Raw genomic sequence first — 114,468 nt, 5'->3', positions numbered from 1 at the left:
GAGCCGCTGAGTCTGATCGACCGACGTGACGTGATTGACCGCAAGGCCCAGGGTCGTGTTCCAGGGCGCAACAAAGTAATCAACACCGATGTTGCCGAACGCGTCCGGTTGATCGAGGAAAGGCCGGGAACCGCCGCTGATTTCATCAACGCTGGAGTCGGTATAGCCCGCGTTGCCCCAGAGAGTGAAACCGTCAAGGCCAATGCCATTAAGTGGTGCACGCGCTGAAAGTTCAATACCCCTAGCTCGGGCATCGCCCACGTTCTGCGGGGTGGCGACAAAGCGATTACCATCCTCTTCAGTAACCTTTTCGATTTTATCCTCAAACATCCGCTCAAAAAGATTGAGCGAAACATGGCCACGATCATTGGCAAAATAATGGTCAACGCCTAGATCCAGACCCCAGATGGATTCTGGATCCTGCCGTGGATTACCCTGAATATCGGGATCAGCGGCTGTGCCGTCTTCTTCATCAATGGACGGTGAAAGGTCACGCAGATCAGGGCGCCGCAGCGTGCGCGCAACGCCAAGTCGCAGATCTGTCTGTGGTGTTGCACTGAATACCGCATTGAGCGAAGGCAGCAGGAAATCGGCATCATTTGCGGTTGAGTCGCCGAAGAAATCCGTCGTTTCGGTTTCCGAGTCTTCAAGGCGCAGGCCGCCAGTGACTCTCAAATCATCACGCACTTCCCACACATCCTCGGCGAAAGCGAAATGAATATCCTCGTCGATTTCGAATATCCGATCTTCGCGCGGAGGACGCGGAGACCCGTTGCGAATCTCGCCGTTTGTTTCGTCATGCCCGCGCAACTCGGCACCAAGGCCGAAGCTCAGTGAATGGTCCTGGGCTTGCATTGTCAGAATCGCCTCCGGGCGAGTCATTTCCAGTTCAATGAGTTCAGTCCGCTGCCGCTCCCGATCTACACTGCCATCAGCGTTAAAGCGTGTCTCGTCGCGTTCGGTGTCGGTCTCTCCCCGTTGCCAGTCGAGATTCAGGCGCAGCCTTGCCGACTGGCTAAGTTCGCGCTCCCAGCCCCCGCGAAAACCATAACTCTCACGCACCCGTTCACGGTTCTCGTTGCTCACCCGTTTAAGCGTCACTTGATCCGCTTCCAGGTCGGTCTCGATATCATCACGAAATTCCGTGGTGCGCAGGTAAAACGGATCAAGCTCGAAACGCCCCAGCTGGTCGGTTTGCAACGCCAGCCGCGGAATCAGATTGACCTGGTCAAAGCGCCGCTCGTTGAGTTCAAGTTTCCCACCATCGGGCGCTCCACCCGCGTCGAACTCAAATTCATCCTTGCTCTCGCTGCGCCGAAAGCGCTGCAAGGAGCCAGCCAGCATGATGTCCAGAGGACCCGCCGTGGTGGCCGTCGCAAAACTCAGCTCACCCTGCTCACCATTGTCCTCCAGATAACCGGCACCGACCGAAAGCTCGGATTGCGGTATCTGCTCGACACCGTTTTTCAGTACGATATTTACCGTGCCTGCCGCGCCCTGGCCCGGCAAGCTGGCCCGCGGCGAGCGAACAACCTCAATCCGTTCTACCAGCCCGGTGGGAATACGGTCGACCTCAAAGCTGCGCCTGGATTCACCATCAATCAGCGGACGGCCGTTAACCAGCACCTGGGTATACTCACCTGGCAGGCCCCGCAAGCGAACTTCACGCGAGCGGTTGGCACCATCAAAAGTGACACCTGGTACGCGCCGCAAAGCATCTCCCAGGGCTTGCTCATTGTATTGCTGTAACTGCTCCGCCGTGATGACTTCGATCGAGTTGGGCGCTGAGGCCTTCAGCTGCGCCGCCCGCTGCGCCGATGTATCCACCTCGCCAAACACGGTAATCGGAGCCAACAACTGGGCCTCTGCGCCTGACTGCGTCGGCGAAGACTGATTCTGAGCCAACGCCAGCTGAGCGGGGCCGGTGATAAGGAATGACAGCGCGACAAGCGTGGAGTGAGAAACAGAGCGCGGAGAAAGGCTAAATTTCATTCTCATGTAAAAACCCTTGGTTTCAAGCCATCGAAAGTTAATCATTCTCGTTTAGATTATGACTCGTACCCGTCTGTGATTGCAATCATGTTCCTGAACTTTCTATCCGTAAGACCGGCACCCAGAAATCTTTATAACTAACTGATATAAATGAGAATATATCCGAGATCGCTGACGTCGACAGCATCGACAGCCAGGCGCACCTGGCGCTTCTCGAACGGCAGCAGGCGGCCTTTGCCGACACCGGCCGCCAACTGGACTATGTCGTCAAATGGAACCCGCGCGGCGCGGCCAAGGCCGATCTGGCCACCTGGTTGGCGGTGGCCGAGGACTACTGGCAGGAAATCCGCCCCGGCAAGCGCCAGGCGCTGTGGACCCAGTCCGACTCGATCCGCGATGACAAGGTCGAATACGTCGTCAAGCGCGTGATGCGCCTGGTGGAGCGCACGGCACAACCCGATGGCCAGTTCCTGCTCGAACCGGAGGTTGAGCTGGAAGACTAGTGGAGCAGCCTGGACGACGCCCCAGAGGCCAGGGCATCGTCGATCAGGGTCTCGACCTGGGCACGGGTCGCGAAGGCATCGAACTGCAGTTCGGGATAGAGGTGTGGGTAGTAGGCCCAAGTGATGGTCTCTTCTACGCCGTCGCTGGCGGTATCCACCATGCCCACGTGGGGGTTGTTCTTGCGCTTCTCGTCATACCGATAGGAGAGCACCTGGGCGTGATCCGCTTTCTTCTGGCGGGGCGCCGAGCGTTTGCTCAGTGCTTTCGGTTTCGCCGGCTCGGTTAGCGGCAACTCGGCGGGGACTTCCTGCATCTGCAGGGTCAGGTCGGGGGTCGTGTCGTCCGCGACAGAGTCTTCGCGCTAGAGGGGAGAATCGGTGAGGTAGACAAAGCCGCCGCGGCCTCGCCCGCTTGGGCGGAGAGCGCTTTAAGCAGCTTGGCGTTGCCGATGGTGCTGCCGTCGTCGGGTACGAAGGAAAGGATCAGCTCACGAAGCTGGGCATCGGTGTGGCTCATGGGGCGTCCTTGTCGTTCTGGCGGCGATGAATGCGCCTAGCCTGCTGATGATACAGGCCATCATGGTTAATCGGCATGAGGGCCGCAAGGCGATCCATGTGCCTTGATCCATTGCTCGATAGAGCTAACGCAATATGAGTTTCTTCTCGACAGCATTCCTCAATGACCGACGTCACCGTTTCGCCGACGTTTCACGTTGTCATTCCGAGGGAAATTCGCGAGTCCTTGGAGACGTGTCTGGGCAGAACGTCCAGATGATGGCCTACCAAGGGCGAATTAGGCTGACCGAAGAGCAGAATCGGAGTGCATTGCCCCAGGTCAGCGGGCCACGTTCATGGTTCAGGAAAGTTCGGGCCAGCCCGGCAGGCTGAACTCCTCCTGCAGATGGCGCAGCTCGGGCTGGTGGAGCTCGGCAATGCGGCGCCCCAGTTCGGCACCACGAGGCAGCAGATGCACCTCAATACGCCGGCCGTCATCTCGGCTCTGGCAGCGTTCCACCAAGCCCAGCTGCTCGCAGCGATCCACCAGCATCACGGTGCCGTGGTGCTTGGCCTGGAGCCGCTCGGCCAGCTCACCCACCGTCGCCCACTCGCGCCCCTCGAACCCCAGCAGGTGCAACAACAACTGGTACTGAAGCGGCGTGAGGTCGTGATCGCGGCAGAAGTCCTCGCTCTGGCGCAGGAAACGGCGCAGCTGGTAGCGAAAATGCGACAGGCGCTGGAAGTCTTGCTTGCTGAGGGCGTCATCGCTCATGAGAGACATCCAAGGGTAGATGGACAGCGGCCCACCGCTTGACAGGCGTCAGGAGGGAGCCTAAAGGTTAATAAACCATATCATAGCATGATACTTATTCACCGCTACCGATGAGGACACCGCCATGAACCCCCTGACCGTGATCCAACTCCCCTTCACCCGCCAGGCGGGTTGGAAGAACCTCCAACAGCGCAAGCCGTCGATTCCTACCCTGGCTTGGTGCTTGGTTCTGCCGATGTCGCTGCTGCCGCCCGTACTGCTCTACTACGCCGGCACGCACTACGGCGATGAGTTCGTTGCCGGCTTCGCCGGCCGGGAGTGGCGCTTCATCACCACCATCCTGTTCCTGGCCGAGCTGCTTACTTTCTTCGTGATGGGCTGGTTGATCCATGCCGTGGTCAATGCCACCCGGGAATTGTCGATCAACTATCAAGACGCCTATCTGCTGGCGGCCCTGGCCCCGCTGCCGCTGTGGTCCTCGGCCATCGTGCTGCTGATCCCCAGCCTGCTGCTCAATGCCATCGCGGTGCTGGTGGCCCTGGGTATCTCCTGCAGCCTGGTCTACCACGGCCTTCAGACGCTGTGCGAACGCAGCGACAACGACGTCAACACCATGTCGGCCTCCTACACCATCATGGCCGCCGGTGTGCTGGCCTGGGGGCTACTGATGGCCATCGTCTGGGCCTATTGAGCGCGTATCCCTGGGTATCCAGCCCGTCCAGTACCCCATCGTCGGCGAGTGCCCAATGGCCGCCACTACCGGATCTAGGTGAAGCGCGAGCCGGAAGGCCGCGCCAGTCGTCACCTGCACGATGCCATGGGCGTCGGTGATTTCCTGGAGCTGCTGCCGGAGGACGCGCGCTGCTACTACGTGGGTCCCCAGGGGGTTCATGAACGGCGTGGACCGAGCGCTGGCCGATCTCGGCGTGCCCGAGGACCGTCGCCACTACGAGCACTTCGGCCCCTCGCGCCCCCTCGATGCGGCCTGAAACCCACTCCACCTACACGCCCACGACGCCCCGGCCATGCCGGGGCGTCGTGTTTTATTTTCCGGGGGGTGCTGGATCTTAGCTACCGTGCGCCAGCAGCATCGCCTTGATATGGCCGATGGCGCGCATGGGATTGAGCCCCTTGGGGCACACCCAGGTGCAGTTGGCGATCTGTCGGCAGCGGAACACGCTGAAGGGGTCGTCGAGCTCGGCCAGCCGTTCGTCAGTGGCGGTATCGCGGCTGTCGATCAGGAAGCGGTAGGCCTGGATCAGGCCGGCCGGGCCGATGTATTTCTCTGGATTCCACCACCAGGAGGGACAGGCCGAGCTGCAGCAGGCGCACATAATGCACTCGTAAAGGCCGTCGAGCTTCTCGCGGTCTTCCGGGCTCTGCCGACGCTCGATGCTGGTGGGCGGTTGGTCGTTGATCAGCCAGGGGCGAATCTTCTCGAACTGGCGGAAGAACAGCGTCTGATCGACGACCAGGTCGCGGATCACCGGCATGCCCGGCAGCGGACGCAGGGTCAGGGTAGCGTCTCTCCCCAGCACCTCCTCCACGGGGGTAATGCAGGCCAGGCCGTTCTTGCCGTTGATGTTCATGCCGTCGGAGCCGCACACCCCTTCCCGGCAGGAGCGCCGATAGGCCAGGGTGGCGTCCTGCTGCTTCAGGTGCTCGAGGACATCGAGCACCATCGCCTTGCGGAAGCACTCCTCGATTTCCAAGCTGTCCATGCGGGGCAGATCGTCACCTTCGGGATGGTAGCGATAGAGTCTTACCTTGATCATGATCGCCCTCCTCCGCGGGCCATACCGCCCGGCGGGCCAGATGCTGCAGGCCTTGCGACCCCGTCATCCGCCTCACTCGCGCCAGTAGTCGTTGGCCGCGGCAACGGTCTGGAAATGCGTGGCAATGACGTGGGACGCCGCAATCAGGCTGTCGGGATCCTCGGCATACTCAGGCCGCAGTGCCTTGCGCACCTCGGCATCCGGCTGGGTCGTCCCCACGCCCTTCTGGGAAAGCGTTACCGCCAGGGCGAAGCCCTCCTGGGGCGTCTCGGTGATCAAGCTCGGCAGCCAGGTATCGCCGGACTCCTTCGCTTCATGGTCATCCGCCATGGCGGCACTGCCCAGCAGCAGCGAGGCAGCAAGTACCAGGACGCCGAAGGCCCTGGCTGACGGGAAAACCACTCGATGTTGCGTCGACATGATGACCTCCTCGGTTACGCTGTTCCGCGGGACTGCCGCACCCGCTCTTAAAAAGTATTAAAAATACTTTTTAAGCTTAGCCAAGAGAGCAGTGGCGTCAAGAAGGGGCCGACAGGCCCCATACCATTTCCTGATTACTCATGTTGATCAGCCACCATTCCGCCAGCCTGTCCTATACTGAGGTTATATCCAGTAGAGGAGATGACGTCATGGCTCGCAACCCGATCCAGTTCCAGCCCGGTCTGTCGTTGCCGGCCTTCTTCGAGCAGTACGGCACCGAAGGACAGTGCCGAGAGGCCCTCTTCCGGTCTCGCTGGCCGCGAGGCTTCGCCTGCCCCGACTGCGGTAACACGACCTACTGCCAACTCTCGCGTGGGCTCTACCAATGCCATCGCTGCCATCATCAGACCTCGCTGACTGCCGGGACGATCTTCCATGGCACGCACCTGCCGCTGACCACCTGGTTCCTGGCGATCTACCTGCTCACCCAGCGCAAGAGCGGCATCTCGGCACTGCAGCTGTCCCGGGAGCTCGGCGTCACCTATAACACAGCCTGGAAGCTCAAACACAAGCTGCTGCAGGTCATGTACGAGCGCAACCAGGGGGAGAGGCTCTCTGGGCGCGTCGAGATCGATGACGCCTACCTGGGCGGTGAACGGCCGGGAAAGCGCGGTCGCGGCGCTGAGCACAAATTCCCGTTTGTGGCAGCCGTGCAAACCGACGAGGAGGGCCATCCGCAGCGTGTTCAGCTTCGCCGCATGAGCGGTTTCACCCTTGCCGAGATACGTCGCTACGCCCAACAGGCCATTGCGCCCGGCAGCCATGTCATCAGCGACGGCCTCGGATGCTTCCGAGCCTTCGATACGCCCACCTATGTTCATGAGTGCCACATCACCGGGGGTGGGCGTGCCAGCGTGGCGAACCCGGAGTTCAACTGGGTCAACACGCTGCTCGGCAACGTCAAGAACGCCATCACGGGCACTTACCATGCCATCCGCGGGCAGCATGCCCCACGCTATCTGGCCGAGTTCGAGTACCGCTTCAATCGACGCTATGACCTCAAGGCCATGATTCCGCGCTTTCTCACGGTGGCGGCGAGAACCCCGCCGATGCCATATCGGTTCCTGAAGATGGCTGAGCCTTATGCGTAATCAGGTACCATTTTGCTACGCCTCGGTCGGCACTTCGCGGGTCCAGCCCCAGTCGTTGAACAGCACGTAAAGCGCCGGGATCACCAGCAGCACCAGCACGGTGATGGTCAGCAACCCGAAGACGACCGACACCACGAGCGGCTTGATGGCGTCTGCCTGGGTGCTGGTCTCCAGCAGCAGGGGCAGCAGGCCGGCAATGGTGGTGGACGAGGTAATCAAGATAGCGCGGAAGCGATCACGGCTGGCCTGGCCGGCGGCCTCGGCGGCCGCCATTCCCGCAGCACGGTTCTCCTTGATGAACTGAACCAGCAGGATGGCGTCATTGACCGCAATACCGGCGAGCCCGGCAGCGCCGATGAGCGAGGGCATGGACAGGTAGTAGCCCATGATCACATGCCCCCAGATGGCGCCGATGAAGGTCAGCGGGATCGCCAGCATGACGATCACCGGCTCCACGTAGCTGCGAAACTGGAAGGACAGGATCACGAAGATACCCACCAGGCCAATCAGCAGGGCACGGCCGATGGAGCTTCCTGTCTCGGCGGAGCTGGCCACCTGCCCCTCGAAGCTGACCGCCACCTCGGGATGGCGCCCCTCGAAGTCTGCCAGCCAGCCGCTACCGACGAGATCGCCGACAATGGCCTGGCCACTGGCCTGACGGGCATCCACGTTGGCCTCCACGGTCACGGTGCGCCGCCCATCGATGCGGGTGATGCGTGCCCACTCGCGGCGTTCGGTGACGTCCGTCACAACCGAGAGCGGCACCCGGCTGCCATCGGGGAGCATCAGGGTCTGGTCGGCCAGGTCATCGAGACCGTCGCGGTCGGCTTCGGCCTGGCGCACCAGCACCTCGATCTCCTGCTCGCCGATGCGCTGGGTGTCGGCGATCTCGCCAAGCAGGCCGGCGCGCAGCTGGCTGGCCACCTCCTCGGCGGTGAGCCCCAGGCCGTGGGCGCCCGAGGCCAGGGAGTAGGCGCGCTGGGGCTTGCCCAGGCGCTGGTCGTCCATGACATTGTAGACCGCCGAGTAGCCCTCGAGGCGCTCGGCCAGCTCGAGCGCCGCCGCCTTCATGGCCTCGAGGTTTTCGCCGGTCAAGCGCACCTCTACCGGCACCCCGGCGGGGCCAAAGCCCGGCTCCTGGACGATTAGACGCTGCACCCCCGCGATCTCGCCGATCGCCTTTCGCCACTCGGCGGTCAACGCATCCAGAGTCAGGGTGCGCCGCTCGGCGGTGAGCAGGTCGACGCTGACCGTGGCCACATGGGGGCCCGCCTCCCGGGCGCTCAGATTGTGGTTGAAGCGCACCTGAATCGCCTCGACCAGTGCCGCGCCCTCAGGTTGCTCGGGAGAGTAACGGGCATCGAGCTCATGCATCGCCGTCTCGACCCGCTCGGCCACTTCCTCGGTGCGCTCGAGCGGCGTGCCTTGGGGCATCAGGATGCGCGCCTCCAGCACGTCCCCATCGATGTCAGGCATCGCCTCGCTGCCGACGTGGCCTCCGGCCATAAAGCCAACAGACGCTAATAGCACGGTAAACACGAGCCCCAATACCGCATGACGGAAACGGATCGCTCGGTCGGCCAGCCGCCCAACCCCCTCGCGGAAGCGCGCGAAGCCGTGGTCAAAGGCGGTACGAAAGCGTGAATCATGGCCCTGCTGCAGGCGTTTTACGCTGCCCTTGAGACTTCCCTTGAGATGGTGGGGCAGAATCCAGAATGCCTCGATGAGACTCGCCGCCAGGGCGGCGATCAGCACGATCGGCAGCACCTCCAGCACGGCGCCCATTTCACCGGCGAGAAATGAAAGCGGTACAAACACCGCCACTGTGGTCAGAAACGATGACATCACCCCCGGCAGTACCTGGCCAGCGCCCGCCACCACCGCCTCCAGGGGGGTAGCCCCCTCGTCCGCATGAGCGACGATGTTGTCAACGATGACAACGGCGTCATCCATGACGATGCCGATCGCCATCAGCAGGGCCACCAGGGTAATCATGTTCAGGGAGAGCCCTGACACTGCCATGACGATGACAGCACCCATGAAGGCGGCAGGTAGCCCCAATACTGCCCACAGCGCCAGCCGCGGCCGGAAGAACAGGCTCATCATCAGTGCTACCAGCGCTAGCCCCATTATGCCGTTGGTAACCAGCATCTGCAGGCGGTCGCGGACGATGCTGGTCATGTCCTGGGTCAGGGTCAACGTGATGCCATTATCGAAGCGGCGTCGCTCGGCCTCGATCAGCCCCTCGAGGCGCTCTTTCACCGCCAGGGCATCGTCACGAAGGCTCTTGCTCACCTCCAGCACCAGCGCCGGTTCGCCGTTGAAGCGAAGCTTCTCCTCCTCGCGCTCACCGGTCTCGGTCAGGCTGGCGATGTCACCCAGGGTCAGCTCGCCGCCGGCCGGATCGGACATCACCACCAGGCGCTCCAGTTCGGCAAGCGAGCGGCGCTGGTCGGTAAAGCGCAGCAAGATATCGCGCTCAGGGGTTTCCAGGGTGCCCAAGGGCAGGTCCAGGCTCTGGGCTGAGATCCGCCGTGCCAGGTCGCGGGCCGAGAGGCCGTGCTGGCCGAGCACCTCGCCGGGTACCTCCACCTGCCACTGGCGCTGGGACATGCCGTGGATGCCCACGTCCGCCACGCCGGGCAGCGCCATGAGGCGCTCATCCAGGCGCAAGGCGTACTCCTCGAGTTGGCGCATCGGCATGTCGGCAGAGACTGCCACCGCCGCCACCATATCGCTGCGATGCAGCTCGCGCACCACCGGCGGGTCGGCCCGCGCCGGCAGCTCGGTGATGGCAGCGACCTCGGTGTCGACCTCGCTGAGAAAGCGTAGGGAGTCTCCGCCGGCCTGCATGGTGGCGGTCGCGCTGGCCAGATTGTCCTGGGCCACACAGACGAACTCGTCGAGAAACTCGACCCCGGCTACCGCCTCATGCAGGCGGCGGCACACTGCGTCCTCCACATCGGCGGCACTGGCCCCGCGGTAGACCACCTCGACGCTCACCTCCACCGGGCGGTAGTCGGGAAAGGTCTCGCGCTTGAGCGAGGGGGCAGTGAAAAGCCCGGCGGCCAGCAATAGCACCAGCAGCAGGTTGGCGGCGGTAGGATGGGCGGCAAACCAGCGGATCATGGCTGCACTTCCCTGTGCCCTTCGCCCAGCGCCTGCTCAGCGATGCGCGCCTCCAGGGCCTCGTCGCGACGTGGCGCCAGCGCCATCCCGGCGATCGCCGCGGGGAGGTCATCGACCACGACCCGCTCGCCGGCCTCGAGTCCACCCGCAATGACCGCAAGGTTACCCTGGGTGAAAGCTACCTCCACCTCGCGACGTTCGAGGCGTGCCTCGGCATCCGCCAGCCACACTTCCCCTTGATGTACCGCACTGGCCGGTATCACCAGCTTAGGCTCAGGGGTGGGCGCGCTAAGTCGCGTGCGCACATACATGTCGCGCTGCAGCGGAGGATGATCCGGCGGCCGGGCATCACGGTAGGGGTGATCGACCCGCACCACGGCACGTATCGTGCGGGTGGTCGGGTCCAGGCCGCTGGCCACGCGCACCAGCTCCCCCGACCACCCCACGCCCTCGGCGCCGGCCAGGAAGAGCTCGGCATTGATGGCCGAGAAATCGATTCGCTCGCTCAGGTCCAGGGCCCCGGGCGGAATCTCGACGGGCGCCACGCTGCCCAATAGACGGCGCATCATGGCGATGGGAATATGGGCCTCCACCTCGGCGGCGGCCAGGCTCTCGGCCTGGAACAGCCGCTGCCCGCTGCCGACGTACTGGTGCATTTCCACGTCCACCTCGGCCAGGCGCAGGTCGTAGGGCGCCTCGAAGCGGGTGTCGTCGAGATCCTGCCGGGCCTGAGCCAGGCGCACGGCAGCGCGCTCGCGCTGGGCCTCGAGCACCTCGCGGCGCGCCGGCATCAGCGCCAGGCTGTTCTCCAGCGAGGCCACTGCTTGGCGCTGCCCCAGGGTGCTGCGCCGCTGCTCGTCGCGTCGCGAGCTGGAGACCGAACCGCTGGCCGCCAGGCGCTCGATGCGTGACAGCTCCTGCTCGGCAAGGGCAAGCGCCTCCTTCTCCAGCGCCAGCAGACGACCGGTGTTCTCTTCCTCGGCGGCCAGCTGGGCCAGCTCACCGGCCAGGCTGGCCAGCTCCGCCTCGGCCTCGGCGATGGCCAGCTCATAGCGGCTGGGATCCAGCGCCACCAGCAGGGTGCCCTCGGGCAGCAGGGTGCCGCTCTCCAGTTCCGGGTGTCGCTCCACCACCCGGCCTGGCACGTTGGCCGTCGCCTGCCAGGTCTCGGCGGGTCGCGCTACGCCGTGGCCGCGAGCCTCCAGGCGGACGTCCAGGGACCGGACTTCGATGGTCCTGACCGGAGTGGCGGAGGCGGCCGCCTCCTGGCGCTCGGGGGCCTGGCGATTGGCCACAAAGAGGACCAGCAGGGCAACTCCTGCGGCTATCCCGATCAGTACCGCCAGTACGCGCCCCAGCCGCCGTATCGAAGGCCTCATGCGTCACCTCCCGCATCCGCGCGAATGCCGTATCGGTAGAGATCGAACGCCGCCGGCGCCCGGTCGACGATGCCTGCCACGTCGTCGGCGATCAGCGACTGCAGCACCAGTCCCTGGACGCAGCCAATGAAATGGGTCGCTGCTGCGTCCAGGTCTAGCCCTTGGCGCAGCTGGCCCTGACATTGGGCCTGTTCGAGCAGATCCAGCAGTCGCTGCCGATAGCGCGCCATCAGGCCTTTCACCATGCGACGAGCGGCGGTGGGTTGCGGATGCTGCAGCTGGCCCATCAACAGCCGCGGCACGCCGGGATGCTCGGCGATGAACGCGACATGGGCCAGGAACATCGCCTCCAGAGCGGCCAGGGGATCCTCGACGCCCTCGGCGGCGGCAGAGACCCTCGCCATCACCCGCTCGGCAACCCAAGCCACCACCGCCTCCCAGATGGCCTCCTTGCTGGGAAAGTGGCGAAACAGCGCGCCCTGGGTGACGCCCATGCGCTGGGCAATGCGTCCGGTAGTGAGGGTGGCGGGCTCCTCCCTGCCACACAGCTCGATGACGGCTTCCACGGTACGCTCGCGGCGCGCCTCGGCGCTGAGGTGCTGACGTTGCGACATTCTCGAACCTCAAAAGATAGTAATCAGTTACTATCTAGCAGGTTCACTGGACCTCCGCCAGTAAAGACCTGCTGGCGGATGACCTCGATCAATAGGCAACGAACGAGGCGAAACCCGCGTTCCATGTGACTTCATGCTTGCCCGGCTCGCACGACCGTCAAGGCGCCCGACCACGATCTCCCTCACCCGGATCCGCTTCACGCATCGCCAGAGTGGCATCCTCCTTCGATGCGCCATGTAGTGAAACCCTCCAACGGGGTTAAGCATTGGTGCCGGACTGACCTGTATCAACGCGGCACCACTGGATGGCAACTAGGCTTTCCAGCATCAAACACGCAACGCGAGCCCATCGAGGAGACCCGCCATGTTATCCACTATCTCGGTCTGTTCAGTGCCCCCTCGTTGCCGTCATGGCAGACGCGCCGCAATTGTCCTTAGCACGCTGGTAGCACTTTGCGTCAGCGCTACCAGCCTGGCCGCAGAGCCCGTCAGGCCCGAGTTGACGCCCAAGCTGCAAGGCTTGCTGAAGAAGGAAATGATTCAGATCGAGCTGGCAATGCAGGAGGTCTATAGCGCCATTTTGCAGGGACGACACGCAGTGGTGGCAGAAAAGGGGCAGTCGATTCACGACAGCTTCATCCTGGAACAGTCCCTGACCGATCAGGATCGTCAGGATCTTAAGGCCGCCGTGCCACCGGAATTCCTGCAAATGGATGCCTACTTTCATGAGCTCTCGGCGTCACTGGCCGAGGCTGGCCGTACGCAAGACACCCCCCAACAGGTGGAGCTCTTCGGTCGCATGACCCAATCCTGTGTGGCCTGTCACAGCACTTACGTGACCGATCGCTTCGAGGGGCTGGAAAGCTCGGATGTTCCTGCAGAGTGGGGACTGGCACCTGAGATGCCGAACGATAGCTCTGAGGGTTAACCTGCCTCTGGCATCGACTCTCAACGACATCTGCAGCATGCCAACGAGATGACCACGGCGCTCACAACACACGGCATCTTTTCCACCGACCGCGCTCACCGTATCAGGCGGTGAGCGGTGGCTTGGTCCCATCGCAACGATCATAGTGGAAGCGCATATAGACGATGCCCGGCGTCATCACCAGCCTCCAGGCCAGCTCAACGTCATCATCGAACTGCTCATCGAAGTCGCGAACCGTGTCGATCAGGGCCTCGAGCCACAGATCATAGAGCCCGGGACGTATATCGAGGTGGGCGCGACTATGGCTGATCGCCACCTGATCCAGGTAGTAATCGGCGTGGCTCGAGGCGTAGAACGCCAGCAGGTGATAGAAGCCCTTCTTGAGCATGGCGCGCTGGCGCGCCATATCGGTCTGGCGAAACTTCTCCGCCACCTCCGGAGAAGTCGCAATAAAGCGCTCATAGAAGGCCTCAAAGAATGCCTGCCCCTCGACCTCCTGGCTCAGCACCCGCACGTAGCTCTCATCGAAGAGGCGTTCAACGTCCACGACTCTCACCGTCTGGTAGATATGTCTGACCCAATGCTAGGTCAGCTGCGCACGCCAGGCCTCAACCTGAGCCCTGGTTTTGGGTTAGACATGATCTGCGTCATGCCACAGGTATCCAGGACGAATTCTCCTTCACCATGACGCCAGTCAAAAGCCGAGCAAGGGTAGTCGACTAGCATGGTCGGGTTTTCATCGAGAGGAGTCTCGCCATGGAACTCGTCTGCCCCGCCGGCAACCTGCCCGCCCTGAAGCGTGCCGTGGACGAGGGCGCCGATGCCGTCTATTTCGGCTTTCAGAACACCACCAACGCCCGCCAGTTCGCCGGTCTCAACTTCACCGACAAGCGGGCTCGGGAAGGCATCGATTATGCCCACGCCCGCGGCAAGCGGGTCTTCTGCGCTATCAATACCTACCCGCAGCCGGACGGCTGGACGATGTGGACCCGTGCCGTGGACCAGGCCGCCGCTCTCGGCGTCGACGCCCTGATCATGGCCGACATGGGGCTGCTTGATTACGCCGCACGCCGCCACCCTTCCCTTCCCCGCCACCTCTCGGTGCAGGGCTCGGCCACCAGCCATGAGGCGCTGCGTTTCTACCACGAGCAGTTCGGCATCAAGCGGGCCGTGCTGCCCCGCGTGCTCTCTATCACCCAGGTGCGCGACCTGGCGAAGCAGAGCCCGGTGGAGTTGGAAGTCTTCGCCTTCGGCAGCCTGTGCATCATGGCGGAGGGGCGCTGTTACCTGTCTTCATATCTCACCGGCGAGTCCCCCAACACCCGCGGCGTCTGCTCGCCGGCGGCCCATGTGCGCTGGGAAGATACCCCGGCGGGCCTGGAATCTCGGCTCAACGGCGTGCTGATAGACCGCTACACCGCGGGTGAGAACGCCGGCTACCCCACCCTATGCAAGGGGCGCTTCGAGGTTGGCGGCGAGACCTACCACGCTATCGAGGAGCCCACCAGCCTCAACACCCTGGAGCTGCTCCCGGAGCTTCAGGAACTGGGCATCAGTGCAGTGAAGATCGAGGGCCGCCAGCGCAGCCCGGCCTACGTATCGAAGGTCGCCGGTATCTGGCGCCAGGCCCTGGACCGCCTTGAGCGCGCCCCCGGCCACTTCAACGTCGAGCCCGCCTGGATGGCCGGCCTCGGCGAGGTCTCGGAAGGCAGCACCACCACACTGGGCGCCTACGAGCGCCGCTGGAAATAGGAGCGAGCCCATGTCTGCCACCCCCAGGCTCCAGCTGTCCCTTGGCCCGGTGCTCTTCTACTGGACCCGCGAACGCTACGCCGATTTCTATCGCGAGGCCGCCGACTGGCCGGTGGACATCATCCATCTCGGCGAGTCGGTATGCTCGCGGCGCCGCGACATGAAGCTCGACGACTGGCTAGGGCTAGGCCGCGAACTGGCCCAGAGCGGTAAGCAGGTTGTGCTGGCCAGCCAGACCCTGATCGAGTCGGAGGCCGACCTGCGCGACCTGCGCAAGCTCTGCGACAACGGTGAATTCCTTGTCGAAGCCAACGACCAGAGCGCCCTTCAGCGCCTATCGGCGGCAGGGCAGCCCTTCGTGGCCGGTGCCGCACTCAATCTCTACAACCCCGCGACGCTGGCAGTGCTCTCCCGCATCGGTATGCAGCGTTGGGAGGCGCCAGTGGAGATGTCCCGGGACGACCTGGCGAGGCTGCTGGCCGACTGCCGCGAGCAGGGGCTCGACGCCCCTTGCGAGGTGTTCGCCTACGGTCACCTGCCGCTGGCCTGGTCGTCGCGCTGCTTCACCGCGCGGCGCTACCAGAAGCCCAAGGATCGCTGCCAGTTCGTCTGCCAGAAGCACCCGGAGGGCCTCGCCCTGCGTACCCAGGAGGCGGACCAGGTATTCACCCTCAACGGCATCCAGACGCTCTCCGGCGCCTGCCAGGACCTGCGCCATGAGCTAACCGACATGGCCGAGATGGGCGTGGGCGTGGCACGCCTGAGCCCGCGCCCCGAGGGCATGGCCGAGGTGGTCAGCGCCTTCGATGCGGCCCGGCGCGGTGCGCTTCCCGCCCCCGACCCGCTTCGTCTGGTGGACGCCGAGGTCTGTGACGGCTACTGGCACGGCCGACCCGGCATGGACAATACCCGCGGAGTGACGGCGCCATGATCGGACCGTTACCGCACCCGGTTAAGGCGTCCGACATCCGTCTACCGGTGGCAAGCCTGACCGCGTTGAGTACGGATGATTTCCCCGGACGCCGCGCCGCCGTGATCCATCTCCAGGGCTGCCCCCTGCAGTGCGGCTACTGCGAGGTAAGCCAGATGACAACCGCTCGCCGCGGCGAACCCGGCGAGTGGGAGGCGATGCGCGATTTTTTGGAGGCCCGACGCGGTGGGCTTGATGCCGTGGTCTTCAGCGGTGGAGAGCCCACCCTGCATACCGACCTACCGTACGCCCTCGAGCAGGCACGCCGGATGGGACTCGCCGTGGGCCTGCACACCGCCGGTCCCTATCCCGAGCGACTGGAGCACCTGTTGCCGTGGCTCGACTGGGTGGCACTGGACGTCAAGGGGCGTGGGCGGGACTTCGACCGGATCTGCGGTGGCCGCGGCATCTGGCAGCAGCATGCCCGAAGCCTCTCTCTGCTACTTGAGGGCGACACCCCCTTCGAGTGCCGCACCACGGTGCACTGGAAGGACTTCGCCCTTGAGGACCTCGAGCGCCTTGCCATGACCTTGGCCGACTGCGGCGTGCGCCGCTATGCCCTGCAGGTAGCCCGCGTGGAGCGCTGCCGCGACCCCGAGTACTGCCTTCCGGTGTCCGGCGCCCCGCCTCGGGAGGCACTGGAGGCATTGGTTCGCCGGCTGACGCCCCACTTCGCGCGGCTCGAGCTGCGCGGCTGACTCCACTCAATGCTGTGCTAAGCTCCTGTTATTGAATATTGAATCAGGAGGACGCGATGCGCCTCACCCCCAACCAGCAGCGAGTCATCCGCCAGGCCGCCCTCGACTGCTTTGGCCCAGGTGCGCAAGTGACTCTGTTCGGGTCACGCGTCGACGACAGCTCAAGGGGCGGCGATATCGATCTGCTGATATCGACCGATATCACGAATATCGAGGAGATCATTCGCGCCGAGATCGACTTCCAATTGAAGGTCCAGCGGGCCATCGGCGAGCAGAAGATCGATCTGCTGATCGACTATCCCGGGCGTGGCCAGCACCCGACCATCTTCAAGATCGCTGAACGTACGGGAGTCAGTCTATGAACGGCGCGGAGCAGCACCGTCTGGCAGATGCCTGGCGACAGTGCCAACGGCACGTCCACCACATGAAACACGCCTTGGCATCCATGGAAGGAAAGCTCCCACTGACGGGACAGCAGCTCGGCTCTCTGGATGATGAAGCCATTCAGGATCTCGATCAGTTCGTGCTGCGCTTCGGCAGGCTGCAAGACAGCATCGGTTCTCGACTACTGCCGGCCATTCTGGCCGTCCTTCAAGAGCCCTACGAAGATAGGCCGATGATCGACAAGCTGAACCGGCTGGAGAAGCTGGGGTTTCTCGAAAGTAGTGAACAGTGGCAACAGCTCCGGGCGATACGTAACGGCTTTTCCCATGACTACCCGGATGATCCCGACAAGAACGCTGCACTGCTCAACCTGGCGATTCAATCGGTAGACGACATCATGGCCATACTGAAGCGGATCGAGGAACGATTGTCGCCGGCAGCGCTTGAACAAGAAGAATAGGTAGCTTCAAACGCCACCGCCCCGAGCCACTTTCGTAACCCAAGGCGGCGTGCTTAATGCGACTGATATTCAGCGTCCAGCGCTTGACTGAACCACTCTTACCACACCTTTCTCAGCCACACTGTTTTACCCGCACTTCGACCAGCCGCAGCCTGAATAGCAGGTGGGGCAGCCGTCCATCATGATCAGCTCGCCGTTGCACTCGGGGCAGTGACCGACCACGGTGGGGCCGTCCCCCTTGGCATGATCGGCATGCTGCGCCTTGCGCTCGGCCTGCTCGATCTCCTCGTTGGTGGGCGGCTGCCAGGGATGGCCACTGGCCAGGCGCTGGGCATAGCGACTGACCAGCTCCTCCACCGGCACCTGATTGCCGTCCTGGTCGAGGAAGCCGCGGCGAAAGAGGATCTGCTGGATCGACCAGGCGATGGCCGCGACTTCGGAGTCGTGGAACATCGGCTTGCCCCAACGGTTCATGCCGCAGCGCACCAGGCCCTTGTCCCAGGCCACCTTGCGCAGGTCGGCCACCGCCTGGGTGACGTAGCCGCCCCGGGCGGCCAGCGACAGGCTGCGCATGGTGGCGGTGATCCACTGGTGCTCGCTGGATAGCTGGCCAGAGGGAAAGAAGAACTCCACGGGACGCTCGATCACCACCCGCTTGCCATTGAGCACGCCCTCCACGGGCATGAACGACACCAGCAGATAGACCTTCTTGCGGCCCTCGGCGCCGACGTAGGAGATCTTCTCCGACACGGCCTCCAGGGTACCCTCAGGGCGAGAAGGGATACGCACCGTGAGCGGGTTCTCGTCGGCCAGCGGTGGCTCTTCCACTGCCTTCTTGACGCTGTAGGAAACGATCTTGGAATTGATCTCGACGGCCATCAGGAGGCTCCTCCGGAAAGTGGGTGATTGACGCTGGGCTTACATCGCTCGGGACTGAACCGGCATGGGCCGTTATTACCACTTGCCATAGGTGCCTTCCTTCAGCGCGTCATAGAGGTTCGCCGCGTTGTGCTCCTCGCCGTCGTAGATGACCTTCTCGTCGCCAGCCAGCTCCACGGTCTCGCCATTCTCCAGCTCGAAGACATAGGTAGTGTTCTTGAGGTCGTCCTCGCGCACCAGCACGCCCTGGAAGGCTTCCGGATTGAAGCGGAAGGTGGTGCAGCCCTTGAGCTTGCTGGTGTAGGCGTCGAGGTAGAGATCCTTGAACTCATCGAAGGCGAACTCGGTGGGTACGTTCACCGTCTTGGAAATGGCCGAGTCGACCCAAACCTGGGCCGCCGCCTGCACCGCCACGTGCTGCTTCGGACTCACCGCGTCGGCGGTGATGAAGTAGTCGGGCAGGTCACTCTCCACTGCGTCGGCAGCGATGAAGTGACGATAGGCGGCCAGCTCGAAGGAGACCACTTCGACCTGCTCCTTGGTCTTCTTGCCCGACTGGATGACGTTGCGGAAGTAGCGATGCGAGAAGGAGGGCTCGATGCCGTTAGAGGCATTGTTGCCCAGCGACAGCGAGATGGTCCCGGTGGGCGCGATGGAGCTGTGGTGGGTGAAGCGCGCGCCGTGCTCGGCGAGCTGGGAGACCAACTCCGGTTCTACCTCGGCAACCTTCTGCATGTAGCGACTGTAGCGAGCATGCAGGATACGGCCGGGCACCTTGTCGCCCACCTCGTAGCCGTCCTGCTTGAGCTCGGGGCGTTCGCGCATCATCCGCGGGGTGATCTCGTAGTCCTCGGCCAGTGCCGGGGCCACGCCCTTCTCGCGGGAGAGCTCGAGCGCCTGCTTCCAGCCCTCCAGCGCCAGGTTGCGGCTCACTTCCTCGGTGAAGGCCAGTGACTCCGGCGAGCCGTAGGGAATCTTGAGCATGGTCAGGGTCGAGCCCAGGCCCAGGAAACCCATGCCGTGGCGGCGCTTGGCCTCGATCTCCTTGCGCTGACCCTCCAGCGGCAGACCGCTGATCTCCACCACGTTGTCGAGCATGCGGGTGAAGATCGCCACCACCTGGCGATAGCGCTCCCAGTCGAAGCGCGGCTGCTTGCTGAAAGGCTCGATGACGAAGCGGGTCAGGTTGACCGAGCCAAGCAGGCAGGCGCCCTCCGGCGGAAGCGGTTGCTCTCCGCAATTATGAGCATGAAAACCATTAGCATCAAAAGAATTGATGCCCGGCACCTGGACGTCATAGACCTCTTCGATACCCACATCTTCCTGACCCACGACACGCGCCACAAAACGCTCTCGATTGAGTTCACGGCGATAGCCGTTCAGCGAGGTATCAAGGCGGGCCTGTTTATCTCGATCCCCGAACCCGATGCACTCGGCAAAGCGTGCGAGGTTTTCGCCACCGATGACCAACTCATGCTGAGGCAAGGTGGCATATTCCCGATGTCCCCCATGCCCATCGGGCAGTTGGCGATGCGATGCCTGGCGCCGATCAAAGTAGATCGTGGAGACGATACCCAATCGGTGCAGCATCCGTTGCACGGCCTCGAGGCGGGGAAGGTCGGATTGTGACAGACGAACACTGACACCCTTTTCCTGACTGCCCTGGACCGATCCATCGGCATCAAAGAAGCCGCGCAGAAACCCCGTGTAGGCGCTCGATGACGCCTGCTCCAGATCAGGTGTAATCGTCTTGGCGCCGGGGCGTATGCCCAGCTGCAGCGCCAGGTCACGGAGCGCTGCGGTTGACATACGATACTCCGCGCGACCACTTACCTGTTGCCAGCCGGCAAAGTCGGCGCGATGTGGCAGGGTTCTAGCTGCCGCTTCTGCCCGTGCCATAACGGAACGCACTCCCTCGCTCAGCGCGCCATCGTCACCGTTGGCCACAGCCACTTGCGACCATACGGACAGTACCGCCTTGTCGCTCTTGAGCGTGCCATCGCCGACCAACAGTCCCAGGAGATACCCCTGAGACTCATCGAGCTGGCCACCCCACTCGGGTGCATCACGATGGTCATTGAGCAACACGCGGTCGCCGGCCTGCAGCTCTCCTGCGGCACACCACTCCGTCTCTGTACGATAGCGAGTAAAGGCTGACACGCGACGCACTCGGTGATCACGGGTCAACTTGAGACTGTAGCCTTCGGCCGTCTGGAGACGAATCACCGGCTTTGTTGCCGTTGGAAAGAAACCTTCCGGCCCGCTGTGATGGGCCTCACCATCGATCACAGCGGTAAAGGGGCAACCGATAAGCTGCGCGACCTGACGCGGTCCGTCCATGGTCTGTACCCAGGTATCCGCGGTCACGCACGGGTTGGTCGCGCGAATCTCCTCGCAGAACCAGTTGTTGTTCATGCGGTTGACCTGGTCGATCAGGATGAAGCCCGGCTCGGCGAAGTCGTAGGTGGAACTCATGATGGTGTCCCACAGCTCGCGTGCCTTGATCACCTCGACGATACGGCAGGCCACGCGACCCTCGGAGTCGACGGTGTAGCCCTTTTCCACCACGGGCCAGTCGCGGTAGATCAGCTCGCTCTGGTCGACATCATCCTTCTCGCCCTCATGGAGCGGAAAGGCCAGTGGCCAATCGGTGTCGTTCTTCACCGCCTCCATGAACTCGTCGGTGATCAGCAGGCTAAGGTTGAACTGGCGCAGGCGGCCCGCCTCGCGCTTGGCCTCGATGAACTCACGCACGTCAGGGTGGCCGACGTCGAAGGTGCCCATCTGGGCCCCGCGACGTCCGCCTGCCGAGGCCACCGTGAAGCACATCTTGTCGTAGATATCCATGAACGCCAGCGGGCCGTTGGTGCCGGCGCCAGCGCCGAACACGAAGGCGCCCTTGTGGCGCAGGGTGGAAAACTCGTAGCCGATGCCGCAGCCCGCCTTGAGGGTCATGCCGGCATCCACCACCGAGTCGAGGATGTGGTGCATGGAATCGCGGATGGTGCGCGAGACGGTGCAGTTGATCAGGCTCACTGCCGGCTTGTAGGCCTCGGCGCCGGCGTTGGACATGATGCGCCCGGCAGGGATGGCGCCGTTCTCCAGCGCCCAGCGGAACTTCGGCAGCCACTCGTCGGCCTTGTCACCTTCCACCGCGGCGAGTGCTCTGGCTACCCGCTCCCAAGTGGCACCCACGTCATTATCCACGGCCTTGCCATGACGGTCCTTGAGACGGTATTTGGAGTCCCAGATATCGCGGGACGGCCCCTGCAGGGGGACCTCGCTGGATGACTTCACGGCCTTGGTGGAAGTGCTCATGCGGATGGCTCCGAAAAAAATGCGTTTATCGAAAAAACTCAGGTCGTGCGTCTCGCCAGCCGCTCCAGGCGGACAAGCAATTCACCGAAGGGGCCCTGGGCCAGCCCCTCTTCGCGACCGTCGAGGAGGTTCTTGACCATCAGGCCCAGTTCGGTATCGCCCTCGATCAGCAGGCGACGCTGGAAAAACAGGCTGTCGGGATCCTCGCGACGCGTGGCCAGGCATAGGAACTCGCGCCAGCCGCCGCGGATGGTGGCCTCGCCGGCCTCGCGGGTGAGCACCAGCCTTTGGTCCTCGAGGCTCAGTGTCAGCATCACGCCGAGATCCTCGATGGCCAGACTGATTCGTCGCCCCTCCAGGGCATCGAACTCGCCCTCTTCCAGCGGCTCGGCGAAGGTGCGGTTGAGCAGCGGTTCCACCAGGCGACGCTTGACGGCCAGCGGCACGCAGGGATCCAGGGTGCGGATCAGACGGCTCGGGACGGGCGGGCGCGGAAGCGATAGTGACGGTAGGGGCAGGGACATGACGTTACTCCTGATGACGTCGACGCGGCTGGGCCGCCAAACCGCTCATCCTAGGCCGGTGCTCCCGGGGCTGCACTGACATGCATCATGTCGCCAGTCAGCCCACGACCATCTGCGGCCTACCTACCATATATAGACTAAACCTAGCAGGCAAGCGGCATATCTGGTGTAAACGTGAGAACATCATGACCCCTTTTCATTTGACAGCCGCGGCGCCACAGAGCGGTGCGGCCACAAGCAGAAGCGGCGCCCCGTCGCAAACCGGGGCGCCGCTTCCTGATAGGCATCACTATCCCTTGTGACAGGGGTTTGCTCAAACGGTGCGCGAGTAGCGCCCCGCGCTGTGGCTCAGGTAGGCATCGAAGGCCATGGCGGCATTGCGCATCATCAGCCGCCCGGCGGGGAGTACCTCGATCTCGCCGTCGCCAATCGTCAGCAGGCCATCGTCCGCCATCTCTTCGAGCTCGTCGAGGGCATCGGCGAAGTATTCGCGGAAGTCGATTCCATGGGCCGCCTCGATCGCGGCGAAGTCGATGCGACCATGGCACATCAGGGCGTTTATCACATCGCGACGCAACAGGTCGTCGGCATTCAGGCGGTAACCGCGCATCACCGGCAGCCGATCTGCCTCGAGGCGCGCCTGGTACTGAGCCGTTTCCTTGACGTTCTGGCTGTAGCTGTCGCCCACCTTGCCGATAGCGGTATTGCCCAGGCCGATCAAGTCGCAGTCAGCATGCGTCGAATAACCCTGGAAGTTGCGCTGCAGGGTGCCGTTCTCCTTCGCCAGCGAGAGCTCGTCCTCGGGCAGGGCGAAATGGTCCATGCCGATATAGACGTAGCCGGCCTCGGTGAGGCGGCGGATGGTCAGCTCCAGCAGCTCGATCTTGCGCTCCGGCGGCGGCATGTCCTCGGGCCGGATCAGGCGCTGGGCCTTGAACAGCTCCGGCAGGTGGGCATAGCTGTAGGCGGCGATGCGGTCGGGGCGAAGGGCGATGATCTTGTCCAGGGTGGTGTCGAAGCTCGCCACGGTCTGCAGCGGCAGGCCGTAGATCAGGTCGACGCTCACCGACTGGAAGCCGGCGTCACGGGCCGCACTCACCAACTCCACCACCTGGGCCTCGCTCTGGATGCGGTTGACCGCCTCCTGGACTCGTGTGTCGAAGTCCTGCACGCCGAAACTCAGGCGGTTGAAGCCCAGGGCATGAAGCTCGTGGATCTGCTCGGGGGTCACGGTGCGCGGGTCCACCTCCAGGGAGAACTCCCGCGCTTCGGGCTCGGCGAAGTGGAAGGCACCGTCCAGCGCCGCCATCAGCTCACCGAGCTGGTCGTTGCTCAGATAGGTGGGCGTGCCACCGCCCAGGTGCAGCTGGGTCATGCGCCGCGAGTCATCGAACAGCGCCCCCTGGAGCTCGACCTCCCGCTTGAGCCAATCGAGATAGACCGCGGCCCGTTCACGGTTGTGGGTGATGATCTTGTTGCAGGCGCAGTAGTAGCAGAGGCTCTCGCAGAAGGGGATATGCACGTAGGCCGACAGCGGCTTGGGCGTGGCGGCCCGATTGCTGCGTTCGGCGGCGGCGCGATAGTCGTCCTCGGCGAAGGCCGCCTGAAACTGCGGTGCCGTGGGATAGGAGGTGTAACGCGGCCCGGGGCGGTCGTATTTCTCGACCAGGGGGCGGATGAACGGCAGGGTGTCTTGCATGATCGAATCGAGCCTCTGAAGCCGGAGGGCGACGGTCGAGGCCGCCGCCAGACGGACCAATTATGCCAGCCATGACCGGGCGCGTCGGTACCCTTCAAGGGGTAGCTGACCCAGATCAAGTCGCGATAGGGGACGACGCGGCACGTGCTGCTATTGCTGCCCTCTGACGTTGCCAGTGAACCAGACGCCATGCCACCAGCAGCCAGGCCAGGCTCCAGGCCCCGGCGGCGCCCCACAGCATCGGCGGGCCGGCCAGGGGCAGCGCCAGCCGCAGCCCTGCCGCCAGGGTAAACAGCACTGCCAGGCACGGCAGCCACTGTTCCTCCCCGGGGCGCCCCTTGGCCTTCAGAATCATCTGGCGCAGCATGATGCCGCTGGCCAGGGTGCCGAACGCCCCCACGGTGATCGCATGCAGCCGTCCCGCCGGCGAGCCTCCCGCCAGGAGATCCCACGCCATCAGCAGGGCTCCCACGCCCAGCCAGGCATAGCCAAGCAGCAGGCCGAGCAGGTCCGGTCGATCGCGAAGCGCCCAGGGCGACCAGCGCCAGAGCCGAACCAGGATCACCGCCCCGCCCAGCGCCAGCATTACACCGGCCGCCGGCCAGAGCATCGGCCAGATCGCCAGAAGTCCGGCGGCGCCCAGCAGGACGATCAGGACCGCCTCGATCCGCGGCTGGACACCGGCCCCGGTCGCCCGATCGCGTGCCATCAAGTGGCCGTTCACCGCCGGGGCAATCACCCGTCCGCCCATGAAGGCCATCAACAGCAACAACCAGAGCACTCCCTGATGCAGCAAGGACGGGAGTAGTCCCGGGAAGACCGGGCGCACCACCAGGCTGGCCACAGCCAATAGACAGAGCAGCCCCAACAGCGGTGAGAGAAGACGGTTGCGCCATTTCTTGGCCGCCAGGAAGCGCGGTACTACCCAGTAAGCTAACAACAGGGCGAAGGCTGCATCGGCCAACAGTGCGGGCCAAGCCGGATAGCCCGCCAGCGCACCAGCACGCCCGACCAGCCACAACCCCGCCAGCATTGCCAGCCGGCGGGGCGACAGCGGTCCCAGCAGGTAACCCGCGATCACCGCCAGGGCCAAGCCGAACACTAACTCCCGGCCATGCGCCGAGGGTGTCGCCAATCCCGGTAACCAAGCCAGCCAGCCAGACATCGCCGCCAACGAGAGCGGCACCCCCAGGGCCGCATGCAGGGCGGCGAGTGGAAAGAATAACACCCCGGCGGAACGCCGGCCGGACCGGCGGATGCCATCGGTTTGACCTGGGTCATTGGCAAAGATCCGTAACATGCATATAAATTACATATTAGAAGAGGTCATGCCAATCGTGGGGCAAGGATCTCCATGCGGCCAAATGCCTCAGTCGTGAACCAAGCATAAATGGCATGATGTCAGAATAATTCGTTATTTAATTTCACTTCGTTAGGCGTCTGACGCACCGGGATTTCCATGCATCTGACCCGATTCACCGACTATTCGCTGCGGGTGCTGATGTACCTGGCCGCCAAGGACGAGCAGCGCTCGACCATCAGCGAAATCGCCGCGCGCTTCAATATCTCGCGCAACCACCTCATGAAGGTGGTGCAGGACCTCAACCATCAAGGCTACATCACCTCCATCCGTGGCAAGAACGGCGGCCTGCTGCTCAAGCGCGCCCCCGCGACGATCTCGCTGGGCAAGCTGGTCCGCGACACCGAGCGTGACCTGAAACTCGTGGAATGCTTCGGCGACAATAACGAGTGCGTTATCACGCCCGCCTGCCGGCTCAGGCCGATCCTGAACGAGGCGCTCGCCGCCTTTCTTGCCGTGCTCGATCAATACACCCTGGCCGACCTGCTCGGTCCCCAGCAGCCCAAGCTGATACAGCTGCTGCAACTCGACGACGATCCGACCAAAGCCTGAGCCTCCCCCCACGACCTCTGCATTAGCATCCTCTTTGCCTTTTTCGATCACGGGTCTAAGCTAGACATGACGCACGTCAAGCCCCACCCGGGCGATGGCTGGCATCATGACCTGAATCGCCCGGCGCGGCCGTTGCCCGAACCGGGCTTTTTCAAGGACTTGAAGATGCATTTCGGAGGTTTGTTATGAAGTCAATTTTAGTTGCAGCTCTGCTGGGCAGTGCCTTACTGGCGATGGATGCCCACGCCGCCGGTGACCCAGAAGCCGGCAAAAGCAAGGTCGCCGCTTGTGCAGCCTGCCACGGCACCGATGGCATAGGCACCGCACCGATCTATCCGAACCTAGCCGGCCAGAAAGCCGCCTACCTCGAGAGCGCCTTGAAGGCGTACCGTGAAGGCCAGCGCGGCGGCGGCATGTCCGCCATGATGACGCCGCAGGCCAAGGCGCTGAGCGACGAGGACATCGCCGACATCGCCGCCTACTACGCCAGCCTCCAGCCCTGATCTCCGGCCGGCCCTCGGGCCGGCCTCTCCTGATGGGTGGCGGTCGGGATGCCGAGTCGCCAGTGTTCCAAGCCCCAGGGACGTTTGATGCCAATACATGCCTTGCTCACGGTCCGATTGCTCGGCCCGCTGATCGCCCTTTGTCTACTGCTGATCGCCCCGGCGCTCCATGCCCTGGAAGTGAAGCAGGTCCGCGAGGGCTTTCCCAACGCTGACCGCCTGGTGCCAACCGAATCCCAGTGGCCCGTCAGCACGGTGATGGCCGGCGACGAGCGGCTGGGTTATGCCTTCGAGAGTGTCGATATCGCGCCCATCCCGGCTTACTCGGGCAAGCCGGTCAACCTGCTGGTGGGTATCGACCTGGATGGGAAGATTGTCCAGGCCGACATTTTGAGCCACGAGGAGCCCATCATGCTGGTGGGTATCCCCGAGACGAAGCTCGAGGGCTTCGCCGACGACCATGTCGGTGCCCACGTCAACGACCGCATGAAGGTCGGCGACAACCTGGACGCCATCTCGGGTGCCACCGTCACGGTCATCGTGGTCAGCGATACCATCATGCGCGCCGCCCGCCAGGTCGCCGCCGAGCAGGGAATCATCGAGGATCCCTCAATCGGCCCGCCCGCGACGGTGCGCCAGGATGTCTTCGAGCCCGCCGACTGGGAAACGCTCAGCGGAGACGGCACCATCCGCCGCCTGCACCTGAGCCACGGCGAAGTGGACAAGGCCTTCGCCGGAACGCCCGCCGAGGACTATCTGCGCGGCCAGCCGAGGACCCCGAAAGCACCTTCATCGAGATCTTCTACACCTACCTGAACCCTCCCACCGCGGGTCGCAACCTGCTCGGCGACACCGTTTACGAGAAGCTGATGGAGGAGCTCGACCCGGGGGAGCATGCCATCGCCGTGATGGGCCGCGGCGACTACTCCTTCAAGGGCTCGGGCTATGTGCGCGGCGGCATCTTCGACCGCATCGAGCTCTCCCAGGGCAACACCACCGTCAGCTTTCACGACCGCGACCATATCCGCCTCGGCAACCTGGCCATCGAGGGCGCACCCTCCTTCGACGAACGCGATATCTTCATCGTGCGCGACGACGCCGCCTTCAACCCCGGCCAACCCTGGCAACTGGAGCTGCTGGTACGCCGCGCCTCGGGGCCGCTGGATACCGAATTCGCCCGCTTCAGCGCCGACTACAGTGTCCCCGAGGCCTATATCGAGCGCCCCGAGCCACCGGTAGAGGAACCCATCTGGGTCGAGGTATGGCGCGACAAGGCCTTCCAGATCGGCGTGCTGCTGGCCGGCCTGCTGGTATTGACAGGCATCATGCTGTTCCAGGACGTGCTGGCGCGCCATCCGAGAATCCTGCGCCCGCTACGGCTGGGTTTTCTGGTCTACACCCTGGTGTTCATCGGCTGGTACTCCCTGGCCCAGCTCTCGGTGGTCAACATCCTGACCTTCACCAACTCGCTGATCAGCGGCTTCAGCTGGGGCTCCTTCCTGATCGACCCGATGATGTTCATCCTTTGGTCGTTCGTGGCGGTGAGCCTGCTGCTGTGGGGGCGCGGGGTGTTCTGCGGCTGGCTGTGCCCCTTCGGCGCTCTCCAGGACCTGGTCAACAAGGCGGCCCGTAAACTCGGCGTCAAGCAATACGAGCCGCCCTTCGGGCTCCATGAGCGCCTCTGGGCCATCAAGTACATCATCCTGCTGGGACTGTTCGCCGTCTCCTTACATTCCCTGGGCACCGCCGAACGCTACGCCGAAGTCGAGCCCTTTAAGACCGCCATCACGCTGCGCTTCCAGCGTGAATGGGGCTTCCTGCTCTATGCCCTGGGCCTGGTGGCGATCTCGGCCTTCAACCACAAGTTCTACTGCCGCTACCTCTGCCCACTGGGCGCCGGCCTGGCGATCCCCGCCCGCCTGCGTCTGTTCGACTGGCTCAAGCGGCACCGCGGCGACTGCGGTACCCCGTGCCAGATCTGCGCCAACGAATGCGAAATAACCGCCATCCATCCGGATGGCCGCATCAATGCCAACGAGTGCGTTTACTGTCTCGACTGCCAGGTCAATTACTACGACGACAAGCGCTGTCCGCCGATGATCAAAAGGCGCAAGCGCTACGAGAAGGCGTCACGACTCTCCGCAGGCACGCGAGGCGTCGAGACCCACGACCCCGGCTCTGCCGGAAACACGAAGCTGCAGCGAATCCCCACTCTTCAGGAGGAGTAATCCATGAGTGACCAAACGAGTGACGAGAAGAAAGCGATCGAAAACCTCGGCCGCCGCCACTTCCTGCGCAACAGTGCGGTGACCGGCGTCGCCGGTGCCGGCCTGGCCAGCGGATTCGGCGCCGGGGCGCTGATGAGCAGCCGCGAGGCCCAGGCCGCCGAGAACGGCATCGAGGTCGCCCCGGGTGAGCTCGACGAGTACTACGGCTTCTGGAGCGGCGGCCACCAGGGCGAGGTGCGGGTGCTGGGCATCCCTTCCATGCGCGAGCTGATGCGCATCCCGGTGTTCAACATCGACAGCGCCACCGGCTGGGGCATCACCAACGAGTCGAAACGGATCATGGGCGACTCGGCACGCTTCCTCAACGGCGACTGCCACCACCCGCACATCTCCATGACCGATGGCCATTACGACGGCAAGTACCTGTTCATCAATGACAAGGCCAATACCCGGGTGGCGCGCATCCGTCTCGACATCATGAAGACGGACAAGATCACCAGCATTCCCAATGTCCAGGCCATCCACGGCCTGCGTCTGCAGAAGGTACCGCACACCAAGTACGTGTTCGCCAATGCTGAGCTGCCGATTCCCCAGATCAACGACGGCCGCGACCTGGAGAGTCCGGACAACTACTTCACCATGTTCAACGCCATCGATGCCGAGAGCATGGACGTGGCCTGGCAGGTGATCGTCGACGGCAACCTGGATAACACCGATGCCGACTATACCGGCCGCTTCGTGGCATCCACCTGCTACAACTCCGAGAAGGGCATGACACTGGCTGACACCATGCGCGCCGAGCGCGACTGGGTGGTAGTGTTCGACGTCGAGGCAATCGAGGCCGCCGTGGAAGCCGGCCAATTCGAGACCCTGGGCGACAGCGAGGTGCCGGTGCTCGACGGCCGCAAGGGCTCGAAACTGACCCGTTACATCCCGGTGCCCAAGAACCCCCACGGTATTAACACCTCGCCGGACGGTCAGTACTTCATCGCCAACGGCAAGCTCTCGCCGACCTGCACCATCATCTCCATCGACAAGCTCCCCGAGCTGTTCGATGATGCCATCGAGCCGCGCGACACCGTGGTCGGCGAACCTGAGCTTGGCCTGGGACCACTTCACACCACCTATGACGGTCGCGGCAACGCCTATACCACCCTGTTCATCGACAGCCAGGTGGCCAAGTGGAACATCCAGGACGCTATCCGCTCCTATAACGGCGAGGAAGTAAACTACATTCGCCAGAAGATTGACGTCCACTACCAGCCGGGACACAACCATGCCAGTCTCACCGAGTCGCGGGATGCCGACGGCAAGTGGCTGGTGGTACTCTCCAAGTTCTCCAAGGATCGCTTCCTGCCGGTGGGCCCGCTGCACCCGGAGAACGACCAGCTGATCGATATCTCCGGCGAGGAGATGAAACTGGTCCACGACGGCCCCACCTTCGCCGAACCCCACGACTGTATCTTGCTGCGCGCCGACCAGCTCAGCCCGAGCCGGGTGTGGACGCGTGACGATCCGTTCTTCGCCGAGACCGTGGCCATGGCCGAGGCGGACGGGGTGACCCTGGAGAGCGACAATACGGTCATCCGCGACGGCAACCAGGTGCGCGTCTACATGACCTCGGTGGCGCCCCAGTTCGGGCTGACCGAGTTCAAGGTCAAGCAAGGCGACGAAGTAACCGTAGTGGTCACCAACCTCGACCAGGTCGAGGACCTGACCCACGGCTTCGTCATGGTCAATCATGGCGCCTCCATGGAGATCGGTCCCCAGCAGACCGCCAGCGTCACCTTCACCGCCGACAAGCCCGGGGTGTACTGGTACTACTGCTCCTGGTTCTGCCATGCCATGCACATGGAAATGACCGGCCGCATGCTGGTCGAAAAGGCCTGAACGCTCGGAATTTGATAGCTGCCCCAAGGGGCTTCCCATAGCGAGAGGCGCCGGGGGCAAGCCGAAGAGGAGGTCCTATGCCAGGGATGGCATCGGTAGCGTACAGGGACGTATTCACAGCGCCTCCTCGCAGGCTTGTCGCCGGATCAGCCTCGAGCGATCAAAACCATTCGCGAAGTTTTCAGTTTCCCGCGTGGAGAAGCGCATGACCCGACGACTGCTTCGCGTCGTCCCGACCCTATTTCTTGCCGCCGGGTGGCTCTTATGGCTACCCGGCGGCGTACTAGCCGCCGACTGGACGGCCACCCCCGGCGAGCCGCTGCAGCCGCTGATCGAACGGGCCGCGGACGGCGACCGCCTCTTGCTGCCCGAGGGCCGCTATCCCGGACCGCTGACCATCGACCGCACGCTTACCCTGCAGGGTAAGGAAGGAGCGGTGATCGACGGCGGCGGCAACGGCCACGCCGTGGTACTCGAGGCGCCCGACATTGTGCTGGAACACCTCACCATCGAGAACTGGGGCGCCAACCTAACCGACATGGATGCCGGCATCTTCGTCGATGAGAGCGCAAGCGGCAGCGTGATACGGGATTCCCGGCTGGAAGGCCCGGGGTTCGGCATCTGGCTCGACGCCGTGAATGACGTGAAAGTGCTCGACAACGTGATCCGTGGCGACGCCTCACTGCGCTCCCAGGACCGCGGCAACGGCATCCACCTCTTCAACGTGCGCAACGTCACCGTGCAAGGCAACGACATCCGCCGCACCCGCGACGGCATCTACATCGATACCAGCAGCCAGAGCCTGCTGCGCGGCAACCATATGCAGGACCTGCGCTACGGCGTGCACTACATGTACGCCCACGACAATCGCCTGGAAGGCAACTCCACCCAGGACACCCGCACCGGCTATGCGCTGATGCAATCCAAGCGGCTCGAGGTGATCGGCAACCGCTCGGCGAACGACCGCCACTACGGCATCCTGATGAACAACATCACCGACTCCCTCCTGCGCGACAATCGTGTCACCGGCATCAACCAGCGCCGTGACGCGCAGGGCCAGGGGCTGGTCAGCGGCGGCGAGGGCAAGGCACTGTTCGTCTATAACGCCCAGTATAACCGCTTCGAGGCTAACCGTTTCGCCAACAGCGATATCGGCATCCACCTTACCGCCGGCTCCGAGGACAACGCCCTGGTAGGCAATGCCTTCATCGACAACCGCCAGCAGGTAATGTACGTGGCGACCCGCGCCCAGGAGTGGTCCGAGAAGGGACGCGGCAACTACTGGAGCGACTATCTGGGCTGGGACCTGGATGGCGATGGCGTGGGTGATACGCCCTTCGAACCCAACGACGCCATGGACCGCCTGCTGTGGCGCTACCCGGTGGCACGACTGCTGATGCATAGTCCTGCCGTGCTGGCACTCCGCTGGGTACAGCGCCAGTTCCCGGTATTTCGCCCCCAAGGGGTCAAGGATAGCCATCCTCTGATGAATGAGCCCGATTTCAATGAACCCGGCTTGAGTCAACACAACCTCGGAGACGCCGACGCATGAGCGCGGTAATCGACTTCCAGAGCGTGACACGTCGTGACGGAAAGCTGGTGCGCCTCGACGCCCTGGATCTTCAGGTCAGCGAGGGCGAGGTACTGGCCCTGCTCGGCCACAACGGTGCCGGCAAGACCACCACCATGCACCTGATCCTGGGGCTGCTCTCGCCCAGCGAGGGGCGCGTGGCGGTGCTGGGTGGCGCTCCCGACGGCGCCCATGCCGAAACCCTGCGCCGCCGCCTGGGCTACCTGCCGGAAAACGTCAGCTTCTACGAGCAGCTCAGCGGCCGCGAGATGCTCGACTACTTCGCCCGACTCAAGCGAGTCGAGCGCCGCCAGGTGGACGAGCTGCTCGACCAGGTGGGGCTGGGCCATGCCGCCTCGCAGCGGGTGAAGACCTACTCCAAGGGCATGCGCCAGCGCCTCGGCCTAGCCCAGGCGCTGCTCGGCGACCCGCGCCTGCTGCTGCTGGACGAGCCAACCACCGGCCTCGACCCGGCCGCCACCCGCGACTTCTTCGACACGGTGCGCGGCCTGCGCGAGCGCGGGTGTACGGTACTGCTCTCCTCCCATGTGCTGCCCGGGGTGGAGCCCTACATCGACCGTGCGCTAATCCTCGGCGGCGGCCGGCGCCTGGCGCTTGGCAGCCTGGACGACCTTCGCCGGCAGGCCGCCCTGCCGCTGGACGTGCGTGTACGGGGTCACAACGCCGAGGCCAACCTGGCTCACTGGGACGACCCACGCATCCAAGCCATCGCCGTCAACGGCCAGGAGGTCACGCTTTCGGTGCCACCGGATGCCAAGCTCGCCGTGCTGCGTCGGCTCACCGACCTCTCGGACATCGAGGACATCGAATTGCTGCCGCCCACCCTGGAGCACCTCTATACCCACTTCTCTGCCGACCTCTCGCCCGAGCAACGAGGAGACGCCCGATGAATGCCATCCTGATCATCGCCGGCAAGGAGTTCCGCGACGGCCTGCGCAATCTCTGGGTGCTGGCCATCGCACTGGTACTGGCCTTTCTAGCCGTGGGCATCGCCTGGTTCGGCGCCGCCGCCAGCGGCGGCCTGGGCTTCACCTCCCTGGCCACCACCCTGGTCAGCCTGGCAACGCTGGCGGTCTTCCTGATCCCGCTGATCGCCCTGTTGCTGGCCTACGATGCCGTGGTCGGCGAGCAAGAGGCGGGCACCCTGCTACTGCTGCTCACCTACCCCATCAGCCGCACACAACTGCTGCTGGGCAAGTTCCTCGGCCATGGCCTGATCCTCGGCGTCGCCACGGCACTGGGATTCGGCGTCGCCGGGGCGGTGATCGCGGTGGCTGCGGAGGGCGTGCCGCTCACCGAACTGGCCACCGGCATGGGCCTGCTGATCGGTAGCAGCATCCTGCTGGGCTGGGTATTCATCGCCTTCGCCTACCTGATCAGCGTGTGGGTCACCGAGAAGGCTCGCGCCGCCGGCCTGGCGCTGGTGGTGTGGTTCCTCTTCGTGCTGGTCTTCGACCTGGGGCTGCTGGCGCTACTGGTCAGCGTCAAACGGGGAGGCGACTGGCTGCCCTGGCTGCTGCTGCTCAATCCGATCGAGTGCTTCCGGCTGATCAACCTAGCCGGCTTCGAGGCCGCCCGCGACTATAGCGGCCTCACCTCCATCGCCGAGGGCGGCGCTTTCCGCCCTACCGTGGTGACCGCAATCCTCGTGGCCTGGGTGCTGGTGCCCCTGAGCCTGGCACTGCTGCGCTTCCGCCACCGCGCCGCCTGAACCTTTCACTCCCACGCCCCCGAGAGAGACCGCCATGACCCGACTCGCCCTGCTGATCGCCCTGCTCGCCAGCCTGTTGCTGACCGGCTGCAGCGAATCCGAACCCGAGACACTGGCCGCCGCCGTACCCATCGAGGACGGCGACAGCTGTCACGTCTGCGGCATGCTGATCAACGAGCATCCCGGCCCCAAGGGGGAGGCCTTCCTGGGCAGCCAGGGCGAGGCACTGAAGTTCTGCTCCACCCTGGATCTCTTCACCTTCCTCAAGCAGCCGGAGAACGAGACGCGCTTGTCGCATGCCTATGTCCACGATGTGGCCGCCGCCCCCTGGGCCACTCCGGACGACGAGGCCTTCGTGCGGGCCAGCGAGGCGGTCTACGTGGTGGGCCACGACCGACGCGGCTCCATGGGCCATACCCTGGCATCGTTTGCCGAGCAGGCCGACGCCGAGACCTTCCGCGAGGCCCACGGCGGCGAGCTGGTGAGCTTCGATGAGATCGACCTCGACCTGCTGGGCCGGTTGGGACGCGGCGAGCTGGGTGGCGATAGCGGTGCGGGTTTGAGCGGCATGCAGGGCCACGAATGATGCCGCCAAGGAAGCGTCACGTCATGCCCCACATCTCCCGTTTCGCTCCGTCCCTGCTGCTGACGTTCTGCCTGGCCCTAGGCCTGGCCGGGCCGGCGTCGGCCACCGACTACAACATCGGCAACGTCCAGGCACATGGCAGCTGGCACTCGCTGGTCCTGTCGCTGGGCGAGGAGCGCCACTTCCGCGCCATCGACCAGCAGAGCTACAGTGACGCCATCTTCAGCGTCAATGCCAGCGCCGGGGCCTGCGACGTCCCCTGGCTGGAGCTGCGCGTGGCGCTGGACGAGAACCAGGCCGAGAGCGCCACCGTGAACCGCGTGCCGGCCGACCTGCGCGTCGACCAGGCCACCATCCACAGCGGCAGCGCCGCCTTCGTCACCGAACGCGGCGACGATGGCTTCTACGTGCGCTTCACAGTACCCCACCTGGAGCTGCTGCTTGAGGAGATGGCCGAGGGCGAGCTGCTGCGCCTGCGCATGATGCGCGGCGAGGACGACCCCTGGTTCATGGTCTTCGGCCTGGCGGGCGCAGGCGAGGCGATCGACCGCCTGCACCGCCTGTGCGACGAAGCCGAACGCTGAGGCGCGCAGACAGGATTGGCGGTGAACGAGAGGAGGTGAACACGTGGCCGTGCTGTTGTTCCATCTGCGCAACGTGCCCGAAGAGGAAGCCGAGGAGGTTCGCCTACTGCTCGACGAGCACGGCCTGGATACCTTCGAGACCCGGTCGGGCTTCTGGGGCCTGGGCGTGGCCGCGATCTGGCTGCGCGACCAGCACGAGCTGCCGCGAGCCCGCGCACTGATCGACGCCTACCAGCACGCGCTCGGCGAGCGGGTACGACGCGAGCATGATGCGCTGGCCGCCCGCGGTGAGGGCCCCACCCTGTGGCGACGCCTGGCGCGCCAGCCGATCCGTACGCTGCTGTTCGCCCTGCTCGCCGCCGGCGTGCTCGCTCTCTCGCTGCTGCCCTTCCTGTGGATGGCCGGCTGAATTCTCTTCAGGAGCCCGGCCGGCGACTCTCGTCGCGCAGCGCCGTCAGAGCGGGCTCCAGGTCCGCAGCCAGTGCGGCCACCGCTGGCCGCGCATGGAAGTAGCCCTGCTGATGGGTAATGCCGGCGCGTGCCAGCCACAGTGCCTCCTCCCGGGTCTCCACGCCCTCGGCGATCAGCAGGATGTCGAGCTCGTCGGCCAGTCGCTTCACGGCCTGCAGCAGGACCTGGCGGCGACGGTCGCCGTCGCAGCCCATGATCAGTTCGCGGTCGACCTTGAGGCGATCGGGCGTGAGGTCGGTGAGCAGGTCCAGATTGGCGTAGCCGTTGCCGAAGTCGTCCAGCGCCGTGGCGAAGCCCATCGCGCGGTAGGCCTCGATGATGCTGCGCAGGTGCTGGCGGTCCCGGACCCGTTCGGTCTCGGTGATCTCGAAGACGATGCGCTCGGTGGGCCAGCCGACCCGTGCCGAGACGTCCAGGGTCGCCTGGATGCAGGCCTGGGGCTCATAGACCGCATTGGGCAGGAAGTTGATCGACAGGTTCTCGCGCATGCCCAGCGCACTGGCCATCTCGATGGCCCGCACCCGGCATGCCTGGTCAAAACGATAGAGGAGGTCATCGGTGACCTGGGCGAGAATACTCCAGGCCGACTCTCCCGCGGGACCCCGCACCAACGCCTCGTAGGTGGTGATCCGCGCCGCATCCACGTCGACGATCGGCTGAAAAGCCATGGTGAACTCGAAGGGCAGCTCCCCTTCGCAGCGGTCGCAGTGTCCCGCGACCCGCGCACAGCTCGACATCGGCGACTCCTTGTCTGTGCTTATCAATCTCTTCCCCGGCAATCGGTGCGGGGTATTGTCAGTCTAGCCAAGAGCAGATATCCGTAAATCACTATCCCAAGCGCGAGGTGGTGATGCAATACTTACGGGGCAGGCCCGGCCGGTGGCTCTGGACAGTTCACCCCGCGCCGGCAAGAGTGTAATGTCATCGTCAGCCTCTCTATGACATGCCAGCTCTTGAACACCTCGACACGCTACAGCGATGACCAGATCGCTTGTCTGGCGACCTGATGCTGCCCTGGCAACCCCTGACCACCGCCTGGAGCCCGCGCATGCCCAACACTCATTACAATGATGCCGAGATCGCCGCCGCTCTCGAGGCCTGTGCCCGTGAACCGGTGCACATCCCCGGCGCCATCCAGCCGATGGGCTGCCTGGTGAGCCTGGATGCCGACATGGCGAGAATTCGCCAGGTCAGCGCCAATATCGAGGACTTTCTGGGTATCGGGGTGGCAGATGCTCTGGCCGGCGAGGCCAGGGAGGTACTGGGCACCGAGTTGATGGACCTTCTGGACACTGAACTGGTAAAGCAGGACAGCTCGGCCTGCGTTCTCACCGCCCAGCGCGAGGTGCGGGGCGAACGACGACGCTTCCACGCGGTGGCCTATCACAGTGGCGACGCTGTCGTCGTGGAACTGGAACACCTGATGTGCCCGGACGGACATCGCCTGCTGGACAAGGTGAACGACTGGCTGGTCGAGGCGGGGCAGATCGACGACATCGACACCCTTCTCGATGCCCTGACGCGGAAGGTACAGGAGCTCACCGGCCACCAGCGGGTGATGGTCTACCGTTTCGACGCGCAGTGGAACGGCCGCGTGATCGCCGAGACCCACCTGCCCGCGGCGGAGAGCTTCCTCGATCACTACTTCCCGGCCAGTGACATTCCTGCCCAGGTGCGCCGACTTTACGACGCCAACCGGGTGCGCAGCATCCCCGATGCCTCGGCCCAGGCGGTTCCACTGGTGCCACCCTGTGGCCCTGGCGAGGCGGCGCCACTGGACATGTCGCGGGGGGTGCTGCGTGCCGTCGCACCGATTCATCAGGAGTACCTCACCAACATGGGCGTCGGCGCTTCCCTGTCGGTGGCCATGCACGAGGAGGGGAGGCTCTGGGGCCTGCTGGCCTGTCACGGCCTGGAGCCCAGACCACTGGAAGCCGACCTGCGTGATGCGCTGTGTGCCCTGGCCCAGATCACCATGCCGCGGTTGATGCTGCTGCAGGCGCGTGCCGACACCCGCCTGCTTCACGACATCCACGACAGCAACGAGATTCTCTCCGATGAGAGTGGGCGCCTTCTCGGGCCGGATGACCTGGTACAGCGTCACGGCGCGCAATGGCTCGACCTGCTGGATGCCAGTGGCATCGCCCTCGTCACCGGAAAAGAGAGCAGTGGCATGGGAGCCCTGCCGGCCGAAGAGAACCTGGTCGCCATGGCCGACTGGCTGAGCCGCTTCCAGCGGCACGACGCTCCCTGGCACACCCAGGCGCTGGTGAAGACACCCCTGGCGCCCTGGCAGGAGGGCGACCTCTGCGGCCTGCTCGCTATAGCCCTGCCCACCGAGTCGACCCACTGGCTGATGCTGTTTCGCCGCGAACAGCGAAACAGCAGGCGCTGGGCCGGCAAGCCCGAGGATACCCCCATGATGCGGAACGGGCAGCTGACCCTGACGCCGCGCCGCTCCTTCGCCCAGTGGCAGGATGAGGTCAGGGGGCAAAGTCGCGCCTGGCGCGACATCGAGTGCCGTGCCGCCGGGGATCTGGCCAAGAACCTGGCCGTCCTGACCTCCAGCCACGAGATCGCTCAGCTCAATGAAAGGCTCCATCACGCCAATCGCAAGCTCAAGAGCCTGGCCTACAGCGACAGCCTGACCGGCACCTGGAACCGCTATCGCATGGAGCAGGCGATCGACGCCGAGCTCAACGCCGCCGAACGCCACGACAGATCCTTCGCCGTGCTGCTGTTCGACATCGATCACTTCAAGCATTTCAACGATACCCAGGGTCACGAGGCCGGCGATCGGGTCCTAGTGACGCTATGCAGTGTGCTGCAAAACCTCCTGCGACCCACCGACAATCTGGGCCGCTGGGGCGGCGAGGAATTCCTGGTGCTGGCCAGCGATTGCGACCTGGTCGGCGGCGTGCATCTCGCCGAACGCCTCAGGCAGAGCACCGAAGAACTGGATCTGGGCAATCTGGGTAGAGTGACCATCAGCATCGGCGTGGCCGCCTGGCGACCCGGCGACAGTCGCAAGAGCCTGGTCGCCCGGGCCGACGAAGCGATGTACCGGGCCAAGGAAGGGGGCCGCAACCGGGTGGAGAATGCACCGGACAGCGCCGCACAGGCATGAAGCTCCCACCTCGAAACCCCGACCATGACAGACCATGCCCCCGCCGGTGAGCCCGGCCGGGGGCATGGAGAACCTGCGGGCGTCGGCGACGCACGGAGCACAGTATCAGTGGCGAATGATGTAATCGAAGGCACCTAGGGCGGCCTTGGAGCCCTCGCCCATGGCGATGACGATCTGCTTGTAGGGCACGGTGGTCACATCGCCGGCGGCGAAGATGCCCGGCACGCTGGTCATGCCGTGGGCGTCGACCACGATCTCGCCACGCTCGGAGAGCTCGATAGGCGAGTCCTGCAGCCACTCGGTGTTGGGCACCAGGCCGATCTGCACGAACACGCCCTCCAGCTCGACCTTGCGGATCTCGCCGCTGGCACGCTCTTCAAAGGTGAGCGCATTGACGCGCCTGCCGTCGCCGTTCACCTCGGTGGTACGGGCACCGAGGATGATCTCCACGTTGGGCAGGCTGCGCAGCTTCTTCTGCAGCACTGCGTCGGCGCGCATCTCGTCCATGAACTCGATCAGGGTGACGTGGCCGACGATGCCAGCCAGGTCGATGGCCGCCTCGACGCCGGAGTTGCCGCCGCCGATCACCGCCACGCGCTTGCCCTTGAACAGCGGGCCGTCGCAATGAGGGCAGTAGGCCACGCCCCTGTTACGGTACTCGGCCTCGCCGGGCACGCCCATCTCGCGCCAGCGGGCGCCGGTAGCCAGCACCAGGGTCTTGCTCCTGCAGGCGTGGCGCCGTTCGCGAACTCCACCTCGTGCAGGCCGCCCGTTGCCTGGCCGGGCAGCAGCGTGACGGCGCGCTGCAGGTTCATGATGTCGACCTCGTACTCCTTGACGTGCTCCTCCAGCGCCGCGGCAAGCTTGGGACCCTCGGTGTGGGGCACGGAGATGAGGTTCTCGATACCCATGGTATCGAGCACCTGGCCACCGAAGCGCTCGGCGGCCACGCCGGTACGAATGCCCTTGCGTGCGGCATAGACCGCTGCCGCCGCACCGGCCGGGCCGCCACCGATCATCAGGGTATCGAAGGCTGGCTTCTCGCCGAGCTTGGCGGCCTCGCGCTCCGCGGCACCGGTATCCACCTTGGCGAGTATCTGCTCGAGGCTCATGCGCCCCTGGTCAAACGGCTCGCCGTTGAGGTAGACGCTGGGCACCGACATTATCTCGCGCTCTTCAACCTCGTCCTTGAACAGCGCGCCGTCGATGGCCACGTGATGGACGCCCGGGTTGAAGATAGCCATCAGGTTCAGCGCCTGGACCACGTCCGGACAGTTCTGGCAGGAGAGCGAGAAGTAGGTCTCGAAGCGCAGCTCGCCCTCGAGGCCCTTGATCTGCTCAATGGTCGCTTCGGAGGCCTTGGGCGGATGGCCGCCCACCTGCAGCAGCGCCAGCACCAGGGAGGTGAACTCGTGGCCCATGGGCAGGCCGGCGAAGTACAGCGCCGGTTTCCTGCTCGGCGCGTTGCAGCGCGAAGGACGGGCGTGCGCGGATCGTCGGCCGTCAGCTCGCAGAGCGTGATCTTGTCGGTCAGGCCGACGATATCGGTCAGCAGACCGTGCAGTTCCTTCGACTTGGCGCCGTCATCGAGGGACGCGACGATCTCGAAGGGCTGGGTGACCTTTCCCAGATAGGCTTTGAGCTGGCTTTTCAGATTGTCGTCGAGCATGATGGCTTCCTTCCTCGTGAGTTCAGGGTTGCAGTGCGTACAGGCACGAGATTCCAGCGCAGGAAATGCCCGGACGGTGATCGCCCGGGCATTCGGGCATCATCTTCAGGAGGCGGTCCGCGGGCGGCGGACTTGCGAGGCGGGACAGCCTTGCCGGCAGGGGCGGATCGCTTAGATCTTGCCGACCAGGTCCAGCGAGGGAGAGAGGGTCTCTTCGCCTTCTTCCCACTTGGCCGGGCAGACTTCGTTCGGGTTGGCGCGCACGTACTGAGCGGCCTTGACCTTGCGCAGCAGTTCCTCGGCATTGCGACCGATATTGCCGGCGTTCAGCTCGATGAGCTGGATCTTGCCGTCGGGATCGACCACGAAGGTACCACGCTCGGCGACGCCATCTTCCTCGATCAGCACCTCGAAGTTACGCGAGATGGTGTGAGTCGGGTCAGCCAGCATCGGATACTGCAGCTTGTTGATGGTCTCGGAGCTGTCGTGCCAGGCCTTGTGGGTGAAGTGGGTGTCGGTGGAGACGCTATAGATCTCGACGCCCAGCTTCTTGAATGCGTCGTAGTTGTCGGCCAGGTCACCCAGCTCGGTGGGGCAGACGAAGGTGAAGTCGGCCGGATAGAAGAAGAAGATGTTCCACTGCCCTTTCAGACTCTCCTCGGAGACGTCGATGAACTCGCCATTGTAATAGGCAGTGGCCTTGAACGGCTTGACTTCAGTGTTCAGCAGCGACATTCGGTAATGCTCCTTTCGACTTTCGTTTAATGGGTGAGAGCGATACGGAGCGCATAGTAGCCCGTATCGCCCGATAGCGTAAATTGAGTGGCGCCATGAACTTGATAATTCAAGGCTATGATCGATGACGGCGGCGTCAGCCGAAGCTCACCGTCTCACCCTGGCGGTCGAAGGCCAGGAACTGTGCGATGTTGCCCATCTTCAGCGATTCCACCATGCGGTTGAGATGCTGTTCGGCCTGCGCCTCGGCGTCCGAACCGGCCAGGGCAGCCACGAAGACGATATCCCAGTCGGCCCCCGCATCCCGGGATTCCGCCACCAGCGCGGCCATGTCGGACAGCGCCTCGGGGGCCTTGTCGACGCAGACGACCGGGGTCAGCACGCCGCCCTCGCCCTGCTCGAAGCGACGCCGCTGCTCCTCGCTTGGATGGTCCGGCAGTTCGGCGCGGGTGAAAACGAACAGCAGGCGCTGCGGCTCTGGCTGAGAACGTGCTTCGTCCAGCAGATCAGAAAAACAGGAAATGGCCATGGGTACTCCTCCGGATCGGGATGGTATCGTGGCGGCAGCGTAACGGGCCGGCCCCGCTTCGGAAAGGGGAACTGGCGGCCCATACGACCCAGGTCACGTTCCGGAGCGCCAATGAACATTCCCGCCCCACCGCTGGCCCGTCAGCTACGCGATGCCACCCGCAACGCTCACAGCGACCTGGACCATCACCCGGCCCTGCAGTGCCTGCTCGATGCCGCCTTGACCCGGGAAGCGTACGCTGCCTCGCTGCTGGCCCTGTATCCCGCTCATGCGGATCTGGAGAGCCGGGTCTGCCGGGGGATCACACGGCTCGGCCTGAGCATCCAGGTGCCACGGCGGCTGCCGTACCTCGCGGAGGACCTCGCCATACTCGGCCTGACACCGGACACGGGTTACTCCCACGTCGAGAATCTCCCCGGCTCTCCCGCCAGCCTGGCGGGCCAGCTCTATGTACTGCAGGGCTCGCGCCTGGGAGGGCAGGTGATTGCCGAGCGGCTGCGCCGCACCCTGGGCCCCGATGTGCCCCACGCCTTCTTCTCCTTCGACATGGCCCCCGGTGAGTGGCCGCGGCGCTTGGCCGAACTCGAGGCGCTCTGCCCGCCCGAGGACAGAGACGCCGCCGTGACGGGCGCCCGCGAGGCATTCGCCCGTTTCCGCCGCTACCTGGACGACACTCCGATTCATGGGGCTCATGGGTTGTCTCCTGACGAAGCAGGCCGGGGCGAGCCCCGGCCTGGAAACACACGGTAAGATAAGGCCAGAATCAGCGCTTGACGCTGATGCCGTACTCCTCACCGGCATCGAGCAACCAGCGATAGGTGTAATCCGCGAAGCTGCGCCGTACTACCAGCTCCCAGCGGGCATCAGAGGGGCGACGCAGGATCACCGTGGTCTTGGCAAAGACGGTGGTGACACCCTTGCCGACCGGGAAGTGGCTGGGATGAACATCGTAGATCACAGACTTCATCAGCAGCTCCCGGGCAGCCTCGCCTTCCAGCTCGATCAGCGTCTGGCCGCCACTGACGTTGCTGATGGCGAAGTGGGCGCCGGCCAGGGCCTCACGCAACCGGTTTTCCAGCGCGAACTCCTCGCCGCCGGGCACGATCACCAGCCACTCGTCGGGTGAGAGCCACTGAATCGAACGCTCACCCTCCGCGTCATGGACCAGGCCCTGGGGCTCGCCGGGCAACGAGACGCCGAGCACCTCGCGGACCGCCTCGTCGAGCACGATGGCACCGCCGCGCAGGATCAGGTGGCCGAGAAAAGGCCGCTCGCGCAGCGTCGCTCGGCTCTTGACGGCGGGCGCCGGCGCTCCCGAACGGCGGTAGGCGTAGACCAACGGCGACTCCAGGGGGATCTTGGCCTCGGTGCGGGTATCGAAGATCCTGACCGTTTCGACGGCAGTGTTAGACATTCTGGCGCTCTCCCTTGGGATCGATGAAGATCGTGCTGACGATTTCGGCCTCGTGGGTCTGGCCGTCAGCCATGGGCAGGTAGACGGTCTCGCCCATCTTCTGCTGGCCGCCCTTGACCACCGCCAGGGCAAAGCCTGAGTCCAGAGTCGGGCTGTAGTAGCTCGAGGTCACGTGACCGACCATCGGCATGGGAATCGCATGTTTTGGATCGAGGACGATCTGGGCGCCCTCCTCCAGCACCACCCTGGGGTCCTTGGGCTTGAGCCCCACCAGCTGCTTGCGGTCGCTGCGCGCGGTATCCTGACGCGTCAGCGCGCGCTGGCCGATCCAGGAGAACGGCTTGTCGTACCCCACGCACCACTTCATGCCGAGATCCTCCGGGGTCACCGAGCCGTCGGTCTCCTGGCCGGCAATGATAAAGCCCTTCTCGGCACGCAACACATGCATGGTCTCGGTGCCATAGGGCGTCAGGTCATATTTCTCGCCATGGGCGAACAGCGTCTCCCAGACGTGCTGGGCATAGTTGGCCTGGACATTGATCTCGTAGGCGAGCTCGCCGGTGAAGGAGATGCGGAACACCCGGGCCGGGACGTCGGCCACCTTGCCTTCCCGCCAATCCATGAACTGGAACGCCTCGCGGTCCAGGTCGATGTCGGTGAGCTCGGCCAGCAGCTTGCGTGCCTCCGGCCCGGTGACGGTCATGGTCGCCCAGTGATCGGTCACCGACGTGAAATAGACCTGCAGCTCCGGCCACTCGGTCTGATGCCATAGCTCCAGCCACTCCAGCACGCCGGCCGCGCCGCCGGTGGTCGTGGTCATCAGGAAGTGGTTCTCTCCCAGGCAGCTGGTGGTGCCATCATCGAACACCATGCCGTCGTCCTTGCACATCAGCCCGTAGCGCACGCGGCCGGGCGCCAGCTTGGCCCACTTGTTGGTATAGACGCGCCCCAGGAACTCACGGGCGTCGGGGCCCTGAATGTCGATCTTGCCCAGCGTCGAGGCATCGAGAATACCCACCCCCTCGCGCACGGCGCGGCACTCCCTGGCCACCGCGTCGTGCCATCGTCTCGCGTCTCGCCGTTGACGCTCGCGCGTCGTGGAAAGTACCAGGGCCGCTTCCACTGGCCCACGTCCTCGAATTCGGCGCCATGCTCCACGTGCCACTGGTGCATCGCGGTATAGCGCTCGGGATCGAACAGCTCCCGGCAGTGGCGACCGACGATGGCGCCGAAGGTCACCGGCGTGTAGTTGGGACGGAACACCGTGGTGCCCACCTCGGGAATCGACTTGTCCAGGCAGCGCGCGGCAATGGCCATGCCGTTGATGTTGCCGAGCTTGCCCTGGTCGGTGCCGAAGCCCATGGCGGTGTAGCGCTTGACGTGCTCGATGGATTCGAAGCCTTCGCGGGTCGCCAGTTCGATGCCCGCCGCGGTGACGTCGTTCTGCAGGTCGACAAACTGCTTGGGGGCGCGCAGCGTCGGCTTCTCGTGGGGTACCTGGTAGAGCGCGCAGGCCGCACCATCGCGACGTACCGCGACCTTCGGCAGACTCACCGAGACAGCCCCGAATCCGACCTCGCCGGCCGCCTGACGGCCCGCTGTCTCGCCGTCCGCCAGCACCTTGGCGGTGGCGAAGACGCCCTTGGCACCGCCGGCCGCGCTCACGCCCTTCACCAGGGTCGGGACAAAGGCAAGCAAGTCGTCGCGCCAGGTCGGCCGTGCGCCGGTGTGCGACGCCAGGTGGATGACCGGGCTATAGCCCCCGGAACTGGCGAGCGTGTCGCACTCGAGGGTCTCAGCCTTGCCGATCACCCGAAAACCGTCCAGGTCGACCTTCGCCACCCGCGCGCCGCTGACGCGCGTCTCGCCCTTGGCCTCGATCACGGCACTGCCGGTGATGATGCGAATCCCCTGGGCACGAGCCTGCTCGACCAGTTCGCCATCCGGGTTGGCACGGGCGTCGGCGATGGCCACCACCTCACGGCCGCTTTCCAGCCAGTCCAGGGCGGCACGGTAGGCGTGATCATTGCTGGTGGAGAGCACCAGGCGACGTCCAGGAACAACCCCGTAGCGACGGATATAGGTCGACACGGCGCCGGCGACCATATTGCCCGGCACGTCATTGTTGGCGTAGACCAGCGGCCGCTCATGGGTCCCGGTCGCCAGCACCACGCGGCCGGCCCGCACGCGATGCATGCGCGAGCGTACCTGTCGACGACCGTTGAGCAGAGGTGCCGTCTCGCCGAGATGCTCGGTGCGACGCTCGTGAAGCGTCACGAAGTGGTGGTCATGGTAGCCGTTGGCCGTGGTACGTGGCAGCAGCGTCACGTTGTCCATGCCGGCCAGCGTTTTCAGGCTCTGGGCGACCCATTGATTCGCCGGCTTGCCATCGAGACGCTCACGGGCATCCAGCAGCGAGCCGCCCATCTCCTCCTGTTCATCGACGAGAATCACCCGGGCACCGCTATGCGCGGCGGCCAGCGCGGCAGCGAGCCCCGCCGGCCCGGCGCCGATCACCAGCACATCACAGTGCTGATGCAGATGGTCATAGATGTCCGGATCGTTCTCCATGGGGCTGCACCCCAGGCCCGCGCTCTTGCGGATGTACTTCTCGTAGGTCATCCACAGCGAGGCCGGGGCCATGAACGTCTTGTAGTAGAACCCGGGCGGCATGAACTTGCCGCCCAGCTTGCCGACCAGGCTCATCATGTCGCGCTGGACGTTCGGCCAGCCGTTGGTGCTGCGCGCCTCCAGACCTTCGAACAGCGCCTGCTGGGTGGCCCGCACATTGGGTACCTGCCCGGATTCAGTGCTGCCGAGCTGGACCACGGCATTGGGCTCCTCGGCACCGGCGGCCACGATGCCCCGCGGCCGGGAGTACTTGAAGCTGCGATTGACGATATCCAAACCATTGGCCAGCAGCGCAGAAGCCAGGGTGTCGCCGGCATGGCCCTGGTAGCGCTTGCCGTTGAAGGTGAAGTTCAACTTGCGAGAACGCTCGATGCGTCCGCCCTGGCCGAGTCGATTGGGTTGGCTCATGCGTGGACTCCTGCCTGTTGCGCGTCCTGTGCCCGGCGCGTCGCCGACTCGGCGCTGCCGCCCTGGGGATGTTCAGCAGTGAACGACGGCTGCTCGCCCATCTTGTAGGTCTCGAGGATCTCGTAACTCACGGTATGACGCGTGATGTTGAAGAACTTGCGGCAACCCACGGCGTGTACCCACAGCTCGTGATGGATACCGCGGGGGTTGTCGCGGAAGAACAGGTAATCGCCCCACTCCTCATCGGTGCAGGCCGTGGGGTCCGCGGGACGCGCGATATGCGCCTGGCCCTTGGGGTGGAATTCCTCCTCTTCCCGGAGCTCGCCGCAATAGGGACAGTAGATATGGAACATTGATTATTCCCCCCGTAATCGGGATAGAAGCTGAGAGCTTCTGCGTCAGCGAGCCGCGTGAGGGCAAGGCGTTCGACGAGAGAGGAGCCGCAGTGTACGGGGTAGGTACATGAGGACTCCGATGAGTCGAACAACGCTGCCATCGCGTGGCGCAGCTCGCAGAAATTAGTGGGCCACGCCGGCGGCACCGTGCTCATCGACTAAGGCACCGGTGTGGAAACGGTCGATGGAGAACGGCGCGGCAATCGAGTGCATCTCGCCCTTGGCAAGACTGGCAGCGAAGACATGCCCCGACCCCGGGGTGGCCTTGAAGCCGCCGGTACCCCAGCCGCAGTTGAAATACAGTCCCTTGACCCGGGTCTTGGAAAGAATCGGGCAAGCATCCGGGCAGGTATCGACGATCCCGCCCCACTGGCGGTTCATGCGCACCCGCGAGAAGATCGGGAACATCTCGACGATGGCCTGCAGGGTATGCTCCACGGTGGGGTAGCTGCCCCGTTGACCGTAGCCGTTGTAGCCGTCGATGCCCGCGCCGATGACCAGGTCACCCTTGTCCGACTGGCTGATGTAGCCGTGCACGTGGTTGGACATCACCACGGTATCGAGTACCGGCTTGAGCGGCTCGGACACCAGCGCCTGCAGCGGATGCGATTCCAGCGGCAGCTTGATGCCGGCCATCCCGGCCATCACGCCGGAGTTGCCTGCCGTCACGCAGCCCACGGTCTTGGCCTCGATGTCACCCCGGTTGGTGTGCACCCCGAAGATCTGGCCGTCGCGGATCTTGAAACCGGTGACCTCGGTCTGCTGGAGGATGTCGACCCCATGGGCATCGGCCGCCCGAGCGAACCCCCAGGCCACGGCATCGTGACGCGCCACCCCGGCGCGCGGCTGCCAGGACGCCCCGAGCACCGGGTAGCGAGCGTTCTTCGAGCAGTCCATGATCGGCACCAGCGCCTGGACGCCTTTGGCATCGAGCACCTCGCCGTCGATGCCGTTGAGGCGGTTGGCATTGACCCGGCGCTGGATATCCCGCATGTCCTGCAGGGTATGGCCCAGGTTCAGCACGCCGCGCTGGGAAAACATGACGTTGTAGTTGAGATCCTGGGAGAGACCCTCCCACAGCTTCATCGAGTGCTCGTAGAGCGCGGCTGCCTCGTCCCAGAGATAGTTGGAACGCACGATGGTGGTGTTGCGCGCGGTATTGCCGCCGCCCAGCCAGCCTTTCTCGATCACCGCCACATTCTTGACGCCGAACTCCTTGGCCAGATAGTAAGCGGTGGCCAGGCCGTGGCCGCCGCCGCCGACGATGATCACGTCGTACTGCTTCTTGGGCGTGGGATTGCGCCACTGACGCTGCCAGTTCTCGTGGTGGCTCAGCGCGTGCTTGACCAGACCGAAGCCTGAATAACGTTGCATAGGGGTCTCCTCAGCTCAGCTTCGCCGGGCCATGCCCGGCGGCCGGTTCAAGCGATGGTTTCGGCGGACGGCTCGGCGGCGGTGGCCGATGCATAGACCGGATGCCGGGCACAGACCTCGGCGACCTTGGCCTGTACCTCGGCTTCCACGGCGGCGGTGTCGCGACCGGCTGCCAGAACATCCAGGATGTCGCAGATCCAGCCTGCCAGTGCCTCACAGTCCGCTTCATCGAAGCCACGGGTGGTGACCGCCGGCGTGCCGATGCGCAGGCCGGAAGTCACGAAGGGACTCTGGGGATCGTTGGGCACGGCATTCTTGTTGACGGTGATGTGGGCCCGACCCAGCGCCGCGTCGGCGTCCTTCCCGGTCACCCCCTGGCGAATCAGCGACACCAGAAAGAGATGGTCATCGGTGCCACCGGAGACCACGTCGAAGTCCCGCTCGACGAAGACCTTCGCCATACGCCGGGCGTTGTCGATCACCCGCTGCTGATAGCGCACGAAGTCCTGACTCATGGCCTCGCGAAACGCCACTGCCTTGGCGGCGATGACGTGCATGAGCGGGCCACCCTGCTGGCCCGGAAAGACCGCACCGTTGAGCTTCTTGTAGAGCGCCTCGTCGCCAGCGGCGGAAAGGATCAATCCGCCGCGTGGTCCACGCAGGGTCTTGTGAGTCGTGGTGGTCACCACATGGGCATGGGGCAGCGGGCTCGGATAGTGGCCGGCGGCGACCAGACCGGCGACATGGGCCATGTCCACCAGCAGCCAGGCGCCGACGGCGTCGGCGATATCGCGGAAGCGACGCCAGTTGATGACGCGAGAGTAGGCCGAGAAACCGGCGATGATCATCCTGGGCTGGTGCTCGTGGGCCAGACGCTCGACCTCGGCGTAGTCGATTTCACCGGTCTCCGGGTTCAGCCCGTACTGAACGGCCTTGTAATATTTGCCGGAGAAGTTGGGCTTGGCGCCGTGGGTCAGATGGCCGCCGTGGGCCAGGCTCATGCCCAGCACGGTATCGCCCGGCGAGACCATGGCCATGAAGGCCGCGGCGTTGGCCTGGGCACCGGAATGGGGCTGGACGTTGGCGTAGTCGGCGCCGAACAGGTCACAGGCGCGATCGATGGCCAGCTGCTCGACCACGTCGACGTGCTCGCAGCCGCCATAGTAGCGCTTGCCGGGGTAGCCCTCGGCGTACTTGTTGGTCAGCTGGGTGCCCTGAGCCTCCATGACCTGGGGACTGGCATAGTTCTCCGAGGCAATCAGCTCGATGTGGGCTTCCTGGCGGGCTACCTCGTCGGCGATGGCGGCAGCAATCTGCGGGTCGGTCGTTGTAAGGTTGTTGGTGTTCATGACATCACCCTGATGGTTGGCTTCGATACGTTAAGAGAAAGCGACGCGCGACGTATTCTGGAAACGACGCCGCCGTCATTGCGCGAGACAGGCGCTCGGAATAAGGGTTAAGTGCCGCCACGGGGGCAACCTGACAGGCCGAGGCCCGATCAATACTCCACCACCACATCGCCCAGCGGCTTGCTGCAGCAGGAGAGGATATAACCCTCCGCCACATCCTCATCGGTGATGCCACCGTTGTGCTCCATGTCGACCTGCCCGGCAGCTAGCGGTACCCGACAGGTCCCGCAGATCCCCATGCCGCAGGCCTTGGGAATATGCAGGCCCAGCTTGGCCGCGGCGGTGTGCACCGTGTCGCCCGGCTGGATGCGCACGCTCTTGCCGGACTGGCGGAACTCGACGCTGATCATGTCCGCGACATCGAGCTCCTCGGCCTCCGCCTCGGCCTGTTCGACGTGCTCGATCACCTCCTCCTGAACCGCCAGTGGCGTGGCGCCGAACGACTCCTCGTGGTAGTGCGCCATGTCGAAGCCCTTGCCCCGGAGCAACGCCTTGATGGCCTCCATGTAGGGTGTGGGACCGCAGCAGAAGATCTCGCGCTCCATGAAGTCCGTCACCATCAATTCGAGCATCGGCAGGCCGAGATAGCCGCGAAAGCCAGCCCAGGCATCGCCCAGCTGGTCGCTGCGCTCGCATACGATATGCAGGCCAAACTCGGGGATCCGCGAGAAGATATGCTCGAGTTCACGGTGGAAGATGATGTCGCGCGGCGTGCGCGCGCTGTGCACGAACTGCAGATCCACGGCCGCATTGGTATCGAAGAACCAGCGGGCCATCGACATCAGCGGCGTGATGCCGACACCGCCGGAGAGCATCAGCACCTTTTCGGCGGGATAGTCGATGACGTTGAAGTTGCCGACCGGCCCATGAACGGCCAGCTCGTCGTTGACCCCCAGGTTGTCGTGCAGCCAGTTGGAGACCAGCCCTCCGGGAATACGCTTGACGGTGATCGAAAAGCTATAGGGGACGGACGGCGAGCTGGAGATGGTGTAGGAGCGCATCACCGGCTGGCCCTCTATCTCCAGCTCCAGCGTCACGAACTGCCCGGGCTTGAAGAAGAACAACACGGGCTGCTCGGCCATGAAGCAGAAAGTGCGGGTATCCCAGGTTTCCTGGATCACCTTGACGCAGCGCACCAGATGGCGGCCGTTGGTCCAGGTCTGGGTCGTGACGGGATTGAGAAAGCTCATTGTCATTATCGTATCGCCCGGGCTGCAGCATGAGGGTATCCGGCTGCGATACTCTCGCTTGCCGTTGTGCGCATTCTGCGCAGGGTGATGTCTCACGACTTGCCTGCCAGCGACACGGACATGCCCATGGCCTCCGGCCCGAGGGTCTCTTATTGGGAGTCGCGTCGTTGCCGCATCACCGGGCGTCGTGGCCAGACAACTGCCACCCGAGCCTCTGATCCACACTCGCCGCCATCCGCCACCTTCATCGCCCGTGAGCGGCCATCCACAAGATCCCTGTTTTCCCCGAACAACCCCGAGGCCGTTCGAGCGGCCCTGCATGAGGACGTATCGCTATGGACCCCCTAACTCCCGCTCGCCTGGATGACCCTCTGGCACCGGCCCGAGAGGCCACCGCCGACATGCTGACCCAGCGCCGTCGGCATTTTTCGTTGCCCCAGCCCTTCTACAACGATGCCCGGTTGTTCGCGCTGGACATGCAGGAGATCTTCGAAAAGGAGTGGTTATTCGCCGGGATGACCTGCGAGATTCCCGCCAAGGGCAACTACATGACCCTGGATGTGGGTGACAACCCGGTGATCATCGTGCGGGGCGATGGTGGCAAGATTCATGCCTTCCACAACGTGTGTCGCCATCGCGGCTCCCGGCTCTGCATCCATGACAAGGGCAAGGTCGCCAAGCTGGTCTGCCCCTATCACCAGTGGACCTATGAGCTGGACGGGCGTCTGCTGTTCGCCGGAAGCGACATGGGCGCCAACTTCGACCTCGCGGCCTACGGACTCAAACCCGTTAACGTGCGAAGTGCCGGCGGCTACATCTTCGTCAGCCTGGCCGAGACGCCGCCGGCCATTGACGACTTCCTCGAGAGTCTCGAGCACTACCTCGCGCCTTACGACATGGACAACGTCAAGGTGGCGGTGGAATCCAGCATCGTCGAGCAGGCCAACTGGAAGCTGGTGATCGAGAACAATCGCGAGTGCTACCACTGCAACGGCGCTCACCCCGAGCTGCTCAACTCGCTGCAGGAGTTCGACGACAGCGAGGACCCGCGCGCCACGTCGGCTTACAAGGCACTGGTGGCGCGCAAGCAGCAGCAGTGGGATGCAATGGGCGTGCCCTGGGCGCTCAAGCGCCTCAGCAAGCGCAACCGTCTGACACGCACGCCGATGCTGGAAGGTACGGTCTCGATGACCGTCGATGGCCGGCCGGCCTGCCGCAAGCTGATGGGGCGCCTCCCCAGTGCCGACGTGGGCGCCTTGCGCATTCTCCATCTGCCCAATTCCTGGAACCACTTCATGGGCGACCACGCGGTGGTGTTCCGCGTGATGCCGCTCGGGCCCCAGCAGACGGTGGTGACCACCAAATGGCTGGTCCACAAGGATGCCGTGGAGGGCGTCGATTACGACGCGACCCATATGCGCCGTGTCTGGGACGCCACCAACGAGCAGGATCGCCGCCTGGCGGAAGAGAACCAGCGCGGGATCAACTCCAGGGGCTACGAGCCCGGCCCCTACTCGGAGACATACGAGTTCGGGGTGATCGACTTTATCGACTGGTACAGCGAGAGCTTGTTGGAGAATCTCGGCCATACCGCCCCGCATCTGAAGGCGGTAGAAGGCTGAGGCAAGCCACCACCGTCACATCGGCCCCGCCATCGCGCGGGGCCCGATCTTGTGCGCTCAGGGAGAAAGGGAAGACGGCGCGCGCCGGCGTCTGGAAGAGCGGCGGGCGAGGCTTTCTGCGGGCACGCCCAAGGGCAGAGAGACGTGCTCGCGCAGCAAAGGGAAGGGATCGGACTTGTGGGGAATCGCCATGGCGCTCACGAAGTGCTCTTGGAAGCGCGGCTCGGTGGCCGTCTCGACCTTCTCGACACGACGTACCACTTCCTCTATCTCGCGGCGTGCCTTGCGGCTGAGCAGGGCAATGCGCGCCCCCGTACCGGCGGCATTGCCGGCTGACGTGACGTAATCCAGATCGCAGTCAGGGATCAGCCCCAGGATCATGGCGTACTTGACGTCGATGTGAGCACCAAAGGCTCCGGCGAGACGAATGCGGTCGACGCGTTCGGTGCCAAGCTGTTCCATCAGCAGGCGGATGCCAGCGTAGAGCGCCGCCTTGGCCAATTGAATGGCGCGGATGTCATTCTGGGTAATGGCCAGGGTACGGCTGTCGTCGCGGTGCAGCACGTAGGAAAAAGTACGCCCGTCTGCCACAACTCGCTCGCTGCGCGAGGACAGGCTGCCCTGCACGACGCCATCCTGGCTGATGATGCCGGCCAGGTACATCTCGGCGATTACCTCGATGATGCCCGAGCCACAGATACCCGTGACCCCATAAGGTGCCACACCCTCATCGAAGCCCGCCTCATCGGACCACTGTTCGCAACCAATCACCTTGTAGCGCGGCTCCAGCGTCAGCGGGTTGATACGTACACGTTCGATGGCGCCGGATGCTGCCCGCTGCCCGCCGCTGATCTGGGCGCCCTCGAAGGCCGGACCGGTGGGACTGGAGCAGGCCAGCAGCCGATGGCGATTACCCAGCACGATCTCGGCGTTGGTGCCCACGTCGACCAGCAGCATCAGCTCCTCGCCCAGGTAGGGCGTCTCGGAAAGGATCATGCCGGCGGTGTCGGCACCCACGTGCCCGGCGATGCACGGCAGACCATAGACCCTGGCATTAGGATGAATGATCAGATCCATCTCGGTGGCCCACAGCCCGTCGATCGCCTCGTCGGTGGCTAGCGCGAAGGGCGCCCCGCCCAGCTCCACCGGATTGATGCCGAACACCAGGCTCTGCATGATCGGGTTGCCGACGAAAGTGGCCTCGAGGATAGCATCCACGTGTACGCCCGCCTCAGCGGCCAACTCCACGGTGAGTTCGTTCAGGGCATCGCGCACCGAGCGCGTCATGGCCAGCTCGCCACCAGGGTTCATCATGATATAGGAGACCCGGCTCATCAGGTCCTCGCCGAAGCGGATCTGCGGGTTCATGCGCCCCGAAGAGGCAACCACCACGCCAGTCTGCAGGTTGCACAGGTGGGCGGCGATGGTCGTAGACCCCACATCCACCGCCATGCCGTAGATCTGCTCCTGGAAACCCGACCACACGCCGATGATGCGCCGGTCGTCGTAGACCGCCACCGTCACGCCCCAGCCGCCCTTTCTCAGCGCCGCCTGCAGTTGCTGGACGACACGGATATCGTTATCCAGCTCAATCAGGTGCCACTCATGCGCCAGAGCATCCTTGAGTCGCCGCAGGTCCGAGGCGGGCACGTGCATGTCCGGCTCCTGCACTTCCACGTAGTAGAGCCGCACGATGGGGTCGAGCTCGATATCGAGCACTTCGGCCCGCTTGCGTATGATCTGGCGGTGCACCTGGCTCGAGGACGGCACGTCGATCACGGCGTCACCCAGCAGCTGGGTTGAGCAACTGAGCCGTCGACCGTCACGCAGTGGACCACGGCGCGTCTCCCATGCCTGCTCGGTGTGGCTCTTGGCGGTGAGGTGATCCGGCCACGACTCGACCCCGTGCTTGGAAAAGCGGCCCTCGCAGAGATCCACCTGGCAGCGGCCGCACAGACCGCGCCCGCCGCACACCGAATCGATATCGACCCCCAAGGCGCGGGCGGCTTCCAGCACCGGGGTGCCCAAAGGAAAGCGCCCACGGCGACCGGAAGGTGTAAAGACGACGAGCGCATCGTCAGCATCGGGCATGGGGACCTCCGTCCGCCGGGGATTCATCATGGGACGACGGCGCCTCCCAGGAGGCGCGTCGGTCATTCGTTGTTAGTGGTCATGCGACAATCCAGCCTCAGGTGACGGCACGCCGGCGGCGGGTCTGGCGCCGGCCGCGTCCCTCGACACCGTCCGCACCCACGGCCGGTGGCTCGCGGAACTTCTGGATCCAGCGCATGCAGTCGGGGTCGTGCCCCATCATCACGTCGGCACCCATGATCGAGGTCATGATCTCGCTGTGCAGCGGGTTGGTAATCGCCGAGGTCATCCCCGAGGCGATGGCCATGCTCATGAAGGCGCCGTTGATGCCGTTGCGGTTAGGCAGGCCAAAGCTGACGTTGGAGGCCCCGCAGGTGGTGTTGACCCTGAGTTCCTTCTGCAGGCGCTGGCACAGGGCAAACACCTGGCGACCCGCCGAGCCCACGGCACCGATCGGCATCACGAGCGGGTCGACCACCACATCGCTGGCGGGAATGCCGTGGTCAGCCGCGCGCTCGACGATCTTCTTGGCGATGGTGAAACGCACGTCCGGGTCCTGGGAGATGCCCGTCTCGTCGTTGCTGATCGCCACCACCGCCGCACCATGCTTCTTGACCAGCGGCAACACCGCCTCGAGGCTCTCGTCCTCGCCGGTGACAGAATTGACCAGCGCCTTGCCCTTGTAGACTGAAAGGCCTGCCTCCAGGGCCTTGACGATCGATGAGTCAATGCACAACGGCACGTCGGTCAGCGACTGCACAAGCTCGATGGTCTGGGCCAGGATGGCCGGCTCATCGGCCAGAGGAATGCCGGCGTTGACGTCCAGCATATGCGCGCCGTGTGCCAGTTGGTCTTCCACGTCCTTGACCACACGGGAGAAGTCGCCGGCGGCCATCTCGGCGGCCAACTGCTTGCGCCCGGTCGGATTGATGCGCTCGCCGATGACCACGAAGGGCCGCTCGAAGCCGAGCACGACTTCCTTCTTGTGCGAGCTGATGACGGTGTCTGTCATGGTACTTCCTCAATGGTGGTGTCTTGTTGTTACCGTCTATCCCTATCGTTGCCGTTGGGACGGACATGATTCGGTGGTGTAGCCATCCTTGGCGGCGCACCATCATCCATGGACGGACTCGAACGCTTCGGGCCTCGCATCGGGGGATTCGGGGTTGAGCTCGGCCGGATTGTCGCGTCCCGGATACCAGGGGACTCGCCCCTCCAGCACGCCGGTGGTCTCGATGATCTCGGCCACGGTGTGCTCATGGCGGTAGGCCATGATGTGGGCACCGCTGACCCCGGGAATCTCGCGGATCTGGTGCAACAGATCCATGCACAGCCGCTTGCCCTCCTCCTTCTGGTTCTCGGCCCCCTCGAGACGAGCGATCACCGCATCCGGAATATGGACACCGGGAACGTTCTCGCGAATCCAGCGGGCGCTGCGCGCCGACGCCAACGGCCCGATGCCGGGCAAGATGAAGACGCGATCCGGCCCTTCGAGCAGCCCCAGGTCGTTCACCTTGAGCATGAAGTCGCGCAGCCGGGGAATGTCGAAGCAGTACTGGGTCTGGATGAACTGCGCGCCGGCAGCCGCCTTCTTGGCGAGCCGGTGCGGCCGCCACTCCAGAGGAGGCACGAAGGGATTCTCGGCCGCGCCAAGGAAGATCCGCGGCGGTACGCTGATCTTGCGACCGCTCTGGAAGCGGCAGTCGTCACGCATGCCGCGGGCGATTTCCAGGAGCGACATGGAATCGAGGTCGAACACCGGCTTGGCCTGGGGGTGGTCACCGGCCTGGACGCCGTCGCCGGAGAGACACAGCAGGTTGCAGGCCCCCATGGCCGCAGCACCGAGGATCTCGCCCTGCATGGCGATGCGGTTCCGGTCGCGGCAGGACATCTGCAGAATGGTCGCGTAGCCCACGCGAGTGAGCAGTGAGCAGACCCCGACACTGGACATGTGACAGTGCGCGCCGGAACCGTCGGTGGCGTTGATGGCATCCACATAGCCATCGAAGATCGCCGCACGCTTGAGCACCTCGGCCGGATCAGCGGAGTCGGGGGGGTCGATCTCGCTGGTGATGGCGAACTTGCCGGCGCGCAGCACGCGCTCCAGACGCCCGGGCGAGACATGCCCCGGCAAGATGGGCAGGGAATAGCCCGGCACGGGCTCGTCGTCGAACTTCATTATCCATCGGCTCCGCTATCCGCGCGCTCGCGGGGATGATCGGCCAGCTCACGCACCACGCGCAGCCAGGAGGAGGTGTCCTTGAGGCGAAAATCCACCGGCTCCTGCACCACCTGGATGCGATCGCCATACTTCATACGACGACTGCCTTCCCACGCATCGACCCAGACGCAGCGCATTTCCGGCTCGACCTCGCAGTTACCGTTGGCCCGCACGCCGCCACAGGGGCCGTTGCGCAGGTTTTTCGGACAGTTCATCGGGCACGACATGCCGGTAGCGGAGAGCGTGCATTTACCACACATCTGACAATCGAAGAGAAACCCCTTGACGCGTTTTTCGACGGCCTTGACCGGCGCTTCGGCCCGCGCGTAGCCAATACGACGCCAGAAAGGGTGGAGCCTTATCAGCAACGGTTCGAAGCCTCGGTACACCCTCTCGAACAGTCGGGCGTGTCGAACCACCCAGCGCCTCACCTTGTACATCCTCTACCTCCTTGACCGACGTAGCCTTCTCGTCACATCGGTCATGGTCATTGTCGTGGTACGACTGATGCCGAGGTCGCTCAAGCGGGCTCAGCCAGCCCCTTCTGACGCACCAGCCGCTTGAGCGCCTCGTCGTCGAAGCATGCTTCGAGGCGCGCCGCTTCAGCTTCGGCCTGCGCCTGCAGGTCGCCGCCACACTCACGGGGCGCGCTGCGCTGCCAGTCGGCCAGATAGGCCTCCGAACCGCCCTTGCCGGCACGCATGGCCGCGCGATCGATAGCGTGCTGGAAGCGCGGTGACAGCAGCACCTTGGCGGTCTTGCGTCCCTGCTTGGCGATCACCTGGGCGGGAATGTCTCGCCAGCTGACGATGCTCAATGTGCCCATGTGGCCTCCTCGATGCTCGCCGTGTCGACCGGCTCGATCAGTCGCACCAGGCTGGTCTCCAGACTCCCATAGCCGGTGTAGTGCGACTCGTAGGCCAACCCCAGCCGATCCGCCGCGCGACGCGCTTGGGCCTCGAGGACGGGATCGCGGCGCTGTGACAGATAGACGAGACGGCGATAATGGCCGAAATAGACGCTGACAAGCTCCGGATGGCGCGCGATGCCTAGCTCCTGAATGACCAGCCGATCAAAGTGGCGCACCAGGAAATCGGTCAGATAGAAAGTGCCCGGTTCATGTTCGCCGAGCGCTGCCATCACCGACTCCCCGGCATAGGCGTCGTAGCAGTGCGCTCCCGGCAACCGTTCGACACCGTAGGCCGCCAGCACGGCGTCCAATTGCCCCCCAGTCCCGCAGTCGCCATAGGCGACAAGAATGCGCTGATCGTGTGACGCCATTTCCAGTTTTTCCGCCACGGCAGCAGGAATCCGTTCTGGGCGATTGTGGAGATCCGCTGGCAGGCACTCCAGGCGGACATTGCGCCAGCCATTGGCACGGATCAGGGCCTTGATCTCCCTGGAAAGGGCCCCGCAGGCGATGATCAGAACGGACAACATCGGCAGACCTCCGGGTGTCAGGAAGCGCGACGCTGTGCAATGAGCTCTTTGGCCATATCGACGGCCACGCCAGCATCACGGCAATAGGCATCGGCGCCGATGGCCCGGCCAAATTCCTCATTGAGTGGGGCACCACCCACCATGATGATAATGTCGTCGCGAAGGCCTTTTTCGACCAGCGTGTCAATGACGACTTTCATGTAAGGCATGGTGGTAGTCAGCAGCGCCGACATACCTAGAATGTCCGGCTTGTGCGTCTCCAATGCTTCGAGGTAAGTCTCCACCGGGATATTGATACCGATGTCGACTACCTCGAACCCTGCACCCTCCATCATCATCGATACGAGGTTCTTGCCGATATCATGAATATCGCCCTTGACCGTGCCGATGACGATCTTGCCGATGGTCTCCGAGCCAGACTGGGCAAGTAGAGGGCGCAGCACCTCCATACCGCCTTTCATGGAGTTGGCCGCAAGCAGCACCTCGGGGACGAAGAGAATGCCATCACGGAAATCGACCCCGACGATGGCCATGCCACCCACCAGTGCCTCGTCGAGCACCCGGTCGGCACTCCAGCTGCGCGCCAGCAGGAGCTCGGTTCCTTCGACCACCTCTTCGCGCAGTCCGTTGTACAGATCGTCATGCATCTGCTCGATCAGTTCATCATCCGGCAAGTCGTTGAGATCGAAGTCTTCGTCTTCATTGTACTGTTCTGTCATCGCACTCCGCTCCCTGTCATGTCGTGCCATCACGACAAGGGTGATGGTTGCGATTACAAGGTAGGCGCACCGCGAACAAGCAACATCCGTCCAAGCGACGCATACATGCCGAGAAACGTCATCCCATTAACTCTGCCACCTCACCCACAGCGAAGTTTGGTAGTTGATTGATTTATATGATTTTTATAAAAAAACCCAATGTTATTTGCCTGGTCGCGGCAACGACGTTCTGCGTCGCCTCCAGACATGTGCCCGGGCATGGTCGGAGTACATTGCCCAGAAGTCCGCAACAACAATCAATCCAGCGAGAATAGCCATGTCCGCAATGACCGAAGGGAAGAACATATATGTGCTAAAGGCGAGCTGCCGAGGCGCCATCGGCACCGTTTCTCGCCTCAGCACATTCATGGCTGACCGGAACTGTTACATTATGGAGATGGCCCAGTTCGACGAGATTGATACCGGCAACTTCTATGTTCGATGCGTCTTTTCCTCCACGCCGCATGTTACTCCGCCACTGGAAGAGCTAAAGGAAGCCTTTGGTAATGGCGTTGCCGAAATAGACGGCATGGAGTGGGACATACACGACACCCTCACCCCGCCGAAGGTGCTTATCATGGTGTCGAAGTTCGACCACTGCCTCGATGACCTCCTGTATCGAAAACGCACAGGGGAGATCAAGATGCAGATTCCGGCCATCGTCTCCAATCATCCTGACCTCCAGAGGTTGGCGGATTGGTACGAGATTCCCTTCTATCATTTACCGGTGACGCCGGAGACCAAGAACGATCAAGAAAGAAGGTTGCTGGAGATTGTCGAGGAAACCGGTGCCGAACTGGTTGTGCTGGCCCGCTACATGCAAATTCTTTCTTCCCGTCTTTGCGAGCAACTGGCGGGACGTGCCATCAATATCCACCACTCCTTCCTGCCCGGCTTTAAAGGCGCCAAGCCCTATCACCAGGCCTTCGAACGGGGGGTCAAGCTGATCGGCGCCACCGCCCACTACGTCACCACCGACCTCGACGAGGGCCCGATCATCGAACAGATCGTCGAGCGCGTGGATCACACCTATAGCCCGGCTCAACTGTCTGCCGTCGGACGCGACGCCGAGAACATGGCCCTGTCGCGCGCCGTCAGGTTCCATCTGGAGCATCGCGTGTTTGCCAACGGCAACAAGACCGTCGTATTCCGTTGACGGAAGGAGACACCTCATGCCTGTCCAGATCGACGGAAAGGCGCGGGCCGCCCGACTGCGTGAAGAGATCACAGCAGCTGTCATGACCAACAAGAGGGAGACCACCATGACTGCCCCCAACACTCGCCGACGTACCCGAGCCGGCGGTGGCCGCCGCAGCGCCCAGGGTGCCGCTCAGGCCGCGGCACTGCCCTACGCTACCCGCCGGATTCCCTACTTCGAGATAGTCGACGACGCGGGACTGGCGCTCATCGAGGACAACGCCGATACCATCCTCGAGGAGGTGGGCATCGACTTTCGTGACGACGAGGAAGCGTTGCAGATCTGGCGCGATGCCGGCGCCGACGTGCAGGGCGAACGGATACGCATCCCCCGCGGCCTCTGCCGACAGCTGATCCAGGCCAGCGCCCCGCGTCAGTTCACCCAGCAGGCGCGCAATCCGGAACGCAACGTGGAGATCGGCGGACCACACACCGTCTATGTGCCCGCCTACGGCTGCCCTTTCGTCTACGACATCGACCAAGGACGCCGCTACGGCACGCTCGAGGACTTCCAAAACTTCGTCAAGCTCGCCTATCAGTCGCCGAGCCTCCACCACTCAGGCGGCACGATCTGCGAACCGGTCGACCTGCCGGTCAACAAGCGCCACTTCGACATGATCTACAGCCACATGAAGTATTCCGACAAGTGCTTCATGGGCTCGGTGACGCACCCCGACCGCGCTCATGACACGGTGGAGATGGCCAGGATCCTGTTCGGTGATCGCTGGATCGATCCCGACACCGGCAAGCCGCGCACCTGCGTGATCAGCCTGATCAATGCCAACTCGCCGATGACCTTCGACGACACCATGCTGGGAGCCGCCAAGGTTTACGCACGGGCCAACCAGGCGTGCATCATCACCCCCTTCATCCTGGCCGGGGCCATGTCGCCGGTGACCGTGGCCGGCACCGCCGCCCAGACCCTGGCCGAGGCCATGGCGGGTATGGCCTTCGTGCAGCTGGTGAACCCGGGTGCGCCGGTGGTGATGGGCAGCTTCGCCAGTTCCATGTCGATGCAGTCTGGCGCGCCCACCTTCGGCACGCCGGAGCCGGCGCTGGTGCTCTACGTGATGGCCAACCTGTCTCGCCGCCTCGGCGTACCCTTCCGCTCCGGTGGTTCATTCACCGCCTCCAAACTGCCTGACGCCCAGGCCGCCAGCGAAAGCGCCAATACCCTGCTGCCGACCACTCTGGGCGGTGTCAACTTCGCGCTGCACTCGGCGGGCTGGCTGGAGGGCGGGCTGGCGATGGGTTACGAGAAATTCGTCATGGATGCCGACCAGACCGGCATGATGCAGACCATGCTCAAGGGCGTCGACCTCTCGGAAAACGGCCAGGCCATGGATGCCATCCGCGAGGTCGGGCCCGGCAAGCACTTCCTGGGCTGCGCCCACACCCAGGCCAACTTCAAGGATGCCTTCTACCTCTCGCCGATCACCGACAACAACAGCTTCGAGCAGTGGGACGCCGACGGCCGACTGGACATGGCCCAGCGTGCCAACGCGCGCTGGAAGAAACTGCTCTCCGAGTACGAAGCCCCGCCCCTGGACTCGGCGATCGACGAGGCCCTGCTCGCCTACATGGCCCAGCGCAAGGCCGCCTTCCCCGACTCCAACGTCTGACCACTGGGGCTCACGAGGCCCGCTACCCATGACGCCGGTCGAGCACTATGCTGCTGGCCGGCTGCCATGTCGTGATCAAGAGGCTTTAGAGCCGATAGCGGGACGCAGTCGCCTGGACAGGCGTCCCGCTCACTACCGACCCAGTGCCGGCAGGAGCCGAGTGGCGATAGCGTCACGCACGGCCGGAAGTACCACGTCGCGCTGACGCAACAGGTCGTCGACCAGACCAGGCAGCCCGGCCAACTCGCCAACGGCGTAGGCAGCGGCGGCACGTTCGGCACACACCTCCGGGCTCGCCCCCGGCGGCGCCTCGAGACCCAACGCCACCAGGCGATCACGGAAATCATCGCCATCGATCAGTTCGACGATCATCATGCGCGGCCCTCCTCCTCAGTCATCTTCCACCAGTGCTGCCGCCGCGCGCTCCAACCGGCAGGCGGCATACTTGAACTCGGGGATCTTGCCGTCGGGGTCGAGCGCCGGGTTGGTCAACAGGTTGGCCGCGGCCTCCACGTAGCAGAAAGGCACGAACACCATCCCCTCCGCCATCAGCGGATCGACTCGCGCCTTCAGGGTAATGTCCCCCCGCCGGGTGGTGATGGTGATCGGCTCGCCCTGTGCCAGGCGCAGGCGCACCAGCTCGGCCGGGGCCAGGCTCGCCACCGGTTCGGGCTCGAGGTCATCGAGCACCCGACTGCGACGGGTCATGGAACCGGTGTGCCAATGCTCCAGCTGACGACCGGTGATCAGCACCGTGGGGTAGTCGCCGTCGATGGGCTCGTCCGGCGGCAGCGGCCGAGTCGGGGTGAACTTGGCCCGCCCTCCGGCACGCGGGAAAGCGTCGCCGAAGACCACGTCGGCGCCGGGGGCGTCGTCGGCCGGGCAGGGATAGGTCACCGAGCTCTCGCGTTCCAGGCGCTCCCAGCTGATATGGTCCAGCGACGCCATCCCCTGCTTCATCTCGGCGAACACCTCGCTCGGGTGCGTGTACTGCCAGTCCAGGCCCAGACGCGTGGCGATCTGCTGGATGATCCACCAGTCGGGCTTGGCCTCCCCGGGGAGCGGGACGGCGGCGCGCCCCAGCTGTACCTGGCGGTTGGTGTTGGTGACGCTGCCATCCTTCTCTGGCCAAGCCGAGGCGGGCAGGATGACATCGGCGAACTGAGCGGTCTCGGTAACGAACAGATCCTGCACCACCACATGCTCGAGCCGGGCCAGGGCCTTGCGTGCATGGTCTAGGTCCGGGTCGGACATCGCCGGGTTCTCGCCGAGGATATACATGCCCTTGATGGTTCCGGCCGCGATGGCGTCCATGATCTCCACCACGGTGAGCCCCGGAGTCGGGTCGAGCGGGGTGTTCCAGAGCTCCTCGAAGGCGGCGCGTACCTGGGCGTCGGTCACCGGCTGGTAGTCGGGCAGCACCATGGGGATCATGCCGGCATCGGAGGCGCCCTGAACGTTGTTCTGGCCGCGCAGCGGGTGCAGGCCCGTGCCGGGGCGACCGGTGTGGCCGCAGGCCAGCGCCAGCGAGATCAGGCAGCGGGCATTGTCGGTGCCGTGGACGTGCTGCGAGATGCCCATGCCCCAGAAGATCATCGCCTTGTCGGCGTTGGCATAGAGGCGGGCGAGCTCACGGATCTGGTCGGGCGCGACGCCACAGGCCGGCGACATCGCCTCGGGGGTCAGGTCGTGCACGTGGGCCTTGAGCGCCTCGAAACCCTCGGTGTGGGCGTCGATATAGGCCTGGTCATAGAGTCCCTCGCCGACGATCACGTTGAGCATGGCGTTGTAGAGCGAGACGTCGCCGCCGGGGGTGAAGCGCACGCTGCGATGGGCGTAGACATCCAGCGCCTGGCCGCGGGGGTCGAGGATGATCAGCTTGGTGCCGTTGCGTGCCGCCTGCTTGAAGTAGGTGGCCGCTACCGGGTGGTTGATCGCCGGATTGCAGCCGGTGAGGATCACCACGTCGGCCTGAAGGGCCTGCATGAACGACGCCGTCACGGCCCCCGAGCCGATGCACTCCATCAGCGCCGCCACGGAGCTGGCATGACAGAGCCGGGTGCAGTGGTCGACGTGGTTGGAGCCGAAGCCGGTACGCACCAGCTTCTGGAACAGCCAGGCCTCCTCGTTGGAACACTTGGCGCTGCCGAAACCGGCCAGCGCCTCGGGGCCAGAGGCCGCCTTGAGTGACTTCAGGCCATCGGCGGCGAACTCCAGCGCCTCCTCCCAGCTCGCCTCGCGAAAATGGGTCAGCGGCTGGGCCGGGTCGAAGTCGGGGTCGAGCCCCTTGGGCACGCCGGGCCGGCGGATCAACGGCCGGGTGAGGCGTGCGGGGTGGTAAGGGTAGTCGAAGCCGAAGCGCCCCTTGACGCACAGCCGGTTCTGGTTGGAGGGCCCGTTCCTGCCGGTGACAAACATAATGCGTCCCGATCCCGGAGCTGATCCGGGGACAGGGCTGCGGGGAGGCGCTACGAGTCCTTCCCTGGAGGCTACCTCGGCCATCCCTGGTCCTCGGACCTCCCCTTCGCCCTGTCCCCAGCGCTCCTCACCCTGTGGCACATCATCCTTGATGTGGTAGGTAAGCTGGCAGCCCACGCCGCAGTAGGGGCAGACCGAGTCGACGGTACGATCGGCGATCTTGGAGTCACCACGGCCCTTTTCGTCGACCAAAGTCGCCGGCATCAGCGCGCCGGTGGGGCAGGCCTGGACACACTCGCCGCAGGCCACGCAGGTGCTGTCGCCCATGGGATCATCGAAGTCGAAGACGATTTTCGAGGCGGCACCGCGGTGGGCCAGGCCGATGACGTCGTTGCCCTGGACCTCACGGCAGGCGCGCACGCAGAGGTTGCACTCGATGCAGGCATCGAGGTTGACGTTCATCGCCGAGTGGCTGGCGTCATGGCCGTCGGCATGGGGCAGCGAGGCCGACCGCTCGGCGACATGGTGCACCGTGGGCGCGGCACGTTCGGCCCGTGACGGCAGCCGCTGGCGCACCGCAGTGGCATCGATGGCCAGTCGATCGGCCATGGCCCAGAAGTGGCTGGAGCGGTCGGGGCCGGCGTCGCGCTCGGGCTGGTCGGCGACCAGCAGTTCCATGACGCTCTCGCGCGCCACCCGGGCACGCTCGGAGCTGGCACTCTTGACCACCATCCCGGCCTTCGCCTCGCGCAGGCAGCTCGCCGCCAGCACGCGCTCGCCCTCGACCTCCACCATGCAGGCGCGACAGTTGCCGTCACTGCGGTAGCCCGGCGCATCCTTGAAGCACAGGTGCGGAATGGTCTCGCCGGCGCGCTTGGCCACCTGCCAGAGGGTCTCGCCCGGGGTGGCACTCACGTCGACGCCATCGAGGCTCAGGGTAAAGCCTTTGCTCACGCTCTGTTCGCTCATGCTCATCTCCCTTACCCCTTGACGATCAGGTTCTGGCTGGCAAGCTCGCCGCGGAAATCCTTGAGCAGCCCCAGCACCGGATTGGGCGCCGCCTGGCCCAGGCCACAGATGGAGGCATCCATCATCACCTGGGACAGCCGCTCGAGTTCCTCGACGTGCCACTCGTCACGCTCCAACAGGCCCAGCATCTTCTCGGTGCCCACCCGGCAGGGCGTGCACTGGCCGCAGGATTCGTCGGCAAAGAAGGCCAGCAGGTTGGTGGCAACGGCGCGCAGGTCGTCCTGATCCGACACAACGATCACCGCCGCCGAGCCGATAAAGCAGCCCTCGGCCTGCAAGGTATCGAAGTCCAGAGGAATATCCGACTTGCTTGCCGGGAGTATCCCCCCGGAGGCACCGCCGGGCAGGTAGCCGGCCAGGCGATGTCCCTCGGCCATGCCCCCGCCGTACTCCTCGATCAGCTCGTTGAGCGTAATGCCGGCGGGGGCCAGGTGGACCCCGGGGCGACGCACCCGGCCGGAGAGCGAGAAGCTACGCAGCCCGTTCCGGCCGTGGCGGCCGTGGCCCGCGAACCAGTCGGCGCCCTTCTCCCAGATCCGCGGGATCCAGTAGACGGTCTCGACGTTGTTGACCAGGGTCGGCTGGCCGAAGAGCCCCTTCTGGGCGACGAAGGGCGGGCGGTGGCGCGGCTTGCCCGGCTTGCCTTCCAGCGACTCGATCATCGCCGACTCCTCGCCGCAGATGTAGGCGCCGGCGCCGCGGCGCAGCACGACGTAACCAGGCTCGACCAGCCCGGCGGCCTCGAGCTCATTGATCGCCTCACCGAGAACACGGTGCAGGCCGGGGTACTCATCGCGCAGGTAGATATACAGCGCCTCGGCCTCCACCGCCCAGGCGCTGACCAGGGCGCCCTCGAGGAAGCAATGCGGCGAGCGCTCCAGGTAGTAACGGTCCTTGAAGGTGCCGGGTTCGCCCTCGTCGGCGTTGATCGCGCAGTAGCGCGGCCCTGGCTCCTGGCGCACGAAATACCACTTCTTGAAGGTGGGGAAGCCGGCGCCACCCAGGCCGCGCAGGTTGGAGTGTTCGAGCGTCTCCATCAGCGCCTCGACCGTGACGCGACCCGCACGGCAGTCGGCGAGCAGCCCGAAGCCGCCCTCGGCACGATAGTCCGCCAGGCGCTGCCAGACGATCGTCTCGGGATGGAAATGGCCGGTATCCACCACCGCCTCTACCCCCTCGGCGGTGGCAAACAGCACATGATGGTGCCCCACCTCCACCACCGGCGCCGTCTCGCAGCGGCCCATGCAGGGCGCCCGCACCACACGCACCGCCTGCGGGTCGACGCCCGCCTTGAGCTCGGCCTCGAGGGTGGCGGCGCCGGCCAACTGGCAAGAGAGCGAGTCGCAGACCCGCACCGTCACCTCCGGGGGCGGCACCTGGTCGTCGTGCACCACGTCGAAGTGAGCGTAGAAGGTCGCCGTCTCGTAGACCGCCGCCATGGGCAGGTTCATGTAGGTGGCCAGCGCCCGCAGCGCCACCAGCGACAGGTGGCCGTGGGCGTCCTGGAGGGCGTGCAGGTGCTCGATCAGCAGGTCGCGTCGCCGCAACCCCGGGTCGCTGCGCTCGTCGCCGAGCAGCTGGCGCAGCGAGGCCAGGGCAACGGGAGGCAGGTCGCGGCCACGGGGCCTGCCGCGGAAACGGCGCGGGGGAGTGACGGTCTCGACGGTCATGGCATGCTCGTTGTTGTGCTTGTGAGGTGACGCGATATCGACAGATGCTGCCCCTCGCGGACAACGACGGGCATCATCGGAATGGTGTCACTCGCCCGGCGTCAGGACAATGACCGGGTGCAGGGCCGGTGAGCGAATGGACATGAGGATGTCGCTCTCGGCATATCTCGCCGTCGGCTATCTCCTACATGGCAGCATAGGCCCACCCAAGAACCGGGTGGGCCCGCTCGCTCAGACAGCGACGCTGCCGTGGGGATCCATGACGAATTTCTTCGCCGCACCGCCGTCGAAGTCGGCGTATCCCTGAGGCGCCTGGTCCAGCGTAATCATCTGGACGTTGACCGCATCGGCAATATTCACCTTGCCGAAGAGAATCGCCTGCATCAGCGGACGGTGGTACTTCATCACCGGGCACTGACCGGTATGGAAGCTATGTGACTTGGCCCAGCCGAGGCCGAAGCGCATGCTCAGGGCCCCCTGCTTGGCGGCATCATCGGCCGCGCCAGGGTCTTCAGTCACGTAGAGGCCCGGGATGCCGATCTGGCCACCCGCACGGGTCAGCTGCATCGCCGAGTTCAGTACATTGGCGGGCGCTTCCTTGCCATGGTTACACCCGCAGGCGTGAGCTTCGAAGCCGACACAGTCGACGAAGGCATCGACTTCACGCTCGCCGAGGATCACTTCGATCCTGTCGGCCATGTCGCCTTCCTGGGTCAAGTCGAGGGTCTCGCAACCGAAGCTGCGGGCCTGAGCCAGGCGCTCCTCGATCATGTCGCCCACGATCACGCAGGCGGCCCCCAGCAGCTGGGCGGAAACCGCAGCAGCGAGACCCACCGGGCCGGCACCCGCAATATAGACGGTGCTGCCCGGCCCGACGCCCGCGGTCACACAGCCGTGGAAGCCGGTGGGGAAGATGTCGGAAAGCAGAGTCAGGTCCCGGATCTTCTCCATGGCCTGATCGGCATCCGGGAACTTCAGCAGATTGAAATCCGCGTAGGGCACCATGACGTACTCGGTCTGGCCGCCGACCCAACCGCCCATGTCCACGTAGCCGTAAGCCGCTCCCGGCCGCGCCGGATTGACGTTCAGGCAGATCCCGGTCCGGCCTTCCTTGCAGTTGCGGCAGCGGCCGCAGGCGATGTTGAACGGCACCGACACCAGATCACCCGGCTTGATGAATTCAACGTCACGACCACACTCGACCACCAAGCCGGTAATCTCGTGACCCAGTACCAGGCCAGGCTGCGCGGTAGTGCGCCCGCGCACCATGTGCTGATCGCTGCCGCAGATGTTGGTGGTGACGACCTTCAGGATCACGCCGTGTTCGCACTTGCGATTGCCCAGGGCGAGTTCCGGATAGGCGATGGACTCGACGGCGACTTCACCCGGGCCCTTGTAGATAACTCCGCGGTTGGCTGCACTCATGGCTGGCTCCTCTATATTGTTGTCACTCACAGCGTGGTGATGACGGATGATTCCGCTGCACCAGCCTAAGTCCTTCGTGGCAACCCACTTGCCCCACAGAGGCACCCGCATACCATTTAGAGACATCGCCAGTTCGTAGGCCGTCAAAACCCGTCCACAGTGCGCCGGGGGTCGACCTCAGGAGAGCGAACAGGCATGGTTGTGCTCTCTGTACCGTCACGGCCCTCGAGGCCAAGGAGAATCCAACGATGTCGAACCGTTTCGCAAGACGCCTGTGCATGACCGCTCTACTGTCGCTGCTGGCACTGGGCTCGCATGCCGTCGCCCAGCAGGCAACACCGGGGGCCGATGTCCGCACTGAGCAATTCCGGGACTGGGAGGTCATCTGCCCGCCCGCCGGTAGCCAGGGCGCCTGCACCATGAGCCAGCTGGTCACCAACCCGAACAGCAGCGACCCCCTGATGCGGGTGATCGTGGGCTATCCTCCTGAGCTCGAGGGTCGCCCGGCGATGACCTTCCTGCTGCCGCTGGGCGTGCGTCTCGCTCCGGGCCTGCAGCTGAGCGTGGGAGGCGGCCAGCCGGCCCAGTTCCCGTATCAGGTCTGCCTGGAGCAGAGCTGCCGTGCCGACCTGCCGCTCGAGCCCTCGCTGCTACAATCCCTGCGCAGCGGCACCAGCGCGACCCTCAGCCTGATCGGGCCACGTGGAAACCGCATGGATCTGGACATTTCCCTGATGGGCTTCACCGACGCCAGTGCCCGCATCGCGCCTTGAAGGCCAAGATGCGGCCGCAGCACACGACAGCCCCGGCACCTGGCCGGGGCTGTCTCGCTTGGCAGGCTGCAACATCAGCGAGGCAGGACGCCCTCCTCACGCAGCAGCTTGAAGATCGCTTCCGCACCCTGCTCGCTGCTGACGCCCTCCAGCACCTGTCCACTGCCCCCCTCTGCCTTGGCGGCGGCCGCCTTGAAACGATCCCTTGCCGAGGCCGACTTGACGATCTTCAGACGCTTGGGCCGTTTCCGGGACGGAACCATCGGCCACTCAGCTAGCTCACGATCGAGCTCGGCGGCCACCGGCGTCGCCTCGATCTCGGCCCGGCGGGCCGGGCCGAACGCACTCTGGCGTGCCGCCGGAGCCGCCGCGTCGACGCTGAAGATGGCGGGCAAGCGCACCTGCAGGCGCCGGCGCTGGCCTCGAGGCAGTGCCTGGAGCAGCGTCGCCACACCGTTCTCTACCTTCTCCACCGCCGCCAGGCCGTTGACCAGGGGCCAGCCAAGATACTCGGCCAGGGCATAGGGCAGCAGCCCAGACCCTTCGCCCCGTTCCGCTCTGGTGCCGGTGATCACCAGCTGCGGCAGTGCCTCGGCCAAGTGCTCGGCCAGAGCCGGAATGGCATCAGCCCCCTCCGTCTGTTCCAGCAGCGTCAGGCTGTCCAGCCCCGTGCCCGCGGTCATACCCAAGTAACCGCGCAGGGCCGATTCGCTCTCCTCACGGTGCGGGCCGGCGTGCAGCAAGCCGATCCGTGATCCGGGCAGCCGGGCCTCCAGACCCAGGGCCAGCTCCAGGCCTCGGGCGTCCTGATCGGCACGGCGGGCACGCCCGGTGATGGGGTGACGCCCCACCGAGACCAGTACGACTACCTCGACTCCCTGATGCTCAGGCCGCATCGCGCTGCCCTCCTCGCTGCTGTTCCACCTTGGCGACCAGCGCGGCAAGGATCTCGGCGGCATCACCGATCACCGCCAGGTCGGCGCGCTTGATCATGTCGCATCCGGGATCCATGTTGATGGCCACCACCTTGTCGCAGCTCTGGATGCCCTGCAGGTGCTGAATGGCCCCCGAGATACCCACTGCCAGATAGACCCTGGCGGTGACCCAGGTGCCGGTAGCGCCCACCTGACGATCGCGGCCCATGAAACCGTCATCCACCGCCACACGGGAAGCGCCTTCCGTCGCCCCGAGCACCCTGGCGGCATGATGGAAACCGCCCCAGTCCTTGACGCCATTGCCCCCTGACAGGATGAACTCCGCCTCGGCCAGGGCAACGCCGGCGGGGTCCACCGCCACCTGCCCCAGGTCCTCGATGCGCGACAGAGCGCTGGGCACGGCTGTCGTCAAGCTCAGCGGCTCGGCCGCGTGACGGGTCTCGTCCACCGGCTCGGCGCACTCGGACAGGGCGAGGGCGACGCGCGGCAGCGGGCGCTGGATATCCAGGCTCTCCGCTGCGCCACGGGCGGTGCAGCGCCATCCCAGCGGCGCGGCGACATCGCCCTCGATCTGCCAGACCCCGGTAGCGGGACGCTCACCCAGGCGCAACGCCAGACGCCGTCCCAGATCGGCACCGCCCAGGGGCGAGTCCGGGAGCAGCCAGTGGCGCGGCGCCAGCTCCCTCTCAACGGCCGTCAGTGCCGCCAGGCGTGCCTCGGGAGCGAAACCGGCATAGGCGTCATCGTCAAAATGCAGCATCCGATCGATGCCCGCCTCGCCGAAGCCTTGCTCTTTCAGCTCGCCGCCCCCCTCGCGGTTGTGCTCACCGAACACTACGGCCAGCACGGCACCGGGGCGCTGCGGGTCGGCATCTGCCAGACGCCGGGCCAGGCCCAGCAGGTCCTTGTCGTGACTGGAGAGGCGGCCCCCGGCTAGTTCCGGCACTACCGCCACAAGAAAGGCGGGATCGGGAATCTCGACATGGCGGCGGTTATCCTGGGTGGCCTGACGGCCTTGTCCCGGGGCCTGACCGCCTTGCTGGGCGCCGCTGCGATCAATACGCTTGACGCCATTGGGGCCAATGAAGCCGATGGCGTGGGGATTCTTGCGCGTGACCCCCTGAGGGCCCAGCCATTCGCTGGCGGCCCCACCACCCCCGATTTCTCCAAGGGCGGCAAGTACGCTGGCATGCTCGGGATGCAGGCGGTTGCGAGCGACCCATTCACGGCGTGGATCGCGGCGACGAATCTCGCCCATCAGCTCACCTCCTCTAACTGGGGTTGGCGGGATAGAGAGGGGGCCTCGGCGGCAGGACGCGCCACGAGGGCATCGGCCACCAGTTCGGCGATATCGCGCACCTCGGCGCTGGTGTCGACGACGCCCTCCAGCATGGCGGTGCACTGGGGACAGCCCACCGCCACCAGCGCGGCGCCGGTCTCCTTGACGTCGTCCATACGCATATCGGGAATCCGCCGTTCGCCGGGAATATCGGTGATCGGCGCGCCACCGCCGCCGCCGCAGCAACGCGAACGAAAGCCGGAGCGTTGCATCTCGCTGAGTTCGATGCCTAGTGCCTCGAGGACCCGGCGCGGCGCCTCGTATTCGCCGTTGTAGCGACCGAGATAACAGGGGTCGTGATAGGTGACGCTGCCACCCTTCCAGGGCGCGAAGGCCAGCCGACCCGCATCATAGAGCTCGGCGATATAGGTACTATGGTGACAGACGCGGTAGTGGCCGGCCTGCCCTTGCGGATAAAAGGCGCCGTACTCGTTGCTCAACACATGAAAACTGTGCGGATCGCAGGTCACGAGCTGCTGGAAGCGGTACTTGGCCAGGGTGGCGATATTGCGCTTGGCCAGGGACTGGAAGGTCGCCTCGTCGCCCAGGCGCCTGGCCACATCGCCGCTGTCCCGCTCCTCGTTGCCGAGCACTGCGAAGTCCACCTCTGCCGCGCGCAGCACCTTGACCAGCGCACGCAGCGTGCGCTGGTTGCGCATATCGAAGGCGCCATCTCCCAGCCACAGCAGAACGTCGACCTGTTGCAGGTCGGCCATCAGCGGCAGGTTGAGGTCGGCCGCCCAGTTCATGCGAGAACCGGGGGCGAAACCGCCGGGATTGTCGGTGGCGATCAGGTTATCGAGCACCTCCGGGGCCTTGTTGGGCGTCTCGCCACGCTCCAGCGTCAGGAAGCGGCGCATGTCGACGATGGCGTCCACGTGCTCGATCATCATCGGGCACTCTTCCACGCAGGCGCGGCAGGTGGTGCAGGACCAGAGGGTGTCGGCATCCACCAGCGCCTTGCCGCCGTGGCCCACGATCGGGCCATGGGGAGAGCCATGATGTTCGCCGATGGGTTTTCCCCCAAGCCCTTGTGAAGGGTGGGGAGAGCCCGCATAGGCGGCGTCGCTGCCCCCGGCAAAGCCCACCACCATGTCCTGGATCAGCTTCTTGGGGTTGAGCGGCTGGCCGGCGGCGAAGGCCGGACACACCGCCTCGCAGCGACCGCACTGCACGCAGGCGTCGAAGCCCAGCAGCTGATTCCAGGTGAAATCAGCAGGCGTCTCGACGCCCAGCGGCGCCGCCTCTTTCTCCAGGTCCAGCGCCTTGAGGCCACTGGAACGCCCCGCTCCTCCCGCCTTGGTGGAGAAACGCTCGGGGCGGCGATGGAAGGCCAGGTGCAGGGCGCCGGCGAAGGCGTGCTTCATGGGACCGCCCCAGGTCATGCCGACGACCATCTCGCCCAGCCCCCAGACCACCAACGCGGCCAGCACCAGCGCCAAGATCCAGTGACCGAAGTCAGTGGGCATGATGCCTACCGTCGGCAGGGTGATCAGGAAGACACCCAGGGAAAAGGCCGCAAGGCTCTTGGGAAGACGCATCCAGGGGCCCTTGGAGAGCCGGGCAGGCGGATTGCGACGGCGCCGAGCCACGAAGAGGCTGCCCACAAACATGCAGGCGCTGGCCGCCAGCAGCAGCCAGCCCAGCACCCCCCCCGGCCCTTCTGAAGAGCCCAGGCCCAGGCCATGCACCAGGATCATCAGTATGGCGGCCGCCACGAAACCACCGGCGGTCGCCACGTGGGTGTTGGATATCATCTTGTCGCGCCCTACCACATGGTGCAGATCCACCAGGTAGCGACGCGGCAAGGCGGCCAGCCCCTTGAAGAGCGGCACGGCAGAGGGACGCCCCTGGCGCCACAGGCGAACACGCCGCCAGGCGCCGACCACTGCCAGGCCCAGGGCGGCGACGATCAATATCGGTAGCAAGGTCTCGAGCATGGTGCTCACCTCTCCTCGATGAGGAGCTGTAAGCCTTGAGCGGCAAGCGGTGAGTTACTTCACCCCGCTCATCGCTTCCGGCTTACAGCTTACGGCTAGGGGTTAAAAGTCCTTGCAGATCCGCAGGGCATCATAGATCGCCGCATGGGTATTGCGCGGCGCAGTGCAGTCGCCCAGGCGGAACAGCAGGAAGCCGTCGCCCTCCTCAACGCTCTCCTCCACCAGGCAGGGTTGGGGCTGGATGGCGTAGAGCGCCTCCAGATCCACCTGTCCCCTGTTGCTAGACTGCGCCTTCAGGGCGTAGTAGAGGGCCTCGTCGGGACGCACGCCGTTCTCTACCACCACCTGGTCGACCACCCGCTCCTCCAGGGCGCCGGTGTACTCGTTCTCGAGCACCGCCACCAGGGAATCGCCCTCGCGATAGACCTTATGCAGCGCGAGGTCGGAGGTCATGATCACCTCCTTCTCGTAGAGGCTGCGGTAGTAGGTGGGGAAGGTCGTACCACCCACCGCCGCGCCCGGCTTGATGTCGTCGGTGACGATCTCCACCTTGGCGCCCTTGTCGGCCAGATAGTCCGCCGCCGAGACGCCGGAGAATTCGCAGATGGCGTCATAGATCAGCACGTTCTTGCCCGGCGCCACCCTACCCGAGAGCACGTCCCAGGTGCTCACCACCAGGCTCTCCTCGGAGTTCTCGGAGTAGCCCCACTCCGGGTGTTGGCTCAGGAAGGGCTGACCGCCGGTGGCCAGCACCACGATATCCGGACGCAGGTCGAGCAGGGTCGGCTCGTCCGCGCGGGTGCCCAGGCGCAGATCCACGTTCAGACGCGCCAGTTCCAGTTGGTACCAGCGGGTAATGCCGGCGATCTGGTCGCGCTGCGGGGCCTGGGCGGCGATGGTGATCTGACCGCCCAGCGCCTCCGCGGCCTCGAACAGGGTTACGTCGTGGCCGCGCTCGGCGGCGACGCGGGCCGCCTCCATGCCGCCGGGGCCACCACCCACCACCACCACCTTGCGCTTGGTGCCTTCACTTTTCTCGATGATATGGGGCAGGCCCATGTACTCCCGAGAGGTGGCGGCATTCTGGATACACAGCACGTCCAGGCCCTGGTACTGGCGGTCGATGCAGTAGTTGGCACCCACGCACTGCTTGATCTGATCGACCTGGCCCATCTTGATCTTGGCGATCAGGTGCGGGTCGGCGATATGCGCCCGTGTCATGCCCACCAGGTCCACGTAGCCGCCCTCGAGGATGCGCTGGGCCTGGTTGGGGTCCTTGATGTTTTGAGCGTGGATCACCGGCACGCTGACCACTTCCTTGATGCCCGCTGCCAGGTGCAGGAAGGGCTCCGGCGGATAGGACATGTTGGGGATGACGTTGGCCAGCGAGTTGTGGGTATCGCAGCCGGAGCCGACCACGCCGAAGAAGTCCACCTGACCGGTGGCGTCGTAGTAGGCGGCGATCTGCTTCATGTCATCGTGAGAGAGGCCGTCCGGGTGGAACTCGTCGCCGCAGATGCGCATGCCGACCACAAAGTCGTCACCCACCTCGACACGCACCGCCTTGAGCACCTCCATGCCGAAACGCATGCGGTTCTCGAAGCTGCCGCCCCACTGGTCCTCACGTTTGTTGACGCGCGGGCTCCAGAACTGGTCGATCAGGTGCTGGTGCACGGCGGAGAGCTCGACGCCGTCCAGTCCCCCTTCCTTGGCCCGGCGGGCGGCTTGGGCGAAGTCGCCGATGATGCGCCAGATCTCCTCCTCCTCGATGGTCTTGCAGGTGGAGCGGTGCACCGGCTCGCGGATACCCGAGGGCGACAGCAGGGTCGTCCAGTCGAAGCCATCCCAGCGGGAGCGGCGCCCCATATGGGTGATCTGGATCATGATCTTGCCGCCGTGCTTGTGGACGGCATCCGCCAGGTTCTGGAAATGCGGAATGATGCGGTCGGTGGCGAGGTTCACCGAGCTCCACCAGCCCTGGGGGCTGTCGATGGACACCACTGAGGAGCCCCCACAGATACACAGGCCACAGCCGCCCTTGGCCTTCTCCTCGTAGTACCTGACGTAGCGTTCGGTGGTCATGCCGCCGTCGGTGGCATAGACCTCGGCGTGGGCGGTGCTGACGACCCGGTTGCGGATGGTGAGCTTGCCGATCTCGATCGGCTGGAAGATCGCATCGAATGCCATGGTGGTGACTCCTCAGCCCCGGGGGGTGTCGAGCGGACGGGTGACGAAGCGACCCACGTCGCAGCCTTCCTCGGCAGCGCTCTGGGTCTGCTCGGCGACGGTGCACAGCGAGCTGCCCCGCGCGGCGAGAATCTGATCCATGGCACCGGCGAACCAGCCGGTGAACATGTACTCGAGTTTCCGCCCGACCTTGCCCAGCTGATAGACGAAGGCGCTGTGCTCGAGGCGCACCTGGCAGGTGCCGGCCTCCAGATCGATGGCCTCAACGATGAACCGACCCCAGCCGCGCTGGGAGAGACGCTTCATGTAGTGCTCGAAGACGTCCACTCCCTCGAGCCCATGCAGTTCGGCCTCCTTCTCGCACCAGTGCCAGGCGCTCTTGTAGCCGGCGTGGTAGAGAATCTCGGCGTACGCCTCCGCGCCCAGCGCCTCCTCCACGGCCATATGGTTGTTGATGAAGAAGTGCCGGGGCACGTAGAGCATGGGCAGGGCGTCGGTGGTCCAGACGCCGGTTTCGCTATCCACTTCGATGGGCAGTTCGGGGGCCATCTGTGTCACGGTCGTAATCCTCGAAAATCGTTGTTCTTGGCAATCGTCGGGGGTTCCCCGGGAGCAAGGCCTTCGAGGAGGCGCTATGAATCCATCCTTGGACGCTACCGACGCCATCCATGGCGTAGGACCTCCTCTGCGGCCTGCCCCCGGCGCCCCTCGCTAAGGGGATACCTCGGTCGCTATCGTCATGCGCCCCAGACGTCTTTCAGTACGCGCACCCAGTTCTCGCCCATGATCTTCCTCACCTGGGGCTCGGTCATTCCGCGCTTCAAGAGCGCCTCGGTAAGGTTGGGGAACTCGCCGATGGTGCGGATGCCCTCGGGGTTGATGATCTTGCCGAAGCGGGTCAGGCGACGGGCGTAGCCCTTGTCATGGGTGAGCCACTCGAAGAAGTCCTGGTCATGACCCTGGGTGAAGTCGGTGCCGATGCCGATGGCGTCCTCGCCGACGATATTCATCACGTACTCGATGGCCTCGACGTAGTCGTCGATGGTGGCGTCGATGCCGGCACGCAGGAAGGGGGTGAACATGGTCACGCCGACGAAGCCGCCGCGGTCGGCGATGAACTTGAGCTCGGCGTCAGACTTGTTGCGCGGATGTTCCTTGAGCCCGGATGGCAGGCAGTGGGAGTAGCAGACCGGCTTCTCGGAGGCCTCGATGACTTCCTTCGAGGTGGTCTCGCCGACATGGGAAAGGTCACACATGATGCCGACGCGATTCATCTCGGCAACGATCTCGCGACCGAAACCGGAAAGCCCGCCATCGCGCTCGTAGCAGCCGGTACCCACCAGATTCTGGGTGTTGTAGCACATCTGCACGATGCCTACGCCCAGCTGCTTGAAGACCTCCACATAGCCGATCTGGTCCTCAAAGGCGTGAGCGTTCTGGAAGCCATAGAGGATACCGGTCTTGCCTTCTTCCTTGGCTCGAGTGATGTCGGCAGTCGTGCGCACGGGGCGGACGAGGTCGCTGCACTCGGCCATCAACGCGTTGGATCTGACGATGTTGTCGACCGTGGCCTGGAATCCTTCCCAGACAGACACCGTGCAGTTGGCCGCCGTCAGGCCGCCACGACGCATGTCCTCGAACAGTTCACGGTTCCATTTGGCGATGATCAGGCCATCGATGACGATGGCGTCGTCGTGCAGCTCTCTTGGGGTCATGTGTGCCGCTCCGGGGTGTATTCGACTTGACGGCAGCATAGCGCCAGCCCACACCGGCTCGGCGCCTGGAAACGACGACGAGAATTCCAAAAACGTCATGACTGTCGCGGGCACGACGCACAACGAAATCATGCCGACCCGTGACGGGCCGGCATGGTGAAGAGTGCTGCAGAAGGAGTGAGGAAGCCGCGGTCAGGAGCGCAGCAGGACGCTGGCGTAGGTCGGCTCGCCACGCGCCTGATCGAGAGCCTTGATCGCCGTGGAGACCGGCTCGGCCGGATAAACCTCGAAAGACAACAGTTCCAGGTTGGCGCCCACCTGCTCGCATGGCGCCGGTACCGGCAACCTAATAACGGAACTCGCGCCCAGCCGTTCGTCTCGAGGCGGCTGGCCGAAGAACTCCCGGTAGCATTTCGAGAAGTGCGGGGTGGAGACAAAGCCACAGGCAGATGCCACCTCGATGATCGATATCGAGGTCTGTTTGAGCAGCTGTCGAGCGCGGGTCAAGCGCAGCTTTAGGTAGTAACGCGACGGGGAGCAGAGCAAGTACTTCTGGAATAGCCGCTCCAGCTGGCGACGCGACACACCGACATAGGCCGCCAGTTCCTCGAGCCCTATGGGCTCCTCGAGGTTGGATTCCATCAGCGCCACGATTTCCAGCAGTTTGGGCTGGGTCGTACCGAGAATATGCTTGAGCGGCACGCGCTGCTGATCCTGCTCACCGCGCACCCGATCACAGACGAACATCTCGGAAATTCCCGCTGATAGCTCGCGGCCGTGATCCCGCCCGATCAGCGTGAGCATCATGTCCAGGGGGGCTGTTCCGCCCGAGGCAGTGGCCCTTTCGCGGTCGATGGAGAACAGCCGGGTCGTCAGCAGCGCGCGGGGAAAGGACTCCCGCATGGCGGCCAGGCACTCCCAGTGGACGCTGGTTTCGTAGCCATCCAGCAGCCCCGCCTTGGCCAGCGCCCAGCTGCCGGTACAGATCCCCCCCAGCCGACGGGAGAGGCGCGCCTGGCCCTGCAGCCAGACGACATGCTCACGCTGCACCGCGCGCGCCGGCCCCACTCCCCCACAGACCACCACCATGTCCAGCGCCAGCGGCACCGTGGTCGCCGCATCCGGCGTGACCTTAAGGCCATCGCTGGCGGAGATCGGCTCACCATCGAGGCTCAGGGTGAACCAGCGATAGAGCTCCCGACCGGCCAGCTGGTTGGCCATGCGCAACGGCTCGATGGCCGAGGCCAGGGAGAAGAGGGTGAAGTTTTCCAGCAGCAGGAAGCCGATGGTCTGGGGTGCGGCCGACTTTTTCGGCGCCTGGGAAGGGGTCGTCATGGGGGACTCCTTTAGGTCTTGCTTGGATTGTTGTTGTCACAGGCTGTTGTTATGTCGGTATCAGGCCGCCCACCGGGATCTGGCTGTCGCAATCAGGCAAGTCTGTCCTGAAAATACCGCGAGGCGTCGTGATCTGACACGTCAGAATTACCTATCGGCCGGGGAGACGCCAGATGATCGCGACATGGGTGTCGCGCTCAAGGAGAGAGATGTCGCTCACAGACATGGCCATATCACGGTGCGGAGCTGACTGGCCAAACTGTGGCGGACGTGATCCGGATCGCGCTGGTCGACCAGATGCTCCTCAAGGGCGGCGATCACGCCGCTGTTGTCGAGGGCTTCGCGCAGCAGCAAGGCACCGCTGTCGCTGGTGGTGCGATGGCGCGAATGGCCTCTTGGAATCGTGTTCTTTCCAAAACTGACTGATTTCCTTGGAGTTTACTATTCGCTATTTTCGTTTTCAGTACTCCCTCATGAATATCCCGGGCTTATGTGTTCCTGAATCCGTGAAGTCGGCGCTGACACTTTCCCTATCACTGCCAGTCGGCATTTTTTGACCATCCACCCCGCCACGATCGACCACCGCGAGCCTGTCATGGCCGACAATTGCCGTCATCGGCCGGCGCCGACGGCCCCTTTTGTTCATGCATTTCTACCCGCCGGGCACGATAGACTCTGGCGATCGCGTGTCGCTCGGAAGTGCCTGTGGATAGCGTTGTTGTCGGTCGACGATCAGCATGGCGAGCCTCGCGGGTAACGCAGTCGGGCTCGCAGGGTCTTGAGCACCGTCATGCGCCCGATGTCCTGGCCGAAGTCGAGGATGATCTGGCGTGCCTTGTGGATCACCACGGCGGCACGATGGACCAGTTCCTGCAGCACGGTGCGTATCCGGCGCCGCTTGGCCGGGTGGCGAACCGGGCTCAGCTCGCCGGTCATGCCCAGCTGCCCCATCAGGCGCAGGATGTTGTAGGCCAGCTGGGCGAGGTGCAGGATCAGGTCGTTGGTGGCGAACTTGCCCGAGGGCAGCCGCTCCAGGTCGAGATCGGTCTTGATCTCGCTGTGGAACTGCTCGTGGGTGGCATGCGCCTGGTAGCGCTTGATCACCGCCTCCGGCGCCTCGTCCAGGCTGGTCCACCAGCCTTCCAGCTCATAGTCGGGTTCGAGCAGCAGTTGGCCATCGTGATCGGCGGTGCGCTCCACCAGACGCATCACGCGCTTGACCACGTATTCGACCTTGGCCTCGTCGCGGATCGAGACGGTCTGGGTCCACAGCGCTTGGCGCTTGCCAGGGCGCAGTTCTTCCCAATAATCCGCCGCCACTGCAAGCCAGGTGTCCTGATCGGCCTTGGCCGTGCCGCGCGGGTTCCATTTGACGATATAGTCGAGCTTTCGACCGTCGTCGGCAAACGCCTGGCGGTGCTGCTCGATCAACGCCAGATGGGCCTTGCTGTCGAAGCCGCTGTCTTCTCGCAGCAGGATCGGTTGCTCGGTCAGGCCTCGGGCACGGGGCAGCACCCGCGCCAGGAAGGCATTGCTCTCCTTCATGGTGTGCTGCTTACCGGGGCGCAGTTCCAGGCCCAGGCACCAGCCTTCGTTGCCCAGATAGGCGGCGATCGGGGTGTAGCCGTCAACCTTCTGGTAGGTCCGCGAGACGCCTTCTTTCTTGGAGTTGCTGTTGTCCATGACGAAGGTGTCGATGTCCAGGCACACATACCCCTCGTGGGCAGTGATGGGCGCCTCGACCAGCGACAGCAGGGTGGTGGACAGGGCCGGAAGCTGAGCCTGTAGACCACAGACGGCGGGTTTCTCCATGCGCTGACGTAGCGTCGCGGCGCTCGGCACCTTGTGAATATCCAGCAATTGCCGGAAGGGCTTATCACGGCGGAAATTCTCGATGGCGTCAAAGTCGCTCATGCCCAGGCACAGCAGGCCCAGGTAGCTCTTGAGCACGTCGCTGCTGGGTATGCCCAGGGTGGTGGGCAGGTGCGCATCGAGGCTATCGACGCCGGCGATCTCGAGGCACTGGCCGATGATCGACAGCCCGGCATGGCTGGTGAGAGTGCGGCGACTGGCGCGAAACGTGACGTTGGGCATGGGACGGTCCGGGTGAACGGCGATATCGGCTATATTGCCATGCACATCAGCGAGTTAGAAGCGTTTTAGGGTGCCGGTCTCACGGATTCAGGGTGTTGGCTTCGAAGCGGTATATGAAAGCTGGGCGCGCTTTCTACCGGGCTTCACCTGGCTCAGTTGGTCAAATTTCTTCCTGAGGCTGGTCGAAAGCTTCGGTTTCGTGATCTCAAAAAATTGTCATGGATTGATCTTCATATTCAGCTTCATTTCAGCTTTTAGCCTTATTTTGTCAATAGCAACCTATTAAAAGCGAAAAGAAAAAGTCCGTATATCAACCATCCATTTCCAATAAATATTCAGCATTGGGCTTCTTCATCGTTACATACATCTATGTCGATTAAGGATCTGACCATGAATGACGAAAAGGGGTGGCTGGAGCGAGGACCCAGCAAGGGCACCTTTTGGCTCATGGTAGCGCTCGCCCTGGTGATGATGGGATTCCTCCTCTGGGAGGAACACAAGGTGCACCTGCTCGGTGCCCTGCCCTGGCTGATCCTGCTCGCCTGTCCGCTGATGCATGTGTTCATGCACGGCGGGCATGGAGGCCACGGGGGTCATGGCGGGCATGATGAGCACAAGGGAGGACGCGATGAGTGATGACGTATCCGCCTATGGCCTATGGGGCCTGGTCATTCTCAACTCAGCGATCTTCATCTTCTTCGCCTTCAGCTTCTTCAAGCCGCAGACGCGCCGCGACTGGCGCTCGCTCGGGGCCTTCAGCGCCTTCCTGGTGGCGCTGTTCACGGAGATGTACGGCTTTCCGCTGACCCTCTACTTCCTCTCCGGCTGGCTGCAGTCGAGCTTCCCGGAGGTGGACTGGTTCAGCCACGATGCGGGGCACCTGCTGGAGATGCTGTTCGGCTGGCAGGCCAACCCACACTTCGGGCCCTTCCATCTGCTCAGCATGGTGTTCATCGCCGCGGGATTCTGGCTCATCGCCGCCGGGTGGCGGGTGCTCTATGCCGCCCAGCAGCGGGGAGAGCTGGCGACCACTGGACTCTACGCCCATGTCCGGCATCCGCAGTACGCCGGCTTCGTGCTGGTGATGGCCGGTTTCCTGCTGCAGTGGCCCACCCTGCTGACCCTGGCCATGTTCCCGGTGCTGGTGTGGATGTATTCACGCCTGGCAATCCATGAAGAACGCGAGGTAGCTAGCCAGTTCGGTGATGAATGGCAAGCGTATGCGGCCCGAACGCCGAGATTCATTCCACGCCTGCGAGCCACGGGTTCCCGAGGCCGATCCATGTGACGTCTGTCGTATTGCATGGGCCCTCTTCAGCCCGACCATCAATAGCCAAGGAGTGAGAAACGTGTCAGCAGCAGCCCTTCCTACCCACCACGCCGTAACCCGGCCAGCAAGCAGAGCGGCTACAGGAGAATCGCTGGATCCGGGGCACCTCACTCCCCCGTTCCCCGGATCATGGCCATTCGACCTGGCCGCCTATCAGCTCGACCTATGGCAACGTAGCGTGCGCTACCTGGACACTCTTCGAGAGCGCGCCAACAACATGCTCGAACACGAGCGGGCCGGCAAGCCACCGCTGCTCGACTTCGACTACGAAACGGTCCTCGATGGTCGGCACCTGCCACGCCCCGCCAACTATGCCCTGCTGCGGATCACCCGAGTGGGCGATGATTGCCTGGAGGACTGCCTCGATCCCGTCAAGCCGCCGGTGATCATCGTCGATCCGCGCGCCGGCCACGGCCCGGGCATCGGCGGCTTCAAGCGCGACTCCGAGGTCGGCATGGCGCTCCACGAAGGGCACCCGGTCTACTTCGTGATCTTCTTCCCCGAACCCCTGCCTGGCCAGACCCTGGAGGATGTGTTGCACGTGCTGCGCCGCTTCGTAGAGACGGTGGCCGAACGGCATCCCGACCGGCCGCCCGTGCTCTACGGCAACTGCCAGGCAGGCTGGGCCATCGCACTGCTCTCCGCCGACTGCGAGGGCCTGGTGGGGCCAGCAGTGCTCAATGGCTCGCCGCTCTCCTACTGGTCGGGTGACTCCGGCGTCAACCCCATGCGCCTGGCCGGCGGGCTGCTGGGCGGCGCCTGGCTGACGCACCTGTTGGCCGATCTGGGCGGTGGCCGCTTCGATGGCGCCCACCTGGCCGCCAACTTCGAATCGCTCAAGCCGGCCAATACCCTGTGGCAGAAGGACTACCAGCTGTTCGCCGACATCGACGGCCAGCGCGAACGCTTCCTGGAGTTCGAGCGCTGGTGGACGGGCTTCTACGCACTGAGCAAGGAGGAGATCACCGCCATCGTCGAGAATCTCTTCGTCGGCAACCAGCTCGAACGTGGCGAGCTGCAAGTCTGTCCAGGCTGCAGCGTCGACCTGCGGCGTATCCGCAATCCGCTGGTGATCTTCGCCTCAGGCGGCGACAACATCACCCCACCCCATCAGGCGCTGAACTGGATCCCGGCGGTCTATCCGAGCACGGAAGCGCTCAAGGCCGCCGGACAGCGCATCGTCTACCTGCTCAATCCCCACGTCGGGCATCTGGGCATCTTCGTCTCCTCCAAGGTGGCGCGCCTCGAGCACCGGGCGATCCTCGAGAGTGTCGGCGAGCTGAATGACCTGGCCCCCGGCCTCTACGAAATGTGCATCGACAACCCCACAGGCGACCCCGACTGCCACAAGCCCCAGTTCCAGGTGCGCTTCGAGGAGCGTCGAGTGGAGGACCTGGACTATCCCGACCAGGCCCCGGCGTTCGATCGAGTGCGCGCGCTCTCTGAGCACAATGTGGCGCTCTACGAGACCTTCGTCGGGCCCTGGGTCCGCCTGGCCGTCAATCCCTGGTTGGCGGAGACGCTTCGCCAGCTGCATCCGGCGCGCACAAGCCGGCTAATGTTCTCGGAACGCTTTTCCCCATGGATGAGCGGTGTGAAGTGGCTGGCGGACATTACGGAACCTGCACGGGCCCCGCTCGACGACACCAACCCTTTTCGGCAGTGGGAGGCCTTCATGAGTGGGTCGATTGCGTCGACGCTGACGCTTGCCGGCACCACCCGCGACAGCCTGTGCGAGATGGGGTTTCACGGCTTCTATGGCAGGGCATGGTGGAGCGATAACGAGTAACCAAGCCGAAGCCGACCCAGTTAACAGCCAATACCGATAGAGCAACCCGCTATGGGAGCGCAATGTATGAAAATCGAGACCTTTCATGACCTGATCGACTGGACCCGGCAGTTGCATGCCCATCTGGCGGAGTGCTTCAAGCACTGTGCCACCCAGCAGGAGGAAGCCCGGGCCAAGTGGCTGCTGGAGTATCTCGCCGACCACGAGGCGGCCCTGGAAAAAACCGTGGCCAGCTTCGAGAAACAGGCGGACCCCAAGGCCCTGCACACCTGGGTCTACGACTACCTGTCCCATGCCCCGATCACCCCTCATCAGGCGTGCAGTTCCCCCTATGCCGAGATGAGCTTCGATGATATCTGCCGGGAAGTCTTCTCGCTGCATGATCAGGTCATCGCGCTGTATCGCTACCTGGAAGGACGCGCTGAGATCCCCGAGGCCCGGGATCTCGTTCGCGAGCTCTTGAAGCTGGAGGAACACGAGGCGATGCGCCTTGCCCAGCAATCCAACCGGGCCCGAGACCTGTAGGCAGGCGCCACACTGGAACCATCGCGTTACCCCGGCGGTTGCTGCATGGGATTGACCTGTGTGCAGCACGTAGCCGAAATAATGTAAGCAAAAGGCTTGAATGGACCCAACAGCTCGTCAGGAGAACGATCATGAAGATTCGCAAGCACACTCTCGCCCTCGGACTCGCCCTGGTACTCGTTGCCAGTGGCAGCGGCGTCGCCCTCGCCCAGAGCATGCCGACCATTCAGCCCGATAAAGGAAGCGGCATGATGGGTGGAATGATGGACGGCGGCCAGGGCGGCATGGGGCCCGGCATGATGAAGGGCATGATGGGCGGCGGGATGATGCCCTGCCCGATGATGGGCGGTGCCGGCATGGGCATGATGCAGGAAATGCTCGAGCCGGAGCAGCGCGAAGAGATGCGTGAACTGATGCAGCAACACCGCCCCGCCCAGTTCGAGCGCATGGGACGCCTGATGAACCTGCGCGACGACCTGATGGCCGAGATGCACGGCGAACGCCCCGAACCCGAAGAAGTCCAGGCCCTGCATGGCCAGATGGCCGAGCTTCACGGCGAAATGATGGCCGAGATGGTGCGCATGCGAAATGTCATGCATGACCTCATGACCGATGAGCAGCTTCAGCAGCTGCAACAGGCGAAACCCGAGGGTGGTGTCGATCCCGACGACCACGACGAGCATCACTGAATCGCTTCGATTGAAGCGCCAGAACGTCAGGGCGGCCACAGAAGGGCCGCCCCTTCGGCTTCGCCTGCAGGAGATACAGGATGAGAGACACCGCGACAAGAACGATCACCCTGACGGTACCCGGCATGGGCAGCGACCACTGTGCCGGCATCGTGCGCAAGACGCTAGAACGCCTCGAGGGCGTGGGCGAGATCCAGACCAACATCGCCAACCACCATGTCAGCGTGACCCTCGAGGAAGGGGGACCCGACGGCGATACCTTGAAGGAAGCCGTCGAGGGCGCCGGCTATGACGTGGCCGCCGTGAGTGGTGGTAGTGGCAAGCAAGAGGTCCGCTTGACCGTTCCCGGCATGGGCTCGGACCACTGCGCCGGTATCATCCGCAGCACCCTGGAGCGGCTCGAGGGTGTCGAATCGATCGACACCAATATCGCCAGCCATCACGTATCAGTGACCGTCACCACCGATGGACCCGATGGCGATGCGCTCAAGAGCGCGGTGGAAGGGGCCGGCTACGATGTGGCCGCCGTGCAGACCGACGAGGCGGAGGACGCCGACAGCGACGCCGAGATCGAGGAGGCCTACCTCTCCCAGGCGCGCAAGCGGCTGATCATCGCCGCAGTGCCCACCACCCTGATCATGCTGCTGATGATGCCGCACATGTTCTGGCAGCCAATCCCGGGGTATCTCGCCATCATCGCCGTGCTGGCCTTCCCGGTGGTGTTCCTCTACGGCGGTATCGCCACCCACAAGTCGACCTGGCGCTCGCTGAAGAACGGCACCTTTAACATGGATGTGCTGATCTCCATGGGTAGCCTGCCGCCCTATCTGATCGGCCTGGTCGGCTTCGTCTACCCGATGACCTCGTTCATCGAGATGGCCGCCACCATCATGACCTTCCACCTGCTGGGGCGTTACCTGGAGGCCCTGGCCAAGGGCCGCGCCTCCCAGGCCATCCGACGCCTGATGACCCTGGGCGCCAAGACCGCGCGGGTGGAGCGCGATGGCGAGGAGGTCGAGGTACCGGTGAAGGAGCTTGCCCCGGGCGACATCATGATCGTGCGACCCGGCGACAAGATTCCCACCGACGGCGAGGTGGTCGAGGGCGAGAGCCATCTCGACGAGTCCATCGCCACCGGCGAGTCGATACCGGTCTACAAGAGCACCGGCGACAGCGTGATCGGTGCCACCATCAACAAGGAGGGGCGCCTGCGGGTCAAGGCCACCCGCGTCGGCGGCGATACCTTCCTCTCCCAGGTGGTGCGCCTGATCGACCAGGCACAAGGCTCGCGGGTGCCAATCCAGGAATTCGCCGATCGCATGACCGGTCGCTTCGTGCCGGCGATACTGGCCATTGCCCTGGTGAGCCTCGCAGCCTGGGCGCTATTCCCGGATGCGTTGCGGCCGATCCTCGACTGGGGCGCGACCTTCCTACCCTGGGTGAACCCCGAGGCCGCTACGCCGGTACTGGCGATTCTCGCCGCCATTGCCGTGCTGGTCATTGCCTGCCCCTGCGCCCTGGGCCTGGCCACCCCCACGGCGCTGATGGTCGGCTCCGGCATTGGTGCCGAGCGTGGCATCCTGATCCGTTCCGGCGAGGCGATCCAGACCTTCAAGGACGTCAAGGTGATGGTGCTAGACAAGACCGGGACCATTACCCGCGGCGAGCCCCGGCTCACCGAGGTGGTGACCGCCGAGGGTGTCGACGAGGAGCGCCTGCTGACCCTGGCGGGGAGCGTGGAGAACGCCTCGGAGCATCCCATCGCTCGAGCCATCGTCGACGGTGCCCGGGAACGCGACGTCCCGCCCGGTGAGGTCAGCGAGTTCCGTTCCACCGGGGCGCGCGGTGTCTCGGGCAAGGTCGGCGAGGAAACCGTGCTGATCGGCAATCGCCGCCTGCTCGAAGAGGAAGGTGTGACCGGCCTCGACGACCTGGCCGACGACATGCAGGCACTCGAGGACAAGGGCCGCACCGTGGTGATCGTCGCCGCCGACGGCAAGGCCCTGGGTCTGGTAGCGGTGGCCGATACCCTCAAGCAGGAGTCGGTCGAGGCCATTCGCGGCATGCACGAGCTGGGCCTGCACGTGGTGATGATTACCGGCGATAACGAACGCGCCGCCCGTGCCGTGGCGGACGAGGTGGGCATCGACGAGGTCCAGGCCGGCGTGCTGCCGGAAGGCAAGGTCGAGGCCATCCGTGCGCTGCAGGAGAAGCACGGCAACCACGTGGCCATGGTCGGCGACGGCATCAACGACGCTGCGGCGCTGACCCAGGCCAACGTGGGCATCGCCATCGGCGCCGGCGCCGACGTGGCCATCGAAGCGGCGGATGTGACCCTGGTACGCGGCGAGCTCACTGCCGTGGTGGACGCCATGCACCTCTCCCGTGCCACCTTCGGCAAGATCGTCCAGAACCTGATCTGGGCCAGCGCCTATAACGTGGCCGCCATTCCCATCGCCGCCATCGGCCTGCTGCACCCCATGATCGGCGTGATCGCCATGACCACCAGTTCGCTCTCGGTGATCGGCAACTCGCTGCTGCTCAAGCGGCGCTATGCGCGGGAGCAACCCCGCCGTGAGCACTCAACTGGTGCCCAATCGGCCCAGTCCCCTGCCAAGGGAGACCTCTCATGACACAGCCACATTCCACCAAGCGCCCCTCAAGAGAGGCCGAGCCGCAGAAGGCACCATCACCACATACCGGGGGTCTCCATAAATGGATGATGGCCGCCTGCCTGGTGCTGATGGGAGGCGCCGTGCTCCTCTTCATGTGGCGCGGCCAATCGCTGGCCAGCGGAGCCTGGCTGGTGCTGCCCCTGGCACTCTGTCTCGGCATGCATTTCCTGATGCACCGTCAGCTCGGGCATCATCACGGTAACCGGGATGATTAACGTAACGCCAGTTGCCCTGCGGCGCCGATCAATAACGTAACAGCGCAGCCCGTGTCATGTGCTCCAGAAGCTAGCTGTAAACACCAAGGAAATGACCCGTACCAACCAACAGGAGGGAAGCTGAAAAAGAACCGATCGGCATCGGTGCCAGTCATACGACACCGATGCCATATTGGCCTTTTCTCAGTCGGTCAATCGTCTCTGGCCGGGGCAGCCATGCACTCCCACCCTCTCACCCTCTTTCTATTCTGGTCAGGTCGGAGATCATTGCTTCGTGTTATTCTATCTCAAGAAGGGATTCAAGTAACTCCCTTGCTTCAGGGATCTCCGCCTTGCCAATCAGGTTACGATAAAGGTCCGTCACCTGATCATGGAAATCGAAAATTTCCCGGCAAATCTCATTGAAATCCAACGCGGCATAAGGTGCATCAAAGGTACGGTGCGACCGGTTCGGTTTGTGATAAAGATAATCATACACATAGGTATTCAGTGCTTTGGGGTCGGCTCGATTTTCAGGTTTACAGACAACATATTCCATCTCAATCTGATAATCAGCTAGATAATAAAAGAGCATCCCAGCACACTCTTCTTCATTATAATTGGCACAGTGAGAAAGGCAGTGCGCCAAATGCTCATGAAGCTGCCGTGTCCAGTCAATCAGGTCACCAAAGGTCCGTATCTCAACAATCATTATCTTTAATAATTAATGAGAATGAGTATTCTCGTTTGAACTAGAAGCGCCGTTACGAGAAAGAAAGAGTCGCTCGGCAAACAAGATAGCCGCCATCACAAAGATAGCAACAATTAATACCAAAGAATCTGTCGTAGCCTTTACCCAAAGAAAGCCTGCCAATACGATCATATCCAAAAATATTGCAACCACTAGCACAGATGCACTTGCATCAACTTCCTTACGCAGATGACGCAGCACTCCCCAATGGATACCTATATCCATAATCAAATAGAAAATGATGCCAAGCGCAGCGATACGACTAAGGTCAAAGAATGCCGTCAAGATCAAGCCAAGCACAACCGTATAGACCAAGGTATGCTTCTGGATACTGCCTGGCATATGAAAGTGGCGATGTGGCACCAGCTTCATCTCTGTCAACATCGCCAACATGCGTGAGACCGCAAATATACTGGCAATGATGCCCCCCGCGGTGGCCAGCATGGCGAGGATGACGGTGAACCAGACGGCGGCCTCTCCAAGAGCCGGCCGCGCAGCAGCCGCAAGTGAATAATCTTTAGTTTCGATGATTTCCGTCAGAGACAGATTGCTCGAGACGGCAAACCCCACCAACGCATAGATCACGACGCAAAGACCGATAGATATCATGATCGCCCTGCCGACGTTGCGATGGGGCTCTTTTATCTCTGAACCACTGTTGGTGATCGTTGTGAACCCCTTGAAGGCCAGGATTCCCAATGCGGTTGCTCCCAGGAAGCCTGCAAGAGACCCCTCGGGCGCCGACGCCGAGGTTTCCATGCCGACCGAGTCGGCAATTATGACACCGACGACCCCAAACAAGATGATCCCACCAATTTTTATGAACCCGAGTACTGACGCAACACCCTGGATCAGCTTGTTGGCAGAGAGGTTAAGTAAAAACGCAGATATCAGCAACGCAACACACAATAAGGGGACAAGCAGTGACCTATCCCCCACATCGAAAAGCTCTAGCGTGTAGGACCCAAAAGTTCTCGCTAAGAAGCTTTGCGCTATCACCATGGAAAAATACATTAAGTGCCTAGGCAGATATTTTCAGGTATAATGCCGTTAGGAAATCAGCTAAGGACGGCAGCATGGCAAGGCGCTTTATCCCTCCCCTGACAGAAGCCGACCGACAGGCGTTGGCCCATGTCCATCAGTACGGTCAGAAACGCGCCTCGCGCCGTCGCGCTCATGCGATCCTCTTGAGCGATCAAGGCTATACCATCGCCCAGATCAGCGACATTTTGGAGGTTGGAAGAAACACCGTGACGATCTGGTTCCAGAAGTGGGAAGCCTCCGGTCTCGAAGAGCTCGTCGATAAGCCCCGTAGTGGCCGCAACCCGATTCTTGATGACAGCGATCGAGAGCAGTTGCAGGCGTTGGTGGAGGAGCATCCTCATCAGCTACGCACCTTGCAGGCTCGGCTGCAGGAGAAAACAGGGAAAACCTTCAGCACGGACACCTTGCGCCGGGCATTGAAAAAAAAATCAAAATAGCTTCAAGCGCATTCGGCACTCACTGAAGGGCCGACGTGATGAGACGGATTTTCGCAATACCCAGGGCCTTCTGAAAGTGCTCCAGGAGCGAGAAGATCAAGGCGAACACGAGCTGTACTACTTCGATGAGTCAGGTTTCTCGCAGTCCTCATCGGTACCCTATGCGTGGAGCGCTATCGGCAAGCCATGGGAGGTGACGGCGTACTCACATAGCCATAGGCTAAACGTGCTGGGGTTCGTGAGCCGAAAAGGGAAGCTGGTCTACCACACGACCACTGAGTCGGTCACCACGGAGACAGTCATCGAGGCGTTTGATCAGTTTGTGGCTCAGAAAGACCCCGATGCCTTCGCCGTAGTGGTGCTGGATAATGCCAGTATGCATCGCTCCAAGACGTTCAAGCGCAAGATTCTGGAGTGGATGTCGCATCGCGTGCATCTGGTCTACCTATCCGCTTACTCGCCAGAGCTGAACTTGATCGAGATCCTTTGGCGGCAGGTCAAATACTACTGGTTGCCCCTGGGAGCCTATCTATCGTTTGACCGGCTCTGCGATGAGGTCCATCGACTGCTCAAAGGCTACGGAACTGAGCGCACGATTAATTATGCATAATCACTTAAAAGCGCATGAAAAGCGGTGGTCAGTGTCGGTCCATAGGCTTTTTGGAGGTACATGCCAATACCACCAGCTGACGGGTAGGCATTGGACATTTTCACATAGGAATAAGCACTGAAGGAGACGATTAGTGCCGCTGACAAGAATGCTAATGGGAAAAGCTCTCCCGTCATCTCAGCCATCTGTCCCGTCAAGGCAAAAATACCAGCGCCAATCATGACCCCGGTTCCTAAGGCAATCGCACCAATCAGAGAAAGGCTATTCTGCTCGTACTGTGGGGTTCTATCCATTGACTCCATCATCTCTCTCCTTGGGGTCATGAAACAGGATCCTACTGAAAGCCCTCTTGACATTCTGACATTCACCTGATAACGAAGAGTAGAGCGTGCCTTGATAGAATAGCCGAGAGTGTAGAACCTATGTGCTACCCAATAGTCAAACCCTCTTTTTGGATACGGCATCAGCTCCTAGCAGATGACGGCGCGATATCCACAGCATCAGCGGCGGCAAAATCAACCATTGGAGTAACGGCGAGAGGCCCGTGCCCAACCACGGCACGCGGGGCATCAGCGGTGCATACTCCCAGCGTTGACTGACTAGCGTCGCGTGCCACTCCATCGCCACCGTGATACCGACACCCACCAGCACGAAGCCCAAGCACTCCTTGGCCCCATAGACCCGAAGCCAGTCACGACGTCGACCCCATACAGCCACCGACCAATACGCCATCAACGCGATTACCACATCGCCAAGGGCCGCCTGGGTACAAGCCTGCACGGCTTCCCAATGTGGCATCGCAGGCATGCCCTCATACAACGGAACCTGTAGAAACTCCCAAGGCAGATTCAGCAGAAAGGCAAAAAACGCGACATGAAGCTCCGGGGCCGAGCGGAATAAGCGTAGCTTCATGCAACGTTCACCCTAAGGCTAGCCCGTGCGTAATTATGACTACCATTCAATGGCAGCTCCAAGGCTCGTGCTTGGCGTTATCCTTCACGTTCTGATCGACGAACCGGTATTGTTCTTCCTTTAATCGCGTCCACCAGTCGTGACTGATTTCAATAGCATATTTCTGGAGGATTTCATCAACACAGTCAAGACAGAGCCGCGTGGCATCATAGGCCAGATGCAGCTTTCGTTTCTTGTCATCGAATGACACGCTGTCGAGCCCATAGAGCTCATCGATATCCGTCACAGCCGCGTGAACCGCTTCCAAATCGCTGGTATCTAGCTTCAAGTGGCGTTTAACCAGGTTGATTTCGGATACACCCAAACGATGTTCTTGATTGCTCATTACCAATACTCCTTCAATCATTGCAGATATCACTCAATGCTGATATCCGGGGTCATAGCATCCTTGATCTGGAATCACTCCATCTGGATTGATTCAGGTCAAGCACCGGGACGGCTCTTGGCGACCCCCACCGAGTTCAATTTTTTCCAAAGGCTGACGTCGCGACCAACCAATAAGCACCAGGCCGCCTACTATCATAGGTAGCGTCAGCAACATGCCCATGGTGACCCAGCCGAAGGCGATGAAGCCGATATGGGTATCGGGCAGGCGGACGAACTCCACGGCAAAACGGAAGACGCCATAGAGCAACAGGAAGAGCCCTGAAATCAGACCACGACGTCGCGGCTTGCGCGAGATCCACCACAGCACCACGAACAACACCACGCCTTCCAGGGCAAACTCATACAGGGCCGACGGATGGCGCGGCTCCGACCCAAGCCCCATCATGGGAGGGAAAACCATTGCCCAGGGAACCTCGCTGACACGTCCCGGCAATTCATGGTTAATGAAGTTGCCGATCCTGCCCGCCCCCAGGCCGATTGGCACCAGAGGAGCGATGAAGTCAGCCAACTGGAAGAAGGGGAGCCCATGCTTGCGGGCAAATAGCAAAGCCGCGACCAGCACACCGATCAAGCCGCCATGGAAACTCATGCCGCCATCCCAGATTCGAAACAGCCACAACGGATTGGACAGAAACTGCTCCATCCCATAGAAGAGGACATAGCCTAGGCGCCCCCCGAGCACCACCCCCAGGGCCGCGTAGAAGATCAAGTCTCCGATATCGTCATGGCTCAGTCCCAGACGATAGGCACGTCGCCGGCCAAGCCACCAGGCCGCGACGAAGCCGACGACATACATCAAGCCATACCAGTGAATCTGCAGTGGTCCGATGGTGATGGCCACAGGATCGATCTGCGGGTAGGGAATCATGGAACTCTCCTTGTGGTGACTATCGTCGGCGGTTGGTCGCCTGGCGCAAGGCTTGGAACCCTATGATCCCCACTATGGGCGACCTCCCTGAACGCACGCTGAATCCAGCCAGTTCTGCTATTGACCTGGATCAATGAGTGAGGAAAACGACAGGAGAAGAGACGTCACCTAGCGGTGGCGTCGGTAACAAGAGAAGAATGGCGTCAGAACATCAGCCTGACACCGGCGACGACGCCGGTATCCTCGGTAGGGTCTCCATGATGGCGGGCTATGTCGGCAGTATCGCCATACTGCTTCTCCCAGTAGGCCCCAACGTAGGGTGCGAATCGGCGAGTCACCTCGTAGCGCAGTCGCATGCCGACGCGGATGGAGTTGAGCCCCTCGCCGACGCCAAACTCTTCGACCTCGCTGGCGGCCACGGCGATCTCTGTACGCGGCTGCAGATAAAGGCGCTGCGTCAGGCGCAGGTCGTACTCGCCCTCGAAACTGGCCGAAACGTCGCCCTCATCGCTGACCCGCAACGCCACGTCGGTCTCGATGCCGTAGGGTATGACGCCCTGGAGGCCGACCACGCCATAGGTACGCTCGGCATGATCATCGGAGAACAAGCCGCCCTGGTAGCCGACGCCACCCTGCAGCTCCCAGAAGTCGGCGATGAGGCGGCTGTAGAGCAGCTCCAGCGATTCTAATTCGGCATCCTCGCCATCGCCCTGGACGTTCTCACCCTCGGACTTGAGGTAGACGCGATTGACGTCGCCGCCGTACCAGGCCTGGAAGTCCCACACCAGTTCCTCGTGTCCTTTGTCGGGCACGGCGTACTCCAACCGATCGAACAGCGCCATGGCCATCTTGTGCTCGACCATGGGCGAGGGCCAGTCGGCCGGCGCATCGTAGCCATCTTCAGCCTGGGCGACGGAGAGCGTCAGCATGGCCAGCACGGCACCGGCGGCTGTTACGGGGATTTTGGTATTCATGCTGTCTCCTTACGAAACCTTGACTACCCGGAACATGCCGGCATCCATGTGGTAGAGCAGATGGCAGTGGAAGGCCCAACTGCCCTCGGCATCGGCGGTGATCAGCGCCGAGACGCGCTCACCGGGTTTGACGTCCAGGGTATGCTTGCGAGGGATCAGCTCGCCCTGGCCGTTTTCCAGTTCCATCCACATGCCGTGGAGGTGGATGGGGTGTTCCATCATGGTGTCGTTGATCAGGATCAGGCGCAGCCGCTCGTCCTTCTCGAAGTGGATGGGCCCCGTCACCTCGCTGAATTTCTTGCCATCGAAGGACCAGATGTAGCGTTCCATGTTGCCGGTGAGGTGCAGCTCCAGCTCGCGGCCTGGTTCACGACGATCCGGCCAGGGGGTGAAGGCCTTGAGATCGCGGTAGACCAGCACCCGGCGCGTGTCGGGATCGATGCCGATACCGGCCTGGTCGTAGCGAGAACCCGGCTGCGCCGCTCCCGCCGCCAGCATGCCATTGGCATTCATTCTGTTCTGTTCACCTGACATGCCCTGCATGTTGGCGTGGTCCATTCCCTGCATGTCCGAGCCGTTCATGTCGGAATGGTCCATGCCCTGCATGTTGCTATGGTCCATGCCCTGCATACCGGAATGATCCATGCCCTGCATGTCCGAGCCGCCCATACCCGAGTGTTCCATGCCTTTCATACCGGCCATGCTATGGGCGAGCATGGCCTCCATGCCGCGGTCGGCGATCTGGCGACGCTCAGGAATCTCAGCTGCCATGCCTTCGCGAGGTGCCAGGGTAGCGCGCGCATAGCCGCTGCGGTCCATGGACTCGGCGAAGAGGGTATAGGCTGTGTCGTCCTCGGGGGTGACCAGAACGTCATAAGTCTCAGCCACCGCGATGCGGAACTCATCGACAGGGACCGGCTGCACCGGCTGGCCGTCGGCGGCCACCACGGTCATCTTGAGCCCCGGGATGCGCACATCGAAGTAACTCATCGCCGAGCCATTGATCACCCGCAGGCGAACTCGCTCACCGGCCTTGAACAGCGCCGTCCAGTTCTCCTCGGGCGAGTGGCCGTTGAGCAGGTAGGTGTAGGTACTGCCAGTCACGTCGGCGATGTCGCGGGAGCTCATGCGCATCTTGGCCCACATACCGCGCATCTCGGTCGTCGCCGCGAAGCCCTTCTCGCGCACGTCGGCGAAGAAATCGGCGATGGTGCGTTCCTGGAAGTTGTAGAAGCCCTCGGCGGTCTTGAGATTGCGGAAGACCGCCATGGGATCCTCGTAGGTCCAATCGGTGAGCAGCAGCACGTGCTCGCGATCATAGCGGAAGGGTTCACGCCCGGCGGCGTCGATGATCAGCGGCCCGGCATGGCCGAGCTGCTCCTGCACGCCCGAATGGCTGTGGTACCAATAGGTACCGTTCTGGCGTACAGGGAAGCGATAGGTAAAGGTCTCACCCGGCGCGATACCGGCGAAGCTCACCCCAGGCACGCCGTCCATCCCGGGCGGCAGGATCAAGCCATGCCAATGGATGGAGGTGGGCTCATCGAGCAGGTTGGTCACCTTGAGCACCGCGTCCTGGCCTTCCTTGAGGCGGATCAACGGCCCCGGGCTGGTGCCGTTGATGCTGATCGGCTGGGCCGCCTTGCCGTCGATGTCGAGGGACTCGCGGCGGATCGCCAGGGCTACCTCGGGCCCTTCTTCGATGCCCTTGGCGTAGACATTGGTCTGGCCCCAAGGGCTGGCCCAACTAGGACGCAGGCCAAGCGCTGCCGCCGACCCCAACCCCAATGCCGCTCCGCCTTTGAGGATCTGACGACGTGATAGTGGGTGGTTGATGACGCTGGATCTTGCCATGTGTGGTTCCCGTCAAGGTGTGAGCGCAGGATAGTGACGGGAGAAGCTGAATCTAAGCTGAAAAAATGGCGATCACAGAAAACTCTCCTTAAGGGGGATCGTCAGATCGACTCTCAAGCCACCCAGAGGGCTAATATCGAAGCGTACCTGTCCTGAATACCGAGAAACGAGTTGCGCCAAGATCGACAAGCCCAGTCCATACCCGGGGTGGTGCTCATCGAGACGCAAGCCCCGCTGGCCCAGGCGTGGCAGGTCCTCCCCTGTGACGCCGGGACCGTCATCCTCGACGATCATCCTGAGCACGCCGCTCACCTCCAGACGGCAATGTACATCGTTATTCGCCCATTTCCCTGCGTTGTCGAGCAGGATACCGAGCATCTCCGAAAAGTCCTGCGACTCGATCGGAATCCTCGTTCCCTTTTCGGCCGACAACACCAGATCAAACCGCTTGTCCGGATAGAGCCCCCGAAACATCTCAAGTAATCGGCAAGCATCCCGATGCAGGAAGGTCATACGTCCTGCATTAGGGCCGGCGATACGTGAACGTCGCAGTTCAGCATTCAATTGGGCGTGGATATCTTCGAGCCGCTGCACCAGCTTCCGGCGACGCTCGTCATCGATGGGGCGAGAGCCTCGCAACACCTGAGTGACCGCCGCCAGGGGCGTCTTGAGCGCATGGGAGAGGTTCGCCACCGAGTCGCGCGAGCGTTGCAGGCGGCTGTCGATCTCGTCCATGAAATGGTTGAGCTGAATGACCAAGCTGTCCAGCTCGGAAGGCACGTCTGGGGACAGCCGATCCCGCTCACCGGCCTGGAGTTGCCCCAGCTGGTCGCGAAGGCGAGACAGCGGTATCAGACCACGGTTGACAGCCAGCAGATTGAGGGTGACCAATAGCGCCAGCAGCCCAAGGGCGATAGCGGCGACCCACCAGTGAAGCTGCTGTAAGCCCGCTTCGATTTGGGAAAAATCTTCACCCACCAGCAATACACCGGGTTCCCCATCGAGAGCGAAGTGGAGTCGGTAAATGAGTAGATGGCGTTCACCTAACCTCACCTCGACGAGGGCATCGTCTGACTCTTCGAGCAGGGGTGTTAAGGCATCTAGCCAGCGCTCATCCGACGCGGTGGTGTCTCCACCGATGCCTAGCACATAGAGATGATGGAAGATCTGGAAACCGCGACTCGCCGAGTCCAGCACGACGGGCGTGGACTGGCGATCCTGTCGTAGCTGTTCGATCGCATGCCTCGCCTCCCGCTCGAGACGCTCCCCTAGGAAGTCGCGAGCCAGATTCTCCAGCAGGATGCCATGTAGAAGCCAGGTGGTACCCATCACCAGTATCGCAATGCCGGACAGCCAGACCAGCAAGCGGAATCGCAGGCTGCGCCAGTCAATGCGTAACAAAGACATACCCTTGACCACGTCGCGTCTGGATTATCGACTTGCCAAGACGGCGGCGTAGCCGACCGATATACACTTCCACCAGATTCGGTGCTGCCGCATCCTGTTCCAGGGCATAGAGCTGATCGATCAGTTTCTCCTTGGAGTGGACACGATCGGGATGGTGCATGAGAAAGCGCAGCAGGCGAAATTCGGTACCCGTCAACGAATGCCAAGGCCCCCCATCGATGCTGACACTCTGGCTCGCCTCATTCAGGGACACGCCGTTCAGCGTCAGTTCTTGCGATACATGACCCGCACGTCGTCGCAATAATGCCTTGATCCGCGCAAGAAGCTCAGCCTCATGGAAGGGTTTGGTCAGATAATCATCGGCCCCCACCTCCAGGCCATTGACCTTATCTTCCCAGGTGTCTCGAGCGGTAAGGATCAGCACGGGAAGGTCAAGGCCCGCCTTGCGCCACTGCGAGAGCAAATCCAGCCCAGACCCGTCCGGTAATCCGAGATCGAGAATGACCAGGGCATAGTCCTCGGTCCTCATGACGGATCTGGCCACTCTCAAGGAGGTGGCCGGATCGACGCGGTAACCGTTGTCCTCGAGGCTCTCGGCCAGGCTCTCCGCAAGCAGATCGTCATCCTCGAGCAACAACAGCTTCATATGTCGAATTATCCCTTGAAGTCGAAATCACCGTACATGCCGGCCTCATAGTGCCCCGGGATATTGCAGGCGTATTCCAGACTGTCCACGTTCTCGGGAGCGGACCAGACGAGCTCGGCGGTTTCACCGGGGCCTATGGTCACCGCAGGCATCTTGCCTCCGTGCGCGCCCTCGGCCATATCATGGCCACCGTGACCCCCATGGCCACCATCGCCATGGCCTCCACTCATCATGCCAGATGCCTGGCCGCCGCCCATCATGCCGTGTCCTTGGCCGCCATGGCTGCCCCCCATCTCCTGCATCATCTTGCGATGCGCTTGCTGAGCCTCGGCATCACCGATGACGAACTCATGCTGGAGGTTGCCCGTATTGACGATCTCGAACTTGATGGTCTCACCCGGCTTAATGTCGAGACTCTCGGAGTCAAACCACATGTCGCCCGCCTCGACGGATATGGTGCGATCAATGTCAGATTCGCTCACCGCGTCGTGAGAGCCGCTATGCTCACCAGCAGCGAACGCCGTAGTCGTGATCAGGCCCAGTGCCAAAGCCAACAGTGTCTTGCGCATGATATTACCTCGTTGAGTTGCGTCAGGGAGGTTCACTTGTAACGCACAAACCTGAAAACAGGCTGAACTCAGCGAAAAATGCTGTAAACCTCTGTCACACCTTGACCTCGGTGCCACCCATGGGTTGTAAGCTCATAACTGAAGCCATGATTGCCTGCCCAGGCTGGGTAAGGCGAATTCTCTACCATCGGCAAGATAAGAGGAAAGACCATGATCAAACACAAGCAGCTTCTCGCCATCGCACTGGCCGCCAGCATGGGTGTCGTCGCCAGCGGTACCGCCACCGCACAAGGCATGCAACAGGGCCAGGGAATGCAACAAGGCGACATGGGCCCCGGCATGATGATGGGCGGCCAGGGCAGCATGGGCTCCGGCATGATGGGCGGCCAAGGTGGTATGGGCTCCGGCATGATGGGCGGCCAAGGTGGTATGGGCCCCGGCATGATGGGCGGCCAAGGTGGTATGCGCCACGGCATGATGCCCTGCCCGATGATGTCCGGCATGGGCGGCATAGGCGGCATGTCCGGAATGCTTAACGAGGAGCAGTTGAGTTCCCTGCGCGAGATGCGCAAGGAGCACCGTTCGGTCCACTTCGAACGCATGGGCGAGATGATGAACCTGCGTGACGACATGATGCTGCTGATGCAGGCAGAGCGCCCGGATCCAGAGGAGATCCAGGCACTCCACGGTCAAATGGCCGCTCTCCACGGCGAAATGATGGCGGACAAGGTGCGCATGCATAATCAGATGCAGGACCTCCTGACCGATGAGCAGCGCCAACAGTTACAGCAGGGAATGCCCAATCGCCGCAATGCTCCCTGATGGCCCCTGACAGAGAGCGCCCGCTGCGAAGCGTGCGTCACTCCAGGGCAATCACCCGCTGACTCCTTGCGCTGGATCAATGTAGGGGCCAGCCAGGTCAGCGCAGAATAACAGGATATCGATGAGGAACTCTCCATGACCGGCATTCAGGCCAGACCGCTGCATCGCACCCGAGAAGGACGCCTGCTGGCGTTGCTGCTCGCGGTGTTGTTGTCGCTGACCAGCCTGACCGGCCATGCGGCCATGGAGGCCTGTGCTTCCGATTGCACGACAGCACAAGTCGAGATGGTGGACAATATCGAGCCCGAGTGCAGCGCCTGTGCGGCCTTGACCGCATCGCCTCTCGTCACCAACTCACACCCTGACACTCTGGTCGGCACAACCACCCCGGCCGTGGTCAAGCACTTATCCCCACCCCCGCACCAGCCTCCTAGATCCTGACGACCCCCGATTCCACGGTGACGCTGGCCATCTGCCCGCCACCGGATTTTCCTGCACCTTCGTCAGGAGTCACACCATGATGACCACCGATTGCTTCGCCCTCATGGGCTCGATGGGCTGGATGGGGTGGCTGATGCCACTTATCTTCCTGCTGCTTATAGGTCTGGGCATCGCCGCCCTCTTCAAGTACCTGTTCGTTTCCCGTCACAACAAGGAGGACCGCTCATGAACCGCTTCACTCCCACCCTGTTCTTTTCCGCCGCGCTGCTGCTGGGCACCGGCACCGCCCAGGCCGCCCTGCCGACCGAAGCCACCCTCTACAAGAACCCACAGTGCGGCTGCTGCGATGGCTATGCCAACCATCTCGAGGAAATGGGCATCGAGGTCACCGTCATCGACGACAGGGATCTCGGTCAGATCAAGGAAGCCTCTGGCCTGCCTTACGGACTCGGCTCCTGCCACACCATCGAAATGGGTGATTACGTGATCGAGGGCCATGTGCCGATAGCAGCAGTGGAAAAGCTGTTCGAGGAACAGCCGGATATCGATGGCATCGGCCTGGCCGGGATGCCCATCGGCACACCCGGCATGCCCGGTCCTCAGCAGGCGCCCTACGAGGTCTATCAATTCAAGGACCGACAGGAAGCTGCCTTCATGACGCTCTGAGGGCTCATTCAGCTCATCTCTCGCGAAAGACGCGCCCCGGCGAATGTCGGGGCGTTTCAGTATCGGAGGTCTGCAGTGGAAGACACGCGGCAGCTCCAGCACGATAGGGGGTCATCGGCCGTAGGCTTGGAAAGCGTTTGGCTACAGGACCCCGATAACGAACCCGACAAGTGCCAGGGCGCTGAGCAGGGCGGCACTACCATATGTGGCTATCTTGTTCAGATATTGCTTCCCCAGCTTCAGATCATGCAGACCATGGCGAATCCGGTGGGCCGCATGGAACAGTGGCAGGCAGATTACCACACCGATAAAGATCAGCCCGGGCAGGCTGAATGCCATGGATCGGGCACGTTCGAAGCTCAGCGCTTCAGGCGCGATGATACCGGACGGAATGAGCAGGGCGATGAACAGGATCGCCGCCGGAACGAACACCGCAAAGCAGACCCCACCGGCGCTGAACAGGCCCCACCAGATGGGCTCGTCGCTTCTTTTGATGTGGTTAGATGTACGTTTGCTCATCACAGCCGCCTCATGAATATCCAGGCAGCCAGCAGCATCACCGCTACCACGCCAAGCCATTGCCCCAGCACCATCAGGTTCGGCGGTAGGGTGCGACCAGCCGCCCGTAATGGCATGACACGTGGGAACAGTTGGAAGAACGTCCAGGCGTGAAACAGGCTGGCAATAAACGCCAGAAAATTCAGCGCGATGACCAGGGGATTCTGCATGAATTTCAGCCACCCTTGCCAGCTTTCTGCTCCCTGCAGCAGGCTAACCAACCCGGCGAGTAGACAGACCAGGAAGAACACCAACGGCAGTACGGTGGCTTCACGCAACATGTACTTCTTGAAGTAAGGGTGTTTCAACCACCAGTCACGTTTCAGTTCGGGAAAGTAACTCGTTTGCTTTGCCATGACGCCGCCCCCTAACCTTTGAATATACCGATCAGCATGTCTTTCGCCGACTCGACCTTGCCCTGGTTCACCGCGGCTGCCGGGTCGACATCCTTGGGGCAGACCTCAGAGCAGAATCCCACGAAGGTACAGCTCCAGACGCCTTCTTCACGGTTCATTTGCGGCATACGCTGCTTCTTGCCCTGGTCACGGCTATCCAGGTTGTAGCGATGGGCAAGCGTAAGGGCGGCAGGCCCAAGGAATTCAGGGTTCAGGCCAAACTGCGGGCAAGCCGAGTAGCACAGGCCGCAATTGATACAGCCGGAAAATTGCTTGTACTTTTCCATCTGTGCCGGAGTCTGCTTGAAGGTCTCTGCGCCTTCCTCACTCTCATTGACGCGCCCACTGTCATTGATGAGATAGGGCTGCACCGCGGCGAGGTGATCGAGAAACAACTCCATATCGATGATCAGGTCCTTTTCCACCGGGAAGTGAGCGAGCGGCGCGATCTTCAGCGACCCTTCGTACTCTCGAAGAAAGCTCTTGCAGCCCAGCTTGGGGGTATTGTTCACCATCACGCCGCAGGAGCCGCAGATCGCCATCCGGCATGACCAGCGGTAGCTCAAGCTGCCGTCCAGTTCCTCCTTGATGTAGTTCAAGGCATCCAGAACGGAGGTACTGTCGTCGAAGGGTATGTCGAAATCCTGCCAGTAAGGGGCGTCGCCCTGCTCGGGCAGATAGCGTTGGATACTCAGCTGTTTGGTATTCATTGCTTGACTCCTTTGCCGGCATCGCCATAAGCGCGTTCAGCGGGGGCGGACAGATGAGTATCCACGTCCTGCCAGCGCAACTCGGCTGGCCCGTCAGCGTTGAAGAATACCTGGCTGTGTTTCAGGTAATTGACATCGTCCCGTTGCTGAAGACCTTCCTCGAGTCGCTTGTGGGCGCCGCGCGACTCCTTGCGCTCGAGTGCCCCCAGGCAAGTCGCCTCGGCAATATCCAGGCCGTAGCCAAGTTCGAGGCACTGCATCAGCTCGGTGTTATAGGCCTGGCTTTTGTCCTGCAGTCGAATGTTCCGATAGCGCGCCTGCAGATCGTGAATCGTCTGCAGGGTGGCCTGCATCCCCTCACCTTCTCGATAGATCCCGCAGCCGGTCTCCATCGTCAGCACTAGCTCACGCTTGAGCTCGACCCAGTTTTCTTCGCCTTCGGCGTCATAAAGCTGCGTTATTCGGGTCTTCTGAGCTTGCGCCTGTTCCTCCAGGGCACGGCTATCGACAAAGGCTACCGTTGCCGCGCGCTGGCTGAGCTTGTTCCCCCGCCAGGCGCCCAAAGACCAGTAACTCGGAGAGAGAATTCGAGCCCAGCCGGTTGGCGCCGTGAAGCCCCACGGAGGCGCACTCACCCGCGGCATACAACCCCTTGATGCGAGTCTCGCAATTGGCGTCGGTTTCTATCCCCCCCATGGTGTAATGCACCGCCGGGCGAATCGGGATGAGCTCGTTCACCGGGTCGACATTGATGAAGACATTGGCCAGTTCGCAGATGAAGGGCAGGCGCTCATACAGGTAATCCTTGCCTAGATGGCGCAGGTCCAGATAGACCACGTCACTATCGCCGAACTTGCCGGTCCGCCCTGCCTGCTGTTCCTGCCAGAAGGCCTGGGATAACTTGTCGCGCGGCCCCAGTTCCATGTACTTGTTCTGCGGCTCGCCCAGCGGCGTCTCCGGGCCGAGTCCGTAATCCTGCAGATAGCGGTAGCCGTCCTTGTTCACCAAGATGCCGCCCTCACCACGGCAGGCCTCGGTAATCAGCACGCCAGAACCCGGCAGCCCGGTCGGGTGGTACTGAACGAACTCCATATCACGCAGGGCAACACCATGACGAAAAGCCATGGCCATGCCATCGCCGGTGACGATGCCGGCGTTGGTATTGAAGCGAAACAGCCGTCCAGCCCCGCCTGTCGCCAGGATTACCGACTTGGCGCGTAGCAGAGTCAGTTCGCCGGTAGCGATCTGAAGCGCGATGACCCCGACCACCGCGCCGTCGACGACCGCGATATCTAGCACGAAATACTCGTCCAGGCGTTCGATTTCGGGGTACTTCAACGATGTCTGAAACAGGGTGTGCAGCATGTGGAAGCCGGTCTTGTCGGCAGCGAACCAGGTCCGCGCCGTTTTCATGCCGCCGAATCGGCGTACCTGCACCGAGCCATCCGGCTTGCGACTCCAGGGGCAACCCCAGCGCTCCATCTGCACCAGTTCCTGATGTGCGTGGCGAATGAAATAGTCGACGACACCCTGTTCCGCCAGCCAGTCACCACCGGCAACCGTATCGTCGAAGTGCGCTTGCAAGCTGTCTTCTGCACTGGTCACGGCCGCAGCGCCACCTTCCGCAGAAACGGTGTGCGATCGCATGGGATAGACCTTCGAGAGCAGCACGATGCGCTGCTGGCTATTCGCTTTCTTGGCACTCTCGGCAGCAGCGATTGCGGCACGCAAACCAGCGCCGCCTCCGCCTACGATGACGATGTCGATATCCTGTTGTTGCATGGCTCCCCCCATGATCGGCGCCGGCCGGACCTGGTCAACTGAACCCCGATCGCCACAATAATAGGCTGTCCTGAGCAGGATAAGGCTTCATCTTGAACATTAGTCAGAAAAAGCACGTAGTCTTGACCAAGGTCAACTGACGATCCCTGATGCCTGCCTATCATCACTATTTACCAGGGTTCAAACTGGAAACATTGCTATGACATCTCGAATGAAGCTGCTTGCTCCGCTTATCGTGGCCATCATCGTGGCGCTATTGCCGGTGCCCACCGGATTGCCACCTCACGCTTGGTATTTCTTCGCGATTTTTCTCGGCGTCGTCGTCGGGCTGATTTTCGAGCCATTGCCGGGGGCGGTGATTGGTCTGATCGGTGTTGCCGTGGCGGCGTTGCTGGCACCCTGGGTACTGTTTTCCCCTGAGCAACTGGCGGATCCCGGTTTCAGTTCGCCCGGGCGCGCTTTTGCCTGGGCGGTATCGGGCTTCACCAACTCGGTAGTATGGCTAATCTTCGGCGCCTTCATGTTTGCCCTCGGCTACGAGAAGACCGGGCTGGGGCGGCGGATCGCGCTGTGGCTAGTCAAGACCATGGGGCGACGTACCCTGACACTGGGGTATGCGGTGATGCTCGCCGACGCGGTGCTGGCGCCGTTTACGCCATCCAATACCGCGCGTAGCGGTGGCACCATCTACCCCGTCGTGCGCAACCTTCCTGAACTCTACGACTCCCACCCGAACGACGCGAGCAGCAAGCGTGTCGGCAGTTTCCTGATGTGGACGGCGATCGCTTCGACCTGCGTGACCAGCTCGCTGTTCTTGACGGCGCTGGCACCCAACTTGCTGGCTGTTGCCCTGACCGAAACCGCCACGGGTATCCGCATCGGCTGGGGAGAGTGGTTCATGGCCACGGCCCCGGTGGGAATCCTGCTGCTGCTGGTAACGCCACTGTTGTGCTACTGGCTATGCCCGCCGGAAGTTAAGTCGGGGACTGCGGTATCCGACTGGGCGGCCGGGGAACTTGAGAAGCTCGGTGGTCTGACCCGTAACGAAGTTATCCTGCTCTGCCTGGTGGTCACGGCATTGGCGCTGTGGATCTTTGCCAGCGCGGTGGTGTCCTCGTCGCTGGTAGGGATTCTGGCGATCTGCGTCATGCTGATACTGGGCATCCTCAAATGGGACGATATCCTCGCCAACAAGGCGGCATGGAATACCTTCTTCTGGTTTGCCACGCTTGTGGCCCTGGCCGGTGGGCTCAATCAGGTCGGATTTGTGGAGTGGTTCGGCCTCCTGGTCGGCGGTCGCATTAACCACTTCGATCCCATGATGGCGATGATCGCGCTGACCGTGATCTTCTATCTGTTGCATTACTTATTCGCCAGCGTCACTGCCCATACCACGGCTCTGCTGCCGGTGATGCTGGCCGCAGCGTCCGGCATCCCCGGTATCGACATGCAAATGTTCGTGCTCATGCTGCTGCCGACCCTGGGCATCATGGGCATTCTCACGCCGTATGCCACCGGGCCGAGCCCCGTCTACTACGGCAGTGGCTATATACCCGGCCCATTGTATTGGCGTCTCGGTGCAATTTTCGGGCTGGTGTTCCTTGTTACCTGGTTGGCAATCGGAGTGCCTTGGCTCGCGCTTATTGCTTGAACTCAGGCACAAGGCGAAGTTCGTCGAGGCGAACGAACGATTCCGGCCTCCTCAATGAAATCCTCCTCAATGAATGAAGCGCCCCCTACGCGGTAGGGGGCGCTTCACGTTATCGCCCGACAGACTCGAGCCCTAAACAGTCAACGGGTCTATTCGGCCGTCGCCAGCAGGCTGGCATTGCCACCCGCCGCCGTGGTGTCGATGCACAGATGGCGCTCCACCACGTAGCGCTCCGGCCAGATGGTCTGGGTCTCGAGCGCCACGATGGCACCGTCGCGCTTGGCGAGCGCGATGCGCAGCTCTCGGGTCCAGTCGCTGTCGCCGGCCGCGGCCACGGTTTCGATACCCTTGATCGCAGTGAGGGTATCGGCCTCGATACTACCGTCGAGCCCGGCCACCGGTGCCCCGGCATCGATCAGTGGCTTTACGGCCTGCACCGCCCCCGGAGCGACGATCAGCGCCGGAGAGCCCGCACCGAGCGCCTGAACCGCCTGGGCGACGGCGATATCCAGGGTCGGGCCCAGGCAGAGTGCCGGTCCCTTCGGATACATCGCCAGGCGGTTGCTTTCCCCCGTCGGCCCCGGCAGCGTCTGCGGCGTCATGTCCAGGGCCGCGGTCTCGGCGAGCGCCTTGCGGACCACACCGCCCTTGCCGGAGAGCGCCTTGCGCAGCACCTCGACCCGATCGCGACGCGCCGCCCAGTTGCGGGCATCCAGCCCGTCCAGGGTCGACTGGAGGTCCTTTTGTGTCACGGATTTCCCTTTCGGCGCCTCATGGCTCTCCGCGCTTGCGGTACGACGGAAACGGGAGACATAGAGCGGACCGCCGGCCTTGGGCCCAGTACCTGAAAGGCCCTCGCCGCCGAAGGGCTGGGAGCCGACGATGGCGCCAATCTGGTTGCGGTTGACGTAGACGTTACCGACGTGGATACGCTCGACGATCTGCTGTACGCGGTCGTCGATCCGGGTATGCAGGCCGAAGGTCAGCCCGTAGCCCTTGTCATTGATGGCGTCGACTACCTTGTCGATGTCCCGCGCCTTGAAGGTGGCGACGTGCAGGACCGGGCCAAAGATCTCGCGCTCCAGATCCTCGATGCCTCCGACCTCGACCACGGCCGGGGTGACGAAAGTGCCGTTCTTCGGTGCTGGCAGTTTCTTCAGCACCTTGCCGGCCTTCTCATGCGCCGCTACATAGTCGCTGATCTCGGCCTGGGCGTCGGCGTCGATCACCGGCGACACGTCGGTGTCGGTATTCCAGGGATCGCCGATGGTGAGGGCATCCATGGCGCCGTCGAGCATGTTGAGCAGCCGGTCGCGTGCCTCTTCCTGGACATACAGCATCCTGAGCGCCGAACACCGCTGACCGGCCGACTGGAAGGACGAGATCAGGATGTCACGCACCGCCTGCTCGGTCAGCGCCGTGGAGTCCACGATCATGGAGTTCAGCCCGCCGGTCTCGGCGATCAGTACCGCGTCCGGGCCTGCGTTCTGCGCCAGGGCCTTGTGGATGATCTGCGCCACCGGGGTCGAACCGGTGAAGCAGACGCCGGCGATCCGCGGGTCACTAGTCAGGGGGCCGCCTACCGTCGGCCCGTCGCCGGGCAACAGCTGCAGCGCCGCCTCGGGCAGGCCGGCCTCGCGCATCAGTTCGACGGCACGCGCGGCGATCATCGGCGTCTGCTCGGCGGGCTTGGCGAGCACCGCGTTACCCGCCACCAGCGCCGCAGCGATCTGGCCGGTGGTGATGGCCAGAGGGAAGTTCCACGGGCTGATGCAGACGAAGATGCCGCGGGCACTGCCGGGCTCTTCTGCTTCCAGCCGCTCGCCCTCGTTAGCGTAGAAGCGCAGGAAATCCACCGCCTCACGCACCTCGGCGATGCCATCGAACATCATCTTGCCGGCCTCGCGGGTGCAGATCACCGTCAGCTCGGCGATGTGTTTCTCGTAGAGATCGGCGGTGCGGCGCAGCACCTCGGCGCGCTCGGCCGCCGGTCGAGCCGACCACTCGCGGAAGCCCTCCTCGGCGGCGTCGAGAGCGGCCGCCACCTCGTCCGGGGTGGCCTCGTGCACCTTGCCGACCACACGAGAGCCATCGGCGGGAGACAAGGCATCGCGAGCCGGCCCTTTCGGTGCCGGGCTTCCCGCCAGCATGGGCCCGGCGGTCCAGGTGGTGTCGGCGAATCTCTCGCGTGCCTCCAAGAGGGGCAGGATCGAGGCGGGTTCGTTGATCCGGTAGCCGCGTGAATTCTTGCGTTCGGGCTCGAACAGCTCGCCGGGCTGGCGGATCAACGGGCTGGCGATGGCGTCGCCCAATTGCTCAAATCCGGTCACCGGGTCCTTCGAGACCTCGCTCGGGGGAATCGAGTCGTCCACCACTTGGTTCACGAACGAGGAGTTCGCGCCATTCTCCAGCAGGCGTCGCACCAGGTAGGCAAGCAGGTCACGGTGCGCACCAACCGGCGCATAGATACGACAGTGCGAGCCCTCCGACTCCTTGACGATCTGATGCAGCGATTCGCCCATGCCGTGCAAGCGCTGGAACTCGTAGCTGTCCTTGTCATTGCCCGCCATGGCGACGACGGCGGCACAGGTGTGGGCGTTGTGGGTCGCGAACTGTGGATAGATGCGGTCGCGGCGGTCGAGCAGCAGCTGCGCACAGGCCATGTAGCTGACATCGGTGTTGACCTTGCGAGTGAAGACCGGGAAGGTCTTGACCCCCATCTCCTGGGACAGCTTGATCTCGGTATCCCAGTAGGCGCCTTTGACCAGCCGCACCATGATCTTGCGGTCGAACCGCTCGGCAAGTTCGTAGAGCGTCTCGATCATCGGCGCGGCGCGGCGCCCGTAGGCCTGGACCACGACCCCGAAGCCATCCCATCCGTCGAGGCTGGGGTCTGACATCAGTTCCTCGATCACATCGAGCGAGATATCCAGCCGGTCCTGCTCCTCGGCATCGATGTTGAAACCGATGTTGGCCTTGGCCGCCTGCTGCACCAACTCCTTGGCTCGCGGCACGAGTTCCGCCATCACCGTGTCGCGATGAGTGTATTCGTAACGCGGATGCAGTGCCGAGAGCTTCACCGAGATACCGGGGCTTCCGCGCACGTCACCCTTGGCCTGCTTGGCAATCGCAGTGATCGCCTTGGCGTAGGCCTTGTGATAGCGCACTGCGTCTTCATCGGTACGCGCCGCCTCGCCGAGCATGTCGTAGGAATAGGTATAGCCCTGCTTCTCGAGCTCGCGGGCATTCTTCATGCCCTCTTCGATGGTCTGACCGAGCACGAACTGACGTCCCAGGATCTTCATCGACTGGCCGACCGCCCTACGCACCACCGGCTCGCCCATGCGGCGCACCAGGCCGCGCAGCGCCCGCGCCGGGCCCTTGGGGTCGTCATCCAGCACCTTGCCGGTCAGCATCAGCGCCCAGGTAGAAGCGTTGACCATCGACGAGGATGACTTGCCCAGGTGCGCGCCCCAGTCGGATGGCTCGATCTTGTCGTGGATCAGATCGTCGATGGTTTCCGCATCGGGCACGCGCAGCAGCGCTTCTGCCAGGCACATGAGACCGACGCCCTCGGCGGTCGAGAGCCCGTACTCGGCCAGGAAGGCCTCCATCATCGAGGGCGACTTTTCCTTGCGCACACGGTCCACGTATTTGGCGCCAATGGCGGCCACCTTCTCGCGGTCGTTCTCCGACAGCTTGATACGCTCGACGAGCCCGCGCAGTACATCTGCCTCGTCGGCATCATAGTTGTCGCGGATGCGATAGCGCAGATCTTTCACGTCACTCTGCAGATGAAGGTTTGCTTCGTTCATGGTCGATCTCTCCTCACTACCCGACACACGGCGGCGCTGCGCCAGGGGGATGTCGTCGTTATTGTCGAAGGGCCATTACATGGTTGATGCGCACCGGCCCGGGATGCGGCCAATATCTCCAGCCACAGGATGTGCGGCGGGGCGAGGGCGACTACCAGGAGCTAGGTAAGAATGGCCGCGCTCTGGGAAAAGGGTAATCTCGCCGATGGCTTGGCACACGTACGTCAGCCTAATCCTCTCAGTGTAGCGCCAGGCTGACTTGTTCAGACTCGAGCTTCATGTCAACCTCGTTTCAACGATGCTGCAAACCAGTCTATGTAGGGCACCGCACGGACTCTTGTCTCAGACTCCTGAGCCGTTGCTCGAGACTCCGCACCCTGCTTCCCCGAGGAGGGCCCATGTCCAAGACTCTGGCTCGCTGCAATCGGTTTGAACGCCGTTCGATCGAGCATTGCCACTCTCATGCCCAACTGCTGCTGGGGTGGCGCGGAGTCCTGGATCTTGAGTTCGCCCCCGGCGGAGAGCAACTCGTGCTGGGCCTGGCGGCGATCCTGCCGCCCGACGAACACCATCTTTTCCGGGGAGGCGACGACGACTGCGAGGTCCTTATCATCGATCTCGACACCGATGATCCCTGCCTGATGGCATTGGAGCAGAGCTGCACACTGCAGCTGCGCGAGTCGCTGTTCGCGACGCCCAGGACCCTCAGCCTGCCGCCCACCTTGATCCCCATGGTGGAGCTGGCCACACACCAGTTGAAGGCGGAAAAGTCCACGGCGCAGTCCGCCCTCCTCAATCATCAACTGGCCATCCTCTTCGTCAGCCAGCTGAGCGAGCTACAGGTGTTGGGCCATACGGATATCCGAGGCCAAAAGCGACTCTCCGCGACACTTCTCGATAACCTGATCGACGAGCGCCTTACGGCGCCCCCCGACAATCAACTGCTGGCCGATGCCTGCCATCTCAGCCAGAGCCAACTCCACCTGCTCTGCCTGCGCGACTTCGCCGTCACTCCGCAGCAATATGTCATGAACCGTCGTCTACTCTGGGCGCGTTTCTGGTTACGCGAAACGCATCGCCCGGTGAGTGAAATCGCCTTTGACCTGGGCTTTTCGGGGGTATCGAGCTTTTCGCGAGCCTACCGGGGCAGGATGGGATATTCACCGAGCGATGAACGTAAGAAGGTGCGAGGCAGGTGATCGAAGACGTGAGTCAGGTAGGCGTCACGAGATGTAGGACAAGGGTGCGGGCGGTGAAGTCGAAGACGTGAGTCAGGTCGGCGTCACCGATCTCCACGCGGGTAACCGACTCCAGTGCCAGCAGTGGCCCACCGCCCCAGGTGCGGCACATCTGGCAGTGACAGGCACCGATGTTCTGCTTGCCGGCGGCCACGCCCAATCTTACGGCGCCGCACAGGCAACTGCCGCGAGCCGTCATGGTATCGTCAGGCATCTCACCCCTCCCCTTGGTATGGCTCAGTCCGTGATGGGTGTCGGCCTCACCAGGATCTCGTTGACGTCCACATGGGCCGGCTGGCCGAGCGCGTAGAGCACGGCGTTGGCGATGTCGCGATCCTTGAGCGCATCTTGTGGCCGCTCGTCGAAGAAGGGCGTATCGACCATGCCGGGCTCGATCAGCGTCACGCGGATGCCGTTGCCGCGCAATTCCTCGCGCAGAGTGTAGCCGATACCGCTCACCGCCCATTTGGTGGCACTGTACATCGAACCGGGGATGGTCGCGCGCCCGGCCGCCGAGCCGGTGAGAAGTACATGGCCACGGCTGTGGCATAGAGCATGGTACTGGCATTGTTGCCCTTGGGACTGCCGGCGAATAACCAAGCGCCTGAGCGGGGCTTACCCCTATCGAAAACAGGCCGCCGATCAGAGATCGGCGGCCTGGAGTGTTTCGTAATTGCGGCCCGGGGCACGGGCCAAAGGCTTACTTGGCCTTAGGCGCTGCTTCCTTGACGGCCTTGGTGGCGGTCTCGGTAGCTTCTTTAGCGCTTTCCTGAGCCTGCTTGACATTGCTCTCGGTCAGCTTCTGGCTTTCCTCGGCGAACTCCTGCTGCAGGGCCACAACCTTCTCGGCATCGCCCTTCAGGCGCTCGGTCAGCTCGTTGGCGACCTTCTGCTGGCCTTCCATGTAGCTTTTCAGGCCTTCGGCATCCTTGACTTCCATCAGGCTGCGCAGCTGCGAAAGGTTGGTGTCGGTGTAGGCCTTGGCGGCGTCGAGCTGGGCATTGACCAGCTTCTCGGTGAAATCGACAGAGAGAGTAGCGAAGGCGCGCGCCGGTGCGAAGAACATGGAATCGAGCTGGGCGGTGTCAAACTGCTTGGGAGCAAATGCGTTAGTCATGATGGAACCTCCTGGGTTCTTGATGCTGTGGAACGGGAGATCCCCGCTCTTCTGCAGTGCACAATAGCAAGGATTTTTGTGCATTGCAACATCCGGCGCGCTCACGAAAAAAAGGGCCTACGACATCGCCGTAAGCCCTAGAATTCGTGGTGCGCCCGGCAGGATTCGAACCTGCGACCCTCGGCTTCGGAGGCCGATACTCTATCCAACTGAGCTACGGGCGCGCATGCCAGGCGGTGGGTGCCAAGCGGTCGATATCGTACCCGCCAGCCCCACTGCTGTCCAGCGGCCATCCCGCTCGCTCCAGCCATGGTATATGAACCGGGACATTTTCCAGGCGTTAGTGATGCCGGTATACTGCAGTCAGTTAATGCGCGCCATGGTGTCCACCGACTGACGTGATGCCGAGCGTGATTCCGATGACAGGACCGTCGAGAGGTGGTGAGAGTGAAATCCAGCAAGCTGATAATAGGGTGTCTGGCCACCCTGGGTCTGACCGCAGGTAGTGCCGTTGCACAGGACGACGCCGAGCGCGAGGCCATCGCGGAACGCCTGAAGCCGGTCGGGGAACTCTGTCTGCAAGGCGAGGACTGTGGCACCGCCATGGCATCCAGCAGCGGTGGCGGTGATACCTCGAGTGGTGGCGGCAGCGTGGATGGCGAAGGCATCTACAACAATGTCTGCATGGCCTGCCACGAAACGGGCGCCGCTGGAGCCCCCGTACGCGGCGACGAGGCCGCCTGGAGCGAGCGTACCGGCAAAGGCTTCGAGACTCTGTTGAGCCATTCCATCAACGGCTTCAACGCCATGCCGGCCAAGGGCGGCAACCCCAACCTCTCCGACGCGGAGATGAGAGCGGCGACCGCCTACCTCGTCGAGCCCGTGATGGACGTACCGGAACAAGGTGGCGATGAGGCGCAGGCCGAGGAAGCGGCTTCCGGCGAGGAAGAAGACCGCCTCGGCGAGGAGCAGATGGCTAGCGCCGAGCAAGATGCCGCTTCCGGCGAAGAACAAGCGGCTGCGAACGGGGATGCGGCCGCCTCCAGTGAAGAGGAAGCAGCGGCCTCAGACAAGGAAGACGCCGCCTCGGGCGATGAGCCGGCTCATGCAGGTATCGATGGCGAGGCGATCTACAACCAGATCTGCATGGCCTGCCACAACACAGGGGCTGCCGGTGCGCCGGTGCGCGGCAATGCCGATCAGTGGGCGGACCGCATGTCGAAGGGCATGGAGACTCTCTATGACCACTCGATCAACGGCTTCAATGCCATGCCGGCCAAGGGTGGCAACCCCAACCTCTCCGATGATGAGGTGAAGGCAGCCACCGACTACCTGGTCGAGCCGGTGAAGTAAGTTCCCGCCAGCGGGAAAGCAAGCGGGGCGCCTCAGGGCGCCCCGCTTGCGTCTGGGCAGGAAGCCGTCAGCCGAGTAAGGAACGCAGCCCGGCAATGGCGTCCTTCCCGCGCGCCTGCTTTTTCTCGGGGTCTTCCCGATCGGCGCGACCCTCCCACTCCAGATCCCCCGCCGGCAGCTCATCGAGAAAGCGACTGGGCGTGCAGTCCATCAGCTCGCCATAGGTCTTGCGCTGGCGAGCCAGCGTCAGAGTCAGGGTGCGTCGCGCCCGGGTGATGCCCACATAGGCCAGGCGACGCTCCTCCTCCACCGTGCCCGCTTCGATGGCGTTGCGATGGGGCAACAGTTCTTCCTCCAGGCCCATCAAGTAAACGTGGGGAAACTCCAGCCCCTTGGAAGCGTGCATGGTCAACAGCTGTATGCGGTCGGAGTCGTCCTCCTCGGCCTGCTGCTCGAGAATGTCGCGCAGCACCAGCCGTGAGATGGCCGACTCCACGTCATCGGTCTCGGTCTCTGTGCTCGCCGTGTCCTCGGGATCACGGTTCATGGACTTCTCCAGCTGGTCGACCAGTACCCAGACGTTGGCCATGCGCCGCTCGGCGATGGTCGGCGCGCTGGCGTTCTGGTAGAGCCAGGCCTCGTAATCCATCTCGTGGAGCATGCCGCGGATGGCCTCGATGGCATCACCTTGGTCCATGCGCCGTCGCACGCCGTCGATGAAATGGGTAAATCTCCCCAGCCGCTCGACCGCTCTGACTGGCAACTGCTGCTCCAGCCCCAGCTCGTGGCAGGCGGCGAACAGCGAGGTACCTCGCTCGTTGGCATAGTTAGCGAGCTTCTCCAGGGTGCCGGGGCCGATCTCGCGGCGCGGCACATTGACGATGCGCAGGAAGGCATTATCGTCGGCCGGGTTGATCAGCAGCCGCAGGTAGGCCATGGCATCCTTGATCTCGTTGCGCGAGAAGAAGGAGGTGCCCCCGGAGAGCTTGTAGGGAATCTGGTAGTGCTGCAGCTTGAGCTCCAGCAGCCGGGCCTGGAAATTACCGCGATAGAGCACAGCGAAATCGCGCCATTCGGCCCTCTCCTTGATGCGCCGGGTGAGGATCTCGCTGGCCACGCGCTCGGCCTCGGCCTCCTCGTGGCGGTTGACCACCACGCGAATCGCCGCGCCCTCGCCCATCTCCGACCAAAGGGTCTTGTCGTAGACGTGGGGATTGTTGGCGATCAGCGCATTGGCGGTGCGCAGGATGGTGCCGGTGGAGCGGTAGTTCTGCTCCAGCTTGATCACCTTGAGGCGCGGGAAGTCCTCGCCCAGGGTCACCAGGTTCTCGGGGCGCGCCCCGCGCCAGGCGTAGATCGACTGGTCGTCGTCGCCCACCACGGTGAAGGTCGACCGCTCGCCCATCAACAGCCGGACCAGCAGATACTGGCTAATGTTGGTGTCCTGGTACTCGTCCACCAGCATGTAGTGAATCTTGCGACGCCAGCGGGCCAGTGCCTCGGAATCGTCGCGCAGCAGCACCACCGGCAGCAGGATCAGGTCGTCGAAGTCCACGGCGTTGTAGGCCTTGAGGTGGCGCACATAGGCTTCATAGACCCGAGCGGCATACTGCTCGTCGTCGTCCACGGCATGCGAGAGGGCCTGGCCGGGCAGCACCAGGTCGTTCTTCCACTGGGAGATCTGGTGTTGCACGGCGTTTATCTGGTCGGCATCGACCTGGGCGTCCTTGTTCATCAGGTCACGCAGCAGCGCCTTGGCATCCTCCGGATCGAACAGTGAGAAACCCGGCCGGTAGCCCAGCGCCTTGAGCTCGCTGCGGATGATGTTGAGCCCCAGGGTATGGAAGGTGGACACGGTCAGGCCGTGTCCTTCCTTGCCCTTGAGCATGCTCCCCACGCGCTCCTTCATTTCCCGGGCGGCCTTGTTGGTGAAGGTCACCGCGGCGATGCGCCGGGCACTCATGCCGCACTCCTGCACCAGGTAGGCAATCTTGGTGGTGATCACGCTGGTCTTGCCGGAACCGGCACCGGCCAGCACCAGGCAGGGGCCGTCGATGTAGCGTACGGCCTCTTGCTGACGCGGGTTCAAGCTGGCCAGGCGCTGCTGGATGGACATAGGGTCAGCTCCTCCGCATTCGCGCAGCAAGCTGCGCTCCTACAAGTGATAAAAAACAGGGTTCAAGACA

General features: G+C 63.4%; 101 protein-coding genes, 1 tRNA gene and 7 pseudogenes (2 of these 109 running past the window's edge). 41 read left to right on the top strand and 68 right to left on the bottom strand.

Annotated features, from left to right (window positions below; all coding sequences use genetic code 11):
* A protein-coding gene (locus U5L98_RS03060) for a TonB-dependent receptor (RefSeq protein WP_322556873.1) crosses the window boundary here: on the bottom strand, positions 1-2,037 show its 5' portion. The gene continues 234 nt to the left of window position 1, outside the view; the window shows 2,037 of its 2,271 coding nt (coding positions 1-2,037); it begins with the start codon at positions 2,035-2,037; its stop codon lies off the left edge, out of view.
* 143 nt (positions 2,038-2,180) lie between these two features.
* Here U5L98_RS03060 and U5L98_RS18655 point away from each other — a divergent pair.
* Positions 2,181-2,492, top strand: a pseudogene (locus U5L98_RS18655) (IS1380 family transposase); the annotation flags it as partial.
* Here the strand turns inward: U5L98_RS18655 and U5L98_RS03050 are convergent.
* The 3 genes from U5L98_RS03050 to U5L98_RS03040 form a co-directional block, all read right to left on the bottom strand.
* On the bottom strand, positions 2,492-2,809 hold the full coding sequence (locus U5L98_RS03050; RefSeq protein WP_322556871.1) for a hypothetical protein: 318 nt from the start codon (positions 2,807-2,809) through the stop codon (positions 2,492-2,494). The pseudogene U5L98_RS18655 and the gene U5L98_RS03050 sit on opposite strands and share 1 nt — an antisense overlap.
* Positions 2,810-2,817: 8 nt before the next feature.
* The gene (locus U5L98_RS03045; RefSeq protein WP_322556870.1) at positions 2,818-3,012 is read right to left on the bottom strand and encodes a hypothetical protein; all 195 of its coding nucleotides are present in this window, start codon (positions 3,010-3,012) and stop codon (positions 2,818-2,820) included.
* A 339-nt stretch (positions 3,013-3,351) separates the two neighbouring features.
* Positions 3,352-3,765, bottom strand: a complete 414-nt coding sequence (locus U5L98_RS03040; RefSeq protein ID WP_322556869.1) for a MarR family winged helix-turn-helix transcriptional regulator — start codon at positions 3,763-3,765, stop codon at positions 3,352-3,354.
* A gap of 124 nt (positions 3,766-3,889) precedes the next feature.
* Here U5L98_RS03040 and U5L98_RS03035 point away from each other — a divergent pair, with 124 nt between their 5' ends.
* Complete coding sequence (locus tag U5L98_RS03035; protein ID WP_322556868.1) at positions 3,890-4,456, top strand: YIP1 family protein; 567 nt, start codon at positions 3,890-3,892, stop codon at positions 4,454-4,456.
* 376 nt (positions 4,457-4,832) lie between these two features.
* On the opposite strand, the gene U5L98_RS03030 is transcribed toward U5L98_RS03035, so the two are convergent.
* The gene (locus U5L98_RS03030; protein ID WP_322557063.1) at positions 4,833-5,537 is read right to left on the bottom strand and encodes a succinate dehydrogenase iron-sulfur subunit; all 705 of its coding nucleotides are present in this window, start codon (positions 5,535-5,537) and stop codon (positions 4,833-4,835) included.
* 75 nt (positions 5,538-5,612) lie between these two features.
* Positions 5,613-5,960 (bottom strand): hexameric tyrosine-coordinated heme protein, encoded by a 348-nt coding sequence (locus U5L98_RS03025; protein ID WP_322556867.1) that lies wholly within the window; start codon positions 5,958-5,960, stop codon positions 5,613-5,615.
* Between the two features lie 209 nt (positions 5,961-6,169).
* Here U5L98_RS03025 and U5L98_RS03020 point away from each other — a divergent pair, with 209 nt between their 5' ends.
* Entirely contained in the window at positions 6,170-7,111 is a 942-nt protein-coding gene (locus U5L98_RS03020) for an IS1595 family transposase (protein ID WP_322556866.1), read from the top strand.
* 15 nt (positions 7,112-7,126) lie between these two features.
* On the opposite strand, the gene U5L98_RS03015 is transcribed toward U5L98_RS03020, so the two are convergent.
* The 3 genes from U5L98_RS03015 to U5L98_RS03005 are packed head-to-tail and all read right to left on the bottom strand — an operon-like array spanning position 7,127 to position 12,233.
* Complete coding sequence (locus tag U5L98_RS03015) at positions 7,127-10,240, bottom strand: efflux RND transporter permease subunit (RefSeq protein WP_322556865.1); 3,114 nt, start codon at positions 10,238-10,240, stop codon at positions 7,127-7,129.
* Complete coding sequence (locus U5L98_RS03010; protein ID WP_322556864.1) at positions 10,237-11,619, bottom strand: efflux RND transporter periplasmic adaptor subunit; 1,383 nt, start codon at positions 11,617-11,619, stop codon at positions 10,237-10,239. The genes U5L98_RS03015 and U5L98_RS03010 overlap by 4 nt, the downstream gene beginning before the upstream one ends.
* Positions 11,616-12,233, bottom strand: coding sequence for a TetR/AcrR family transcriptional regulator (locus tag U5L98_RS03005; protein WP_322556863.1), 618 nt, complete (start codon positions 12,231-12,233; stop codon positions 11,616-11,618). Before U5L98_RS03005 ends, U5L98_RS03010 begins: the two co-directional genes overlap by 4 nt.
* A gap of 364 nt (positions 12,234-12,597) precedes the next feature.
* Here U5L98_RS03005 and U5L98_RS03000 point away from each other — a divergent pair, with 364 nt between their 5' ends.
* The gene (locus tag U5L98_RS03000) at positions 12,598-13,161 is read left to right on the top strand and encodes a hypothetical protein (protein WP_322556862.1); all 564 of its coding nucleotides are present in this window, start codon (positions 12,598-12,600) and stop codon (positions 13,159-13,161) included.
* A gap of 103 nt (positions 13,162-13,264) precedes the next feature.
* On the opposite strand, the gene U5L98_RS02995 is transcribed toward U5L98_RS03000, so the two are convergent.
* Complete coding sequence (locus U5L98_RS02995; protein WP_322556861.1) at positions 13,265-13,708, bottom strand: globin; 444 nt, start codon at positions 13,706-13,708, stop codon at positions 13,265-13,267.
* Positions 13,709-13,917: 209 nt separating this feature from the next.
* Here U5L98_RS02995 and ubiU point away from each other — a divergent pair, with 209 nt between their 5' ends.
* Genes ubiU through U5L98_RS02970 form a run of 5 tightly spaced genes read left to right on the top strand, consistent with a single transcriptional unit; the run spans position 13,918 to position 17,425 of the window.
* Positions 13,918-14,913: a ubiquinone anaerobic biosynthesis protein UbiU gene (gene ubiU / locus U5L98_RS02990; protein ID WP_322556860.1), complete on the top strand. Its 996-nt coding sequence runs from the start codon at positions 13,918-13,920 to the stop codon at positions 14,911-14,913.
* A gap of 10 nt (positions 14,914-14,923) precedes the next feature.
* Positions 14,924-15,844 carry a U32 family peptidase gene (locus U5L98_RS02985; RefSeq protein WP_322556859.1) on the top strand — a complete coding sequence of 307 codons (921 nt, stop codon included), beginning with the start codon at positions 14,924-14,926 and terminating at the stop codon, positions 15,842-15,844.
* On the top strand, positions 15,841-16,581 hold the full coding sequence (locus U5L98_RS02980; RefSeq protein WP_322556858.1) for an anaerobic ribonucleoside-triphosphate reductase activating protein: 741 nt from the start codon (positions 15,841-15,843) through the stop codon (positions 16,579-16,581). The genes U5L98_RS02985 and U5L98_RS02980 overlap by 4 nt, the downstream gene beginning before the upstream one ends.
* A 56-nt stretch (positions 16,582-16,637) precedes the next feature.
* On the top strand, positions 16,638-16,943 hold the full coding sequence (locus U5L98_RS02975) for a nucleotidyltransferase domain-containing protein (protein WP_322556857.1): 306 nt from the start codon (positions 16,638-16,640) through the stop codon (positions 16,941-16,943).
* The gene (locus U5L98_RS02970; protein ID WP_322556856.1) at positions 16,940-17,425 is read left to right on the top strand and encodes a hypothetical protein; all 486 of its coding nucleotides are present in this window, start codon (positions 16,940-16,942) and stop codon (positions 17,423-17,425) included. The genes U5L98_RS02975 and U5L98_RS02970 overlap by 4 nt, the downstream gene beginning before the upstream one ends.
* Positions 17,426-17,551: 126 nt before the next feature.
* Here U5L98_RS02970 and U5L98_RS02965 read toward each other — a convergent pair whose 3' ends face one another.
* From U5L98_RS02965 to U5L98_RS02945, 5 genes are all read right to left on the bottom strand, one after another.
* Entirely contained in the window at positions 17,552-18,304 is a 753-nt protein-coding gene (locus tag U5L98_RS02965; RefSeq protein ID WP_322556855.1) for a ribonucleoside-diphosphate reductase, read from the bottom strand.
* A 75-nt stretch (positions 18,305-18,379) separates the two neighbouring features.
* Complete coding sequence (locus tag U5L98_RS02960; RefSeq protein WP_322556854.1) at positions 18,380-21,622, bottom strand: LAGLIDADG family homing endonuclease; 3,243 nt, start codon at positions 21,620-21,622, stop codon at positions 18,380-18,382.
* A 38-nt stretch (positions 21,623-21,660) separates the two neighbouring features.
* Positions 21,661-22,146: a ubiquinone anaerobic biosynthesis accessory factor UbiT gene (gene ubiT, locus U5L98_RS02955; protein ID WP_322556853.1), complete on the bottom strand. Its 486-nt coding sequence runs from the start codon at positions 22,144-22,146 to the stop codon at positions 21,661-21,663.
* A 313-nt stretch (positions 22,147-22,459) separates the two neighbouring features.
* Positions 22,460-23,845, bottom strand: coding sequence for an oxygen-independent coproporphyrinogen III oxidase (hemN, locus tag U5L98_RS02950; RefSeq protein ID WP_322556852.1), 1,386 nt, complete (start codon positions 23,843-23,845; stop codon positions 22,460-22,462).
* A gap of 115 nt (positions 23,846-23,960) precedes the next feature.
* Positions 23,961-25,073 (bottom strand): NnrS family protein, encoded by a 1,113-nt coding sequence (locus tag U5L98_RS02945; RefSeq protein WP_322556851.1) that lies wholly within the window; start codon positions 25,071-25,073, stop codon positions 23,961-23,963.
* Positions 25,074-25,304: 231 nt separating this feature from the next.
* On the opposite strand from U5L98_RS02945, the gene U5L98_RS02940 reads away from it, so the two are divergent.
* From U5L98_RS02940 to U5L98_RS02890, 11 genes are all read left to right on the top strand, one after another.
* Positions 25,305-25,757, top strand: a complete 453-nt coding sequence (locus U5L98_RS02940; RefSeq protein WP_322556850.1) for an Rrf2 family transcriptional regulator — start codon at positions 25,305-25,307, stop codon at positions 25,755-25,757.
* 185 nt (positions 25,758-25,942) lie between these two features.
* Positions 25,943-26,260, top strand: a complete 318-nt coding sequence (locus U5L98_RS02935) for a cytochrome c (RefSeq protein ID WP_322556849.1) — start codon at positions 25,943-25,945, stop codon at positions 26,258-26,260.
* A gap of 87 nt (positions 26,261-26,347) precedes the next feature.
* Positions 26,348-27,076 (top strand): FMN-binding protein, encoded by a 729-nt coding sequence (locus tag U5L98_RS02930; RefSeq protein WP_322556848.1) that lies wholly within the window; start codon positions 26,348-26,350, stop codon positions 27,074-27,076.
* A gap of 53 nt (positions 27,077-27,129) precedes the next feature.
* Positions 27,130-28,488, top strand: a complete 1,359-nt coding sequence (locus tag U5L98_RS02925) for a 4Fe-4S binding protein (RefSeq protein WP_322556847.1) — start codon at positions 27,130-27,132, stop codon at positions 28,486-28,488.
* Between the two features lie 3 nt (positions 28,489-28,491).
* The gene (gene nosZ, locus U5L98_RS02920) at positions 28,492-30,378 is read left to right on the top strand and encodes a TAT-dependent nitrous-oxide reductase (protein ID WP_322556846.1); all 1,887 of its coding nucleotides are present in this window, start codon (positions 28,492-28,494) and stop codon (positions 30,376-30,378) included.
* Positions 30,379-30,583: 205 nt separating this feature from the next.
* Entirely contained in the window at positions 30,584-31,930 is a 1,347-nt protein-coding gene (locus U5L98_RS02915; protein WP_322556845.1) for a nitrous oxide reductase family maturation protein NosD, read from the top strand.
* Entirely contained in the window at positions 31,927-32,859 is a 933-nt protein-coding gene (locus tag U5L98_RS02910; RefSeq protein WP_322556844.1) for an ABC transporter ATP-binding protein, read from the top strand. The genes U5L98_RS02915 and U5L98_RS02910 overlap by 4 nt, the downstream gene beginning before the upstream one ends.
* On the top strand, positions 32,856-33,680 hold the full coding sequence (locus U5L98_RS02905) for an ABC transporter permease (RefSeq protein ID WP_322556843.1): 825 nt from the start codon (positions 32,856-32,858) through the stop codon (positions 33,678-33,680). The genes U5L98_RS02910 and U5L98_RS02905 overlap by 4 nt, the downstream gene beginning before the upstream one ends.
* A gap of 34 nt (positions 33,681-33,714) precedes the next feature.
* A complete protein-coding gene (locus U5L98_RS02900; protein WP_322556842.1) occupies positions 33,715-34,266 on the top strand; it encodes a nitrous oxide reductase accessory protein NosL in 552 nt (183 codons plus the stop codon).
* A gap of 23 nt (positions 34,267-34,289) precedes the next feature.
* Positions 34,290-34,850 carry a hypothetical protein gene (locus U5L98_RS02895; protein WP_322556841.1) on the top strand — a complete coding sequence of 187 codons (561 nt, stop codon included), beginning with the start codon at positions 34,290-34,292 and terminating at the stop codon, positions 34,848-34,850.
* Positions 34,851-34,893: 43 nt separating this feature from the next.
* Complete coding sequence (locus U5L98_RS02890; protein ID WP_322556840.1) at positions 34,894-35,259, top strand: DUF6164 family protein; 366 nt, start codon at positions 34,894-34,896, stop codon at positions 35,257-35,259.
* Positions 35,260-35,266: 7 nt separating this feature from the next.
* Here U5L98_RS02890 and U5L98_RS02885 read toward each other — a convergent pair whose 3' ends face one another.
* A complete protein-coding gene (locus tag U5L98_RS02885; protein ID WP_322556839.1) occupies positions 35,267-36,058 on the bottom strand; it encodes an EAL domain-containing protein in 792 nt (263 codons plus the stop codon).
* A gap of 311 nt (positions 36,059-36,369) precedes the next feature.
* Here U5L98_RS02885 and U5L98_RS02880 point away from each other — a divergent pair, with 311 nt between their 5' ends.
* A complete protein-coding gene (locus U5L98_RS02880; protein ID WP_322556838.1) occupies positions 36,370-38,448 on the top strand; it encodes a diguanylate cyclase in 2,079 nt (692 codons plus the stop codon).
* A gap of 105 nt (positions 38,449-38,553) precedes the next feature.
* Here U5L98_RS02880 and ahpF read toward each other — a convergent pair.
* The 3 genes and pseudogenes from ahpF to U5L98_RS02860 all read right to left on the bottom strand — a co-directional run bounded on the left by ahpF (position 38,554) and on the right by U5L98_RS02860 (position 41,381).
* Positions 38,554-40,117: pseudogene (ahpF, locus tag U5L98_RS18650) on the bottom strand (alkyl hydroperoxide reductase subunit F).
* Positions 40,118-40,288: 171 nt separating this feature from the next.
* Positions 40,289-40,852 carry an alkyl hydroperoxide reductase subunit C gene (ahpC, locus tag U5L98_RS02865; protein ID WP_322556836.1) on the bottom strand — a complete coding sequence of 188 codons (564 nt, stop codon included), beginning with the start codon at positions 40,850-40,852 and terminating at the stop codon, positions 40,289-40,291.
* Positions 40,853-40,988: 136 nt separating this feature from the next.
* Positions 40,989-41,381, bottom strand: coding sequence for a ribonucleotide reductase subunit alpha (locus tag U5L98_RS02860; RefSeq protein WP_322556835.1), 393 nt, complete (start codon positions 41,379-41,381; stop codon positions 40,989-40,991).
* Between the two features lie 111 nt (positions 41,382-41,492).
* On the opposite strand from U5L98_RS02860, the gene U5L98_RS02855 reads away from it, so the two are divergent.
* Positions 41,493-42,131, top strand: coding sequence for a biliverdin-producing heme oxygenase (locus U5L98_RS02855; protein WP_322556834.1), 639 nt, complete (start codon positions 41,493-41,495; stop codon positions 42,129-42,131).
* Between the two features lie 13 nt (positions 42,132-42,144).
* Here U5L98_RS02855 and U5L98_RS02850 read toward each other — a convergent pair whose 3' ends face one another.
* The 6 genes and pseudogenes from U5L98_RS02850 to U5L98_RS02825 all read right to left on the bottom strand — a co-directional run bounded on the left by U5L98_RS02850 (position 42,145) and on the right by U5L98_RS02825 (position 50,208).
* On the bottom strand, positions 42,145-42,795 hold the full coding sequence (locus U5L98_RS02850) for a sarcosine oxidase subunit gamma (RefSeq protein ID WP_322556833.1): 651 nt from the start codon (positions 42,793-42,795) through the stop codon (positions 42,145-42,147).
* Positions 42,788-45,834: pseudogene (locus U5L98_RS02845) on the bottom strand (sarcosine oxidase subunit alpha family protein). Before U5L98_RS02845 ends, U5L98_RS02850 begins: the two are co-directional and overlap by 8 nt.
* The gene (locus U5L98_RS02840) at positions 45,831-46,187 is read right to left on the bottom strand and encodes a sarcosine oxidase subunit delta (RefSeq protein ID WP_322556832.1); all 357 of its coding nucleotides are present in this window, start codon (positions 46,185-46,187) and stop codon (positions 45,831-45,833) included. The pseudogene U5L98_RS02845 and the gene U5L98_RS02840 overlap by 4 nt, the downstream one beginning before the upstream one ends.
* A gap of 165 nt (positions 46,188-46,352) precedes the next feature.
* Entirely contained in the window at positions 46,353-47,603 is a 1,251-nt protein-coding gene (locus U5L98_RS02835; protein ID WP_322556831.1) for a sarcosine oxidase subunit beta family protein, read from the bottom strand.
* A 47-nt stretch (positions 47,604-47,650) separates the two neighbouring features.
* On the bottom strand, positions 47,651-48,952 hold the full coding sequence (glyA, locus tag U5L98_RS02830) for a serine hydroxymethyltransferase (RefSeq protein ID WP_322556830.1): 1,302 nt from the start codon (positions 48,950-48,952) through the stop codon (positions 47,651-47,653).
* Between the two features lie 149 nt (positions 48,953-49,101).
* Positions 49,102-50,208, bottom strand: a complete 1,107-nt coding sequence (locus U5L98_RS02825; protein ID WP_322556829.1) for a hybrid-cluster NAD(P)-dependent oxidoreductase — start codon at positions 50,206-50,208, stop codon at positions 49,102-49,104.
* 329 nt (positions 50,209-50,537) lie between these two features.
* On the opposite strand from U5L98_RS02825, the gene U5L98_RS02820 reads away from it, so the two are divergent.
* Positions 50,538-51,824, top strand: a complete 1,287-nt coding sequence (locus U5L98_RS02820) for an aromatic ring-hydroxylating dioxygenase subunit alpha (RefSeq protein WP_322556828.1) — start codon at positions 50,538-50,540, stop codon at positions 51,822-51,824.
* 57 nt (positions 51,825-51,881) lie between these two features.
* On the opposite strand, the gene U5L98_RS02815 is transcribed toward U5L98_RS02820, so the two are convergent.
* The 7 genes from U5L98_RS02815 to U5L98_RS02785 all read right to left on the bottom strand — a co-directional run bounded on the left by U5L98_RS02815 (position 51,882) and on the right by U5L98_RS02785 (position 58,295).
* Positions 51,882-53,915, bottom strand: coding sequence for an ASKHA domain-containing protein (locus tag U5L98_RS02815; RefSeq protein WP_322556827.1), 2,034 nt, complete (start codon positions 53,913-53,915; stop codon positions 51,882-51,884).
* Between the two features lie 97 nt (positions 53,916-54,012).
* On the bottom strand, positions 54,013-54,927 hold the full coding sequence (locus tag U5L98_RS02810) for a dihydropteroate synthase (protein ID WP_322556826.1): 915 nt from the start codon (positions 54,925-54,927) through the stop codon (positions 54,013-54,015).
* Between the two features lie 102 nt (positions 54,928-55,029).
* Positions 55,030-56,094 carry a methylenetetrahydrofolate reductase gene (locus U5L98_RS02805; RefSeq protein ID WP_322556825.1) on the bottom strand — a complete coding sequence of 355 codons (1,065 nt, stop codon included), beginning with the start codon at positions 56,092-56,094 and terminating at the stop codon, positions 55,030-55,032.
* Positions 56,094-56,576, bottom strand: coding sequence for a methylenetetrahydrofolate reductase C-terminal domain-containing protein (locus U5L98_RS02800; RefSeq protein ID WP_322556824.1), 483 nt, complete (start codon positions 56,574-56,576; stop codon positions 56,094-56,096). The genes U5L98_RS02805 and U5L98_RS02800 overlap by 1 nt, the downstream gene beginning before the upstream one ends.
* A gap of 80 nt (positions 56,577-56,656) precedes the next feature.
* Entirely contained in the window at positions 56,657-56,962 is a 306-nt protein-coding gene (locus U5L98_RS02795) for a virulence factor (RefSeq protein ID WP_322556823.1), read from the bottom strand.
* Positions 56,950-57,576, bottom strand: a complete 627-nt coding sequence (locus U5L98_RS02790) for a DUF1638 domain-containing protein (protein ID WP_322556822.1) — start codon at positions 57,574-57,576, stop codon at positions 56,950-56,952. Before U5L98_RS02790 ends, U5L98_RS02795 begins: the two co-directional genes overlap by 13 nt.
* 17 nt (positions 57,577-57,593) lie before the next feature.
* Positions 57,594-58,295: a corrinoid protein gene (locus U5L98_RS02785; RefSeq protein ID WP_322556821.1), complete on the bottom strand. Its 702-nt coding sequence runs from the start codon at positions 58,293-58,295 to the stop codon at positions 57,594-57,596.
* Between the two features lie 316 nt (positions 58,296-58,611).
* Between U5L98_RS02785 and purU the strand changes: the two genes are divergently transcribed.
* On the top strand, positions 58,612-59,490 hold the full coding sequence (gene purU / locus U5L98_RS02780; protein WP_322556820.1) for a formyltetrahydrofolate deformylase: 879 nt from the start codon (positions 58,612-58,614) through the stop codon (positions 59,488-59,490).
* 106 nt (positions 59,491-59,596) lie between these two features.
* Complete coding sequence (locus tag U5L98_RS02775; RefSeq protein ID WP_322556819.1) at positions 59,597-61,153, top strand: trimethylamine methyltransferase family protein; 1,557 nt, start codon at positions 59,597-59,599, stop codon at positions 61,151-61,153.
* 132 nt (positions 61,154-61,285) lie between these two features.
* Here U5L98_RS02775 and U5L98_RS02770 read toward each other — a convergent pair whose 3' ends face one another.
* The 4 genes from U5L98_RS02770 to fdhA all read right to left on the bottom strand — a co-directional run bounded on the left by U5L98_RS02770 (position 61,286) and on the right by fdhA (position 67,695).
* On the bottom strand, positions 61,286-61,528 hold the full coding sequence (locus tag U5L98_RS02770) for a hypothetical protein (RefSeq protein WP_322556818.1): 243 nt from the start codon (positions 61,526-61,528) through the stop codon (positions 61,286-61,288).
* Positions 61,529-61,543: 15 nt separating this feature from the next.
* Positions 61,544-64,540, bottom strand: a complete 2,997-nt coding sequence (gene fdhF / locus U5L98_RS02765) for a formate dehydrogenase subunit alpha (RefSeq protein ID WP_322556817.1) — start codon at positions 64,538-64,540, stop codon at positions 61,544-61,546.
* Positions 64,541-64,551: 11 nt separating this feature from the next.
* Positions 64,552-66,270 carry an NADH-ubiquinone oxidoreductase-F iron-sulfur binding region domain-containing protein gene (locus tag U5L98_RS02760; protein ID WP_322556816.1) on the bottom strand — a complete coding sequence of 573 codons (1,719 nt, stop codon included), beginning with the start codon at positions 66,268-66,270 and terminating at the stop codon, positions 64,552-64,554.
* 231 nt (positions 66,271-66,501) lie between these two features.
* A complete protein-coding gene (gene fdhA, locus U5L98_RS02755) occupies positions 66,502-67,695 on the bottom strand; it encodes a formaldehyde dehydrogenase, glutathione-independent (protein WP_322556815.1) in 1,194 nt (397 codons plus the stop codon).
* 248 nt (positions 67,696-67,943) lie between these two features.
* On the opposite strand from fdhA, the gene U5L98_RS02750 reads away from it, so the two are divergent.
* Positions 67,944-68,468, top strand: a complete 525-nt coding sequence (locus U5L98_RS02750) for an invasion associated locus B family protein (RefSeq protein WP_322556814.1) — start codon at positions 67,944-67,946, stop codon at positions 68,466-68,468.
* A gap of 74 nt (positions 68,469-68,542) precedes the next feature.
* Here the strand turns inward: U5L98_RS02750 and U5L98_RS02745 are convergent, their stop codons facing one another.
* The 9 genes and pseudogenes from U5L98_RS02745 to U5L98_RS02705 form a co-directional block, all read right to left on the bottom strand.
* A complete protein-coding gene (locus U5L98_RS02745; RefSeq protein WP_322556813.1) occupies positions 68,543-69,364 on the bottom strand; it encodes an electron transfer flavoprotein subunit beta in 822 nt (273 codons plus the stop codon).
* Positions 69,354-70,661 carry an electron transfer flavoprotein subunit alpha/FixB family protein gene (locus tag U5L98_RS02740; protein ID WP_322556812.1) on the bottom strand — a complete coding sequence of 436 codons (1,308 nt, stop codon included), beginning with the start codon at positions 70,659-70,661 and terminating at the stop codon, positions 69,354-69,356. The genes U5L98_RS02745 and U5L98_RS02740 overlap by 11 nt, the downstream gene beginning before the upstream one ends.
* Complete coding sequence (locus U5L98_RS02735; RefSeq protein WP_322556811.1) at positions 70,661-72,682, bottom strand: (Fe-S)-binding protein; 2,022 nt, start codon at positions 72,680-72,682, stop codon at positions 70,661-70,663. Before U5L98_RS02735 ends, U5L98_RS02740 begins: the two co-directional genes overlap by 1 nt.
* Before the next feature lie 102 nt (positions 72,683-72,784).
* Positions 72,785-74,869 (bottom strand): dimethylglycine demethylation protein DgcA, encoded by a 2,085-nt coding sequence (gene dgcA / locus U5L98_RS02730; RefSeq protein ID WP_322556810.1) that lies wholly within the window; start codon positions 74,867-74,869, stop codon positions 72,785-72,787.
* Positions 74,870-74,881: 12 nt separating this feature from the next.
* Positions 74,882-75,427 (bottom strand): DUF5943 domain-containing protein, encoded by a 546-nt coding sequence (locus U5L98_RS02725; RefSeq protein WP_322556809.1) that lies wholly within the window; start codon positions 75,425-75,427, stop codon positions 74,882-74,884.
* A 179-nt stretch (positions 75,428-75,606) separates the two neighbouring features.
* The gene (locus U5L98_RS02720; RefSeq protein ID WP_322556808.1) at positions 75,607-76,584 is read right to left on the bottom strand and encodes a dipeptidase; all 978 of its coding nucleotides are present in this window, start codon (positions 76,582-76,584) and stop codon (positions 75,607-75,609) included.
* Between the two features lie 192 nt (positions 76,585-76,776).
* On the bottom strand, positions 76,777-77,919 hold the full coding sequence (locus U5L98_RS02715; protein ID WP_322556807.1) for a GlxA family transcriptional regulator: 1,143 nt from the start codon (positions 77,917-77,919) through the stop codon (positions 76,777-76,779).
* Between the two features lie 231 nt (positions 77,920-78,150).
* Positions 78,151-78,321: pseudogene (locus tag U5L98_RS02710) on the bottom strand (IS1380 family transposase); the annotation flags it as partial.
* A 330-nt stretch (positions 78,322-78,651) separates the two neighbouring features.
* Positions 78,652-80,013, bottom strand: coding sequence for an IS1380 family transposase (locus U5L98_RS02705; protein ID WP_322556806.1), 1,362 nt, complete (start codon positions 80,011-80,013; stop codon positions 78,652-78,654).
* A 390-nt stretch (positions 80,014-80,403) separates the two neighbouring features.
* On the opposite strand from U5L98_RS02705, the gene U5L98_RS02700 reads away from it, so the two are divergent.
* The 7 genes from U5L98_RS02700 (at position 80,404) to U5L98_RS02670 (ending at position 87,236) form a co-directional block, all read left to right on the top strand.
* Entirely contained in the window at positions 80,404-80,649 is a 246-nt protein-coding gene (locus U5L98_RS02700; RefSeq protein ID WP_322556805.1) for a DUF2933 domain-containing protein, read from the top strand.
* A complete protein-coding gene (locus U5L98_RS02695) occupies positions 80,642-81,301 on the top strand; it encodes an isoprenylcysteine carboxylmethyltransferase family protein (protein WP_322556804.1) in 660 nt (219 codons plus the stop codon). Before U5L98_RS02700 ends, U5L98_RS02695 begins: the two co-directional genes overlap by 8 nt.
* 61 nt (positions 81,302-81,362) lie before the next feature.
* On the top strand, positions 81,363-83,132 hold the full coding sequence (locus U5L98_RS02690) for a DUF3141 domain-containing protein (RefSeq protein ID WP_322556803.1): 1,770 nt from the start codon (positions 81,363-81,365) through the stop codon (positions 83,130-83,132).
* 66 nt (positions 83,133-83,198) lie between these two features.
* Complete coding sequence (locus tag U5L98_RS02685) at positions 83,199-83,657, top strand: ATPase (RefSeq protein ID WP_322556802.1); 459 nt, start codon at positions 83,199-83,201, stop codon at positions 83,655-83,657.
* A 131-nt stretch (positions 83,658-83,788) separates the two neighbouring features.
* The gene (locus U5L98_RS02680; protein WP_322556801.1) at positions 83,789-84,346 is read left to right on the top strand and encodes a Spy/CpxP family protein refolding chaperone; all 558 of its coding nucleotides are present in this window, start codon (positions 83,789-83,791) and stop codon (positions 84,344-84,346) included.
* 80 nt (positions 84,347-84,426) lie between these two features.
* Positions 84,427-86,979: a heavy metal translocating P-type ATPase gene (locus tag U5L98_RS02675; protein WP_322556800.1), complete on the top strand. Its 2,553-nt coding sequence runs from the start codon at positions 84,427-84,429 to the stop codon at positions 86,977-86,979.
* Positions 86,976-87,236, top strand: a complete 261-nt coding sequence (locus tag U5L98_RS02670; RefSeq protein ID WP_322556799.1) for a hypothetical protein — start codon at positions 86,976-86,978, stop codon at positions 87,234-87,236. The genes U5L98_RS02675 and U5L98_RS02670 overlap by 4 nt, the downstream gene beginning before the upstream one ends.
* Positions 87,237-87,513: 277 nt before the next feature.
* On the opposite strand, the gene U5L98_RS02665 is transcribed toward U5L98_RS02670, so the two are convergent.
* Positions 87,514-87,927, bottom strand: a complete 414-nt coding sequence (locus tag U5L98_RS02665; protein ID WP_322556798.1) for an ATPase — start codon at positions 87,925-87,927, stop codon at positions 87,514-87,516.
* Between the two features lie 12 nt (positions 87,928-87,939).
* Positions 87,940-88,983, bottom strand: a pseudogene (locus U5L98_RS02660) (APC family permease); the annotation flags it as partial.
* A gap of 59 nt (positions 88,984-89,042) precedes the next feature.
* Here U5L98_RS02660 and U5L98_RS02655 point away from each other — a divergent pair.
* Positions 89,043-90,057 (top strand): IS630 family transposase gene (locus tag U5L98_RS02655; RefSeq protein ID WP_322556797.1). Its coding sequence is split into 2 segments (ribosomal slippage): positions 89,043-89,429 and positions 89,431-90,057, totalling 1,014 coding nucleotides; the frame shifts between segments, so codons are not numbered across the junction.
* Between the two features lie 5 nt (positions 90,058-90,062).
* Here the strand turns inward: U5L98_RS02655 and U5L98_RS02650 are convergent.
* The 9 genes and pseudogenes from U5L98_RS02650 to U5L98_RS02610 all read right to left on the bottom strand — a co-directional run.
* Positions 90,063-90,350 (bottom strand): annotated as a pseudogene (locus U5L98_RS02650) (amino acid permease); the annotation flags it as partial.
* A gap of 145 nt (positions 90,351-90,495) precedes the next feature.
* Complete coding sequence (locus U5L98_RS02645) at positions 90,496-90,969, bottom strand: hypothetical protein (RefSeq protein ID WP_322556796.1); 474 nt, start codon at positions 90,967-90,969, stop codon at positions 90,496-90,498.
* Positions 90,970-91,015: 46 nt separating this feature from the next.
* Entirely contained in the window at positions 91,016-91,354 is a 339-nt protein-coding gene (locus U5L98_RS02640; protein WP_322556795.1) for a cation transporter, read from the bottom strand.
* A gap of 93 nt (positions 91,355-91,447) precedes the next feature.
* Positions 91,448-92,284, bottom strand: a complete 837-nt coding sequence (gene lgt, locus U5L98_RS02635; protein WP_322556794.1) for a prolipoprotein diacylglyceryl transferase — start codon at positions 92,282-92,284, stop codon at positions 91,448-91,450.
* A gap of 203 nt (positions 92,285-92,487) precedes the next feature.
* Positions 92,488-93,258, bottom strand: a complete 771-nt coding sequence (locus U5L98_RS02630) for a copper resistance protein B (RefSeq protein WP_322556793.1) — start codon at positions 93,256-93,258, stop codon at positions 92,488-92,490.
* A 9-nt stretch (positions 93,259-93,267) separates the two neighbouring features.
* Positions 93,268-95,112 carry a copper resistance system multicopper oxidase gene (locus U5L98_RS02625; protein WP_322556792.1) on the bottom strand — a complete coding sequence of 615 codons (1,845 nt, stop codon included), beginning with the start codon at positions 95,110-95,112 and terminating at the stop codon, positions 93,268-93,270.
* A 72-nt stretch (positions 95,113-95,184) separates the two neighbouring features.
* Entirely contained in the window at positions 95,185-96,519 is a 1,335-nt protein-coding gene (locus U5L98_RS02620; RefSeq protein ID WP_322556791.1) for a sensor histidine kinase, read from the bottom strand.
* Entirely contained in the window at positions 96,500-97,165 is a 666-nt protein-coding gene (locus tag U5L98_RS02615) for a response regulator transcription factor (protein WP_322556790.1), read from the bottom strand. The genes U5L98_RS02620 and U5L98_RS02615 overlap by 20 nt, the downstream gene beginning before the upstream one ends.
* Positions 97,166-97,173: 8 nt before the next feature.
* Positions 97,174-97,734, bottom strand: a complete 561-nt coding sequence (locus U5L98_RS02610; protein ID WP_322556789.1) for a plastocyanin/azurin family copper-binding protein — start codon at positions 97,732-97,734, stop codon at positions 97,174-97,176.
* 210 nt (positions 97,735-97,944) lie between these two features.
* Here U5L98_RS02610 and U5L98_RS02605 point away from each other — a divergent pair, with 210 nt between their 5' ends.
* The 4 genes from U5L98_RS02605 (at position 97,945) to U5L98_RS02590 (ending at position 99,663) form a co-directional block, all read left to right on the top strand.
* Complete coding sequence (locus U5L98_RS02605; RefSeq protein WP_322556788.1) at positions 97,945-98,556, top strand: Spy/CpxP family protein refolding chaperone; 612 nt, start codon at positions 97,945-97,947, stop codon at positions 98,554-98,556.
* A gap of 135 nt (positions 98,557-98,691) precedes the next feature.
* Positions 98,692-98,997, top strand: coding sequence for a hypothetical protein (locus U5L98_RS02600; protein ID WP_322556787.1), 306 nt, complete (start codon positions 98,692-98,694; stop codon positions 98,995-98,997).
* A gap of 76 nt (positions 98,998-99,073) precedes the next feature.
* Complete coding sequence (locus U5L98_RS02595; protein WP_322556786.1) at positions 99,074-99,226, top strand: hypothetical protein; 153 nt, start codon at positions 99,074-99,076, stop codon at positions 99,224-99,226.
* Positions 99,223-99,663, top strand: coding sequence for a DUF411 domain-containing protein (locus tag U5L98_RS02590; protein WP_322556785.1), 441 nt, complete (start codon positions 99,223-99,225; stop codon positions 99,661-99,663). The genes U5L98_RS02595 and U5L98_RS02590 overlap by 4 nt, the downstream gene beginning before the upstream one ends.
* Positions 99,664-99,804: 141 nt before the next feature.
* Here the strand turns inward: U5L98_RS02590 and frdD are convergent, their stop codons facing one another.
* Genes frdD through U5L98_RS02565 form a run of 5 tightly spaced genes read right to left on the bottom strand, consistent with a single transcriptional unit; the run spans position 99,805 to position 103,108 of the window.
* A complete protein-coding gene (gene frdD, locus U5L98_RS02585; protein ID WP_322557062.1) occupies positions 99,805-100,182 on the bottom strand; it encodes a fumarate reductase subunit FrdD in 378 nt (125 codons plus the stop codon).
* Positions 100,182-100,577, bottom strand: a complete 396-nt coding sequence (locus tag U5L98_RS02580; protein ID WP_322556784.1) for a fumarate reductase subunit C — start codon at positions 100,575-100,577, stop codon at positions 100,182-100,184. The genes frdD and U5L98_RS02580 overlap by 1 nt, the downstream gene beginning before the upstream one ends.
* Before the next feature lie 11 nt (positions 100,578-100,588).
* A complete protein-coding gene (locus U5L98_RS02575) occupies positions 100,589-101,326 on the bottom strand; it encodes a succinate dehydrogenase/fumarate reductase iron-sulfur subunit (protein WP_322556783.1) in 738 nt (245 codons plus the stop codon).
* Complete coding sequence (locus U5L98_RS02570) at positions 101,323-101,889, bottom strand: hypothetical protein (RefSeq protein ID WP_322556782.1); 567 nt, start codon at positions 101,887-101,889, stop codon at positions 101,323-101,325. The genes U5L98_RS02575 and U5L98_RS02570 overlap by 4 nt, the downstream gene beginning before the upstream one ends.
* Positions 101,828-103,108 carry an FAD-binding protein gene (locus tag U5L98_RS02565; protein WP_322556781.1) on the bottom strand — a complete coding sequence of 427 codons (1,281 nt, stop codon included), beginning with the start codon at positions 103,106-103,108 and terminating at the stop codon, positions 101,828-101,830. The genes U5L98_RS02570 and U5L98_RS02565 overlap by 62 nt, the downstream gene beginning before the upstream one ends.
* 211 nt (positions 103,109-103,319) lie before the next feature.
* Between U5L98_RS02565 and U5L98_RS02560 the strand changes: the two genes are divergently transcribed.
* Positions 103,320-104,759 carry an anion permease gene (locus tag U5L98_RS02560; protein ID WP_322556780.1) on the top strand — a complete coding sequence of 480 codons (1,440 nt, stop codon included), beginning with the start codon at positions 103,320-103,322 and terminating at the stop codon, positions 104,757-104,759.
* Positions 104,760-104,908: 149 nt separating this feature from the next.
* On the opposite strand, the gene putA is transcribed toward U5L98_RS02560, so the two are convergent.
* Positions 104,909-108,574, bottom strand: coding sequence for a bifunctional proline dehydrogenase/L-glutamate gamma-semialdehyde dehydrogenase PutA (gene putA, locus U5L98_RS02555; RefSeq protein ID WP_322556779.1), 3,666 nt, complete (start codon positions 108,572-108,574; stop codon positions 104,909-104,911).
* A 398-nt stretch (positions 108,575-108,972) separates the two neighbouring features.
* Here putA and U5L98_RS02550 point away from each other — a divergent pair, with 398 nt between their 5' ends.
* Positions 108,973-109,773: an AraC family transcriptional regulator gene (locus U5L98_RS02550; RefSeq protein ID WP_322556778.1), complete on the top strand. Its 801-nt coding sequence runs from the start codon at positions 108,973-108,975 to the stop codon at positions 109,771-109,773.
* Between the two features lie 13 nt (positions 109,774-109,786).
* On the opposite strand, the gene U5L98_RS02545 is transcribed toward U5L98_RS02550, so the two are convergent.
* The 4 genes and pseudogenes from U5L98_RS02545 to U5L98_RS02530 form a co-directional block, all read right to left on the bottom strand.
* On the bottom strand, positions 109,787-110,026 hold the full coding sequence (locus tag U5L98_RS02545; RefSeq protein ID WP_322556777.1) for a hypothetical protein: 240 nt from the start codon (positions 110,024-110,026) through the stop codon (positions 109,787-109,789).
* 23 nt (positions 110,027-110,049) lie between these two features.
* Positions 110,050-110,367 (bottom strand): annotated as a pseudogene (locus U5L98_RS02540) (SDR family oxidoreductase); the annotation flags it as partial.
* Positions 110,368-110,512: 145 nt separating this feature from the next.
* Positions 110,513-110,929, bottom strand: coding sequence for a phasin family protein (locus U5L98_RS02535; RefSeq protein WP_322556776.1), 417 nt, complete (start codon positions 110,927-110,929; stop codon positions 110,513-110,515).
* A 147-nt stretch (positions 110,930-111,076) separates the two neighbouring features.
* Positions 111,077-111,153, bottom strand: a tRNA-Arg gene (locus tag U5L98_RS02530).
* Between the two features lie 223 nt (positions 111,154-111,376).
* On the opposite strand from U5L98_RS02530, the gene U5L98_RS02525 reads away from it, so the two are divergent.
* On the top strand, positions 111,377-112,282 hold the full coding sequence (locus tag U5L98_RS02525; RefSeq protein WP_322556775.1) for a c-type cytochrome: 906 nt from the start codon (positions 111,377-111,379) through the stop codon (positions 112,280-112,282).
* Positions 112,283-112,349: 67 nt separating this feature from the next.
* On the opposite strand, the gene rep is transcribed toward U5L98_RS02525, so the two are convergent.
* Positions 112,350-114,398, bottom strand: coding sequence for a DNA helicase Rep (gene rep / locus U5L98_RS02520; RefSeq protein ID WP_322556774.1), 2,049 nt, complete (start codon positions 114,396-114,398; stop codon positions 112,350-112,352).
* Between the two features lie 62 nt (positions 114,399-114,460).
* Positions 114,461-114,468: the final stretch of a tRNA (uridine(34)/cytosine(34)/5-carboxymethylaminomethyluridine(34)-2'-O)-methyltransferase TrmL gene (trmL, locus tag U5L98_RS02515; RefSeq protein WP_322556773.1), read on the bottom strand. It continues 466 nt past the right edge of the window; only the last 8 of its 474 coding nucleotides appear in the window; the start codon falls outside the window, past its right edge; it ends in the stop codon at positions 114,461-114,463.

It is taken from the genome of Halomonas sp., from assembly GCF_034520545.1.
Taxonomy (GTDB): Bacteria; Pseudomonadota; Gammaproteobacteria; order Pseudomonadales; family Halomonadaceae; genus Halomonas.
Note: the sequence above shows the minus strand (reverse complement) of the source record. Positions and strands in the feature narration are given on the sequence as shown.

Bases quoted from the DNA above. Each gene is read 5' to 3' on its own strand.
- U5L98_RS03050 (WP_322556871.1), bottom strand. From the start codon at position 2,809: ATGCAGGAAGTCCCCGCCGAGTTGCCGCTAACCGAGCCGGCGAAACCG.
- U5L98_RS03045 (WP_322556870.1), bottom strand. From the start codon at position 3,012: ATGAGCCACACCGATGCCCAGCTTCGTGAGCTGATCCTTTCCTTCGTA.
- U5L98_RS03040 (WP_322556869.1), bottom strand. From the start codon at position 3,765: ATGAGCGATGACGCCCTCAGCAAGCAAGACTTCCAGCGCCTGTCGCAT.
- U5L98_RS03035 (WP_322556868.1), top strand. From the start codon at position 3,890: ATGAACCCCCTGACCGTGATCCAACTCCCCTTCACCCGCCAGGCGGGT.
- U5L98_RS03025 (WP_322556867.1), bottom strand. From the start codon at position 5,960: ATGTCGACGCAACATCGAGTGGTTTTCCCGTCAGCCAGGGCCTTCGGC.
- U5L98_RS03020 (WP_322556866.1), top strand. From the start codon at position 6,170: ATGGCTCGCAACCCGATCCAGTTCCAGCCCGGTCTGTCGTTGCCGGCC.
- U5L98_RS03015 (WP_322556865.1), bottom strand. From the start codon at position 10,240: ATGATCCGCTGGTTTGCCGCCCATCCTACCGCCGCCAACCTGCTGCTG.
- U5L98_RS03010 (WP_322556864.1), bottom strand. From the start codon at position 11,619: ATGAGGCCTTCGATACGGCGGCTGGGGCGCGTACTGGCGGTACTGATC.
- U5L98_RS03005 (WP_322556863.1), bottom strand. From the start codon at position 12,233: ATGTCGCAACGTCAGCACCTCAGCGCCGAGGCGCGCCGCGAGCGTACC.
- U5L98_RS03000 (WP_322556862.1), top strand. From the start codon at position 12,598: ATGTTATCCACTATCTCGGTCTGTTCAGTGCCCCCTCGTTGCCGTCAT.
- ubiU (WP_322556860.1), top strand. From the start codon at position 13,918: ATGGAACTCGTCTGCCCCGCCGGCAACCTGCCCGCCCTGAAGCGTGCC.
- U5L98_RS02985 (WP_322556859.1), top strand. From the start codon at position 14,924: ATGTCTGCCACCCCCAGGCTCCAGCTGTCCCTTGGCCCGGTGCTCTTC.
- U5L98_RS02980 (WP_322556858.1), top strand. From the start codon at position 15,841: ATGATCGGACCGTTACCGCACCCGGTTAAGGCGTCCGACATCCGTCTA.
- U5L98_RS02975 (WP_322556857.1), top strand. From the start codon at position 16,638: ATGCGCCTCACCCCCAACCAGCAGCGAGTCATCCGCCAGGCCGCCCTC.
- U5L98_RS02970 (WP_322556856.1), top strand. From the start codon at position 16,940: ATGAACGGCGCGGAGCAGCACCGTCTGGCAGATGCCTGGCGACAGTGC.
- U5L98_RS02965 (WP_322556855.1), bottom strand. From the start codon at position 18,304: ATGGCCGTCGAGATCAATTCCAAGATCGTTTCCTACAGCGTCAAGAAG.
- U5L98_RS02960 (WP_322556854.1), bottom strand. From the start codon at position 21,622: ATGAGCACTTCCACCAAGGCCGTGAAGTCATCCAGCGAGGTCCCCCTG.
- ubiT (WP_322556853.1), bottom strand. From the start codon at position 22,146: ATGTCCCTGCCCCTACCGTCACTATCGCTTCCGCGCCCGCCCGTCCCG.
- hemN (WP_322556852.1), bottom strand. From the start codon at position 23,845: ATGCAAGACACCCTGCCGTTCATCCGCCCCCTGGTCGAGAAATACGAC.
- U5L98_RS02940 (WP_322556850.1), top strand. From the start codon at position 25,305: ATGCATCTGACCCGATTCACCGACTATTCGCTGCGGGTGCTGATGTAC.
- U5L98_RS02935 (WP_322556849.1), top strand. From the start codon at position 25,943: ATGAAGTCAATTTTAGTTGCAGCTCTGCTGGGCAGTGCCTTACTGGCG.
- U5L98_RS02930 (WP_322556848.1), top strand. From the start codon at position 26,348: ATGCCAATACATGCCTTGCTCACGGTCCGATTGCTCGGCCCGCTGATC.
- U5L98_RS02925 (WP_322556847.1), top strand. From the start codon at position 27,130: ATGGAGGAGCTCGACCCGGGGGAGCATGCCATCGCCGTGATGGGCCGC.
- nosZ (WP_322556846.1), top strand. From the start codon at position 28,492: ATGAGTGACCAAACGAGTGACGAGAAGAAAGCGATCGAAAACCTCGGC.
- U5L98_RS02915 (WP_322556845.1), top strand. From the start codon at position 30,584: ATGACCCGACGACTGCTTCGCGTCGTCCCGACCCTATTTCTTGCCGCC.
- U5L98_RS02910 (WP_322556844.1), top strand. From the start codon at position 31,927: ATGAGCGCGGTAATCGACTTCCAGAGCGTGACACGTCGTGACGGAAAG.
- U5L98_RS02905 (WP_322556843.1), top strand. From the start codon at position 32,856: ATGAATGCCATCCTGATCATCGCCGGCAAGGAGTTCCGCGACGGCCTG.
- U5L98_RS02900 (WP_322556842.1), top strand. From the start codon at position 33,715: ATGACCCGACTCGCCCTGCTGATCGCCCTGCTCGCCAGCCTGTTGCTG.
- U5L98_RS02895 (WP_322556841.1), top strand. From the start codon at position 34,290: ATGCCCCACATCTCCCGTTTCGCTCCGTCCCTGCTGCTGACGTTCTGC.
- U5L98_RS02885 (WP_322556839.1), bottom strand. From the start codon at position 36,058: ATGTCGAGCTGTGCGCGGGTCGCGGGACACTGCGACCGCTGCGAAGGG.
- U5L98_RS02880 (WP_322556838.1), top strand. From the start codon at position 36,370: ATGCCCAACACTCATTACAATGATGCCGAGATCGCCGCCGCTCTCGAG.
- ahpC (WP_322556836.1), bottom strand. From the start codon at position 40,852: ATGTCGCTGCTGAACACTGAAGTCAAGCCGTTCAAGGCCACTGCCTAT.
- U5L98_RS02860 (WP_322556835.1), bottom strand. From the start codon at position 41,381: ATGGCCATTTCCTGTTTTTCTGATCTGCTGGACGAAGCACGTTCTCAG.
- U5L98_RS02855 (WP_322556834.1), top strand. From the start codon at position 41,493: ATGAACATTCCCGCCCCACCGCTGGCCCGTCAGCTACGCGATGCCACC.
- U5L98_RS02850 (WP_322556833.1), bottom strand. From the start codon at position 42,795: ATGTCTAACACTGCCGTCGAAACGGTCAGGATCTTCGATACCCGCACC.
- U5L98_RS02840 (WP_322556832.1), bottom strand. From the start codon at position 46,187: ATGTTCCATATCTACTGTCCCTATTGCGGCGAGCTCCGGGAAGAGGAG.
- U5L98_RS02835 (WP_322556831.1), bottom strand. From the start codon at position 47,603: ATGCAACGTTATTCAGGCTTCGGTCTGGTCAAGCACGCGCTGAGCCAC.
- glyA (WP_322556830.1), bottom strand. From the start codon at position 48,952: ATGAACACCAACAACCTTACAACGACCGACCCGCAGATTGCTGCCGCC.
- U5L98_RS02825 (WP_322556829.1), bottom strand. From the start codon at position 50,208: ATGACAATGAGCTTTCTCAATCCCGTCACGACCCAGACCTGGACCAAC.
- U5L98_RS02820 (WP_322556828.1), top strand. From the start codon at position 50,538: ATGGACCCCCTAACTCCCGCTCGCCTGGATGACCCTCTGGCACCGGCC.
- U5L98_RS02815 (WP_322556827.1), bottom strand. From the start codon at position 53,915: ATGCCCGATGCTGACGATGCGCTCGTCGTCTTTACACCTTCCGGTCGC.
- U5L98_RS02810 (WP_322556826.1), bottom strand. From the start codon at position 54,927: ATGACAGACACCGTCATCAGCTCGCACAAGAAGGAAGTCGTGCTCGGC.
- U5L98_RS02805 (WP_322556825.1), bottom strand. From the start codon at position 56,094: ATGAAGTTCGACGACGAGCCCGTGCCGGGCTATTCCCTGCCCATCTTG.
- U5L98_RS02800 (WP_322556824.1), bottom strand. From the start codon at position 56,576: ATGTACAAGGTGAGGCGCTGGGTGGTTCGACACGCCCGACTGTTCGAG.
- U5L98_RS02795 (WP_322556823.1), bottom strand. From the start codon at position 56,962: ATGGGCACATTGAGCATCGTCAGCTGGCGAGACATTCCCGCCCAGGTG.
- U5L98_RS02790 (WP_322556822.1), bottom strand. From the start codon at position 57,576: ATGTTGTCCGTTCTGATCATCGCCTGCGGGGCCCTTTCCAGGGAGATC.
- U5L98_RS02785 (WP_322556821.1), bottom strand. From the start codon at position 58,295: ATGACAGAACAGTACAATGAAGACGAAGACTTCGATCTCAACGACTTG.
- purU (WP_322556820.1), top strand. From the start codon at position 58,612: ATGTCCGCAATGACCGAAGGGAAGAACATATATGTGCTAAAGGCGAGC.
- U5L98_RS02775 (WP_322556819.1), top strand. From the start codon at position 59,597: ATGACTGCCCCCAACACTCGCCGACGTACCCGAGCCGGCGGTGGCCGC.
- U5L98_RS02770 (WP_322556818.1), bottom strand. From the start codon at position 61,528: ATGATGATCGTCGAACTGATCGATGGCGATGATTTCCGTGATCGCCTG.
- fdhF (WP_322556817.1), bottom strand. From the start codon at position 64,540: ATGAGCGAACAGAGCGTGAGCAAAGGCTTTACCCTGAGCCTCGATGGC.
- U5L98_RS02760 (WP_322556816.1), bottom strand. From the start codon at position 66,270: ATGACCGTCGAGACCGTCACTCCCCCGCGCCGTTTCCGCGGCAGGCCC.
- fdhA (WP_322556815.1), bottom strand. From the start codon at position 67,695: ATGAGTGCAGCCAACCGCGGAGTTATCTACAAGGGCCCGGGTGAAGTC.
- U5L98_RS02750 (WP_322556814.1), top strand. From the start codon at position 67,944: ATGTCGAACCGTTTCGCAAGACGCCTGTGCATGACCGCTCTACTGTCG.
- U5L98_RS02745 (WP_322556813.1), bottom strand. From the start codon at position 69,364: ATGCGGCCTGAGCATCAGGGAGTCGAGGTAGTCGTACTGGTCTCGGTG.
- U5L98_RS02740 (WP_322556812.1), bottom strand. From the start codon at position 70,661: ATGGGCGAGATTCGTCGCCGCGATCCACGCCGTGAATGGGTCGCTCGC.
- U5L98_RS02735 (WP_322556811.1), bottom strand. From the start codon at position 72,682: ATGCTCGAGACCTTGCTACCGATATTGATCGTCGCCGCCCTGGGCCTG.
- dgcA (WP_322556810.1), bottom strand. From the start codon at position 74,869: ATGGCATTCGATGCGATCTTCCAGCCGATCGAGATCGGCAAGCTCACC.
- U5L98_RS02720 (WP_322556808.1), bottom strand. From the start codon at position 76,584: ATGACCCCAAGAGAGCTGCACGACGACGCCATCGTCATCGATGGCCTG.
- U5L98_RS02715 (WP_322556807.1), bottom strand. From the start codon at position 77,919: ATGACGACCCCTTCCCAGGCGCCGAAAAAGTCGGCCGCACCCCAGACC.
- U5L98_RS02705 (WP_322556806.1), bottom strand. From the start codon at position 80,013: ATGCCCAACGTCACGTTTCGCGCCAGTCGCCGCACTCTCACCAGCCAT.
- U5L98_RS02700 (WP_322556805.1), top strand. From the start codon at position 80,404: ATGAATGACGAAAAGGGGTGGCTGGAGCGAGGACCCAGCAAGGGCACC.
- U5L98_RS02695 (WP_322556804.1), top strand. From the start codon at position 80,642: ATGAGTGATGACGTATCCGCCTATGGCCTATGGGGCCTGGTCATTCTC.
- U5L98_RS02685 (WP_322556802.1), top strand. From the start codon at position 83,199: ATGAAAATCGAGACCTTTCATGACCTGATCGACTGGACCCGGCAGTTG.
- U5L98_RS02680 (WP_322556801.1), top strand. From the start codon at position 83,789: ATGAAGATTCGCAAGCACACTCTCGCCCTCGGACTCGCCCTGGTACTC.
- U5L98_RS02675 (WP_322556800.1), top strand. From the start codon at position 84,427: ATGAGAGACACCGCGACAAGAACGATCACCCTGACGGTACCCGGCATG.
- U5L98_RS02670 (WP_322556799.1), top strand. From the start codon at position 86,976: ATGACACAGCCACATTCCACCAAGCGCCCCTCAAGAGAGGCCGAGCCG.
- U5L98_RS02665 (WP_322556798.1), bottom strand. From the start codon at position 87,927: ATGATTGTTGAGATACGGACCTTTGGTGACCTGATTGACTGGACACGG.
- U5L98_RS02645 (WP_322556796.1), bottom strand. From the start codon at position 90,969: ATGAAGCTACGCTTATTCCGCTCGGCCCCGGAGCTTCATGTCGCGTTT.
- U5L98_RS02640 (WP_322556795.1), bottom strand. From the start codon at position 91,354: ATGAGCAATCAAGAACATCGTTTGGGTGTATCCGAAATCAACCTGGTT.
- lgt (WP_322556794.1), bottom strand. From the start codon at position 92,284: ATGATTCCCTACCCGCAGATCGATCCTGTGGCCATCACCATCGGACCA.
- U5L98_RS02630 (WP_322556793.1), bottom strand. From the start codon at position 93,258: ATGAATACCAAAATCCCCGTAACAGCCGCCGGTGCCGTGCTGGCCATG.
- U5L98_RS02625 (WP_322556792.1), bottom strand. From the start codon at position 95,112: ATGGCAAGATCCAGCGTCATCAACCACCCACTATCACGTCGTCAGATC.
- U5L98_RS02620 (WP_322556791.1), bottom strand. From the start codon at position 96,519: ATGTCTTTGTTACGCATTGACTGGCGCAGCCTGCGATTCCGCTTGCTG.
- U5L98_RS02615 (WP_322556790.1), bottom strand. From the start codon at position 97,165: ATGAAGCTGTTGTTGCTCGAGGATGACGATCTGCTTGCGGAGAGCCTG.
- U5L98_RS02610 (WP_322556789.1), bottom strand. From the start codon at position 97,734: ATGCGCAAGACACTGTTGGCTTTGGCACTGGGCCTGATCACGACTACG.
- U5L98_RS02605 (WP_322556788.1), top strand. From the start codon at position 97,945: ATGATCAAACACAAGCAGCTTCTCGCCATCGCACTGGCCGCCAGCATG.
- U5L98_RS02600 (WP_322556787.1), top strand. From the start codon at position 98,692: ATGACCGGCATTCAGGCCAGACCGCTGCATCGCACCCGAGAAGGACGC.
- U5L98_RS02595 (WP_322556786.1), top strand. From the start codon at position 99,074: ATGATGACCACCGATTGCTTCGCCCTCATGGGCTCGATGGGCTGGATG.
- U5L98_RS02590 (WP_322556785.1), top strand. From the start codon at position 99,223: ATGAACCGCTTCACTCCCACCCTGTTCTTTTCCGCCGCGCTGCTGCTG.
- frdD (WP_322557062.1), bottom strand. From the start codon at position 100,182: ATGAGCAAACGTACATCTAACCACATCAAAAGAAGCGACGAGCCCATC.
- U5L98_RS02580 (WP_322556784.1), bottom strand. From the start codon at position 100,577: ATGGCAAAGCAAACGAGTTACTTTCCCGAACTGAAACGTGACTGGTGG.
- U5L98_RS02575 (WP_322556783.1), bottom strand. From the start codon at position 101,326: ATGAATACCAAACAGCTGAGTATCCAACGCTATCTGCCCGAGCAGGGC.
- U5L98_RS02565 (WP_322556781.1), bottom strand. From the start codon at position 103,108: ATGCAACAACAGGATATCGACATCGTCATCGTAGGCGGAGGCGGCGCT.
- U5L98_RS02560 (WP_322556780.1), top strand. From the start codon at position 103,320: ATGAAGCTGCTTGCTCCGCTTATCGTGGCCATCATCGTGGCGCTATTG.
- putA (WP_322556779.1), bottom strand. From the start codon at position 108,574: ATGAACGAAGCAAACCTTCATCTGCAGAGTGACGTGAAAGATCTGCGC.
- U5L98_RS02550 (WP_322556778.1), top strand. From the start codon at position 108,973: ATGTCCAAGACTCTGGCTCGCTGCAATCGGTTTGAACGCCGTTCGATC.
- U5L98_RS02545 (WP_322556777.1), bottom strand. From the start codon at position 110,026: ATGCCTGACGATACCATGACGGCTCGCGGCAGTTGCCTGTGCGGCGCC.
- U5L98_RS02535 (WP_322556776.1), bottom strand. From the start codon at position 110,929: ATGACTAACGCATTTGCTCCCAAGCAGTTTGACACCGCCCAGCTCGAT.
- rep (WP_322556774.1), bottom strand. From the start codon at position 114,398: ATGTCCATCCAGCAGCGCCTGGCCAGCTTGAACCCGCGTCAGCAAGAG.